This window comes from Pseudoalteromonas sp. T1lg21, assembly GCF_002964625.1.
Taxonomy (GTDB): Bacteria; Pseudomonadota; Gammaproteobacteria; order Enterobacterales; family Alteromonadaceae; genus Pseudoalteromonas; species Pseudoalteromonas gelatinilytica.
On record NZ_PQBX01000080.1, the window covers coordinates 1 to 115,343 of the forward strand.

General features: G+C 42.3%; 103 protein-coding genes and 3 pseudogenes (1 of these 106 running past the window's edge). 77 read left to right on the forward strand and 29 right to left on the reverse strand.

Features of this window, described 5'->3' with window-relative positions; genetic code table 11:
* Positions 1 to 447 precede the first annotated feature (447 nt).
* Positions 448 to 2,520, forward strand: coding sequence for a M13 family metallopeptidase (locus tag C2M25_RS21040; protein ID WP_105182065.1), 2,073 nt, complete (start codon positions 448 to 450; stop codon positions 2,518 to 2,520).
* A 720-nt stretch (positions 2,521 to 3,240) separates the two neighbouring features.
* Entirely contained in the window at positions 3,241 to 3,687 is a 447-nt protein-coding gene (locus tag C2M25_RS21045; RefSeq protein WP_105182066.1) for an REP-associated tyrosine transposase, read from the forward strand.
* A 197-nt stretch (positions 3,688 to 3,884) separates the two neighbouring features.
* On the opposite strand, the gene yjgA is transcribed toward C2M25_RS21045, so the two are convergent.
* Complete coding sequence (gene yjgA / locus C2M25_RS21050) at positions 3,885 to 4,406, reverse strand: ribosome biogenesis factor YjgA (RefSeq protein WP_063700007.1); 522 nt, start codon at positions 4,404 to 4,406, stop codon at positions 3,885 to 3,887.
* Positions 4,407 to 4,544: 138 nt separating this feature from the next.
* On the opposite strand from yjgA, the gene pmbA reads away from it, so the two are divergent.
* The gene (gene pmbA, locus C2M25_RS21055) at positions 4,545 to 5,882 is read left to right on the forward strand and encodes a metalloprotease PmbA (RefSeq protein ID WP_063699980.1); all 1,338 of its coding nucleotides are present in this window, start codon (positions 4,545 to 4,547) and stop codon (positions 5,880 to 5,882) included.
* Between the two features lie 129 nt (positions 5,883 to 6,011).
* Positions 6,012 to 6,428, forward strand: coding sequence for a VOC family protein (locus C2M25_RS21060; protein WP_105182067.1), 417 nt, complete (start codon positions 6,012 to 6,014; stop codon positions 6,426 to 6,428).
* 322 nt (positions 6,429 to 6,750) lie between these two features.
* Here C2M25_RS21060 and C2M25_RS21065 read toward each other — a convergent pair whose 3' ends face one another.
* On the reverse strand, positions 6,751 to 7,410 hold the full coding sequence (locus tag C2M25_RS21065) for a LiaF domain-containing protein (protein WP_063699976.1): 660 nt from the start codon (positions 7,408 to 7,410) through the stop codon (positions 6,751 to 6,753).
* 329 nt (positions 7,411 to 7,739) lie between these two features.
* On the opposite strand from C2M25_RS21065, the gene C2M25_RS21070 reads away from it, so the two are divergent.
* From C2M25_RS21070 to C2M25_RS21085, 3 genes are all read left to right on the forward strand, one after another.
* On the forward strand, positions 7,740 to 8,306 hold the full coding sequence (locus C2M25_RS21070) for a BON domain-containing protein (protein ID WP_105174978.1): 567 nt from the start codon (positions 7,740 to 7,742) through the stop codon (positions 8,304 to 8,306).
* 57 nt (positions 8,307 to 8,363) lie between these two features.
* Positions 8,364 to 8,522: a YqaE/Pmp3 family membrane protein gene (locus C2M25_RS21075; RefSeq protein WP_064971745.1), complete on the forward strand. Its 159-nt coding sequence runs from the start codon at positions 8,364 to 8,366 to the stop codon at positions 8,520 to 8,522.
* 254 nt (positions 8,523 to 8,776) lie between these two features.
* Entirely contained in the window at positions 8,777 to 8,986 is a 210-nt protein-coding gene (locus C2M25_RS21085) for a hypothetical protein (RefSeq protein ID WP_058583864.1), read from the forward strand.
* Here C2M25_RS21085 and C2M25_RS21090 read toward each other — a convergent pair.
* Positions 8,971 to 10,995, reverse strand: a complete 2,025-nt coding sequence (locus C2M25_RS21090) for a methyl-accepting chemotaxis protein (protein WP_105182068.1) — start codon at positions 10,993 to 10,995, stop codon at positions 8,971 to 8,973. The genes C2M25_RS21085 and C2M25_RS21090 overlap by 16 nt on opposite strands.
* Positions 10,996 to 11,118: 123 nt before the next feature.
* Between C2M25_RS21090 and C2M25_RS21095 the strand changes: the two genes are divergently transcribed.
* A complete protein-coding gene (locus C2M25_RS21095) occupies positions 11,119 to 11,889 on the forward strand; it encodes an NADP-binding protein (RefSeq protein ID WP_105182069.1) in 771 nt (256 codons plus the stop codon).
* Here C2M25_RS21095 and hutC read toward each other — a convergent pair whose 3' ends face one another.
* Positions 11,890 to 12,597, reverse strand: coding sequence for a histidine utilization repressor (hutC, locus tag C2M25_RS21100; RefSeq protein WP_105182070.1), 708 nt, complete (start codon positions 12,595 to 12,597; stop codon positions 11,890 to 11,892).
* 142 nt (positions 12,598 to 12,739) lie between these two features.
* Between hutC and hutI the strand changes: the two genes are divergently transcribed.
* On the forward strand, positions 12,740 to 13,981 hold the full coding sequence (gene hutI, locus C2M25_RS21105; RefSeq protein ID WP_105174975.1) for an imidazolonepropionase: 1,242 nt from the start codon (positions 12,740 to 12,742) through the stop codon (positions 13,979 to 13,981).
* A 121-nt stretch (positions 13,982 to 14,102) separates the two neighbouring features.
* Positions 14,103 to 15,785: a GGDEF domain-containing phosphodiesterase gene (locus C2M25_RS21110; RefSeq protein ID WP_171038290.1), complete on the forward strand. Its 1,683-nt coding sequence runs from the start codon at positions 14,103 to 14,105 to the stop codon at positions 15,783 to 15,785.
* Between the two features lie 220 nt (positions 15,786 to 16,005).
* On the opposite strand, the gene C2M25_RS21115 is transcribed toward C2M25_RS21110, so the two are convergent.
* Both C2M25_RS21115 and rraA read right to left on the reverse strand, forming a co-directional pair.
* Entirely contained in the window at positions 16,006 to 17,055 is a 1,050-nt protein-coding gene (locus C2M25_RS21115; protein WP_105182071.1) for a formimidoylglutamase, read from the reverse strand.
* Positions 17,056 to 17,060: 5 nt separating this feature from the next.
* Positions 17,061 to 17,558 (reverse strand): ribonuclease E activity regulator RraA, encoded by a 498-nt coding sequence (gene rraA, locus C2M25_RS21120; RefSeq protein WP_054552822.1) that lies wholly within the window; start codon positions 17,556 to 17,558, stop codon positions 17,061 to 17,063.
* A 212-nt stretch (positions 17,559 to 17,770) separates the two neighbouring features.
* On the opposite strand from rraA, the gene C2M25_RS21125 reads away from it, so the two are divergent.
* From C2M25_RS21125 to C2M25_RS21135, 3 genes are all read left to right on the forward strand, one after another.
* Positions 17,771 to 18,307: a phosphatase PAP2 family protein gene (locus C2M25_RS21125; RefSeq protein WP_063699951.1), complete on the forward strand. Its 537-nt coding sequence runs from the start codon at positions 17,771 to 17,773 to the stop codon at positions 18,305 to 18,307.
* Positions 18,304 to 19,353 (forward strand): MJ1255/VC2487 family glycosyltransferase, encoded by a 1,050-nt coding sequence (locus tag C2M25_RS21130; RefSeq protein ID WP_063699949.1) that lies wholly within the window; start codon positions 18,304 to 18,306, stop codon positions 19,351 to 19,353. Before C2M25_RS21125 ends, C2M25_RS21130 begins: the two co-directional genes overlap by 4 nt.
* A 106-nt stretch (positions 19,354 to 19,459) precedes the next feature.
* The gene (locus C2M25_RS21135) at positions 19,460 to 21,340 is read left to right on the forward strand and encodes a methyl-accepting chemotaxis protein (protein WP_105182072.1); all 1,881 of its coding nucleotides are present in this window, start codon (positions 19,460 to 19,462) and stop codon (positions 21,338 to 21,340) included.
* A gap of 94 nt (positions 21,341 to 21,434) precedes the next feature.
* On the opposite strand, the gene C2M25_RS21140 is transcribed toward C2M25_RS21135, so the two are convergent.
* From C2M25_RS21140 to priA, 5 genes are all read right to left on the reverse strand, one after another.
* Complete coding sequence (locus C2M25_RS21140) at positions 21,435 to 21,809, reverse strand: gamma-butyrobetaine hydroxylase-like domain-containing protein (RefSeq protein WP_105174969.1); 375 nt, start codon at positions 21,807 to 21,809, stop codon at positions 21,435 to 21,437.
* Between the two features lie 76 nt (positions 21,810 to 21,885).
* On the reverse strand, positions 21,886 to 23,214 hold the full coding sequence (gene hslU, locus C2M25_RS21145) for an HslU--HslV peptidase ATPase subunit (RefSeq protein WP_063699943.1): 1,329 nt from the start codon (positions 23,212 to 23,214) through the stop codon (positions 21,886 to 21,888).
* A gap of 11 nt (positions 23,215 to 23,225) precedes the next feature.
* Positions 23,226 to 23,744, reverse strand: a complete 519-nt coding sequence (gene hslV, locus C2M25_RS21150) for an ATP-dependent protease subunit HslV (protein WP_008115012.1) — start codon at positions 23,742 to 23,744, stop codon at positions 23,226 to 23,228.
* An 80-nt stretch (positions 23,745 to 23,824) separates the two neighbouring features.
* On the reverse strand, positions 23,825 to 24,352 hold the full coding sequence (locus C2M25_RS21155) for an SPOR domain-containing protein (protein ID WP_063699941.1): 528 nt from the start codon (positions 24,350 to 24,352) through the stop codon (positions 23,825 to 23,827).
* Positions 24,353 to 24,368: 16 nt separating this feature from the next.
* A complete protein-coding gene (gene priA, locus C2M25_RS21160) occupies positions 24,369 to 26,549 on the reverse strand; it encodes a primosomal protein N' (protein ID WP_105182073.1) in 2,181 nt (726 codons plus the stop codon).
* A gap of 234 nt (positions 26,550 to 26,783) precedes the next feature.
* On the opposite strand from priA, the gene rpmE reads away from it, so the two are divergent.
* Together rpmE and C2M25_RS21170 are read left to right on the forward strand one after the other, a co-directional pair.
* Entirely contained in the window at positions 26,784 to 26,999 is a 216-nt protein-coding gene (gene rpmE / locus C2M25_RS21165) for a 50S ribosomal protein L31 (RefSeq protein WP_036973208.1), read from the forward strand.
* 546 nt (positions 27,000 to 27,545) lie between these two features.
* Positions 27,546 to 28,787, forward strand: a complete 1,242-nt coding sequence (locus C2M25_RS21170) for a malic enzyme-like NAD(P)-binding protein (protein WP_063699937.1) — start codon at positions 27,546 to 27,548, stop codon at positions 28,785 to 28,787.
* Between the two features lie 102 nt (positions 28,788 to 28,889).
* Here C2M25_RS21170 and metJ read toward each other — a convergent pair whose 3' ends face one another.
* Positions 28,890 to 29,210 (reverse strand): met regulon transcriptional regulator MetJ, encoded by a 321-nt coding sequence (metJ, locus tag C2M25_RS21175; RefSeq protein WP_063699935.1) that lies wholly within the window; start codon positions 29,208 to 29,210, stop codon positions 28,890 to 28,892.
* 224 nt (positions 29,211 to 29,434) lie between these two features.
* Between metJ and metB the strand changes: the two genes are divergently transcribed.
* Positions 29,435 to 30,694, forward strand: coding sequence for a cystathionine gamma-synthase (gene metB / locus C2M25_RS21180; protein WP_105182074.1), 1,260 nt, complete (start codon positions 29,435 to 29,437; stop codon positions 30,692 to 30,694).
* A 5-nt stretch (positions 30,695 to 30,699) separates the two neighbouring features.
* Positions 30,700 to 33,044, forward strand: a pseudogene (gene metL, locus C2M25_RS21185) (bifunctional aspartate kinase/homoserine dehydrogenase II).
* 83 nt (positions 33,045 to 33,127) lie between these two features.
* Here the strand turns inward: metL and C2M25_RS21190 are convergent.
* Entirely contained in the window at positions 33,128 to 35,638 is a 2,511-nt protein-coding gene (locus C2M25_RS21190; RefSeq protein ID WP_105182075.1) for a penicillin-binding protein 1A, read from the reverse strand.
* Between the two features lie 132 nt (positions 35,639 to 35,770).
* Between C2M25_RS21190 and C2M25_RS21195 the strand changes: the two genes are divergently transcribed.
* The 9 genes from C2M25_RS21195 (at position 35,771) to C2M25_RS21235 (ending at position 44,683) form a co-directional block, all read left to right on the forward strand.
* Entirely contained in the window at positions 35,771 to 36,850 is a 1,080-nt protein-coding gene (locus tag C2M25_RS21195) for a pilus assembly protein PilM (RefSeq protein WP_063699931.1), read from the forward strand.
* A complete protein-coding gene (locus C2M25_RS21200) occupies positions 36,838 to 37,410 on the forward strand; it encodes a PilN domain-containing protein (protein ID WP_063699929.1) in 573 nt (190 codons plus the stop codon). The genes C2M25_RS21195 and C2M25_RS21200 overlap by 13 nt, the downstream gene beginning before the upstream one ends.
* Positions 37,400 to 38,005 (forward strand): type 4a pilus biogenesis protein PilO, encoded by a 606-nt coding sequence (locus C2M25_RS21205; protein WP_105182076.1) that lies wholly within the window; start codon positions 37,400 to 37,402, stop codon positions 38,003 to 38,005. Before C2M25_RS21200 ends, C2M25_RS21205 begins: the two co-directional genes overlap by 11 nt.
* Complete coding sequence (locus tag C2M25_RS21210) at positions 38,002 to 38,538, forward strand: pilus assembly protein PilP (protein ID WP_063699925.1); 537 nt, start codon at positions 38,002 to 38,004, stop codon at positions 38,536 to 38,538. The genes C2M25_RS21205 and C2M25_RS21210 overlap by 4 nt, the downstream gene beginning before the upstream one ends.
* Positions 38,525 to 40,582, forward strand: coding sequence for a type IV pilus secretin PilQ (locus tag C2M25_RS21215; RefSeq protein WP_105182077.1), 2,058 nt, complete (start codon positions 38,525 to 38,527; stop codon positions 40,580 to 40,582). Before C2M25_RS21210 ends, C2M25_RS21215 begins: the two co-directional genes overlap by 14 nt.
* A 179-nt stretch (positions 40,583 to 40,761) precedes the next feature.
* Complete coding sequence (gene aroK / locus C2M25_RS21220) at positions 40,762 to 41,280, forward strand: shikimate kinase AroK (protein WP_036973192.1); 519 nt, start codon at positions 40,762 to 40,764, stop codon at positions 41,278 to 41,280.
* Between the two features lie 27 nt (positions 41,281 to 41,307).
* Positions 41,308 to 42,378 carry a 3-dehydroquinate synthase gene (gene aroB, locus C2M25_RS21225; RefSeq protein ID WP_063699923.1) on the forward strand — a complete coding sequence of 357 codons (1,071 nt, stop codon included), beginning with the start codon at positions 41,308 to 41,310 and terminating at the stop codon, positions 42,376 to 42,378.
* Entirely contained in the window at positions 42,378 to 43,787 is a 1,410-nt protein-coding gene (locus tag C2M25_RS21230; RefSeq protein WP_105182078.1) for an AAA family ATPase, read from the forward strand. The genes aroB and C2M25_RS21230 overlap by 1 nt, the downstream gene beginning before the upstream one ends.
* A gap of 53 nt (positions 43,788 to 43,840) precedes the next feature.
* Complete coding sequence (locus C2M25_RS21235) at positions 43,841 to 44,683, forward strand: Dam family site-specific DNA-(adenine-N6)-methyltransferase (protein ID WP_063699919.1); 843 nt, start codon at positions 43,841 to 43,843, stop codon at positions 44,681 to 44,683.
* Here C2M25_RS21235 and C2M25_RS21240 read toward each other — a convergent pair.
* Together C2M25_RS21240 and C2M25_RS21245 are read right to left on the reverse strand one after the other, a co-directional pair.
* Positions 44,655 to 44,840, reverse strand: a complete 186-nt coding sequence (locus C2M25_RS21240) for a DUF2970 domain-containing protein (RefSeq protein WP_105182079.1) — start codon at positions 44,838 to 44,840, stop codon at positions 44,655 to 44,657. The genes C2M25_RS21235 and C2M25_RS21240 overlap by 29 nt on opposite strands.
* A 5-nt stretch (positions 44,841 to 44,845) precedes the next feature.
* Entirely contained in the window at positions 44,846 to 45,142 is a 297-nt protein-coding gene (locus tag C2M25_RS21245) for a hypothetical protein (RefSeq protein WP_063699915.1), read from the reverse strand.
* A 333-nt stretch (positions 45,143 to 45,475) separates the two neighbouring features.
* Between C2M25_RS21245 and rpe the strand changes: the two genes are divergently transcribed.
* The 3 genes from rpe to trpS are packed head-to-tail and all read left to right on the forward strand — an operon-like array spanning position 45,476 to position 47,880.
* Positions 45,476 to 46,162 carry a ribulose-phosphate 3-epimerase gene (gene rpe / locus C2M25_RS21250; protein ID WP_105182080.1) on the forward strand — a complete coding sequence of 229 codons (687 nt, stop codon included), beginning with the start codon at positions 45,476 to 45,478 and terminating at the stop codon, positions 46,160 to 46,162.
* The gene (locus C2M25_RS21255) at positions 46,159 to 46,824 is read left to right on the forward strand and encodes a phosphoglycolate phosphatase (RefSeq protein ID WP_105182081.1); all 666 of its coding nucleotides are present in this window, start codon (positions 46,159 to 46,161) and stop codon (positions 46,822 to 46,824) included. The genes rpe and C2M25_RS21255 overlap by 4 nt, the downstream gene beginning before the upstream one ends.
* 51 nt (positions 46,825 to 46,875) lie before the next feature.
* A complete protein-coding gene (gene trpS / locus C2M25_RS21260; RefSeq protein ID WP_054552798.1) occupies positions 46,876 to 47,880 on the forward strand; it encodes a tryptophan--tRNA ligase in 1,005 nt (334 codons plus the stop codon).
* A gap of 133 nt (positions 47,881 to 48,013) precedes the next feature.
* Here trpS and C2M25_RS21265 read toward each other — a convergent pair whose 3' ends face one another.
* Together C2M25_RS21265 and C2M25_RS21270 are read right to left on the reverse strand one after the other, a co-directional pair.
* A complete protein-coding gene (locus C2M25_RS21265; protein ID WP_105182082.1) occupies positions 48,014 to 48,907 on the reverse strand; it encodes a TraB/GumN family protein in 894 nt (297 codons plus the stop codon).
* Between the two features lie 55 nt (positions 48,908 to 48,962).
* Positions 48,963 to 49,154 carry a hypothetical protein gene (locus C2M25_RS21270; protein ID WP_063699902.1) on the reverse strand — a complete coding sequence of 64 codons (192 nt, stop codon included), beginning with the start codon at positions 49,152 to 49,154 and terminating at the stop codon, positions 48,963 to 48,965.
* A gap of 277 nt (positions 49,155 to 49,431) precedes the next feature.
* On the opposite strand from C2M25_RS21270, the gene C2M25_RS21275 reads away from it, so the two are divergent.
* Positions 49,432 to 49,677 (forward strand): hypothetical protein, encoded by a 246-nt coding sequence (locus C2M25_RS21275; protein ID WP_105182083.1) that lies wholly within the window; start codon positions 49,432 to 49,434, stop codon positions 49,675 to 49,677.
* Between the two features lie 14 nt (positions 49,678 to 49,691).
* Here the strand turns inward: C2M25_RS21275 and C2M25_RS21280 are convergent, their stop codons facing one another.
* Both C2M25_RS21280 and uvrA read right to left on the reverse strand, forming a co-directional pair.
* Complete coding sequence (locus tag C2M25_RS21280; protein ID WP_105182084.1) at positions 49,692 to 50,747, reverse strand: hypothetical protein; 1,056 nt, start codon at positions 50,745 to 50,747, stop codon at positions 49,692 to 49,694.
* Positions 50,748 to 50,759: 12 nt separating this feature from the next.
* Positions 50,760 to 53,579 (reverse strand): excinuclease ABC subunit UvrA, encoded by a 2,820-nt coding sequence (uvrA, locus tag C2M25_RS21285; RefSeq protein ID WP_105182085.1) that lies wholly within the window; start codon positions 53,577 to 53,579, stop codon positions 50,760 to 50,762.
* A gap of 162 nt (positions 53,580 to 53,741) precedes the next feature.
* Between uvrA and C2M25_RS21290 the strand changes: the two genes are divergently transcribed.
* From C2M25_RS21290 to C2M25_RS21305, 4 genes are all read left to right on the forward strand, one after another.
* Positions 53,742 to 55,109: an MFS transporter gene (locus C2M25_RS21290; protein ID WP_063699895.1), complete on the forward strand. Its 1,368-nt coding sequence runs from the start codon at positions 53,742 to 53,744 to the stop codon at positions 55,107 to 55,109.
* A gap of 20 nt (positions 55,110 to 55,129) precedes the next feature.
* Positions 55,130 to 55,816 carry a single-stranded DNA-binding protein gene (gene ssb / locus C2M25_RS21295; RefSeq protein ID WP_105182086.1) on the forward strand — a complete coding sequence of 229 codons (687 nt, stop codon included), beginning with the start codon at positions 55,130 to 55,132 and terminating at the stop codon, positions 55,814 to 55,816.
* Between the two features lie 406 nt (positions 55,817 to 56,222).
* Entirely contained in the window at positions 56,223 to 58,133 is a 1,911-nt protein-coding gene (locus tag C2M25_RS21300; RefSeq protein ID WP_158679773.1) for a methyl-accepting chemotaxis protein, read from the forward strand.
* 310 nt (positions 58,134 to 58,443) lie between these two features.
* A complete protein-coding gene (locus C2M25_RS21305) occupies positions 58,444 to 60,144 on the forward strand; it encodes an EAL domain-containing protein (RefSeq protein ID WP_234003626.1) in 1,701 nt (566 codons plus the stop codon).
* On the opposite strand, the gene C2M25_RS21310 is transcribed toward C2M25_RS21305, so the two are convergent.
* Positions 60,141 to 61,040, reverse strand: coding sequence for a 1-aminocyclopropane-1-carboxylate deaminase/D-cysteine desulfhydrase (locus C2M25_RS21310; protein WP_063699888.1), 900 nt, complete (start codon positions 61,038 to 61,040; stop codon positions 60,141 to 60,143). The two genes, C2M25_RS21305 and C2M25_RS21310, sit on opposite strands and share 4 nt — an antisense overlap.
* A gap of 238 nt (positions 61,041 to 61,278) precedes the next feature.
* Here C2M25_RS21310 and C2M25_RS21320 point away from each other — a divergent pair, with 238 nt between their 5' ends.
* The 10 genes and pseudogenes from C2M25_RS21320 (at position 61,279) to C2M25_RS21365 (ending at position 74,376) form a co-directional block, all read left to right on the forward strand.
* On the forward strand, positions 61,279 to 63,306 hold the full coding sequence (locus tag C2M25_RS21320) for an SUMF1/EgtB/PvdO family nonheme iron enzyme (protein ID WP_063699886.1): 2,028 nt from the start codon (positions 61,279 to 61,281) through the stop codon (positions 63,304 to 63,306).
* A 132-nt stretch (positions 63,307 to 63,438) separates the two neighbouring features.
* Positions 63,439 to 64,482 carry a rod shape-determining protein gene (locus tag C2M25_RS21325; protein ID WP_054552787.1) on the forward strand — a complete coding sequence of 348 codons (1,044 nt, stop codon included), beginning with the start codon at positions 63,439 to 63,441 and terminating at the stop codon, positions 64,480 to 64,482.
* Positions 64,482 to 65,324, forward strand: coding sequence for a rod shape-determining protein MreC (gene mreC, locus C2M25_RS21330; protein WP_054563354.1), 843 nt, complete (start codon positions 64,482 to 64,484; stop codon positions 65,322 to 65,324). Before C2M25_RS21325 ends, mreC begins: the two co-directional genes overlap by 1 nt.
* Positions 65,317 to 65,795, forward strand: a pseudogene (mreD, locus tag C2M25_RS21335) (rod shape-determining protein MreD). The gene mreC and the pseudogene mreD overlap by 8 nt, the downstream one beginning before the upstream one ends.
* Positions 65,795 to 66,364, forward strand: coding sequence for a Maf family protein (locus C2M25_RS21340; RefSeq protein ID WP_105182089.1), 570 nt, complete (start codon positions 65,795 to 65,797; stop codon positions 66,362 to 66,364). The pseudogene mreD and the gene C2M25_RS21340 overlap by 1 nt, the downstream one beginning before the upstream one ends.
* Before the next feature lies 1 nt (position 66,365).
* Positions 66,366 to 67,838 carry a ribonuclease G gene (rng, locus tag C2M25_RS21345; RefSeq protein ID WP_063699882.1) on the forward strand — a complete coding sequence of 491 codons (1,473 nt, stop codon included), beginning with the start codon at positions 66,366 to 66,368 and terminating at the stop codon, positions 67,836 to 67,838.
* Complete coding sequence (locus C2M25_RS21350; protein ID WP_105174952.1) at positions 67,838 to 71,695, forward strand: YhdP family protein; 3,858 nt, start codon at positions 67,838 to 67,840, stop codon at positions 71,693 to 71,695. Before rng ends, C2M25_RS21350 begins: the two co-directional genes overlap by 1 nt.
* Entirely contained in the window at positions 71,685 to 72,515 is an 831-nt protein-coding gene (locus C2M25_RS21355; RefSeq protein WP_105182090.1) for a carbon-nitrogen hydrolase family protein, read from the forward strand. Before C2M25_RS21350 ends, C2M25_RS21355 begins: the two co-directional genes overlap by 11 nt.
* Entirely contained in the window at positions 72,512 to 73,951 is a 1,440-nt protein-coding gene (gene tldD / locus C2M25_RS21360; RefSeq protein ID WP_105174950.1) for a metalloprotease TldD, read from the forward strand. Before C2M25_RS21355 ends, tldD begins: the two co-directional genes overlap by 4 nt.
* A gap of 176 nt (positions 73,952 to 74,127) precedes the next feature.
* Positions 74,128 to 74,376: a hypothetical protein gene (locus C2M25_RS21365; RefSeq protein ID WP_171038288.1), complete on the forward strand. Its 249-nt coding sequence runs from the start codon at positions 74,128 to 74,130 to the stop codon at positions 74,374 to 74,376.
* Between the two features lie 58 nt (positions 74,377 to 74,434).
* On the opposite strand, the gene C2M25_RS21370 is transcribed toward C2M25_RS21365, so the two are convergent.
* Both C2M25_RS21370 and gorA read right to left on the reverse strand, forming a co-directional pair.
* The gene (locus tag C2M25_RS21370) at positions 74,435 to 75,169 is read right to left on the reverse strand and encodes a MauE/DoxX family redox-associated membrane protein (RefSeq protein ID WP_105182091.1); all 735 of its coding nucleotides are present in this window, start codon (positions 75,167 to 75,169) and stop codon (positions 74,435 to 74,437) included.
* Positions 75,170 to 75,415: 246 nt separating this feature from the next.
* A complete protein-coding gene (gorA, locus tag C2M25_RS21375) occupies positions 75,416 to 76,777 on the reverse strand; it encodes a glutathione-disulfide reductase (RefSeq protein WP_105174948.1) in 1,362 nt (453 codons plus the stop codon).
* 151 nt (positions 76,778 to 76,928) lie between these two features.
* Between gorA and prlC the strand changes: the two genes are divergently transcribed.
* The 5 genes from prlC to C2M25_RS21400 all read left to right on the forward strand — a co-directional run bounded on the left by prlC (position 76,929) and on the right by C2M25_RS21400 (position 83,722).
* Positions 76,929 to 78,980, forward strand: coding sequence for an oligopeptidase A (prlC, locus tag C2M25_RS21380; RefSeq protein ID WP_063699870.1), 2,052 nt, complete (start codon positions 76,929 to 76,931; stop codon positions 78,978 to 78,980).
* Positions 78,981 to 79,089: 109 nt separating this feature from the next.
* The gene (locus C2M25_RS21385; RefSeq protein WP_063699869.1) at positions 79,090 to 80,268 is read left to right on the forward strand and encodes a response regulator; all 1,179 of its coding nucleotides are present in this window, start codon (positions 79,090 to 79,092) and stop codon (positions 80,266 to 80,268) included.
* A 43-nt stretch (positions 80,269 to 80,311) separates the two neighbouring features.
* Positions 80,312 to 81,067, forward strand: coding sequence for a class I SAM-dependent methyltransferase (locus C2M25_RS21390; protein WP_063699868.1), 756 nt, complete (start codon positions 80,312 to 80,314; stop codon positions 81,065 to 81,067).
* Positions 81,068 to 81,217: 150 nt separating this feature from the next.
* On the forward strand, positions 81,218 to 83,143 hold the full coding sequence (locus C2M25_RS21395) for a methyl-accepting chemotaxis protein (RefSeq protein WP_105182092.1): 1,926 nt from the start codon (positions 81,218 to 81,220) through the stop codon (positions 83,141 to 83,143).
* A 105-nt stretch (positions 83,144 to 83,248) separates the two neighbouring features.
* Positions 83,249 to 83,722: a peroxiredoxin gene (locus tag C2M25_RS21400; protein WP_105182093.1), complete on the forward strand. Its 474-nt coding sequence runs from the start codon at positions 83,249 to 83,251 to the stop codon at positions 83,720 to 83,722.
* Positions 83,723 to 83,809: 87 nt separating this feature from the next.
* On the opposite strand, the gene C2M25_RS21405 is transcribed toward C2M25_RS21400, so the two are convergent.
* Positions 83,810 to 85,942, reverse strand: a complete 2,133-nt coding sequence (locus C2M25_RS21405) for a S8 family peptidase (protein WP_105182094.1) — start codon at positions 85,940 to 85,942, stop codon at positions 83,810 to 83,812.
* 323 nt (positions 85,943 to 86,265) lie between these two features.
* On the opposite strand from C2M25_RS21405, the gene C2M25_RS21410 reads away from it, so the two are divergent.
* The 7 genes from C2M25_RS21410 (at position 86,266) to C2M25_RS21440 (ending at position 91,927) form a co-directional block, all read left to right on the forward strand.
* Positions 86,266 to 87,450: an NAD(P)/FAD-dependent oxidoreductase gene (locus tag C2M25_RS21410; RefSeq protein WP_054563381.1), complete on the forward strand. Its 1,185-nt coding sequence runs from the start codon at positions 86,266 to 86,268 to the stop codon at positions 87,448 to 87,450.
* Between the two features lie 173 nt (positions 87,451 to 87,623).
* On the forward strand, positions 87,624 to 87,905 hold the full coding sequence (locus C2M25_RS21415; RefSeq protein ID WP_105174944.1) for an Imm27 family immunity protein: 282 nt from the start codon (positions 87,624 to 87,626) through the stop codon (positions 87,903 to 87,905).
* 279 nt (positions 87,906 to 88,184) lie between these two features.
* The gene (locus C2M25_RS21420) at positions 88,185 to 88,832 is read left to right on the forward strand and encodes a HEAT repeat domain-containing protein (protein WP_105174943.1); all 648 of its coding nucleotides are present in this window, start codon (positions 88,185 to 88,187) and stop codon (positions 88,830 to 88,832) included.
* Positions 88,833 to 89,023: 191 nt separating this feature from the next.
* Positions 89,024 to 89,371, forward strand: coding sequence for an immunity protein Imm33 domain-containing protein (locus C2M25_RS21425; RefSeq protein ID WP_062565971.1), 348 nt, complete (start codon positions 89,024 to 89,026; stop codon positions 89,369 to 89,371).
* Positions 89,372 to 89,477: 106 nt separating this feature from the next.
* Entirely contained in the window at positions 89,478 to 89,831 is a 354-nt protein-coding gene (locus C2M25_RS21430) for an immunity protein Imm33 domain-containing protein (RefSeq protein WP_105174942.1), read from the forward strand.
* Between the two features lie 312 nt (positions 89,832 to 90,143).
* Positions 90,144 to 90,353 (forward strand): hypothetical protein, encoded by a 210-nt coding sequence (locus C2M25_RS21435; protein ID WP_105174941.1) that lies wholly within the window; start codon positions 90,144 to 90,146, stop codon positions 90,351 to 90,353.
* A gap of 308 nt (positions 90,354 to 90,661) precedes the next feature.
* Positions 90,662 to 91,927, forward strand: a complete 1,266-nt coding sequence (locus tag C2M25_RS21440; protein ID WP_063699850.1) for a sensor domain-containing protein — start codon at positions 90,662 to 90,664, stop codon at positions 91,925 to 91,927.
* Between the two features lie 44 nt (positions 91,928 to 91,971).
* Here C2M25_RS21440 and C2M25_RS21445 read toward each other — a convergent pair whose 3' ends face one another.
* The 3 genes and pseudogenes from C2M25_RS21445 to C2M25_RS21455 form a co-directional block, all read right to left on the reverse strand.
* A complete protein-coding gene (locus tag C2M25_RS21445; protein WP_233999236.1) occupies positions 91,972 to 93,618 on the reverse strand; it encodes a diguanylate cyclase in 1,647 nt (548 codons plus the stop codon).
* Positions 93,619 to 93,805: 187 nt separating this feature from the next.
* Entirely contained in the window at positions 93,806 to 96,019 is a 2,214-nt protein-coding gene (gene katG / locus C2M25_RS21450; RefSeq protein WP_063699846.1) for a catalase/peroxidase HPI, read from the reverse strand.
* A gap of 189 nt (positions 96,020 to 96,208) precedes the next feature.
* Positions 96,209 to 98,970: pseudogene (locus C2M25_RS21455) on the reverse strand (prolyl oligopeptidase family serine peptidase).
* A gap of 229 nt (positions 98,971 to 99,199) precedes the next feature.
* Here C2M25_RS21455 and C2M25_RS21460 point away from each other — a divergent pair.
* A complete protein-coding gene (locus C2M25_RS21460; RefSeq protein WP_063699841.1) occupies positions 99,200 to 99,553 on the forward strand; it encodes a four helix bundle protein in 354 nt (117 codons plus the stop codon).
* A 177-nt stretch (positions 99,554 to 99,730) separates the two neighbouring features.
* Here C2M25_RS21460 and slmA read toward each other — a convergent pair whose 3' ends face one another.
* Together slmA and coaBC are read right to left on the reverse strand one after the other, a co-directional pair.
* Positions 99,731 to 100,318: a nucleoid occlusion factor SlmA gene (gene slmA, locus C2M25_RS21465; RefSeq protein WP_063699831.1), complete on the reverse strand. Its 588-nt coding sequence runs from the start codon at positions 100,316 to 100,318 to the stop codon at positions 99,731 to 99,733.
* Between the two features lie 112 nt (positions 100,319 to 100,430).
* Complete coding sequence (coaBC, locus tag C2M25_RS21470) at positions 100,431 to 101,624, reverse strand: bifunctional phosphopantothenoylcysteine decarboxylase/phosphopantothenate--cysteine ligase CoaBC (protein ID WP_105182095.1); 1,194 nt, start codon at positions 101,622 to 101,624, stop codon at positions 100,431 to 100,433.
* Between the two features lie 144 nt (positions 101,625 to 101,768).
* On the opposite strand from coaBC, the gene radC reads away from it, so the two are divergent.
* The 17 genes from radC (at position 101,769) to alr (ending at position 113,510) form a co-directional block, all read left to right on the forward strand.
* Complete coding sequence (radC, locus tag C2M25_RS21475; RefSeq protein ID WP_105174939.1) at positions 101,769 to 102,443, forward strand: RadC family protein; 675 nt, start codon at positions 101,769 to 101,771, stop codon at positions 102,441 to 102,443.
* A 273-nt stretch (positions 102,444 to 102,716) separates the two neighbouring features.
* Complete coding sequence (rpmB, locus tag C2M25_RS21480) at positions 102,717 to 102,953, forward strand: 50S ribosomal protein L28 (RefSeq protein WP_036973115.1); 237 nt, start codon at positions 102,717 to 102,719, stop codon at positions 102,951 to 102,953.
* Between the two features lie 11 nt (positions 102,954 to 102,964).
* On the forward strand, positions 102,965 to 103,120 hold the full coding sequence (rpmG, locus tag C2M25_RS21485) for a 50S ribosomal protein L33 (protein ID WP_022946036.1): 156 nt from the start codon (positions 102,965 to 102,967) through the stop codon (positions 103,118 to 103,120).
* A gap of 227 nt (positions 103,121 to 103,347) precedes the next feature.
* On the forward strand, positions 103,348 to 103,689 hold the full coding sequence (rpsF, locus tag C2M25_RS21490) for a 30S ribosomal protein S6 (RefSeq protein ID WP_036973113.1): 342 nt from the start codon (positions 103,348 to 103,350) through the stop codon (positions 103,687 to 103,689).
* Positions 103,690 to 103,756: 67 nt separating this feature from the next.
* The gene (gene priB, locus C2M25_RS21495) at positions 103,757 to 104,059 is read left to right on the forward strand and encodes a primosomal replication protein N (protein ID WP_036973732.1); all 303 of its coding nucleotides are present in this window, start codon (positions 103,757 to 103,759) and stop codon (positions 104,057 to 104,059) included.
* Between the two features lie 12 nt (positions 104,060 to 104,071).
* Entirely contained in the window at positions 104,072 to 104,299 is a 228-nt protein-coding gene (gene rpsR, locus C2M25_RS21500) for a 30S ribosomal protein S18 (protein WP_002962753.1), read from the forward strand.
* A 35-nt stretch (positions 104,300 to 104,334) separates the two neighbouring features.
* On the forward strand, positions 104,335 to 104,787 hold the full coding sequence (rplI, locus tag C2M25_RS21505; protein ID WP_054554192.1) for a 50S ribosomal protein L9: 453 nt from the start codon (positions 104,335 to 104,337) through the stop codon (positions 104,785 to 104,787).
* 303 nt (positions 104,788 to 105,090) lie between these two features.
* The gene (locus C2M25_RS21510) at positions 105,091 to 105,522 is read left to right on the forward strand and encodes a type IV pilin protein (protein WP_325051056.1); all 432 of its coding nucleotides are present in this window, start codon (positions 105,091 to 105,093) and stop codon (positions 105,520 to 105,522) included.
* Between the two features lie 5 nt (positions 105,523 to 105,527).
* Positions 105,528 to 105,980, forward strand: a complete 453-nt coding sequence (locus C2M25_RS21515) for a GspH/FimT family pseudopilin (protein ID WP_082873944.1) — start codon at positions 105,528 to 105,530, stop codon at positions 105,978 to 105,980.
* Entirely contained in the window at positions 105,977 to 106,378 is a 402-nt protein-coding gene (locus C2M25_RS21520; RefSeq protein WP_105182096.1) for a type IV pilus modification PilV family protein, read from the forward strand. Before C2M25_RS21515 ends, C2M25_RS21520 begins: the two co-directional genes overlap by 4 nt.
* Entirely contained in the window at positions 106,375 to 106,899 is a 525-nt protein-coding gene (locus C2M25_RS21525) for a prepilin-type N-terminal cleavage/methylation domain-containing protein (protein ID WP_229677644.1), read from the forward strand. The genes C2M25_RS21520 and C2M25_RS21525 overlap by 4 nt, the downstream gene beginning before the upstream one ends.
* Complete coding sequence (locus tag C2M25_RS21530; protein WP_234003627.1) at positions 106,892 to 108,640, forward strand: DUF7305 domain-containing protein; 1,749 nt, start codon at positions 106,892 to 106,894, stop codon at positions 108,638 to 108,640. The genes C2M25_RS21525 and C2M25_RS21530 overlap by 8 nt, the downstream gene beginning before the upstream one ends.
* A gap of 142 nt (positions 108,641 to 108,782) precedes the next feature.
* The gene (locus C2M25_RS21535) at positions 108,783 to 109,334 is read left to right on the forward strand and encodes an RNA polymerase sigma factor (RefSeq protein ID WP_054554197.1); all 552 of its coding nucleotides are present in this window, start codon (positions 108,783 to 108,785) and stop codon (positions 109,332 to 109,334) included.
* Positions 109,321 to 109,806, forward strand: coding sequence for a hypothetical protein (locus tag C2M25_RS21540; protein ID WP_082873943.1), 486 nt, complete (start codon positions 109,321 to 109,323; stop codon positions 109,804 to 109,806). The genes C2M25_RS21535 and C2M25_RS21540 overlap by 14 nt, the downstream gene beginning before the upstream one ends.
* A gap of 11 nt (positions 109,807 to 109,817) precedes the next feature.
* Positions 109,818 to 110,759: a DUF4097 family beta strand repeat-containing protein gene (locus C2M25_RS21545; RefSeq protein WP_063699819.1), complete on the forward strand. Its 942-nt coding sequence runs from the start codon at positions 109,818 to 109,820 to the stop codon at positions 110,757 to 110,759.
* A 292-nt stretch (positions 110,760 to 111,051) separates the two neighbouring features.
* Positions 111,052 to 112,431, forward strand: a complete 1,380-nt coding sequence (gene dnaB, locus C2M25_RS21550) for a replicative DNA helicase (RefSeq protein ID WP_063699817.1) — start codon at positions 111,052 to 111,054, stop codon at positions 112,429 to 112,431.
* Entirely contained in the window at positions 112,431 to 113,510 is a 1,080-nt protein-coding gene (alr, locus tag C2M25_RS21555; RefSeq protein WP_105174937.1) for an alanine racemase, read from the forward strand. Before dnaB ends, alr begins: the two co-directional genes overlap by 1 nt.
* Before the next feature lie 5 nt (positions 113,511 to 113,515).
* Here alr and C2M25_RS21560 read toward each other — a convergent pair whose 3' ends face one another.
* The gene (locus tag C2M25_RS21560) at positions 113,516 to 113,755 is read right to left on the reverse strand and encodes a DUF2960 domain-containing protein (protein ID WP_054554201.1); all 240 of its coding nucleotides are present in this window, start codon (positions 113,753 to 113,755) and stop codon (positions 113,516 to 113,518) included.
* Positions 113,756 to 113,870: 115 nt separating this feature from the next.
* Between C2M25_RS21560 and C2M25_RS21565 the strand changes: the two genes are divergently transcribed.
* The 3 genes in view from C2M25_RS21565 to C2M25_RS21575 are tightly spaced (at most 20 nt apart) and all read left to right on the forward strand, a layout consistent with a single transcriptional unit that may run on beyond the window.
* Positions 113,871 to 114,128 (forward strand): YkoF family thiamine/hydroxymethylpyrimidine-binding protein, encoded by a 258-nt coding sequence (locus C2M25_RS21565; protein WP_054563401.1) that lies wholly within the window; start codon positions 113,871 to 113,873, stop codon positions 114,126 to 114,128.
* Positions 114,129 to 114,148: 20 nt separating this feature from the next.
* Positions 114,149 to 114,772 carry a nicotinamide riboside transporter PnuC gene (pnuC, locus tag C2M25_RS21570; RefSeq protein ID WP_058583797.1) on the forward strand — a complete coding sequence of 208 codons (624 nt, stop codon included), beginning with the start codon at positions 114,149 to 114,151 and terminating at the stop codon, positions 114,770 to 114,772.
* A protein-coding gene (locus tag C2M25_RS21575; RefSeq protein WP_105174936.1) for a phosphotransferase family protein crosses the window boundary here: on the forward strand, positions 114,773 to 115,343 show its 5' portion. 236 nt of this gene lie beyond the right edge of the window; 571 of the gene's 807 nt are visible here — the first part of the coding sequence; it begins with the start codon at positions 114,773 to 114,775; its stop codon lies off the right edge, out of view.

Here is a 115,343-nt window from a genome sequence, read left to right on the forward strand (position 1 = left end):
TAAGAAGGCATGGCACCCTAGGGTATAAAAGTCCCATGCAGTACGAACAATTTAATTAAACCCCGTGTCTACTTTATCGGGGTCAGATCACAGATCGAGAGGGTGGTTTTATTTTTTGTGTAATTAAACAAAGAACTTGCTACACATGAATTGTATTTTACTTTGTTCTAACCACTAACCACTAACCACTAACCACTAACCACTAACCACTAACCACTAACCACTAACCACTAACCACTAACCACTAACCACTAACCACTAACCACTTAATCTCCCCCTCCCATCGCTCAAAAATGCGACTCATCTTGTTTTGATAAGAATTGTTACATATTCGGTTTTATTGTTTTGCTCGAGAGGTTTATTATGGAGAAAGCGAAAAACTAATGATTAATTAGGTTTGCTAGTTTTTCGATAAATACATCAAAAAATAATTAGTACGGGACTCCCATGAAAAAAGTAACACTTACCGCGGCAAGTATTGCACTAGCCCTCGGTCTTGTTGGTTGTGGTGAAAAAGAACAAGAAACTAAAGCACCAGCAACTGCGGCCGTAACTGAAGCAAAAGCACCTTTAAATTCAGGTATTGAACTGGCGAACATGGACAAATCTGTTCGCGCACAAGATGACTTTTACTATCACGTAAACGGCGAATGGTTAGAGAAAACAGAAATTCCAGGTGATAAATCAAACTACGGTTCATTCACTCAGCTTTACGATGATTCGCAAAAAGCGATGAAAGAAGTATTAGAAAAAGCGGCGGCAAACACTAATGTTAAGCCGGGTTCTGATGAAGCTAAATTAGCTGCATTTTACAACAGCTACATGGACGAAGCAGGTCGTGAAGCGGCAGGTATCAAGCCATTATCACCAGTACTAGAAAGTGTTGATGCAGTTAAGAACAAGTCTGATTTAGTTGCTTTAATGGCTGAACTTCGCATTAAAGGCGGTAGCCTACCGTTTGGTTGGTACGTAAACAACGACGCGAAAAACTCTAGCGAAAACGCGATGTATGTTTATCAGTCTGGTTTAGGTTTACCAGATCGTGATTACTACCTAAAAGATGAAGAGAAATTCACAAAAATCCGTGAAGCTTACCAAGCATACGTAACAGCTATCTTAAGCAAAGCGGGTGTCGCTGATGCTGAAGCAGCAGCTAAAGATATCATTGCGCTTGAAACAAGCATTGCCGATGCGCAGTGGAGCCGTGTAGAAAGCCGTGATGCAACTAAATCTTACAACAAGATGAGCGTTGCAGATGCTAACAAACTTACAGGTGAGTTCGACTTTGCAGCTTACCTTGATGCATCAGGTATCAAAACTGAAGATGTCATCATTCGCCAACCTAGCTACCTAGAAAAATTCGCGGGTATCTACAGCGATACAGATTTAGCAACTTGGCAGAACTACCTTAAGTTCCACTTTGTTAGCAACTACGCTGCATTATTAAATAAAGAGCTAGTCGACCTTAACTTTGATTTCTACAGCACCACACTTCGCGGTGTAACAGAGCAATCACCTCTTTGGAAAAAAGCGGTTGATGCATCGAACGGTGTATTAGGTGAAATGCTAGGTAAAGTATACGTTAAAGACAACTTCCCACCTGAAGCGAAAGCGCGTATGGAAGAGTTAGTTGATAACGTAATCAAAGGTTATGCAGTTGCCATTGAAAACCTTGAGTGGATGAGCCCAGAAACAAAAATCGCGGCTAAAGAGAAACTTGATAAGTTCACGCCAAAAATCGGTTACCCAGATAAATGGAAAGACTATTCTGCACTTGAAGTTAAAGGTGACGACTTAGTAGGTAACTACATTCGCCACAGCGAGTGGGAATATGCAGATATGACCGCAAAACTAGGAAAGCCAGTTGACCGTTCTGAGTGGCACATGACACCACAAACAGTAAACGCTTACTACAACCCTGTGAACAACGAAATCGTATTCCCAGCGGCTATCTTACAACCGCCATTCTTCAACCTAGAAGCTGATGATGCTGTTAACTACGGTGCAATCGGTGCGGTAATCGGTCACGAATTAGGTCACGGCTTTGATGACCAAGGTGCGAAGTACGATGGTGACGGTAACTTACGTAACTGGTGGAGCGACTCAGACCTTAAACAGTTTGAAGAGCGCACAGGTCAGTTAGTTGCTCAGTATAACGAGTACAAACCATTTGAAGATGCAACGGTAAATGGTCAGCTTACATTAGGTGAAAACATTGGTGACTTAGGCGGCTTAACAGTTGCTTATACTGCTTATCAATTATCACTTGGTGATGAAAAAGCGCCTATCATTGATGGTTACACAGGTGATCAGCGTTTCTTCATGGGTTGGTCGCAAATTTGGCGTCGTAAATACCGTGACGAAGAGTTACGTAACCGCCTAATGACAGACCCTCATTCACCAAGCCACTACCGTGTAATCGGTATTCTTTCAAACATGCCAGAATTCTATCAGGCGTTTGATGTGAAAGAAGGCGACAAAATGTATATCAAACCAGAAGATCGCGTAAAAATCTGGTAATTGATTATCGATTTAAAAAAGGCTCTGAGTGAATGCTCAGAGCCTTTTTTGTTTTAGGAGCTGTCAGCTTTCAGTCGACATTTGATGTAGGCGTGAAATTTATTTCGCGCGATGTGTTTGTATTGAGTGGTGTTTAAGACGCGCCAAGCAAGCGTGACGCCTACGATTGATGTAGGCGTGAAATTTATTTCGCGCGATGTATTTGTATTGTGTGGTGTTTAAGACGCGCCAAGCAAGCGTGACGCCTACGATTGATGTAGGCGTGAAATTTATTTCGCGCGATGTTTTTGTATTGAGTGGTGTTTAAGACGCGCCAAGCAAGCGTGACGCATACGATTGATGTAGGCGCGAAATTTATTTCGCGCGATGTGTTTGTATTGTGTGGTGTTTAAGACGCGCCAAGCAAGCGTGACGCCTACGATTGATGTAGGCGTGAAATTTATTTCGCGCGATGTTTTTATATTGAGTGGTGTTTAAGACGCGCCAAGCAAGCGTGACGCATACGATTGATGTAGGCGTGAAATTTATTTCGCGCGATGGTTATGTATTGAGTGGTGTTTAAGACGCGCCAAGCAAGCGTGACGCCTACGATTGATGTAGGCGTGAAATTTATTTCGCGCGATATTTTTGTATTGCGAGGTTCAAGCATTTTTGGTGTAAATTGGCTAGGTGCATTATTTAGTTCTAAGATCAGGTTTTACCTTCAGGATTGATAGGTTTATGTTTTCGTCAAGGAAGAGACTTAAAGGGCGTACCTCACATTCAAATTGCTATTATTCAGTAACTCTTTGTTGTGAGAATCGAGTACCTATATTTGCCAACTACCAATATGCAGTTGATGCTGCTAAAGCAATTTACTATTTAGAAGATAAAGTAGAGACAATCTGCTTTGTCCTCATGCCTGACCATTTACATTGGGTATTTCAACTTCGCCCTCAGCAAAACTTATCAACAGTAATTAAGCTGTATAAAAGCAAGGTATCCATGTCTATTCGTAAGAGAAAAGGGCGGAAAGTCGTGGTTTGGCAAAGTAACTTTTATGATCATCAAATCAGAGATGAAAATGACCTAATACATCAAGCTCGATATCTAGTCGCAAACCCTCTACGCGCAAAATTAGTTAAGCACGTTGGCGATTACCCGTTTTGGAATTGTATTTGGTTGTAGGCGTGAATTTTATTTCACGCGGTGGTTGCGTGTTGTGTGGTGTTTAAGACGCGCCAAGCAAGCGTGACGCCTACGATTGATGTAGGCGTGAAATTTATTTCGCGCGTTGGTTTTGTGTTGTGTGATGTTTAAGACGCGCCAAGCAAGCGTGACGCCTACGGTTGCGGTAGGCGTGAAATTTATTTCGCGCGAAGAAATTAAACCATAATCGCATCTTTAAGATACTGGAATAACTCTTTGTAAGCTTTGGCAGGCTTTTCTGCTTGCACTTCTTTTGCGGCGCTACGCACTAATTGGCGCATTTTTTGGCGTTCAAGAGAAGGGTATTGATCAATTGTTGAATTGATCAGGTCGTCACCTTGTTTGATCAAATCATCACGCAGCATTTCAATCTTGTTCAACAAAACATCCGCTTGGTTGTTTTTGTTAAGCATGATGTCGATCATCGCTTGAATTTCATCAACGTTTTCTGTGGTACGTAATACTTTTGCTATGTAGTTTAGGTTACGACGATATGCATCGCTTTTGTCACTCACCTTATCAGAAACAACAAGGGCTTCTTTTAAATCGTGATTGAGTGGTAAACGATCGCGTTGCTTTTTCGGCATTTTCGCGATTTCAGCACCCAGACCATGATATTGCATGGCTTCACGTTTTAATTCGCTTTTTGATACGTAAATAATTTCTTCTTCGATAAGTGGCTTTTTCTTCTTCGCCATAAGGATGCTCATTCAGTAAACTTAACTATTCGCTATTATACGTCATTTAGTTAATGATTAATATTAGCTGATGCAGGTCTCGCAGTGTGATAGCATTCGTTACACTATAAAAAAATATCAGAACCTAGGACACACAAGATGAAAGATCCTATTTATCAACACATTTCTGAAGTGAAAGACGCAGTAAGCGAAGTGCTTGAGCATGCAAAAAAGCTCGGTGCAACAGCAGCAGAAGCGGCGATGTCGAGCACATCAGGTTTGTCTGTCAGCACGCGTATGGGCGAAGTTGAAACAATAGAGTTTAACCAGGACGGTGGCTTAGGTATCAGTGTTTATGTGGGTAATAACAAAGGTTCTGCTTCAACGGCAGACCTAAACCCTAAAACATTACGTACAGTGGTCGAAAAAGCCATTGATATTGCTAAGTTCACTTCTGACGACCCATTTAACGGTATCGCTGATAAAGAGTTGCTTGAGTTTGCACCGCTTGATTTAGATTTATACCACCCGTGGGAAGTAAGCCCAGAGCAAGGTATTGAGCTTTGTCATCAAGCAGAGCAGGCGGCATTAAACGCTGATGAGCGTATTGTAAATTCAGACGGTGCGAGTTTTTCTTCTCACCAAGGTCTACGTGTTTATGGTAACAGCCATGGCATGATTGCAGGTTACCCACGTACGCGTCATAGCATTAGCACTATGGTGATTGGTAAAGATGGCGAGCAAATGCAGCGCGATTCAGCCTATACCGTAGCGCGCCATAAAGATGATTTAAATGACGCTGCAAAAGTGGGTCTTGAAGCCGCAACCGAAACCTTAGCTAAGCTTAATAGCCAAAAGCTAGGTACTATGAAAGTGCCTGTAATCTTTAGAGCAGATATTGCTAACTCATTGTTTGGCCATTTAGTGTCGGCGATTGGTGGTGGCGCGCTTTATCGTAAATCGAGCTTCTTGCTTGATAGCTTAGGGACTAAAGTATTTAGCGATTGCGTGAATATCTCTGAGCGCCCGCATTTATTAAGAGGTTTAGCGTCTTCGCCGTTTGATGCTGAAGGTTTAAAAACTGTAGACCGTGAAATTATTCAAGGTGGTGAGCTGCAAACTTATCTATTAGCTAGCTACGCGGCACGCAAACTATCGATGACACCAACAGGTCATGCTGGTGGTATTCATAACTGGCTAGTTGAACAAACTCATGCCGATTTAAAAGCGCTATTAAAAACTATGGGCACAGGTTTATTAGTAACTGAGCTTATGGGCCAAGGTGTGAACACCGTAACCGGTGATTACTCACGTGGCGCAGCTGGCTTCTGGGTTGAAAATGGTGAAATCCAATACCCAGTCAGTGAAATCACGATTGCTGGTAACTTAAAAGACATGTTTAAAGCGGTAGTAGGCTTAGGTGGCGACATCGAGCGTCGCGGTGGTATTCAAACAGGCTCTGTATTGATTGAACAAATGCAGGTTGCAGGTAGTTGATTCATCAATAACTACTCAATTTTTAAAGCCTCACGTTTGTGGGGCTTTTTTATTTGAAAAAACGCTTTACCTAAACTTAACTTGAGGTTTTATCTTGGTGGCAGTTTAAAAATAAAAAGGAAAACTACCATGTATTTAGAGCACGTAAACCTTGTTGTAAGTAATGTTGATGCCATGCTGCACTTTTATAAAGCCGCATTCCCACATTGGCGTGTGCGTAGCCAAGGTGATAGCACATGGTCAGGCAAACCGCGTAAATGGCTGCACTTTGGTGATGATTACCAATACCTTGCATTAAGCGATAACGGTGAAGCTGAAAACCGTGATTTAGCCGGTCACCAAGTGGGCCTGGCTCATTTTGCCTATGTGACAAACGACATTAATGCTGTAGTTGAGCGTCTGGTTTCAGCTGGTTATGAAATTGATAAACACGGCCCAGAAAACCCATATCGTAAAAATGTATATTTCATCGACCCCGCAGGCTTTGAAGTTGAGTTTGTAGAGTATTTTAGTGATATCCCGAGTGAGAGGAATAATGACCAGTGAAGCTTTAAGCCATAAGCTGTAAGTTTTAAGTTGAACAGTGTTGTTTGTGGGTCTTTACCAAAGGCCTGCCTCGTAGGAGGTACTTTAGTGCCGAAAATTTAAGGAGCCATCAGCTTTCAGTTGTCAGTTTTGAGCCGAGCTGTGTTGTTTATGGGTCAGACATAGGTTGATGGAATAGCGTTGTATGTAAGACGCGCCAAGCAAGCGTGACGCCTACGGTTGATGTAGGCGTGAAATTTATTTCGCGCGTTATCTTATTATATTGCACGATGTAAAACTGCGGCTACGATAACTAGCACCTAGCACCTAGCACCTAGCACCTTTACTGCACCTTATTCATTTCTTTCCAACTGGCTTTTAGGCTGTTGGCAAAGCTGATGAACTTTTCTTTCATGGTGCGTTTTACTTTGATCTCAACTGAGCCTAGCCATACATTACCTTCAATGGTGATGGTTGGGCCTTGGCCTTTATTTAAGGCAACTGATTTGTTTTCTACGCTGCCAATCACACTAAATAGTTTAGATACCACATTGACATGTTCTGGCACGTAGATTTCGTCGCTACCTAAAATACAGTTCACATAAATGGTGACATGCTGATGTTGGAAAATCGCTTCGCTAAAGTCGAGTTCGATTGAACCTAAGCAGTTTGTAAGGTGAATTTCTTTTGGTACCACCCATTGGCCGCTACGCTCATTTGAACCCAAAATGCTTCGAAGCTGCAGGCTCTCGTTGTCGCTGCTATGGCTGTAGTGAGGTTTAAATTGCGCATGCTTTTGCGATTTGTAGTCAATATCTGCTTTCAGATCTAAATCAGCAACAAGCTCAACGAGTACTTCGTTGCTGGTGGCCGCCATTGCTTGGTCTAGGCGGCGTTCAAATGCTTCAGCTGAAATAACAGCATGACTGTAGTTATAAATGAGTTGATCAATAACTTCTTCTCTTACTTGATCGATTGGGCGATCTTCAAGTTTAACGGCCATGGTAGTTCCCTGTTGTGATTATCAAAGTGATTTTTCTGTTATTCGTTATGTGCAAAGCTTAGGCCAAAGTTTATTTCTTTATAAATCAGTTTGTTGTGTTTTTAGCTGAATTAGCAACTTCGTTAAATTAACCACAGATTAATAAAATCAGCAACTAAATGGTTATTTTTGCAACATTGTGAACATCTTACCGAGCAGCTTGTAAATCTTTACCGAAATGAATATAAATCACCGCTGAATAAGCTTTTAACTAACTGAAAAATATGAAATAAATAATTGGCATCATAGTCGCATTAGTAAAACTGTCTTTAATCAAAAGGAGAAAGATTATGAACACTTTTAACAAATCTATGATTGCCGCTTTAGTAATTGGTGCAACTAGCATGTCAGCTCAGGCAAGCAGCTGGGAAAATGAAAGTAAAGATGCTTGGATTGATGGTAAGGCAGAAACTGTGCTTCTTATGAACACAAACCTTAACAACTTTGATATCAACACTGATGTAACGAATGGCAAGGTTGTATTAACAGGTAAAGTTGATAGCGAATTAGATAAAGAGCTTGCTGAAGAGCTGGTTCTTAGCCTAGATGGCGTTAGCTCTGTAGATAACAAACTAACGGTTGTTAAAAACATGAAGGCTAAGAAGATGAAAGCAGATAAAGCTGATTCAGCCGAAAGCGATTTAACCGATGCAAAAATAAGTACTGTAATCACAACACGTTATTTATTTAACTCAGAAGTGGGTGGTACCGATATCGATGTTGATACCGACAACGGTGTAGTAACACTGAAAGGTACTGTTGAGTCTGATGCAGAAAAGCAATTAGCAATCAGCATTGCTGAAAATGCTGAAGATGTTCGCAAAGTAATCGATGAATTAACGATTGTCGCTGAATAATAGCAAGCCCTATATAGCCCAGCTTTGGCTGGGCTTATCTTTTTCAAGGAGTGAGTCATGGATTTAATACGTATTATTTTATCGGTTTTAATTCCACCTCTCGGCGTATTTTTACAGGTAGGTTTAGGTGCGCAGTTCTGGATTAATATTCTTTTAACCTTATTAGGGTACATTCCAGGTTTGATTCATGCTGTGTATATCATCGCTAAGCGATAATCACCGCATTAATTAGCAAGGATGGGTAATGGAGCACAGCAAGGAAGGGCTGTAGGAGTAACGGACGATAAACCGCAAGGAGTTTACAGTATGGACAATGTAGCTAAGCACAAAGGACAACAAGGAAGTAACAAGGCGTTATGGAGTAGCGCACAATGGCAACGCTTTATGGATAAAGTGAACGGAAATGACAGCAAGGAATAAGCTTAGGCTGGGAGCCAAACAGGATGAAGCTAGCGTAAGGAGGGGACTATATGGAACAAGTACAAACGCAACCAACACAAGGATTGACCGACAAAGGAGTTGCTTTATGGAACAAGCAACAGTGGCACGAATTTATGGAACACGCGAAAGCGGTTGCGCCACGATTAACAGGGAAGGCTGACGATAAAAACCCGATGTCATCTTCAGGTGACATCGGGTTTTTAACTACTTCAGCAATTTATCTTTATAACTTAAATTGATTAACAGTCTTATTTAAAGACGCAGCTAATTCATTCAAATCACGTGCTTCATCCGCCAATTCATGGGCATGATCCGCAGTGCTATTCACTAAGTGATTAATCGCTGCCAAGCTATTGTTGATATCTTCTGCAACCACAGTTTGCTGTTCTGTCGAAGTCGCAATTTGATGACTTTGATCTTGCACATTTGTCACTGATTGCGCGATATCTTGTAGAGCTTGCAATACAATTTGTGTTTGCTCAACTGAGCCTTCAGCACGTTCTTGACCTTGTTGCATCATGGTTGATGCTTGTTGAGCAATTTGCTGTAAACGGCTGATCATATTGCGAATATCATCAGTAGATTCTTGCGTTCTGCTTGCCAGTGAACGAACTTCGTCGGCAACAACTGCGAAGCCTCGGCCTTGCTCACCTGCACGGGCAGCTTCTATCGCCGCGTTTAGTGCGAGTAAGTTGGTTTGCTCAGCGATTGAGTTGATAACATCAACCACCGCGCCGATATTGCCACTTTCTTGCTCAAGACCCGCAACGACTTTAGATGCTTCACCGATGTGACTCGCCAGAGCGGTCATTACTGACTGAGCTTGAGTCGAGCGTTTAGTGCCATCTGCAGTAATAGTTTGTACTTCTTCAGCGGCATTATTAGTGTGCTGGGCATTACGCGAGATTTCCATCACCGTAGAAGCCATTTCGGTTACAGCCGCACTCACACTGTCAACTTGTTGCTTTTCTTGCTGAATTTCATCGTTCGTTTTTTGCGAAACAATTTTCAACTGACTCGCAGCTTGGCTTAGTTGCTCAGCCTGCGCGGCAGTATTAAGCATCATCGCGCGCAATTTATCGATGAAGGTGTTCATGTGATGAGCAAGTTGACCAACTTCGTCATGACTCTTGATTTCGATTTTTTGTGTTAAATCGCCATCACCTGATGCGATATCACGCATGATGTAAGTCAGTTTAGTCAGTGGCTTGGTGATCATTTGCGTGGCCCAGAAGATCATCGCAATGATAATCGCGATAATGATGATCACTGAGGTTGTGGTTGTCATCACCGCATCGTTTACTGGCTCATCAATCATACTGGTTGGTATTAAAATACCCACGTACCAATCAAGGTAAGGGGTTTCTAATTCAAGGCGGTTGTATACAACGTAATATTGCTCACCTTTGAAAGTCACAAAGCTACTACCATCTTTTTGGCTTTTCATCGCGCGGTTTAATTCGCTAAAGCCTGAAGTGTCGCTAAATTGTTTTTCGAGGGCATCTAAACCTTCTTTGCCATTCGGACCTTCGTCAGTCACAGACAGCTTGTGGCCAGTGCGTTTAGAAAAATGCACAACCTTTTGGTTGCCATCAAGCAAGAAACCAAAGCCTTGGCCATTAAAGCGAATAGCTTCAACCATGTCGTTGATATTATTAAGCTGTAAATCAACACCACCAAAGCCAACAAGCTTGTTTTGTTTATAAACAGGTTGTTGTACAACTGCAGAGGCATTACCTGTTGTTAAATCCACAGAAATTGGGCCTACATAGAGTTTGTTGATCTTTAAAGCGTCTTGCCACCAACCACGTTTATATGCGTAGTAAGGTTGGCCGTTGTAATGAGTGGTACGCTCGTTTTCTTTGAAATACTCACCTGTTGTTGCAGATGCAAAGAAGGCAGATAAGATGTTGTCATCGTTGCCACTGATACGGACAAAATCTTGATTAACGCTGTCGTATCCAGGCTGGTTATCAAGGCTTTGGTCACGTTTAGTCCAGTTGTCGAACCAATTCACTAAATGCGGATTTGTCACGAAGGTTTGTACTACTTTACCGTATTTGGCAAAGTAACCTTGCATTGAAAGTCGCTCACTCTGTAAATAGCTGTCGGCTTCGCGTTGAATAGCTTGGCGCGATAGATCAGCAATATGGCTAACAAAAAAACTAGACGCGATGATCAGTAGTACACTTATCGTCCCGCCGATGAGTAGTAATATTTTTTTACGTAAAGAGAGGTTATTTAACATAGGTGCACGTGTTTTTATTATCGGGTAGAGTTACCTATCTAATCATATTTGCACCCAAATCGCTACACTGCAAAGCGATGGTTATTAATAAAATATTACATAATACATAAGGTAAGTTACTAAATGGCTGTTAGTGATAACAAAATAGTAGTGTTAGGCGCAGGTTGGCTCGGCCAAGCTCTTTGTATTAAGGCAAAAGAATTAGCATGGCAAGTGCAAGGCACGCACCGTAGTCGCGAGCACGAACATGATTTTCAGCGTCAGTTTGCGTTTCTTAGCGATGAGCTTGTACATGATGTATCGCTTGAAGAGGCATGGTGGGTGTGTGCAATTCCACCGCGTAGTCGCAGCTCAGAAAGTAATTATTTAGCCACTCTGCAAGCAGGGCTTGAGCTTGCCAAGCAGCTAAAGTGTAAAGGCTTTATTTTATGTTCTTCGACAGGTGTTTACCCTGCTGATAATGGTCATTACGACGAAAGCACAGCAATTAATTGCCAATCAGCACGTCAACAACAGCTATTTGATGCTGAGCAGTTAGTGCTAAGTGCCGGTGGTAAAGTATTGCGTTTGGCAGGTTTAGTCGGGCCTGGGCGCGATCCAGGAAAGTTTGTTGCTGGTAAAGAGCTGTCTAGTTCAAGTCAGCAAGTGGTGAACATGGTACAGCAGCAAGACGTGATAGCGGCGATTTTTTCTGTACTCGAAAATTGGTCTAGCGCGAGCAGCATTTATAATGTGGTAAATCCGGCACATCCAATAAAAGCGGATTACTACCAGCAAAAATGCACTGAGCAGGGTAATCAACCACCCACTTTTACCAACCATGATAAAGGCGAACGTATCATTGATGGCTCGGCGATTGAGTCACTGAGTTTTCGTTATCAAGCGCCTATTTAACTACTTTTTAAAAGTAAGGTGGCCACCCAGTCGGTATTTACTACCCGGCGAGACTAAGCGCGCAAAGCTTACTATACCTTGCGATGACCACGTTCGGCGGATCACTTGTAAGCATGGCTCTTCGTTGTAAAGGTTGAGCCATTCACACATTTCTTGGTTGGGCATGATCGCTTCGACCGTGTGGCGAGCCTCGGTGAGCGGGGCATTTTGCGATAAGTATTCATGGGGTGTTAGGCTGTGAAAATCTTGTTGTAAGTAATCTTTAGCAAGAGCAGGGTTCACAAAACGCTCCTCAACCTGCAAAGGTTGCTCGTTTTCATTGTGCACAATCACACTTCGATAAACGTGGCTGTCGACTTCGACACCCAAAGCAATTGCGATGGGGGCGATTGCGCGAATAGATTCCATTACTAAAATTGTACAACTGTAATCACTGTTTCGTGCCTTAACTTCATCGGCAATGTTTTTGATTTCTAATAATGATGATTGTGATTTGAAGCTGGCAACAAAAGTACCTTGGCCTTGGCTGCGAGTTAAAATTCCGGCATCGGTTAATTCACATAGCGCGCGCCTTGCTGTCATACGGCTAACTTGAAATTGGCTGGTGAGTTCGTTTTCAGAAGGGACGCGGTCGTTTTCTTGCCATTCTCCCGATTGAATATTTTCCAGAATGAATTCTTTTATTTGCGCAAACTTAGGGACGCTCATTATGAAAAGTTTATTTATAAGTTAACAGTGTGTTACAAGGTGACATAATTTCCTTGTATATACAAGACGAGTTGATAAACTTTAAGCAAATTAAAATCTAGGCTCTCGTTGAGTCTTTTGCAAGCATCAAAATAGGTGAAAAATGCACACAACCAACAATGACCAAGCGCTCTGGGATTTAGTGATCACAGATGCCAATATCGCCACAATGGATCCTGCTGTTGATGCACCATACGGCGCCATTGAAAATGCAGCAATTGCCGTTAAAGATGGCAAAATTGCCTGGTTAGGTGCACAAACCGATTTACCAAAGTTTGATGCGCTAGCAACGCCTACCGTGTCTGCAAAAGGGCAGTGGTTAACCCCCGGGTTGATTGATTGTCACACTCACTTAGTATTTGCCGGTAGCCGCGCAGAAGAATTTGAGCAGCGTTTACAAGGTGTGAGCTATGAGCAAATCGCTGCTAATGGTGGCGGCATAGCAAGCACCGTGCGTGCAACCCGCGAAGCTGATCACGAAAGCTTATTTGTCAGTGCAAAAGAGCGTTTAAATGCGTTATACGCAGAAGGCGTGACGACGGTAGAGATTAAATCTGGCTATGGTCTTGATTGCGAAAACGAAATTAAGCTACTCGAAGTGGCTCGTTTACTCGGTGAAAATCACCCGGTTGATGTTAAAACCACGTTTTTAGGTGCCCATGCATTACCACCAGAATATAAAGGCCGTAGCGATGAATACATAGAGCTTGTTTGCGGTGAAATGCTTGACCGTGTTGTTGAAGCTGATTTAGCTGATGCAGTTGATGCTTTTTGTGAAAACGTTGGCTTTAGCAACGAGCAAACTCGCCGAGTGTTTGAAGCGGCTAAAAAGCACAACTTACCGGTTAAGTTGCACGCTGAGCAGCTATCTAATCAACATGGTGCAGAGCTTGTTGCAGAGTTTAATGGCTTATCTGCGGATCATATTGAACACTTAGATGAAGCTGGCATTCAAGCAATGGCCAAAGCGGGCACTGCAGCGGTATTGTTACCGGGTGCATTTTACTTTTTACGCGAAACAAAATATCCGCCAATCGAGCTACTCCAGCAGTACCAAGTTCCGATCGCCATTTCAACTGACTTTAACCCTGGCACTTCACCATTATGTTCATTGCACTTAATGATGAATATGGCATGCACTATTTTCCGTATGACACCAGAGCAGGCGTTAGCTGGTGTAACACGAAACGCTGCGGGTGCCTTGGGTCTTGACGATCGTGGCGTGTTAAAAGTAGGGGCTCGAGCTGATATTGCTCATTGGCAAATATCCCACCCAGCACAATTAAGTTACCAATTCGGCGTAAATAAACTGTTAAATCTGTGGATTTTGGGTAGACTTAGTTAGATAAGTTTTATTACGCAGTTTGGATTACATGTCATTGATTTTTAGTTTAGCGAGTAGCAGCACCCAACTCGTAAATTTAACAAGTGATGTTGTGCCAGTGTTTTTAGCTGGTAGCGTTTTTATGGCAATGATCTGTGCCTTATGCGTAACCCGTAACCCAATTTTAAGGCTAAGCCTAGTCGTTAATGGCGTATTAGGTTTAGCAATTTTAAGCTTAGGCTTACCTTGGCTAGTTATTTTACTCGCTTTAAGTTTATGCTTTCATTTATGGCAAGCATTTCGCACCACAAATTGGCTTGCCATAATATTGAGTGTCGCCGCCGCTATTTCGTTTGCGGTTTTATACTCTGCCCATCTATTACTCGACAACGCTTTATATTGGCTTGTGTTTTCAGTAGTTATTTTATCTGTTTCAGGTTTTTTCAATTATGAAGAGCCAGAGGATGAAGAGCAGGTTGAAATTGAGCCGCTCCATAATGATGACTTAGATGCCACTCCTCTCACTGGCTTACCGGATCGTAATGCGCTAAAAAATACGTTTGTTGCTTGGAGCGAAGAACACTCAGCAAACTGCGCGTTAGTGATGATCCGCCTTGAAGGTTTTAACGATGTTAACCAGCATATTGGTCGTGACTTTGGGGATTTATTATTAGCGCAATCGGCAACACGTATTAAACAGCAACTCAGTGTTGATGCTGTGCTTAGCATGCCAAGTTCTGCTGGAAAGGCTGAAAAGCTGGCACATTTAGGGGGCTTAAACTTTGCTTTTATTTGCTCGCTTGAAGAGCAAAAGCATCTTCATGAGCAGCTGATAAGCCAAATTAGGCAAGTAACATTAAAGCCATTCAACGTTGCTAATTGTACGATTGAAGTTAAAGTACGCGCCAGTTATGTGAACTGTGACGAACCAGAGTATAGCTTCGAGAACCTGATTTCATTTGCCAACCTTGCCCTTGATTCAAACCCTGAGCGAGCTATTGTGCCTTATCATCCGCAAATGATGATCGAGCAATTAGAACAGCAAGCACGCCTGCGCGAATTAGCTCACCTCGATTTTGCCAGCGAACTTGAGCTTTATTTTCAGCCGGTTATTCGTAATAGCGACGAGCAAATTGAATTTTTAGAATTGCTGTTACGTTGGCAGCATCCTAAACAAGGCATTCTTTCGGCGAACAAATTTATTGATGATATTCGTGTTGCTGGCCTAAGTTACCCTGTTGCTGCGTATGTTATTGAGCGGGCTGCTGAGCTTGCCATGGCGCTACGTATGGAAGGCATTGAATTGCCTCTAAGTATTAATGTGTTTGGCCCAGAAATGCTGCACGAAGAGTTTATTGAATTTGTCGATCGCATTATGACTGAGCACCGCTTAGAGCCGGGTGATTTAATTATTGAATGCCCGCTCGATTTATTTATGAGCTTAGATGACCAAGGTAAAGCCATGGTCGCAAGGCTAAATAGCATTGGTATTAAGCTGTGTATTGATGGCTTTGGTGACACGCCTATTTGGCTTGCTAAGCTGCCTAATCTTAATGTTGAGTATATCAAAGTGGCTGCTTCACTAACTGCTGATTTTGCACATCAAAGCCAAGTGCGAAGCCTAGTCTCTGGCATGGTGGATATGCATAATCAAAATAATGCCAAGGTGATTTGTGAAGGGGTAGAAACCCTAGAGCAACTTAAGTTTGTTAAATCGTTGAACACCTACGCCGCCCAGGGTTATTACTTTAATTACCCGCTTAGCAGCGTAGGCATGATGTCGTGGTTAAAACAGTGGCGGTTAGAGCATCAGGGGGAAAGTTAGCGCTGTCATATTGACAGTTAGCGAGTTGCTAGGGGAAAGAGTAAAGTTAGCGAACGGCTTGACTAAGATGGTGGGCTGTTTAGAGTTTACTCTTTCTAACTTTACTCTTTCTAACTTTACTCTTTCTAACTTTACTCTTTCTAACTTTCTAACTTTCTAACTTTCTAACTTTCTAACTTTCTAATTTTCTAACTTTCTAATTTTCTAACTTTCTAATTTTCTAACTATCCTCTCTCGCCTGCAAATACGCATTCACTAGGGCGGTGATTATTTGGCCTGCGTCGTTCATGCCTGCATCTATGCCTACCGGGTGTTGTGACGGGGCGCCTTCGCATAAATGAAGGTAGCGAGCCGTTGTTTGGCTGGCAGCTAAATGCACAAAGTGTTCTGCATCACTCACACTAAAGCCACAGTTGGTGTAAGCACTTACCGGCATTAATGAAATGCTGTCTAGGTCTACTTCGACTCCAAGCGGCGCATTATCAAACTGAGCTAATGCGTGTTTACATGCTGAAGATAAATCGACTTTGCGACGTACTTGAATATCTTGGTAACTATCAAACGTGAAGTTTGCGTTTGTCAGGGCATCCATAATCGCTTGGTTATTTTTAAATTCGTGTAAACCCATTACATGGTAATCAGCAAGGTGATTCTCGCTGTACGCATATCTAAAGCCATTGCCACTATGACGCCCTTCACACTCTCTAAAATCAGCATGAGGGTCTAAGTTGATTGCGTTGACTGGTTTACCATGTTGCTTACTAAGGGCACGCAAAATACCTAAGCAGTTGTTATGGCCGCCACCGATTACAATTGGCTCAAGACCAGCTGCAAAAATCATCGCAAGCACTTGCTCAACGCGGGTGTCTATATCAGCGCATAATTCACGGAGTTTGGCTAAATCAACGTCGTTTTTATTATCAAGGTCAGCGGCTTGTTGGTTTAAGTCATCAAGGGCCACTTCGCCGAGTAATAACACACGCTCATGATTTAAAAACTGGTTATGCGTTTGGTTTAAAAAGCGCTTTAAAAATGCCTGCCACGCTTGCCCTGAGCCACCGTTACCTAAGTTAGCGCGAGGACCAATATCTTCACATACGCCGACTAAGACATAGCGAATACCGAATTGTTTTGCATCGATGAGTGCTTGTGGAGCGTTAACTTGAGTGTCGAGAAGGGCAAGGGCTTGCCAAGCTTTGAGTTCGTTAGCGCGGCGGACACATAAGTGCTTTACCGCCGCTTCATCATAAATTTTAAGGTAGTTTGTCACCGAGATTAGTCTTCTATTATTTCTAACTCTAATTCTTCAGCAGATAATATAATACCGGTGCTATCAGCGTAAACAAAGTCGTCATCAAAGAAAGAAACGCCTGCGAAGTTAACGCCAATGCCATCTTCACCTGCGCCTTCGCTATCGGCAGCAACAGGAATAGAGGCAATTGCTTGAATGCCTAAGTCTAGTTCTTCAAGCTCATCAACATGGCGAATGGCACCGTAAACGATAATGCCTTGCCAGTTGTTTTCTAATGCGATTTCAGCCAGCTCAATATCAATTAGGGCACGTCGGGTTGAACCACCACCGTCAATCAATAACACGCTATCGGTGCCATCAGTTGATAAAATTTCGCGGATCAGCTCGTTATTTTCAAAACATTTAACGGTTTTTACTCGACCACTAAAGCTTGGGCGTCCACCAAAATTGATAAACATAGGTTCGAGCACATCAACCACATCTGCAAAGTGGTCGCATAAATCAGAAGTGCTGTAATCCATTTTTTCATCCTCTAAAGAGACTGTCTGTTTAGTACTCAGTATACCCTGATACAACTCAATAACAACGACTTAATAGCGGATTATTGGTTTAAATCAAAGGAATTTCGTTACCGCAACATTAGTGTCTCAAAAGCGTCACCTAATTGTTATTTTTAGCACCTAAGCTGAGATAAGTATAAAAATTAGACGCAAAGTATGACAAGGAGCTCACCATGGCAAACAACATACTTACTAAATTGGCCAAAGTCGATGAACAGCTGTTTTTAAGCGTGTTCAACGACGCTTCGCCAATTTGGCTCAGAAGATCAGCGCTTGGGTTATCTAAAAGCGGTGATGGTGGACTTTACGTGGTGTTGTTTCTTGGTTTTTGGTGGTTTACCGAGCAGCTGCATTTCCAACAACTGGCGATGAGTATTTTGGTGGGATTTGCCATTGAGCGGCCTATTTACTTTCTCGCTAAAAAGCGCATCGCGCGGGTTAGACCTTGCGACTGCTTAGTGCAAGGTGCTTATTTAGTGCCGAGCGATCAGTTTAGCTTACCGTCGGGGCATAGTGCAGGAGCGTTTGTGGTGGCGACTATTTTGACTATGTACTTTCCTGAATTTGCTGTGCTGTGGTTGATGTGGGCATCTGGGGTGGCGGCTTCAAGGGTGATTATTGGTGTGCATTATCCCGCTGATGTAGTGATTGGCGCAGTGATGGGATCAAGTTGTGCGGTATTAGCAGTGATGGTGGTGGAATCTATATGAGAATTTTGTACGGTATTCAAGGCACGGGTAATGGACATATAACTCGGGCACGCGTGATGGCAACGACTTTTAAAGCATTGGGAGTCGATGTTGACTATGTGTTTTCGGGTCGTAAAGAGCAAGACTACTTTGATATGGATGACTTTGCCGATTACCGGGCTTTTCGAGGCTTGTCGTTTACAAGCAAATCGGGGCAAGTTGATAGCTTTAAAACGTTAAAGAATGCGCGCCCACTACAGTTGATTAAAGATATAAAAAACCTTGATTTACGTCACTATGACTTGGTGTTTAATGACTTTGAGCCAATTACCGCGTGGGCAGCTAAACAGCAAGGTATCCCTGTTATTGGTATGAGCCATCAAGCAGCATTTTTATCTGATAAAGTACCAATGTTTGGCCGAGCTTTCTTTCGCCGTGCGCTGATCCGTAATTATGCGCCAGCGAGTGTTTATTTGGGGGTGCATTGGCAGCCTTATGCAGAAAACATTATTCCGCCATTTATTGCAAACCATCATCATGATAACCCGGTAATGGTCGAAAATAAGGTGTTGGTGTATCTACCTTTTGAGAATCTAGACAGTGTGGTTGAGTATTTAAAAGATTTTCCTGAACGAGAGTTTTACTGTTATCACCCAGATGCGCAGGATTGCTCAATCGGAAATATTCACCTTCGAGCACCTTCACGCGTTGGCTTTTTAAATGATCTCGCTAATGCCGGTGGTGTAATTGGCAATGCTGGATTTGAACTTGCGAGTGAAGCATTGCAGCTTGGTAAAAAACTTTTACTAAAACCGCTTGGTAAGCAATTTGAGCAGGGAATTAATGCGCAGACGCTATTGTCGATGGGAGCAGCTCATGTCATGAGCTATTTAAACCCTAATGCGATGGATGATTGGTTGCAATCGCCACAGAACAAAAAACTGAATTTTCCGAGCGATCCAGCACCTTTGGTTGATTGGTTGCAAAAAAAGCAATGGGAAAAGCTGGATAAATTGCATAAACACCTATGGCAACAGGTTGATTTAGAACAAAAACTGATTGTTTAAAAGTACCTTATATTGGAAAATGCGCGGCAAGTTTAACCACTTTTTATTAGCTGCTTTAAATAGTTTAGCTATACTTTTAAATGCATGTTTCTATAGGGCACTTTGAATGAATGTATTACAAAACTTAACTATAAAGCGACGTTTGCAGTTAAACGCGCTCGTTGTTGGTCTTGCAATGATTGTGATGCTATGTGTAATTATCCTTGAGTCGCGCATGATGCTAAAGCTCAATGAAACAATTCAAAATGCGGAGGAGCTCGACATTCATGAACTTGCAATGCGTAAACATGAAAAAAACTTTTTGTTTTACAAAGATGTCGACAGCCTAGAGCTTTTTGAGAAAGAGTATTCGCAGCTAAAAAATAAAATGGCGCGACTAGACGAGTTAGTGAAAGATTTGTCGATGGATTCATCGAAGCTAAATGAATTTAGACGCCTTGCGAAAACTTATTACGATGACTTCAATGAGGTTGTGGTACTACAAAAGAAAATTGGTTTACATCCAAAAGATGCCTTATACGGCGATTTACGTGGTGCGGTGCATCAAGTAGAAACATTATTAAGTGAGCGCGAAAACTATAAATTATTGACCTTAATGCTACAGCTTCGCCGAGCAGAAAAAGACTTTATGCTGCGCTTTGACTTAAAGTATATGGGCAAGTTTGATGAGCTAGTCACAAACTTTCAATCAGAGATCAAAAGTGCTGGCTTCGATGCAAGTTACGAAAACCAGTTACTTAGTTTGCTTGCGACTTATCAAAGTAAATTTAAAGCCTTAGTTGATGCGCAAGTGGCATTGGGGCTTAATTTAGAATCTGGTGCGCTGGGTGAAATGAAACGTAGTGTCGAAATGAGTGATGCTATTGTTACAGAGCTGACTACACAAACAAAAGCGTTTGTTGAATCAAGTGCATCGCGTGCACAAATGATTGCGCTAGCTGTGTTCATTATTGCAAGTATCATTGTAATGTTGTTGGTGTACTTTACCAGCCGTTCAATTATTCAGCCTATCGAGCGTGTATACCACACGATTAACGAGATTCGTCGCAATAATGATTTAAGCATGTCGATTACTCAATCGGGTAAAGATGAAATCACCACCATGACGATCGACTTTAATAGCTTGATCAGTGATTTCAAAAAACTGATTTATGAAGTAAATACGGCGCTAAGTACACTTAACGTGGCAACAGAGCATCTATCAGAAACGACTGCAGCAACTAGCTCTGGTATGCAAGAGCAGCTTCACGAAGCGGATATGGTTGCCACAGCAGCCACCGAAATGCAGGCAACGATTCAAGATATCTCGCACAATACTGAAGCTGCAGCGAAAAAAGCCGAGTCGACTAACTTAAGTGCGCAGCAAGGTCGTTCTGAGGTTGAATCAACGGTAGTACAAATTAATCACTTATCAGAGTCACTGGGTAATGCGTCAAGTGTGGTGTCGCAGTTAGAAAAAGACGCTGAAACCATTGGCTCTGTCCTTGATGTTATTCGTGGCATTGCTGAGCAAACAAACTTACTTGCACTTAATGCAGCCATTGAAGCGGCGCGCGCCGGTGAACAAGGCCGTGGCTTTGCGGTAGTAGCAGATGAAGTTCGCTCACTTGCGCAGCGTACCCAAGATTCAACGCAAGAGATTGAGAGCATTATTTCGACCTTACAAGGCCGTACGCAAGAAGTAGTGAGTATTATGCAGCAATGTCGTACGCAAGGTGGTGAAAGTGCGGCACAGGCAAGTAAAGCGGGTGAACTGCTTCGCTCAATCACCGAAGATGTACAAACCATTATGGATATGAGCACCCACATTGCCACAGCGATTGATGAGCAAAGCCAGGTGGCTTCTGAGGTGAATAAAAACGTGGTACGTATTCGTGATATTGCGCAAGAAGCATCGGGTCACGCGGCAACCAATGCACAAACCAGCGAAGAGGTGTCTGAGCAAGCACGTGTGCTCTATCAGGCAATCGATAAGTTTAAAGTTTAATAATTACTTGATACTTTATATATAAATAGAGCGCGGTGACGATTTCGTCATCGCGCTTTTTTTGTTGCTTGGGTGTGTACACCGCGACAAGATATTAAGGCACAAACTTAATAGGCACGCTGTCTTTGCTTGCTTCGTGCTCTGAGACTCTTGTTTGGTATTGCTGCCAAAGCTCATCATGGTTAGCTTGCAGCTCACTTAAATAGTGCCAGCTGAATAAGCCACTATTATGATTATCGCTAAACACTAATCGAATTGCATAATGACCAACCGGCTCAATCTTGCTAATTCCTACGTGTTGCTTACCAAGTACGAGTTTCATTGGTTCATTACCATGACCTTGCACTTCTGCAGACGGTGAGTGAACACGCAAAAATTCAGCACTAAATTGGGCAATAGCCTGATCATCAAAATGAACATCTAATACTTTACTAACGCTGTGATAATGCACTTTAGTGACTTCTTTCATGTGAGCCTCGAATCCACGATTTATATACTAAAAAGCCTCCAATTGGAGGCTTTTTAGTATAACGCTAATTTGTTGATTAAAGAATGAAGCGACTTAAGTCTTCATCTTCAACAAGGGCACCTAAGTGCTGTTCAACGTAGTTGGCATCAATAGTCAGTGTTGTGCCTGCTTTTTCTGAGGCATCAAATGAAATTTCTTCCATTAGTTTTTCCATCACTGTATGTAAACGACGTGCACCGATGTTTTCGGTTTTTTCATTTACTTGCCAAGCCGCTTTTGCGATACGTTCAATTGCATCATCGGTGAACTCAACGTCAACTTGTTCTGTTTTTAACAGCTCACGTTGTTGCTCAGTTAATGAAGCATGAGGCTCTGTTAAGATACGCTTAAAGTCATCAGCAGTAAGTGCTTCAAGCTCAACGCGAATTGGTAAACGACCTTGCAGCTCAGGGATCATGTCTGATGGTTTTGCCATTTGGAATGCGCCAGATGCAATAAACAACATGTGATCTGTTTTAACCATACCGTGTTTAGTGCTCACTGTTGAGCCTTCGATTAATGGTAGTAAGTCGCGCTGAACACCTTCGCGGCTCACATCTGGACCAGACGCTTCACCACGTTTACAGATTTTATCGATCTCATCGATAAACACGATACCGTTTTGTTCTACAGCGAAGATAGCTTGCTCTTTTAACTCTTCAGGGTTAACAAGTTTTGCTGCTTCTTCTTCAACTAATAGTTTGAAGGCTTCTTTGATCTTTAGCTTTCGCTTGCTGCGCTTATCGCCACCCATGTTTTGGAACATGCTCTGTAGCTGGTTGGTCATTTCTTCCATTCCAGGCGGAGCCATGATCTCGACATTAGGTTGAGCTTGTGCAACATCGATATCGATTTCTTTATCGTCTAATTGGCCTTCACGTAATTTTTTACGGAATGTTTGACGAGTTGAAGAGTTCTCTTCTGTTTTTGACTCACCAAATGTATCGCGTGCTGGTGGTAAAAGGGCATCTAGAATACGCTCTTCTGCCGCTTCTTCAGCGCGGTGTTTAAATTTTTTGGTTTGCTGTTCACGAGTCATTTTAATTGAGATATCAACTAAATCACGAATGATAGTCTCAACTTCTTTACCAACATAGCCCACTTCAGTGAACTTTGTTGCTTCAACTTTAATGAAAGGCGCATTAGCAAGTTTTGCAAGGCGACGAGCAATTTCTGTTTTACCCACACCAGTAGGACCAATCATTAAAATGTTTTTTGGTGTTACTTCGGCGCGTAGCTCGTCGCTTAGTTGCATACGGCGCCAGCGATTACGTAGCGCGATTGAAACTGCTTTTTTAGCTTTAGCTTGGCCAATAATGTGTTGATCTAGCTCGTGAACGATTTCTCTTGGTGTCATCTCAGACATGGCAGTTCCTATTACAATTCTTCAATAGTTTGGAAATTATTCGTGAATACGCAGATGTTGCCGGCAATAGTAAGGCTTTTCTCTACAATTTCACGTGCACTTAGGTCGGTGTTTTCTAGCAGCGCTGTAGCTGCTGATTGTGCGAAGTTACCACCACTGCCAATCGCAATAAGGTCGTTTTCTGGCTGCACAACATCACCGTTACCTGTGATGATCAATGAAGCGGTTTCGTCAGCTACCGCGAGTAGTGCTTCGAGCTTTCTAAGTGCACGATCACTACGCCAATCTTTAGCCATTTCAACGGCAGCCTTGGTTAAGTTGCCTTGGTGCATTTCTAATTTGCTTTCAAATCGTTCGAAAAGGGTGAAGGCATCAGCAGTACCGCCAGCAAAACCAGCGATTACTTTGCCATTATAAAGACGTCGAACTTTGCGGGCGTTGCCCTTCATTACGGTGTTACCAAGTGAAACTTGGCCGTCGCCACCAATAACGACCTTGTCGTCGCGGCGTACACTTACAATAGTGGTCATGATTATTCCTCATCATCGAGCGGCAAGGCCGCTCGTAAAAAGCGATTGATGAGGTGTTTATATGGGTGAATGAACTAAAATCAAGTCCAAAGCCAAATTCCGCAGCCCATTATTTTGATACGTTTAAGTTTATTCTTATCACTTTCGGCCATACGTTTGGTTTCGTATGGGCCTAAGCGCACTTTATACCACGTACCATTACTGCCTTCGGTGCGTTTAACTTCAGCGACTAATCCAGCAAAAGCGATTTTAGCTTTCAGCGCTTGTGCCTGATCCATAGTTCTAAAAGAGCCGCATTGCATTACATACGGGCCTTTTTGCTCAATTTCTTTTACTTCAACCTGAACTTCGTGGTCTTTAATTTCCTGAATAAATTCAGGAGGCTCAGGGAGTGGAATAACTTCTTCTTCTTTTTTAGTAGGGTTTGCTTGTTGCTCTACTAACTCAGGATCGGCATTGTGTTTGATAAACCACAAGCCATAACCAAACCCGCCTACTAAAATAAGCGCAATTAAAACAAGGAGAACAGGGAAGGGCTTTTTCGCCGGGGCTTGTTTTTTATTATTTCGATTTGCTGGTTTTTTATTTATGTAATCGTGTTGTGCCATGACTCTTAATTGGCCTTTAAATCATATCTATAGGATCAACATCTAAGCTCCAACGCACCTTTTGCGCTAATTTACTGGTGCTTATATAGTCGACCATTTGCGCTAAATATTGGTGTAAGTGGGAGCGTTCCTGCGCCTGAATATGTAATTGAAAGCGATATTTACCTGCCACACGTTCCAGTGGCGCAGGTATCGGACCGAGCAATTGTATACCAGATATGTTCTGGACAGGAACCAAATCAGTTAAAAAATCCACCACTTGATTAATGTTATGCCCTTCTGCACGCACAATGGCCATATTGGTGATTGGAGGTAGTTGGGCATCTTCTCGTTCTGTCAGTGCATAGCGGGCAAAATCCTGATAGCCATTGTTTACTAAGTCTTGCAGTAGCGGGTGCTCAGGAAAGTGCGTTTGTAATAATACTTGCCCAGGTTCACCACTGCGACCAGCACGACCAGCCACCTGCGTGACAAGTTGCGCTAAATGCTCGGTTGCACGAAAGTCGCATGAATATAAACCACTGTCGACATCTAAGATCAAAACAAGGCTAACATCAGCAAAGTGGTGGCCTTTTGCTAACATTTGCGTACCAACAAGAATGCGGGCACCGCCTTGATTGATATCATCAAGGGCTTTTTCTAAGCTGCCTTTACGACGAGTTGAATCTCGGTCGATACGACTAATTGGAATATCAGGGAAGGTTTGCGTTAAAAACTCTTCGATTTGCTCTGTGCCTTTACCATTAGGGAAAATCTGTGTGCTGCCGCAATCAGGGCATTGATGGGGCACCTGATGTTGCTCACCGCAGTGATGACATATCATCTGGCCAATGGCTTTATGAAAGGTTGCACTGGTGCTACAACGTGAGCACTCACTTAGCCAACCACACTCATGACATATAAGAGTAGGTGAAAAACCGCGACGGTTTAAAAACACCATCACTTGCTTACCACGTTCTAAATGCTGGCGCATATAGGCGAGGCTAGCATGGGCAATACCAGCTTGCTCAGGTTGCCCTTTCATGTCCATTAATTGGAACTGGTTAGCTGTGCTGGTTTGGGCCCGCTCAGTAAGACTCAATAACTGGTATTTGTTATTTATTGCTTTATGTAAGGTTTCAAGTGCTGGCGTGGCACTGCCTAAAACCAGCGGGATATTATGCTGATATGCTCTATAAGCGGCTAAATCTCTGGCATGATAACGTAATGTGTCTTGCTGCTTAAATGAGCTGTCGTGCTCTTCATCAACAATGATCATACCAAGTGATAAAAAAGGTAAGAAAATACTCGAACGTGTGCCGATCACTATGGCACAGCTACCTTTTTCACAGAATCGCCAAGTTTGTAAGCGTTCGTTATCTGTTAGAGCTGAGTGCCACAGCATAATGGGGGTATCGGGAAAGCGGCGACGAAAACGGTTGACCGTTTGTGGCGTTAAGCCAATTTCAGGCACTAATACTAAGGCTTGTTGGCCTTTTTTAAGTACTTCTTCAAGGCATTGTAAGTAAACTTCGGTTTTACCACTACCGGTGACACCTTCAAGTAAAAAGCTAGTAAATCCGATGGCTTGATTAATGCTGGTACAAGCAACAGCTTGTTCTTTATTAAGGACGGGTTTGTCACCCACCGTTGGCGCGCGCTGCTGCCACTGATTATCATGCTCGATAAACTGGGTGATTAGTTCTTTATCGAGCAGGCTATCGATGGTTTTTTTTGTAAATCCAAGTGCTTTTAATTCGGTAACCGATGACTTGCCCGATTCGGCTAACTGCTTTAATAAACTTAACTGGGTTTTTGCTTTTAGTGACGGAAGTTTTGCCCCTTTATCAGTTAATTCAACCATATTAATGCTGGTTTTATCTGGGCATTCGCCTTGTCTTAATGCAGCCGGAAGCGCTGTATGAATGGTCTCGCCCAATGGATAACAGTAGTAACGAGCAGTAAATTTCAGGAGTGCTAAATGCTGAGCCGATAAAACTGGGGTCTCGTCTATGATATCGATAATCGGCTTTATTTTGTCAGCAGGTACATCTGTTGATGTTTTTAATGCCAGGACCACCGCTACCTTTTTTTGACTACCAAATGGTACTCGAACGCGCATGCCAGGCTTTAACTCAGGGATATGCAGCAGCTGTTCAACTTTATAATCGAAGGTACGCTGTAAAGGGACTTTTATGGCAACTTCTACAAAGTGCATAACAACTCAACTGAAACAAAGATAGAAAGATAATGTACTAAAATTACAGTTAAAAACCTACCAACAAATTACTGAACAACAAGTCATTTGATTAATTTTTTAGCGAAAGATGCATTTAAAGCTTGTCGCAAGGTCACTTGAGCTATAAAATACGCGGCCTATTAATTGTATTAACTGCGTATGGTGCCAGACTTCGGGTTTGGAGAGCGATACGGCCTTAACTAGAGGTTCCCTATGAAAGAAGGTATTCACCCTAAGTACGAAGCTATCACTGCAACTTGTTCGTGTGGTAACAAATTCGAAACTAGCTCAACTCTTTGTAAAGACATCCACTTAGACGTATGTTCTGAGTGTCACCCGTTTTACACTGGTAAGCAAAAGATTTTAGACACTGGCGGCCGTGTTGATCGTTTCAACAAGCGCTTCGGTGCACTTAGCAGCAAGAAGTAATTTCTGCTGTTTAGTTAAAAGAAGCACCTTTGGGTGCTTTTTTTATGCCTAAAATTCTTAACACTGCCACTCACTCACTCACTCACTCACTCACTCGCTCATCATCTTCACTTATGTATCTTGCATAACTATTTCTGGCTGTTATGCCCATTATGTCGCTAATTTTGCAGACAAAGTGCCACCCCTTGGCTATATTCTTTTTTGTATAAACTTTCATAAAAGTTATTAAAAATAATAAATTTAAATAACTTTGTGAGTAAATGCTGTGAACTTCGTTGAAATGGCTATTTCGGGCTAATTTCGGCTAATTGCAGTGTACGTGCGTATAAAATACAAAAACACGTGCTTAAAAGGTCATAAATAGGTGAATTTTTATGTCTGATTAATCGCAACTATGTGCAGAAATTGTTGGGAAATCCTTTAAAATTAAGCGATATAGCATATAACAGGATAGACCTGATAATACTTGGAATTTTTATACATTACAGGTATCGTACTGATGCAAGCTCTCTCACTTTTTAACTTTTTGCAGGATACTATCGCGTTATGTCAGATTTTCGTGAACAAGCATTACATTACCACGCTCACCCCGTTCCAGGTAAAATTAGTGTTGAACTAACCAAGCCAGCCGAAACGGTTAACGATCTCGCTTTAGCTTATAGCCCAGGTGTGGCTGAACCAGTCCGTGAAATTGCTGCTGATCCAGCAAATGCCTATAAATACACAGGCAAAGGCAACATGGTTGCGGTTATTTCAAACGGTACCGCAATTCTAGGTTTAGGTAACTTAGGCCCGCTTGCATCAAAACCTGTAATGGAAGGTAAAGCGTTACTATTCAAACGTTTTGCAGGCCTTGACTCAATTGATATTGAAGTTAAACACCGCACAACAGAAGATTTCATCAATACGGTTGCAAATATCGCTGATACGTTTGGTGGTATCAACCTAGAAGATATTAAAGCTCCTGAGTGTTTTGAAATCGAAAAAGCACTTATTGAACGCTGTAGTATCCCAGTTTTCCACGATGACCAACACGGTACAGCGATTGTTACTGCGGCAGGTATGCTTAATGCCCTTGAAGTTCAAGGTAAAGATATCGAAGATGCCATCATCGTGTGTTTAGGTGCTGGTGCTGCAGCCGTTGCCTGTATGGAACTACTTATTAAGTGTGGCGCACTGCGTGAGCATATCTATATGCTTGACCGTAAAGGTGTGATCCATACTCGTCGTGATGACTTAAATGAGTACAAGCAATTATTTGCTAACAACACTGATAAACGTACGTTGCAAGACGTTATTGCTGATGCCGATGTATTTGTAGGTGTATCGGGTCCTAACTTATTAACTGCTGATGATCTTAAATTGATGGCAGACAAGCCTGTGGTGTTTGCATGTTCAAACCCTGATCCTGAGATCGCACCAGCGCTTGCACACAGTGCACGTAATGATTTAATTATGGCAACGGGTCGTTCAGATTATCCTAACCAAGTTAACAATGTACTGTGTTTCCCGTTTATTTTCCGCGGTGCGCTTGATGTGCGTGCAACAGCAATTAATGATGAAATGAAGATTGCTGCCGTACACGCTATTCGTGGTATCGCAAAAGAGCCAGTACCAAGTGAAGTATTAAAAGCAGCGGGCGTTGAGTCGCTTGAGTTTGGTGCTGAGTACATTATTCCTAAGCCAATGGATCCGCGTCTTTTACCACGTATTGCACGTGCTGTTGCTGAAGCGGCTATAGAGTCGGGCGTGGCGCAAATCGACATGCCAGAAGATTACATGCGTTAAACTTAATTAGCTCTATTAGCTATAACGCGCAATAAAAAACTCAGCCAAGGCTGAGTTTTTTTATGTCTGTGATTATCGGCAGTTATCCGATGGCCGAAATACTTATTCTGAATCAAGCACTGGGATTTCTAACCCCATTTCTTGCATAATTCTTTTAACTTCTTCAGGTACCTTTTCAGGGTTGTCTTTACGAAGGTCGTCATCATTTGGTAATGGTTGACCTGTAAAAGCATGTAAGAAAGCTTCACACAATAACTCACTGTTCGTCGCATGACGCAGGTTATTGATCTGGCGGCGTGTACGCTCGTCAGTTAATACTTTTAATACGTTAAGTGGGATCGATACGGTAATCTTTTTTACTTGTTCTGATTTTTTACCGTGTTCTGCATATGGGTGAATGTATTCACCGTTCCATTTAGCCATAAGTTGTTTCGTTGCCTCGGTTGTCAGTGATTTACGCCTTATTCACAGCGCAAGATGCGGAAATTCTATCGCTTTAAAAAAGATAGTCAAATACTAGTTATTTAGCCATCTAGTCGTGTAAATGTATAAACTTCTATGTGTGAGCGATAAATGCTTTGACTTCTCATATTTGATCATCTAACCTTTTAGACGTCTAAACATCCAATTAAAGAATAGGTGATGAAATGAGCGAAAAAAATAAAGCGACGATTGCTGTTCGTCACGGCATCGAAGCCGATAAACATCATGGTGCGGTTGTGCCACCTTTATACTTATCAACCACCTATTCATTTGCTGACTTTGATACTAAGCGCCAATATGACTATGGCCGCAGCGGTAACCCAAATCGCGACATTTTAGCTGAAACCTTAGCTGAGCTTGAAGGTGGCGAAAAAGGCATTATCACTGCTACTGGTATGTCAGCAGTACACTTAGCGACCCAATTATTAAACAGTGACGATACCTTAGTGATCCCACATGACTGTTATGGCGGTAGCTATCGTTTATTCACCTCGCTTGAAAAACGTGGTCTATTAAAACTAAGAGTATTGGATTTAACGAATACAGATAATCACCAAGAAATTTTGGCGATTAAACCTAAGCTGATTTGGATTGAAACGCCAAGTAACCCAATTTTGCGTTTAACAGACATTAAAGCAATCACTCGCATCGCTAAGCAGTGCGGTGCTTTGGTTGCGGCTGATAACACCTTCTTATCACCTGCATTACAAAACCCAATTGAGTTTGGTGTTGATATTGTTGTGCACTCAACCACGAAATACATCAATGGTCACTCTGATGTAGTTGGCGGTGCGGTGATTGCTGCAACGCAAGAGCTAGGTGATGAGCTGGCTTGGTGGGCAAATAACATCGGGATTACTGGTGCGCCATTTGACAGTTACTTAACGCTTCGTGGTTTACGTACTTTAAATGTGCGTTTAAAGCAGCACCAAGAAAATGCCTTTGCTATTGCTGAGTATTTAGAAAACTCTCCTTATGTAAGCCAAGTTTATTACCCGGGTCTTGCTTCTCACCCGCAGCATGAGCTTGCTAAAGCACAGCAACGCGGTTTTGGTGGTATGGTGAGCTTTGATATTAAAGGCGACATTAACGATGCAGCAGCGTTTTTAACTAGCCTTAAAGATTTTAGCCTTGCTGAGTCACTAGGTGGGGTAGAAAGTTTGATTTGTCACCCTGCAACAATGACACACGCAGGCATGGAGCCTAAAGCGCGTCTTGAAGCCGGTGTAGGCGATACGCTGATCCGTATTTCTGTAGGCATTGAAGACGTAAAAGATCTCATTGCAGATTTAGACCGTGTATTCAATTTAGTTAAGCCTGGTCAAGGCCAACAAGTTACAAAGGCGGCTGTAGAGCAAACACAGCAAGATATACAGCAAAACGCGTCATTCAAGTTAACGCCAGCACATACGGCATTGTGGTAGAAGAAATGGTAAATATTGTTCATAAATTTGGTGGCTCAAGCTTAAGCTCAGCAGATCGTTATCATGCGGTAGCGAACATTGTTTTAGCGAATACAGAGCAGGGCGACTGCATCGTTGTGTCGGCATCGGGTAAAACAACCGATACCCTAGTGAAGCTATGGCAAAGTTACCAGCAGCAAGATAGCCAAGCTGTTAGCGATATTCTACTGCTTATTGATAACAACCAACGCGCTTTAATTGAGCAGCTACTCACAGGCCAGAATAAACAACAGGCGTTAGCACAGCTAAAAGATGAGCTTGCTGTTTTAAATGAATTAATTAGTCAGCAACAGTTACTTGAAGCCCCTTTACTTGCACATGGTGAAGTGTGGTCAGCACGTTTGTTAGCCGCTTACTTAAATCAGTTAGGTGTCGCTGCGCAAGATGTTGATGCAAGGCAGCTATTTACTTTAAATGATGGCCAGCTTTTACATCAAAAAAATCAGCAGCAATGCACAAGTGCAATAAGTAAATCGCATATCAACGTAGTAACGGGCTTTATTGCCGCAGATTGCCAAGGTAATACGGTAACTTTAGGCCGTAATGGCAGTGATTATAGCGCCACGTTACTGGCCAGTTATACTTTTGCCAAGCAAGTGTCTATCTGGACAGACACGCAAGGTGTATTCAGCACTGATCCTCGTAAAGTTAAAAATGCGGTTAAATACGCCAAGGTATGCCGTGAGCAAGCTAACCTATTAGCGCGCTTGGGCAACCCAGTATTACATGCAAAAACCTTGTCACCGCTAAAAGAAACAGAGATCAAACTTGTGGTTAGAAGTAGCTTTGATTGCGATGCAACGCCAACCGAAGTAGTTAAAGAAGGTTATAGCAAAGCGAAACGGTTTATTACGACCTTAGATAACATCGATTTATTACGGGTTGATAAACTAAGTGGTGGTGAAGTTGGTGAATTAAGCCAGTTAATTCAACACAGCCTGCATCACTTTGTTAAAGAGGGCGATACCTACTTATTAGTGCCTGGTCAAAGTACTCATCAGGTTGTGAGTCATTTAGCGGGCCGTGCAAATATTGTTGAGTCTAATTTAAGTGGTTGTGCAGTGGTAGCACCAACTGCTGATGTTAGTGTTCTTGCAGAGCAAGCAACAGCGCTTTTAAAAGAGCAAAGCATTCATCCACGCTTTGTACAGCAAGACGATAACTATGTGTTGATCTTAAATGATCAGGCAATTGATAGTGATGTTTTGACTTTATTACATGACAAGTTGGTAAACAAAGGCCAAGAGTTGGCCATTATAGTTGCTGGCCTTGGTAATGTAGGCGAAGTGTTCTTAGCGCAGCTCCAAGCTCAGTTTGCTCGTTTATCAGCTCAGTACAAGGTAAAAGTGGTTGCTCTTCTTCGTTCACAGCAAATGCTTTTTAGTGCTAGCGGTTTAAATACCGAAACATGGCAAGAGCAGTGGCATAACGAAGCGCAAAGCTACGACAAGGCAGAATTATTAGCACGTATCAATGAACTTGATTATGAGCATAAAGTGGTGATTGATATCACTGCCAGTGAGGCGTTCAGTCAGTTATACCCTGACTTTGTTGAACTTAACTGTCATTTGATCAGTGCAAACAAATATGCGGGTACTGCCGCGCATAGTTGGTATCAAAACTTACGTACTAATTTAGCTGAGCGAAATCTACTATGGCGCTACAACACCAGTGTAGGCGCAGGTTTACCGATTAACTTTGCTTTAGCTGATTTACAAAATAGTGGTGACAGTATTAACCGTATTGAAGGGGTATTTTCGGGTACTTTATCGTGGTTATGTAGCAGTTACGATGGGAGTGTGCCGTTTTCAGATTTAGTGCTTCAAGCTCAGCAAATGGGTTATACAGAGCCAGATCCTCGTGAAGATTTATCTGGCCGCGATATGCAGCGTAAACTGCTAATTTTAGCGCGTGACTTAGGCCTAGATTTAGAGCTTGATGACATTGCTTTAACACCTCTAATGCCAGAAGCGTTGGCAGCAGGTAGCTGGCAAGATTTTCTTGCAAACAAACAGCTGCTCGATGATTCATGACAGAAAAAGCAGCCCAAGCTGCAGCTCAAGATAAAGTAGTGCGCTACACAGGCGCAATTACACTCGTTGATGGCAAGGTTCAGGCGCAAGTTGGTTTAGTTAATGTTGGCAAAGATGATGTATTAGCAAGCCTTAAACCGGGCGATAACATCTTTGTTATTAATTCACAGTGGTATACAGACAATGCATTAGTGATCCAAGGCCCTGGAGCAGGTAAAGAAGTCACTGCGGCTGGGGTTCATTCAGACCTGTATTGGCTGGTAAATAACCTAAAATAATTTTGCTGATCTTAGTTTAAATAGCTAAGCAAAAAGCGCCCCAAGGGCGCTTTTTAATTGTTTCAAAATAGCAACTCAGTTATTTAGAATAACTCTTCCTCTGTGCTGAGCTTTTCTTCAAACACGTCAGTAGGCTGTGCAAGTACATATTTAGTTGGTGCAGTGCCTTTAATGAAGTACTCAAAACGGCTGGTGTAGTCATTTTTGTGACTCAATAGACCTGTCTCTAAGTCGATACGTACTGATACGAGTCCTTCAGGGAGTTCAATCGGTGCTTCAGGCATGCCATCAAGCGCTGCTCGCATAAAGTCGACCCATGCAGGCTGCGCTGTTTTAGCGCCTGACTCTGCGCCCGAAATCTGAGATTTATCGAGGTTGTTATTGTAAGTTGAACGACCAAGCGTGATGCCTGGATTATCAAAACCAACCCATACAGAGGTAAGCACATTACGATTGAAGCCACTAAACCAAGTATCGACAGAATCATTGGTGGTACCTGTTTTACCTACTAGATCGCGACGATCCAATGCTTGAGCTCGCCAACCCGTACCGCTCCAACCGGTTTTGTGAGTCCAGCTACCGCCACCCCAAATCGCACTGTGCATAGCTTGTGAGATCAAGAATGCATTTTGTTTTGAAATAATTCGCGGTGCACAACGAGGCGCATTAGTTACAGCTGTATCAGTGATGTTTAGCTGATTATTATCAAGTGATGCAAACTCAGGAGTAATTGCTGGTTGTGGTGCATCACAGGCAAGTTCTGGTTCTGTTTTAAATAACACAGTGCCTGCTGAATCCTGAATCTCAGAGATAAAGTAAGGCTTAATTAAGTGGCCGCCATTGGCAAAGGTACTCATTCCTCGTGCTAGCTCAAGAGGGGTGATTGAGGCACTACCAAGAGCTAATGACTCGCTGCGGTTAATATCACTATTTAAAAAGCCAAATTTAAGCAGGTGATCGGCTGTACGCTCTAAACCCACACCGCGTAATAAGCGCACTGAAATAACGTTTTTCGATTGCGCTAATGCTCGGCGGATACGAATAGGGCCATTATAAACAGCAGGGCTGTTCTTCGGACGCCATGCCACACCTTGGCTTTTATCCCATTGGTTGATTGGCGCATCGTTAAGAATTGAAGCGAGTGTGTAACCGTTTTCAAGCGCTGCTGAATAAATAAAGGGTTTAATGTTTGACCCTACTTGGCGTTTTGCTTGTACCGCACGATTGTATTGGCTTTGTTCAAAACTGTATCCACCGACAATCGCTTTAATACGACCATCTTGTGGGTCAAGAGACACAAGAGCACTTGATGCTTCAGGAACCTGGCTTAATATGTAGCTTTCATCCGCATTTTTGCGAAGCCAAATTTGCGCGCCTGCGGTTAGGATGTCAGCCGCTGTTTTTGGTGCGAAGCTTTGACGGTAACGAGTAATATATTTGCGAGCCCATTTTAAGCCATCCCACTCAACAGTAACTTGTTCGCCGCTTTTTAATAGCACATCAATTGATTGCTCAGCGACATTAGTGACAACACCCGCTAATAGTGGGCCAAACTCTTTAACGTCTTTAAGTTTATTTAAAATGTCTTCTTGGCTAAGCGGGCTTTCGCTCTCGGTATCCCACAATTGTGCAGTTGCACCACGGTAACCATGACGCATATCGTATGCATGAAGGTTATCAACAATGGCATCTTGCGCGGCTTGTTGAATGTTCGAATCAACACTGGTGTAAACTTTAAAACCCGTATTATAAGCACGCTCATGACCGTAGCGTTTAACCATTTCAGCGCGAACCATCTCAGAAATATAAGGTGCATATACTTCAATTTCAGCGCCATGGAATTTAGCTGTAATTGGTGCGTTGATAGCCTCTTCATATTCGCTTTGAGTGATGTACTTTTCTGTAAGCATACGCCCTAGTACAACGTTACGGCGGGATTTGGCTCGCACAGGGTTGCGAATTGGATTAAGTGCTGATGGGGCTTTTGGTAGACCCGCAATCATCGCCATTTGCGCTAAGGTTAGTTCATTTAGGTCTTTGCCATAATACACCTGTGCCGCAGCACCAATACCAAAAGCGCGGTTACCTAATTCAATTTTATTCAAATATAATTCGAGGATTTCGTCTTTACTTAATATACTTTCGATATGAAGAGCGATGAAGATCTCTTTGACCTTACGAATGTATGCTTTTTCTCGGGTTAAGAAGAAGTTACGGGCAAGCTGCATGGTTATAGTACTTGCGCCTTGTTTCTTTTCACCGGTAGATATGAGTACAATGGCTGAACGTACGATACCAATTGGATCAATACCGATATGCTCGTAAAAACGGTTATCTTCTGTTGCTAATATTGCATTGATTAATGGTTGGGGTATTTGATCTATTGTAACGGGAATGCGGCGTTTTTCACCGAATTGGTTAATCAATAATCCATCACGTGAGAATACCTGCATAGGTGTCTGTAACTGAACGTCTTTTAGAACCTGTACGCTAGGAATATCAGGTTTAACGTAATAGTATAGACCAACTAAAGTGATTAGTCCTAAAAATGAGCAGATGATAATAAATTGTAAAGTTCGCTTTAATAAAATCACTTATATTTTCCCTAAATGGACTCCCAATTAGAATCGGAGACTGCTAGTATATATTGATTAAAAAATGAATAATATTTTTTCAGATAAAAATTATAACTTGTTTATTATTAAAACAAAGGCCAAGTTGCAAACATGCTAAGTCAGCTATTTAAAAAGCCTTCATCTATGATGGTAGGAATCGACATCGGATCGCACTGTATAAAAGCAGTGCTGTTGCAAGAGACAGACGCAGGTTTGCGGCTTGAAGCGTTAGCTATTGAACCTATGCCAAAAGGCGCTATGTCTGAACGTTCCATACAAGACATAGAAGCGATAGGTAATGTTATCGCTAAACTAAAAAGAAAAATTCCTAAATCAGTTCAAACCGCAGCTGTAGCCGTTTCAGGCCAAACGGTAATTACGAAAGTGATTTTTATGGATGTATCATTAACAGATGCTGAATTAGAGTCACAAATAGCAATAGAAGCTGATAGTTTAATCCCATACCCACTCGATGAGGTTAACATTGACTTTGAAAAGTTGGCTATCAATGAAGCTGATCCAAGTAAAGTGAATGTACTGCTCTCTGCCGCTCGAACTGAAAGTGTGCAAGCGCGAGTAGGTGCCTTAGAAACTGCCAACCTAAAAGCAGCGGTTGTTGATGTTGAAAGCTATGCACTGAGCCGTGCGATGGATGTTTATTACCAACAACTGCCAAGTGATGCTTTTAACAAGTGTGTTGCTGTTGTTGATATTGGTGCTGTGCTGATGCTTGTGAGCGTTGTGCAAGAAGGTGAAACAATTTACACCCGTGACCAAGTGTTTGGTGGTGACCAATACACAAATAGCATTGTTGCATATTACAACAAGAGCTTCGATGAAGCTGAAATTGGTAAAACGACGGGTGACTTACCACCAAATTATACTTTTGAAGTATTAGCTCCATTCCAAACGTCACTGCTACAGCAAGTTAGACGCGCAGTGCAAATGTTCTTAACGACCAGTGGTAAAGATCAAGTTGATTACATTGTACTCACTGGTGGTACTGCTATGATCGAAGGCTTAGATAGGCTCCTAATTGAAGAGCTAGGCATTCACACTGTTGTTGCAGAGCCATTTGCTAACATTGAAATTTCGCCAAAGATTGATCGCAATATGTTGCAGCGTCACCGCACTCAATTTGCGATAGCCACAGGATTGGCATTAAGGAGCTTTTCACCATGCCACATATAAATCTGCTGCCTTGGCGCGAACAACATAGAAAAGACTCACAAAATAAGTTCGTTACCGTGCTATTTGGCGTTGTTGTCGTTAGCTTCTTAAGTATGTATTTACTAAGCTCTTTTTATGGCGGCTTGCGTGATGGACAAAACGTGAAGAACAATTTCTTAAATACTGAAATTGCATTATTGAACCAACGTATTCGTGAGATAAACGAACTCGATAAGAAAAAAGAAAACTTACAGCAACGTATGCGCCTCATCGAAGAGTTACAAAGTAACCGTAACTTAGGGACGCAAATTATGGATGAAGTCGCTAATATTGTTCCTGCCGGTGTTTATTTAACCAAGCTTGAACGCCGTGATGATCGTATTCATGTAATCGGTCGCAGTGAGTCTAATAACCGCTTATCAACTATGCTGCGTCAAGTGCAAGGCTCATATTTGTTAGAGCGTCCTATTATGCAAGGCATTGTTGCTGGTGAACAAACGTCAAGATTATTGAGTGACTTTAATATGGATTTTTACGTTAAACCATTTGATCAGATAGGTGAGGCACGCAATGAACCTTGATATCAAAGCGTTAACTGAAATAGATTGGAATGAAATAGAGCTCGAAAATATGGGCGATTGGCCCATTGCTGTTAAGGCTTTGTGCTGTGCGTTTGTGGCTGCGCTGGTTTTATACTTTAGCTACAGCTTATTAGTGTCTGACGAAATTGCCAGCTATCACAGTGCGGTAGCGAAAGAGACAGAACTACGCAAAACTTATAAAGAAAAATATGCCATTGCGAGTAATTTAGAGTTATATCGTCAACAAATGGTTGAAATGGAAGATAAGTTTTCACAGCTATTAAAGCGCTTACCAACCTCAAACGAAACACCAGGCTTGTTGGACGATTTATCTTATGTTGGTACCACCAGTGGTTTAACATTTTTAAAAATTGGCTGGTTACCTGAAGTTGAAAAAGAGTTTTATACAGAGCTGCCGATTAAAATTGAAGTGGTAGGCACGTATCATGAGTTTGGTGAGTTTGTAGGTAAAGTTGCTCAATTACCTCGTATTGTGAGTTTACACGACTTTACTATTCAAACGCTGGGTGATGGCGAACTCACTTTCAGTGTTGTTGCTAAGACTTATCGTTATGAAGGGGGAGCTAAAAAATGAAGAAACTTCCCTTAATTATTGCCATGACTATTGTGCTAAGCGCGTGTAATGACGATACTTCAGAACAAAAAGAGTTTATTGATCAAGTAAAAGCGAGTACAACGCCTAAAGTTGAACCGATACCAGAGATCACAAAGTTTGAGCATTTTGCATATAGTGCTGGAAAATTACGCAGCCCGTTTGTGGCACCAAAGCCGGAAATTATCCAAAACAACTTAGTACAAGTTAAAAACTGCTTACACCCAGATCCTAATCGTGTTCGTCAACCACTTGAGAAGTACCCATTAGATAACCTAGTTATGCAAGGGACTATTGGCCGTGTTGGCAACAATTGGGCGCTGATTAAAGCAGCAGACAATACGCTCTATCGCGTCACTGTGGGTAATTATATTGGTCTGTACCATGGTGAAATTAAAGAAGTGCACGACAATTATATAGAATTATTAGAATTAATCCCGGATGGGGCTGGTTGTTGGAAGGAACGCCTGACTAAGCTGGAAATGTTAGAGGCGGAAACAAATGGTGCAAGTTAATCTTATGAAAGGTAAAAAGAAGATGCATAAAGGAATGGCTTGGTTAAAACACATGCATAAATTCATGTTAGCTGCATTAGCCTTAATCGTAGCACAGACGGCAATTGCCGCCCCTTTACTGTATGACGTACGTTATAACCCATTAATGAAAGGCGAAACACAATTACAACTGGTGTTTGATGAGGCGCTAACATTTGAACCTAAGGTTCAGGTTTATAACTCGCCAGCTCGTATTGAAATGCTTTTCAGTAATGTGGGTGTGGATAATGAAGTACGCGATGTTCCAGTTAACCAAGCAGGCATTAAGCATGTAACCAGCACCTTGACCGCTGATGGTTTGAAGGTTGTTGTTAACTTAGACAAACTGAAAATCTATAAAACTTCAGCGAAAGACAACATTGTAACTTTGCATGTTTCAGATAACCCAATTACGAGCGAAGACAGTGCTAGTGGATTGACAGCATCAAATAACTTTATCAATACAGTTCAGTCGATTGATTTTCGTCGCGGCGAAAAAGGTGAAGCACGTCTTTTAGTCTTCTTACAAGATACACAAGCTGCAATTGATGTGCATGAAAGTGGCGGCAAAATTATTGCAGAGTTCCACCACACAGATATTTTAGACGATTTATTGTATCAATTAGATGTCATGGACTTTGGCACCGTTGTCAGTAATATCGAAACCTTCAAAGAAGGCAATATGACGCGCATCGTGGTTGAACCAAATGCAGCGTTCAAGTTTACTCATCAACAAATTGAAAACATCTTTACACTAACCGTTGAAAAAGATGATACACAGCGAGCTTACCTTGATGGCGGCATTGAATATCAAGGTCGCCCAATGAGTCTTAATTTCCAAGATATTCCAATTCGCTCTGTGCTACAGATTATTGCTGGCTATAACGAGTTTAACTTAGTAACAAGTGACTCTGTCACAGGCAATATCACGCTGCGCTTAGATGGTGTACCTTGGGATCAGGCACTTGATGTCGTGCTTAAAATTAAAGGCCTTGATAAGCGTATGGACGGTACTATTTTGATGGTTGCACCATCAGAGGAGCTTGCCGCTCGTGAAGCGAAGGAGCTTAAAGCTAAACAACAAGTTGAAGATTTAGAGCCGTTATACAGCGAATATATCCGCCTTAACTATGCTAAAGCTGAAGAATTTGCAGACTTATTGAAAACAGACACCAACAGCATTATTTCTGCGCGAGGCAGTGTGTCTGTTGATAAACGTACTAATACATTACTGATTAAAGACACAGCGAAAAGCATTGAAAGCGTGCGCCGTATGGTGGAAACCCTAGATATTCCTGTTAAACAAGTGGTCATTGAATCACGTATGGTGACAGTGAATGATAACGTGCAAGAAGACTTAGGTGTTCGCTGGGGGATTAGCGATGTGGGCAGTGACGGTGCTATCTCTGGCACCTTAGAAGGTGCTGGTGGCATGGTCGGCGCGGGTTCATACGATAATATTCCAAGCTTGTCTGACCGATTAAATGTTAACTTACCGGTTTCAAGCCCCGCGGGTAGCATTGGTGTACAAATTGCTAAATTGGCCAATGGCACTATCTTAGATTTAGAGTTAAGTGCTCTTGAAGAAGAAAACCGCGGTGAGATTATCGCAAGTCCACGTATCACCACGGCGAACCAACAAAAAGCCCGCATTGAGCAAGGTACAGAGATCCCGTACGTTGAAGCTGCATCAAGTGGTGCAACGACAGTAACGTTCAAAAAAGCGGTATTAAGTTTAGAAGTAACACCACATATCACGCAAGATACCCGTGGTGATACGGTTCAGACACCAACGGGGTCTGCTGTAGCTATTAATACCCAAGAGATTCAGACTCAGGTATTAGTAGAAAATGGCCAAACGGTGGTGCTTGGTGGTATCTTCCAGCAGCAAATCGTTAACTCAACTAAGAAAGTACCTCTGTTAGGCGATATTCCTTACTTAGGTGTACTGTTCAAAAGCACCAGTGAATTTAACGAGAAAAAAGAGCTGCTAATCTTTGTAACACCAAAAATTCAAATCGATTAAGTGATTTTTTCTTAAGCAACGAGCAATTAGCATGTTTAATTGCTCGTTATCTGGCTTTTTATGCTAATTGACTTGAAATACCCAAGCAATTACTGAGATAATCCCCTCCTTAATTTTGGGGCCAGGTCGTTAGGCGGGGTTTTATTTCAAATTTTAGAGTTCGTTTGTACTAAAAAGATATGGCTGAGAAACGTAATATATTTCTAGTGGGCCCTATGGGGGCTGGCAAAAGCACAATTGGTCGTCACATTGCAGACCAATTACACCTTGAATTTTTCGATTCAGATCAAGAGATCGAGCGTCGTACTGGAGCAGACATTGCTTGGGTATTCGATCTTGAGGGTGAAGAGGGCTTTCGACTTCGTGAAGAAACTGTAATTTCAGACCTAACTGAGATGCAAGGTATTGTTCTTGCAACAGGTGGTGGTTCTGTGATCAGTAAAGAAGTACGTAACAAGCTATCTGCTCGTGGTATTGTTGTATACCTAGAGACACCAATCGAAAAGCAAGTTGCACGCACACAGCGCGACAAGCGTCGCCCATTATTGCAAACAGAAGAAGCACCGCGTGATGTACTAGAGCGCTTAGCTGAAGAACGCGAACCGTTATACAAAGAAGTTGCTGATTTTGTTGTCCGCACTGATGAGCAAAGCGCGAAAGTTGTTGCTAATCAAATCATCGAGAAATTAGATTTTTAAAAACCAATAATAAAAAGGAAACTAGCTATGCTTGAATTAACAGTTAATTTGGACGAGCGAAGTTATCCTATTTATATTGGTCAATCTGCTCTTAAAGAGACTGGTCGGCTGCGTGAGCACATCGGCGATTGTCGACCAATCATTATCACTAACGACACCATTGCACCTTTATATCTTGATGATGTAATGACGTCGTTAGCTGATCTTAACCCGTTATCTTTTATTATCCCTGATGGTGAGCAATACAAATCACTTGAGTGGTTTGAAAAGATTTCGGCGTTCTTACTTGAACATAACTGTGGTCGCGATACGTGCCTTATTGCATTAGGCGGTGGTGTTGTGGGTGACCTCACAGGTTTTGTTGCTGCATGTTATCAACGTGGCGTGCCTTTTATTCAAGTACCAACTACCTTGCTCTCGCAAGTTGACTCATCAGTAGGTGGTAAAACGGCAGTAAACCATCCGCTTGGTAAAAACATGATTGGTGCTTTTTATCAGCCGCAAGCAGTATTTATCGATACACAGTCTCTTCATACATTGCCAGAGCGTGAATTCGCAGCGGGCATGGCTGAAGTTATCAAGTATGGCCTCATTTACGACACAGAATTATTTGCTTACCTTGAGCAAAATATTGCCAACCTTAAATCACTCGACGAGCAAACATTACAGCACGTAATTTACCGTTGTTGTGAAATCAAGGCCTTAATTGTTGCACAAGATGAAAAAGAAGCAGGTTTACGCGCATTACTAAACCTAGGGCACACCTTTGGTCATGCGATTGAAGCGCAAATGGGTTACGGTAACTGGTTACACGGCGAAGCTGTTGCGGCAGGTATGGTACTTGCAGCACGTCTAGCTCATACCCGTGGTGATTTAACCGCAGCTGAACTTGAGCGCGTCGTTAAATTGATTGCAGATTATGACTTACCTGTTGATATTCCAGCAGAAATGACCAGCGAGCAATTTTTAACGCACATGCGTAAAGACAAGAAGAATAAGAAAGGCACGATACGCTTTATTCTTCCTACCCAATTTGGTCAATGTGCGCTGGTAAGTGATGTTACTGATCAGCAGGTTTGTGATTTAATAGCGCGCTAATGCAATCGCAAATATTGCCTAGCCGTGCTGCGCTAGTTGATCGAATCGCTCTGCAGTTTGAATATGGGCAAAATCTAATTTGCTTACTTGGCCCGTCAGGTCTTGGTAAAAGCTATTTATTAGAAACCTTCATTACTGATAAATACCACAACTTTAATAAAGCGTTTGTTCAGTTGTCAGGAAAAATGACTGACCAGCAGTTTATGACTGAACTGCTAGAACAAAGCTTTAGTAACCCGCTGATTGATCACGCTTTAAGTTTGTCTGAAAATTTCTATCAACTCTATAAACAACAGCCTTGTGGTGATTGTTTATGGGTGATTGATGGAGGCCGTCATTTATCGGAAGAATTAATTCAGCAATTAGAAATTCTTGCTAAGCAAAGCCCAAGCACGTTATATATATTGATTGCATCACAATCGGTCGGGCAGTTTAGTCAAGCGGTCGAGATCCATCTTGAAGCGCTAAATATTAGTGAAAGTAAACAGCTCATGCGTTGGTTTTTCGATAGCCTCCCTGTGGAAGAAGATCCTGTTTTTCGCACTTTCTTACAAGAGGCGCATGGTAATCCTGCCTTATTACTTGCATGGCAACCAGAACAACAAACCGCAGACATTCGCGCACCCGAAAAAAGCTATAAACTGCTTTATTTAATTTTGCTCTTAATCACAACCATGCTGCTTATTATTGGCTTTCTATATAAAGCAGACATGACCCAGTGGTGGAAAGCGCACTACCAGCAAGATACAACGAGCACTGTGGCAACCGCATTACCTGCGGAAGCGGTAATTAATGGTCCAGTAGAAAGCAAAGAGCCAGCTTCGGAGCACGCTCAAGATGAGTCTCAAGCCGAGCAGCAAGTTACCAATCATGATGCTGTCGACACGACTCAAGCTGCTAATAGGCCGGTTGATAACTCTGTAATAGAAAACCGTGAAAAAGAAAGTCATAACAATAATGTCGCTGCGATTGTTGATAGCCTATTACCTGCAGAGCAAGTAGCAGAAGAGACTGAACAGCCAACGCCTGATGAAGTAGCGACAGCCATCCTGAGTAACGCTGAGCCAATTGCAGACGAGATAACTGAATCAGAACCTCAGCAGTCGTTAGTGGGTAACGCGTGGTATTTAACTCAGCCAGATGACAATTTTGTAATCCAATTACTTGCGGTGACTAAGCAAGAGATCAGCGATAAGTTTATTAAAGAAAATGGCTTGCAAGGGCAGGTAAAGACTTACCAAAGTTTACGTAACGGTAAGCCGTGGTGGATTGTCACTTATGGCAGTTATAGCACACTCAATGACGCGAAGAAGGGCGTAACAACACTTTCTGATAATGTGCGTAAAAATCAGCCGTTTTATAAAAAAATAAGTAAAATTAAACAAGAAATCGCTTCACTAAATCAGTAAATTAAAACTGATTAGTGTAAAATCGCGCAACACCGAATTGAAGTTAAGAGCAGATGCAGCAAAAGACCAGAGCCTTCCTTAAATGGGCGGGTGGAAAATACAGCCTAGTTGAAGATATTCATACCCGCTTGAAGCAAGCGAGTGTGGATGCTGACACCTTAGTTGAACCTTTCGTTGGTGCTGGCTCTGTATTCCTTAATACGGATTTTAAGCATTATATTTTAAACGATATCAATGCGGATCTGATCAACCTTTACACTGAGCTTAAACGCACGCCTGATGAGTTCATCAGTGATGCAAAAAAGTTGTTTGTAGAGCTCAATAACCATCCTGAAGCCTATTATGAGTATCGTGTTCAATTTAATCAGAGCAGCGATGTGTATGAGCGAGCGATTTTATTTTTATATATGAATCGTCATGGCTATAACGGTTTGTGTCGTTACAATCTAAAAGGTATTTTTAATGTGCCTTTTGGTAAATATAAGCGCCCGTACTTTCCTGAAAAAGAAATGCATTTCTTTGCTGAAAAAGCACAGCAAGCAACCTTTACCTGTTTAGGTTATGACGAGGTGTTTAAGCTTATTCCTGAAAACGCAGTAGTGTATTGCGACCCACCTTATGTACCGCTGAGTAAAACGGCATCATTTACTTCCTACGCTAAAGGCGGCTTCAATTTAGATGATCAAGCTAACTTGGCTAATTTAGCTGAGCAAGCGGCATTCGAAAATAACACGCCGGTGCTTATTTCTAACCACGATACTGTATGGACTCGTAAAATCTATAGCCAAGCATCACTGGATGAAATTCAGGTAAAACGCACGATTAGCCCGAAGGGAGGTTCACGTAATAAAGTGAATGAGCTAATGGCTATGTATTTAGCACCAAAGAAACGGTGAAATAAATCGCTGCTACAAACAGGCTGAATAACACCAGGGCAACGACGATAATTGTACTGAGCGAATGCTCTTTGAAATCAGCTTGACGCTTGTCTTCTGATTGCACACCAAAAAATGCCGCGAAGACACTTTGTAATGCACTAATGAATTTGTTCATGCGATTTAGAACTTAGAACCTAAACCGCTAACTTTCTTTGATTCTTCGTTACTTGTTAATAGTTCAAGTAAATCAAGGTAATGGAATTGAGCGCTGCGGCTATCACCCGTTAACCAAGAAAACCATCCTGTTTCTTGTTCTGCTTTCATACATTGAGCAGAAGATGATGATGCGCTAACTGTGTTGCACGAGCAACCAGACGCCACTGCTAAAAAGTCGTCTTCATCAGCCGATGAAAAAGATACAAACGCAGCAACAGAAAGTGCGGACGCGATTAAGATCCCTATTTTAAAAGCACGCATGAGAATAACCCTTGTTTGTGTTATTTAGACAAGCATACATAACAATTGCTCAAATAACAAACTTAATTACTGCTGAATTAAATAAAAATTTAATAAAATTAACCCTTTAAAGTAAATTTTATGTTTATATTTTGTTTCATATGCATGTATTGTTACATCTTGATTAATAGAGTTTTAGCTCAACTTTTGATTAATTCACCTTAAATTCAATAGGCTAAAAGGATTAGCTTCTCTCTATCGCATTCTAACAACCTGCTGTGGTGTTTTAATCAGCTGTCGATTGGGTTACATTATGCGCTCTTCTTGCAGTCGCAAATTATGATGGAATCTCTCATGTTGGAAACATTACAAAAGTATTTAATAGCCCCTTCTATTTTATCAGCTGACTTTGCCCGTTTAGGTGAAGATGTTGATCGTGTATTAGCAAGTGGGGCAGACGTTGTACATTTTGATGTAATGGATAACCATTATGTGCCAAACCTAACTTTTGGCCCGATGATTTGTAAGGCACTGCGCGATTACGGTGTCACAGCACCGATTGATGTGCATCTTATGGTGAAACCTGTCGATCGCCTAATTCCCGACTTCGCTGAAGCGGGCGCTTCTATTATTAGCTTTCACCCTGAAGCAAGTGAGCATATTGACCGTACCTTACAGCTTATAAAAGACAGCGGTTGCCAAGCAGGGCTTGTATTTAATCCTGCGACCAGCCTTAGCTACCTTGAGCATGTGCTCGATAAAGTTGATGTGGTGCTATTAATGTCGGTTAACCCTGGTTTTGGTGGTCAAAGTTTTATTCCGCATACGCTCGAAAAGCTTCGCCAAGCGCGTAAAATTATTGATGATTCAGGTCGTAATATTCGACTAGAGGTTGACGGTGGTGTTGGTGTTAATAACATTGCTGAAATTGCAGATGCGGGCGCTGATATGTTTGTTGCTGGCTCTGCAATTTTCAATCAACCAGATTACAAAGCCGTTATCGATGCGATGCGTAGCGAACTGGCAAAGGTTGAATCATGAAATACGATGCAGCATTTTTTGATTTAGACGGCACCCTAGTCGACAGTGTTTATGATTTATACATTGCGATGAATCTGACTCTAACTGACCTCGCATTTCCGGTTGTTACACAAAAGCTCGTTGAGAGCTGGGTCGGTAATGGTATAGAAACGCTTGTTAAACGTGGGTTGAGTGGCGATATGCAAGTTAGTGAGCATTTAGATGAAGCCCTTGCAGAGCGCGCTATTAATTTATTTTATCAGCACTATGACCAAGTTGTAGGTGACTACAGCGCGCTTTATCAGCATGTAGAAACGGGGCTTGCTGCACTTGCTGGTATTCCTAAAGTGGTGATCACCAATAAGGCGCGCCGTTTTACCGAAAAGTTACTTGATAAACTGTCACTGACTAGTCATTTTCAGTTTATTGTCTGTGGCGATGATATGGCTAAGAAACCTTCACCAGAACCATTGCAATTTGCTTGTCAGCAATTAGATGTCAGCCCTGAAAAAGCGGTTATGATTGGCGATTCAAAAAGTGATATTTTGGCAGCAAAAGCTGCAAATGTTGACGTTGTCGCGCTTGGTTATGGCTATAACCAAGGTGAAAACCTCGCTGATTTCAATCCAGAGTACCTCTGCGAGAATTTCTTAGATATAATACCCGTTCTTACCCAAAGGTAAGTGCATTTTAATTTCGTCTTTTTAGTTTAGTAAAAAATATAAAGGAACATCATGAGTAAACCAGTAGTGTTAAGTGGCATTCAGCCAACCGGTGGTATGACAATAGGCAACTATGTTGGCGCTATTAACCAGTGGCTTAAGCTACAGGAAGACCACGAAAGTTTCTTTATGTTAGTTGATTTACATGCCATTACGGTACGCCAAGATCCAGAGCAATTACGTTCGCGCGTTCTTGACGGTATTGCGCTATATGCTGCATGTGGTATTGACCCAGAGAAAGCGGCGTTATTTGTACAATCTCAAGTACCAGAACATGCACAGCTAAGCTGGGTATTAAACTGTTACGCGCAAATGGGTGAGCTTAATCGTATGACGCAGTTCAAAGATAAGTCATCTAAGCATGCGAATAACGTGAATGTGGGTTTATTCTCTTACCCAGTGCTGCAAGCAGCTGATATCTTGTTATATCAAGCAGATCAAGTGCCAGTGGGTGAAGATCAAAAGCAACATCTTGAATTAACACGTGATATCGCAACACGTTTTAACAACCTATACGGTGACGTGTTCAAACTACCTGAGCCGTACATTCCAGAGTTTGGCGCACGTGTAATGAGCTTACAAGATCCGCTGAAGAAAATGTCTAAGTCAGATGAAAATCCAAACGGTTACATCATGTTATTGGATGAGCCGAAGAAGATTGAAAAGAAACTGAAAAAAGCAGTAACCGATTCAGACGAGCAAGCGCGTATCTACTTTGATCGTGAAGAAAAACCAGGTGTATCTAACCTACTTACTTTATTATCAGTTGCAACTAAGCGCTCAATTGAAGACTTAGTACCTGAATATGAAGACAAAATGTATGGTCACCTGAAAAAAGACACCGCAGCAGCGGTTGTTAATATGATTGAGCCAATCCAAGCGCGCTTTAAAGAGATTCGTGAAGATCAATCATTGCTTGATAGCATCATGAAATCAGGTGCTGAAAAGGCGAGTATTCGCGCTGAGAAAACATTAAAAGCTGTGTACGATGCGGTAGGTTTTATCCCTCGCCCGTAAGCTTTCAGCAAATAATTGAAATAAAAATACCGCTATAAAGCGGTATTTTTTTAGCTATTAAAAACTAAGCACGATTAATACTGTAAACAAACAGATAAGTGCAGCAGCGGTTTTGTCTGTTTTTTCCATTTTCTTATTCCTCATCTGTGTTCAACTGTTTAATTGCATAGCCTTTATTTTTTAGTAAGCCTAACAAGCTATCGTCACCGGCCAAGTGGGCTGCGCCAACAAGCACCAGCTCTTTTTGATGATTAGTAAAATAGCGCTCTATCTTGCTAAGCCAGGTTAAATTACGCTGCTTAATTAGCATGTTATAGGTGAGTAGATCATGCTCTTTGAGCGGCATAATAGTGAGTGTATTCATTGCCTGCATATCGCCATGTCGCCATGCATCAAGCAGGGCAGCATAATGATGCTGATAGTGAGATATTTGCGCTAATTGTGATTCAATAAAGGCACTTTCGTCTTGGCTACCTAATTGCTTAAATAGGTGTAATTGAAACGCTAAGGTTTCAAGGAAAGCCAACTCTTTATCATCTTGTTTTGCTAATTTAGTTAGGTAGCTGTCGACACCTTCACCTAGTAGTGATTGCTTTTGTAATTCTAATGACGTCATTAACAAACTTACCAAAAATGGGCGAAAGCTATCGAACTCACTCAGTTTCATACCGTAACGGTTTAGCTGCTCTTCTAACTGCTGCTTCACTTTTGCTGTTAGCTTGCTACTTAATGTTTCACCTGCTTGGTAGCTAAGCGTTTTTAGCATTGTGAGCTGTGCCGAACTATCGCTTGGTGCAGGTACATCGGCTTCAAGTACTAAGGTATCTACTTGTTTATAAGCCTGATTAAATTCTACTGGGAGTGGTAGCTCTTTTGGAGGCAAAATATGAATTGAACCTGCAATGTAAATATAGTCATCGCCTTTACTTACCTGCCAAACAGCACTTTTAGCAGCGCCAAACCCACTTGTTAATAAGCCAGATGCAGCAACTGATGAGATGAGAAAGTGTCGAGTCAGTGTTTTCATTATTTACGCCTGTTAATTGAAAGAAGCTTGCTCAGCACTCTGAGCAAGCCAACGATTACTTATTGAGTTGTTGCTCAATTTGCAAATCAATTTTATTGTTCATTTGCTCAATAGACGCTTCGATAGAAGTCTCTAATTGCTGATTTAGTTTTTGAGCACCTTGCGTATTAAGTAAGGTATTAGGCGATGTAATAATGATTGCAGTGACAGCTAAAAGTGACATCATTTTTAATACTGAGTTAGTCATAATTTAATTCCTTTCATTGGTTGATTAGTTTTATCAGCGAAGCAAAATTGGTTGGTAGCCCGTTGATGGAAACTACAATAGCGAGGAATTTACATAGAGTCGCTTATCTAGTTCTAAGCGATTTATTTATAAGGTTTTAAAATTTTAATTTGTTTTATTTCAGTGTTTTATGTCTAATTCTTACGGAGTGAAATAAGGTTTTAAAGCCTATTATTTTGAGGCTGTGTATTTTGATGCTTGTGTAGGTGTATCAAAATAGGAACTGGTAGGTTTTGCTATGGGCTTTAAAGTAAAACATTATGCGACTAAAACAGTGGCAGCGAATAGCTCATTAGAATGGGAACTAATTTTAACTGAACTTATTATTGGTAGCCTTTGCGCAGCTTTCGCAAAGGTCGGCTATGACGCAACAATGCTGCTTATTTTTATACCCAACTTAGTAATCGCCTTAGTTTGCTTTGGCTTTATTGGGCTTTCCATATTTCATGTCATTAGAGAAAAGCGCAGTAAGCCAAGCGAGTAGTATTGATTGCTGCGTTACTTTGCTACTGGAGTGACACCAGGTGAGTCACACGCAATCACTTCAAATCGATAGCCATATTCGGCATTGTGATCTGGGGTTACTTGTACTATTTCGTAATCATTCAGCTCAACGGCTTTACTGTTTTCTGCTTTTAAACAGCGTGAATAACTATCGGCTTCAAAGCTGTAAGCAAACATCGCAATTAAACGTTTGCTGCGTTCAAAGTAACCTTTGGTATCTAAAAACTGGCGAAGGTTTTCGGCGGTTTCGCTGTCACCTTTTATATCTACGTCTTGGCTTGGAGCTGAGCTTTCTTTATTTTCAGGCAGTTGTTGCTCGAGCTTTTCACCGAGTTCTTCGACCGCTTTTTGCTGCTCTTCACCGGATTCTTTGGCAATGACTTTGCTATCGAGAAAGGTACTGACCATGTTGTCGAGCACTTCTTCAGGGGGCTTATCATCAAGAAACGAAATCAGGTTAATAAAGACCACTGACGCTAAAACAAAGCGCACAATAGCGGTTAACAGCGGCGAATAGCTTTGACTAATAAATTTAACTCGCTCAGAGCCGAATGGCTTTATCAGCAACAAGATAAAAATGTAGAAAGGCAAAAAAAGTTGAAATAACAATAAAGTACCTAGGGTTATTCCCATTGCCCAGGGTGGTAAATACAACAGGGTAGCAAAGTTATGTGTGTAGTTAAAATGACTGGAAGAGACATGAGTCACATCATTAACTATGCCGCTCGCACCGGCCAAGACAAAATTAGCGATACTGGCATAGAAGATTAAAATCAGTGCTTTGCCAGCAAGAGAGTGCCAAAGCTGGTTAAACTTGGGCCAAAACTCAATAACAAGCGCAATGATAGTGATGGTGGCACTTAGCCAGCCCGATTGCAGAACAATCAGGCTGCTTAATGCTAAAAGGTAGAGCTTTTGTGCGGTACTTAAGTTAAACCAAATGGCTTGTAATCGTTCAACCAGCCTTGTTTTATGAGGCTGCCAGCTACGTTGCTGTTGTTGAAACTGTTTATTAGCGCGCCATTTTGCAATTTTTAAATACCTACGCACGCAATATCCTTTTTATAGTAATGGTTTTAAGTATCTTCCCGTGTGTGAGCGCTCACAATCGGCGACGTCTTCAGGTGTACCAGAAATTAAAATTTCACCACCGCCTGAACCACCTTCTGGGCCTAAATCGACAATCCAGTCAGCAGTTTTAATCACATCAAGGTTATGCTCAATAACAACAATGGTATTACCGTGATCGCGTAAGCGGTGAAGTACTACTAATAATTGCTGAATATCAGCAAAGTGTAAACCCGTAGTTGGTTCATCAAGGATATACAGCGTTTTACCGGTATCGCGCTTTGAAAGTTCGCGAGCCAGTTTCACACGCTGTGCTTCACCACCCGAAAGGGTAGTAGCTGCTTGACCTAAGCGAATATACGACAAGCCAACATCCATTAAAGTTTGCAGTTTACGTGCAATGGCCGGAATTTTATCAAAATATTCACGGGCATCTTCAACGGTCATTTCGAGTACTTGGTGAATGTTTTTACCTTTGTACTGTACTTCGAGGGTTTCGCGATTGTAGCGCTGACCTTTACACACATCACAAGGTACATACACATCGGGTAAAAAGTGCATTTCTACCTTGATCACCCCATCGCCTTGGCAAGCCTCACAACGGCCACCTTTAACGTTAAAGCTAAAGCGACCGACTTTATAGCCACGCGAACGGGCTTCTTGAGTGCCTGCAAATAGCTCACGAATACCAGTAAAAATACCGGTGTAAGTGGCAGGGTTTGAGCGCGGAGTACGGCCAATAGGGCTTTGGTCAATATCAATCACTTTATCAAAATGATCTAGACCCTTGATTGACTTATACGGGGCCGCTTCAGCGGTCGTTGCGCCATTTAACTCGGTATGAGCCAGTTTAAATAAAGTGTCGTTGATAAGTGTCGATTTACCTGAGCCTGACACACCAGTGATACAGGTCATTAAGCCAAATGGAATACGTAAATCAACGTTCTTTAAGTTGTTACCTGTGGCACCAAATAGCTCAAGCCATTTGTCGTTGGTTTGATGGCGAGTCGCTGGTACTTCAATTTTCTTCTCACCAGAAAGGTACTGACCCGTGATTGAATCTTTGCTGGCAAGAATATCTTCATGGGTACCTTGTGCAATAACATGACCGCCATGAACACCTGCTCCTGGGCCGATATCGATAATATGATCCGCAGCACGAATGGCATCTTCGTCATGCTCAACCACAATGACCGTGTTGCCCAAATCACGTAAGTGAATAAGGGTTTTTAGTAAGCGGTCGTTGTCGCGTTGGTGCAAACCAATTGATGGCTCATCCAGTACATACATTACACCAACCAGACCTGCACCAATTTGACTTGCTAAACGAATACGCTGCGCTTCACCGCCAGACAGGGTGTCGGCACTTCGCTCAAGCGATAAATAATTAAGGCCTACATTAATTAAGAAAGATAAACGGTCACGAATTTCTTTAAGGATCTTATCGGCAATTTGGGCGCGCTGGCCTGTTAGATTTAAACCATCAAAAAATGCCATGCTTTCACCAATACTCATCGTGGTGATTGCTGGTAGATTGGTTTGGCCTATAAATACATGGCGAGCTTCTTCGCGTAATCGAGAGCCATGGCAGCTCGGACACGCTTGGCTTGTTTGGTATTTTGCAAGCTCTTCGCGCACTGAGTTTGACTCTGTTTCACGGTAGCGGCGATTCATATTATTTAAAACGCCTTCAAACTCATGGTTACGTGTAATTAAATCACCACGGTCGTTACGGTAATTAAAGGCAATTTTAGTTTTACCTGAACCTTCAAGAATCACCTTTTGCGCATCTTTACCAAGTTCTTGGAAAGGCACTTCTAGGTCAAACTTATAATGCTCAGCGACAGCTTGCAGCATTTGGAAGTAATAAAAGCTACGTTTGTCCCAACCTTTAATTGCACCACCCGATAGGCTTAGCTCTGGATTTTGCACAACACGGTTTGGATCAAAATACTGACGCACACCTAGACCATCACAGCTTTGACACGCACCCGCAGGGTTGTTAAACGAGAATAAACGCGGCTCAAGTTCACTCATTGCATAGCCACACGTTGGGCAGGCAAAATTAGCAGAAAACAGCATGTCTTCGCTGAGTGAATCGTCCATTGCCGCTACATGGGCAATACCAGATGATAGCTCAAGGGCTGTTTCGAATGATTCAGCTAAACGCTGTTGTTGGCCATCTTTAACTTTAAAGCGGTCAACCACAACTTCAATCGTATGCTTTTTATGAAGCTCAAGGGTCGGTGGATCTGATAAGTCACAGACTTCGCCATCGATACGTGCGCGAATAAAACCTTGGCTTGCTAGTTGCTCAAGCAGCTTAACATGCTCACCTTTACGGTCTTTTACCACCGGTGCTAACAACATTAGCTTACTTCCTTCAGGAAGCGCTAAAACGGTATCGACCATTTGGCTGATCGTTTGTGCTGCAAGCGGTAAATCGTGAGTAGGGCAGCGAGGCTCACCAACACGGGCAAATAATAAACGTAGGTAATCGTAAATCTCGGTGATGGTACCGACCGTTGAACGCGGGTTATGCGACGTCGATTTCTGCTCAATAGAGATAGCAGGTGATAAACCTTCAATGTGATCAACATCGGGTTTTTCCATCAGCGATAAGAACTGTCTTGCATACGCTGACAATGATTCAACATAACGACGTTGCCCTTCTGCGTACAAAGTATCAAACGCTAAAGACGATTTCCCTGAACCAGATAGGCCAGTGATAACTATCAGCTTATCACGGGGAATGGTTAGGCTGATGTCTTTTAAATTGTGCGTACGGGCGCCTCGGACTTCAATGTTTTCCATGCTATCTCGTTTTATTACCTAATTATTTTTTCAGTATCTCATAATACGCGATAAGATTAATCCTTGATCAAAGAAAAAATCATCGCTTACAGGTGATTATTTAGTTTTCGCTTGTGGTAGAATCCACGCTCAAATTTTAATAGACAGCAAGATCAGTAATTCATGACAGCATCTTCACTCAACTCTCGAGAAAAACGCGCTGCCGTTTCGTTGGCGAGCGTCTTTGCATTCCGTATGCTTGGCCTATTTATGCTGATGCCAGTATTGGCGATTTATGGTCAGCAACTAGAAGGGTTTTCGCCGCTTTGGATTGGCTTTGCTATTGGTGCCTACGGTTTAACGCAAGCGGTGTTACAAATACCGATGGGGTGGTTGTCTGATAAAATTGGCCGCAAAAAAGTGATTATTGGTGGCCTTTGTATGTTTGCTCTTGGTTCAGTGATTGCGGCAACTGCTGAGTCTGTTCAAATGGTCACGCTTGGACGCGCCTTGCAAGGTATGGGCGCGATTGCCAGTGCATTATTAGCGCTGGCTTCTGATCTAAGCCGTGATGAGCAACGCCCTAAAGTTATGGCCGTGATTGGTATGTGTATCGGTATGAGCTTTGCTGTTGCTATGTTACTAGGGCCAATTGTTGCTGCATCGTGGGGAGTCGCTGGGGTATTTTGGCTCACCGCAGGGCTTGCCATTTTAGGTATTCTAATCGTGTTATTTTTAGTTCCTAATGCGGTAAGTAAAGCCCCAAAAGGGGATACGCTCGCAACCTTAGATGACATTAAACAACTGATTAAACACCCGCAATTAGCACGCCTTGATTTTGGTGTAATGCTGCTGCACCTGACATTAACCACTGTATTTGTCGCCTTACCAGGTCAGCTTATCAAAGATGGCTTAGTTGCAGACCACCATTGGTATTTATATATTCCTGTGCTGTTTTTAGCGTTTTTCTTAATGGCGCCTATGATGATTGTGGCGATTCGTAAAGAAAAAGAAAAACAAGCGTTTATTGGCTCAATCGCGCTGCTTGTTTTAAGCATGCTAGCAATGTCGTTATGGGTTGATTCAGTGATTGGTATTGGTATTTGTATGCTGGTTTACTTTATTGCTTTTAACTTTTTAGAAGCAACCATGCCTGCACTTGTGTCACGTATTGCTCCTGCAAACCAGAAAGGCTCTGCGATGGGCGTATTTTCATCAACACAGTTTTTTGGTGCCTTTTTAGGTGGTTTATTAGGAGGTTACGTTGCTCAAGCATTAAGTGCGCAAGCAGTGTTTGCGGCGGCGGCACTTGTTGGGGTAATATGGCTTATCCTTGCTTGGAATATGCAAGTCCCACCAAGAAGTAAAATAATTAGCTTAATGACTGAATTAAGTTCAGAGCAGCAGGCACAAGCGCTTGCTTCTCGTCTTGTTGCTTTACCGGGCGTAATTGAAGCAACGGTTGTCTGTGATGAAAATCGCAGCTATTTAAAGATTAATGATAAAGAATTTGACCTAGACCAAGCACGCAAAGTGGCTGGTTTAATCTAACGTTTTATAGGAGAAGTTCCATGGCACGCGGTGTGAACAAAGTTATCTTGGTTGGTAATTTAGGCCAAGATCCAGAAGTACGTTATATGCCTAATGGCAATGGCGTAGCGAATATCAGCATTGCTACGACAGATAGCTGGAAAGATAAAAACACAGGGCAAATGCAAGAGCGTACTGAATGGCACCGTGTTGTGTTGTTCGGCAAACTAGCAGAAGTTGCTGGTGAGTATCTTCGTAAAGGTTCACAAGTTTACATTGAAGGTCGCCTACAAACACGTAAATGGACTGATCAATCAGGCCAAGAAAAATTCACTACAGAAATCGTGGTAGACATGGGCGGTCAAATGCAAATGTTAGGCGGTCGTGGTGAGCAACAAGGTGGCGGCTATCAAGGTGGTCAATCACAAGGCGGTTACCAAGGTGGCCAACAACAAAGTGGCGGCTACGGTTCTGGCCAGCAAATGCAGCAAAGCAACAATAATAGCTATGCGCCACAGCAGCAGTCTGCACCTGCGCAACAACAGCGCCCGCAGCAACAATCTGCACCTCAGCAAAGCAATAACCAATACGGTGGCGGCTATGGTCAGCAGCAAAACAGTGCGCCTCAACAAGGCGGTTTTGCACCTAAGCCACAAAATGCACCACAAGGCGGCGCATCAAACCCAATGGAACCACCTATCGACTTTGACGACGATATCCCGTTCTAATTGGTGACATAGCAAAAGCTGTATAATTAGTTTTTAAGAAGCCCCGCATTAGCGGGGCTTTTTTATGTGTTAGAATTAATGCTTAATCTAATACCAACCCGCAATAATACTTAATCATTTTGAGGGATTAAACCTATCGCTAACTGCGTTAAAAATTTCTCATTTAGAACAACTAAATAACGAAATTTTTGCCTTGTTATCAACGAGGTTTTATTGCCTCAAAATAGACTACTTAATTAAGCGGGTTGGTATAAAAGCAAGTTGGTAGTCCGAATTGGCTATATTTAAAACCTGGTCTAAATTTATAAAACCCTAACCCACTACTTTTCTATTAACTATGCAATTTTTAAGGAAGATAAGTTTTCAACAGGCGCTAGCAGCGGTTATCGCTTTTGCTTTGGTTGTCATGATTGCAGCTTCTTATACTGTTATTAATGAGTCACTGGCTAGAAAAAGCACCGTTGAGAAGGATGCTGTCTTTATACGTGAAGCTTTGATGGTTGATGAGATAGCTCACGAAACGGCAGTTGAACGGGGGTTAACGGCTGGTCTCATCGGCTCGGGCTACAGTCAAAATAAAGAGCGTGTTGCTCAGCAGCGTTCAGTAGTCGATAAAGCGTTTAATAAATTTGCTCGCTATACCCAAGAACAAAAGCTTTCATCAACATTATTCAAAGCCGTATTGGCGAAACATGAAGTGATCACAACGCTTAGGGAGAGCGTCGATAAGCAACAAGGTCAACATGCATTTGTTGTTTATTCAGATTCAAACAAGTTCATGCTTGATGTGGCTAACCGACGCGTTTCGCAGGTCAAACAAAGTGAAGCGATTGCGTCTGGTCTTGCGATAGTCGAAATGTCTTTATTAAAGGAAAGACTGGGGCAGGTGAGAGGTAAAGTGAATGGCGTTTTATCTTCCAAGTCTATTTCTGAAAGTAATCAAGTGCTTATCAGAAGCTATTTTCACAACATTGAAGAAACCTTGTTTCTGCTTTCTTTAACACTTACAGATGAAGCGGATCAAAAGTGGTTAGCAGAATTGACTAACTCACAAATTTATCAAGATGTAAAAAGCATTGTTGAAAAACTTAACCAAGAAAGCGGCGAATTAGCCCAAAACTATCCAACGCCAGCAGATTGGTTTGCTCAGTCGACCGAGTTAATAGGCAAGATCCGCAAGCATATTCTGCAAAAGCAGCAAAACCTAGAAGCGCTCATAGAGCATAGCCGCAGTAGCGCAAATACAGCGGTATATGCCACAACTGGCTTTGCCATTATTCTTATTGGTTTGTTCCTCGCGTTTGGATTATTCGTTATTAAGTCGCTGGCTAGAAAAGTAACGAGGGTGCGAGATGTTATTGGTAACATCGCCACGAGCCATGATTTGGGAGTAAGAATTAACGATAATTCAAGTGATGAAATTGGTGCAATTTCCAGAAGTGTTGATGAACTTGTCGATGCGCTTACTGATTTAATTAGGCAAGTTCAGCAAGCAAATAACACCAGTGAATCCAGTGTTAAGTCGTTAATCTCGTTTGCTAAAGAGCTGTCTGTACGTGTTGAAAATATCAACTCAACAACGACAACGTTGCACGATAACTTCACAAGGTTATATAGCCAGATTGAACAAATCGCGGTATCTGCGGAAGAGAGTTCTAAAAACACCACAAAAGCCAATGATTTATCCGCAAGCACCAAGCAAATTATTGGCAAGAATAAAGCAAGTATTAGTTCGTTGTCAGATTTGATCCAGCAAGCGCATGAGCAATCGGATGCCTTAAGTGCCAAGACTAATAGTATTCAATCTGTGCTTGATACGATTTCGAGCATTGCAGAACAGACTAATTTACTGGCTCTTAATGCAGCAATAGAGGCTGCTAGGGCAGGAGAGCAAGGCCGTGGCTTTGCAGTGGTTGCTGATGAAGTGCGTGGTCTAGCTACACGCAGTCAGGCCTCAACATCTGAAATATCTTCTGTATTAGATGATATAAAACAGCAAGTTCAGCAGTTGCAGGTGTACATGGAAAATACCTCTGAATCAACGCAAATGGTCAGTGATAATAGCGAGAAAGCGTTAACAAACATTGATATTTTAACTGACAATATCAGCGATGTGAGCAGGCAAACAAACACGGTGTCAGACGCGATTGAATTGCAAAGCCAACTTGCTGAAGAAGCAAGCAAAGCAAGTCAGGATATAACGGCAAATATGCATGATGTGCAAAATGAATTAACGTTACTTTCAAAGCTTATCGTTGATTTAGAAAATGCCCAACAAAGAACCTCTAATGCCGTCAATATGTTCAAAGTTAATTAGAAAGCAAGACTAACTGAACTGCTGCGTCAGTATTATTAATATCCCTCTGAAAGTAATTGGTAAGATTTAAAGCCAGCCCATGTGTTGGCTTTATTAATAACTCAAACTTTGTTGCTACTCCTTTAAGGTGGACTTTGCTGGTTACAAAATAATTATCATTAACCCTTTTTGCTAGGTGTTTAAAATTACAAAACTTTTGACAGCGTTAGTTCTAGGATAATTCTGAAATTGCTTTTAATCGCCCTGCAGCCTTGTATTTATGGGGTTCTTGAACAACACTTTGTGTATGTTTGGGCAACTAACCTGTGAAATGAAACAAGACTTAACTTCACAAATAAAGCAACCGGAGGCCATTTATGTGGCGGCCGCGTTTTTGCTATTAGTTGTTTTTAATATTTTCTTAAGTGATGTGTTGCACGATAAAGTTCATCGCACAGGTACTGAGCTTGCAAAGCAAGTGTATGAATTAAATCTCGACCCGATTGCTTCGCAAGATATTATTGCGACCTTGGTAAAGAGCCAAGGCTTTGCAATGAGTGCCAGTGATGTGCCACATAACTTTGCAAATTTTATTAACCTTGAGCAAGAGGTGTTTAGCTATAAAACGGTTAATCTGCGCTTGTTTCATTGGCCTTCTTGGCTGGTTGAAAGTCACTTATTTTTGTTCTTGAATCTAATATTGCTTGGCACTGGGTATTGGGGTTTCCGCTGGTGGAAAAAAATGTTCAAGCAGTTAGCGGTGGTTGAAAAACCAGTTATTAAACCATTTGAGCCTTTGGGCACTCAGTTGGCGGCAAAGAAAATAGCCCCACCAAAACCTTTAGGTCATCAAGATTTAAATATTTTGTATGGTGTGCCAACTAACTACAATCATTTGTTTGCACTGTTTTTTTGGAAAAATCCATTTCCTGCTAATCTCGACGTTGATAATTACTTTAAATTAGTCATAGCAAAGGGATTTGGTGAGCTAGTAAATCGCTCTGTTAAATTACTGCCATCGGGTGGCGTTGCTGTGACATTAAACAATGTGCCTGCCACAGAAGTTGATAAATACACCAAGCGATTACATCAGGTTATTTATCAAGCCTGTTTAAACTACCGTAGTGACTTGTCGCGATCGGATATTAAAATAGGCGTGTGTAATTACCGTACGGGAGCTGATCAGGCGGTAGTTTATCAGCTTACTAAATCGGCATTAGCACTGGCTAAACAAAGCGCTTGGCAGCATATTCATCGCTTGCCTTTTGGGCATACGCAGTCAAGTATGCTCGCAGATAGTAAAGAACACCTTTTTGAGTACATAAAGAAAAAGCACTTTATGTTGTTTTTTCAACCTTTGTTCGACTTACAAACCGGCGATATTTTACAGCATGAGGCGTTGATCCGTATTCGTCACAAGAGCTTAGGCTTGCTTGCGGCTCGGCATTTTATTCCTCATATGAGCAGTAAAAAAGATGTCTTGTTATTGGACCAAACTGTCATTTCTCAAGTGAAGAAAATGCTGAAAAACGAATCAGGCCCGTTGACTGTGAGTATAAACTTGCACGCAATGAATTGGTTTAATGACGAGTTTTGGGAATGGTTTAAACAACAAATGGTCGATTTTAATAGTGCAGAAAAACTGCAGTTTGAACTCAGCGAAGACGATTATTTAAAACAGCACAAAAAGCTCAGTGAGCAGTTCGAGTGTTTAGAAAAACTGTCGGCAGGCATTGTCATTGATAATGTGCGCACTGCTGAGCATTTAGCGACCTACAAAGATATTAAAAATGTATGCAGTATTAAGTTGGCTTTTGAGCTGATCCACAATATTGACACCAACACGCAGCAGCAAAAGATGGTTAAGCAGATAATCAACAAAGGCACTGAGTTAAACTTTCCTGTTTATGCAGTTGGAGTAGAAACTCAGAACGAGCTAGCGACTTTAAAAAACCTAGGTGTCATTGCAGCTCAAGGTTTTTACTTTGCCGAGCCATTACAAAAATTGGCGGATATTACGCCTTATAGTTAGTCAATGAGGCCTCGGTATTTCAAGCCATCTAACCCCTGTAGTCCGCCAGTATGAACCGCAATGATGTGCGTTCTTTCAGCAAAGTAACCTTGCTCTATAAGTTGCCATACGGCATAGAGCATTTTACCGCTGTAAATAGGTTCAAGAGGGATTGCGTGTTGCTTGCTAAAGGTTTGGCAAAACTGCCATAAATCATCGCTAAATTTTCCGTAGCCGCCATCATGAAAATCACATAACAGTTGCCAGTTTTGTTGTTGTTTAGCTTTATTGCTGAGCAGCTTAATTTCTTCTATTAAATAGTCCGCTTGCTTTAACACTGCGACACCTAACAGCTTTGTATGCTGCGGTGCGCCTTCAATTAACCCCGCTAATGTGCCGCCACTACCGGTTGGGCAAGCAATCACGTCACAACTTGGCAAGCTTTGCGCTAATTCTTTGCAGCCTAAAAGCGCAGCAGCGTTAGTGCCGCCTTCTGGCAATATGTAAGCATTGGGGAATTGCGCTTGTAACTGCGCTAAATAAGCTTGGTCGTGCCTTAGTCGGTAAGTTATACGGTTAACCGGGTGTAAGCTCATACCGCATTGCTTTGCGTAGTGGAGTGTTGGGTTGGCTTCGTCTAGCTCTGGGCCGCGAATAATACCGTGGGTTTTAAAGCCAAATAGTTTACCCGCTGTCGCTGTGGCATGAATATGATTTGAAAATGCCCCCCCAAAAGTGAGTAATTCAGATTTACCCTGTTGCTGCATCGCATCTAAGTTAAATTTGAGCTTACGCCATTTATTACCACTAATTTGCGGATGAATTAGATCATCCCGCTTGATGCTAAGCTGAATTTTACGCGCAGCTAATAAGGGGTGATGAATTGTTTGTACTGGTGACTCAAAAGAACTATTCACGGCATCATTTTTAGTAAAAAAACACGCCTAATTGTAGCAAAGTCGTCATACAGATAGAAATTAGTCAATTAAACTAAAATGATTTTGTTATTTACTGGCATCAACTAAGGTAATAGAGGTAAACTCAGATAATAATTGAACAAAGCTTGTGTTTTGCCTTGCAAGTACATAGCATAAGAGTTTAATTATAAAAAAATAATAATGACCAAATAATTGCCGCTTTTTGGGAATGGAATATATGCGAATTGCTCCTTTATCTCTGTTAATTTCAGTTAGTTTGCTAGCAACTAGTGCATTTGCACAAGATACTGCTACGGTAACTGGCATTGAATCAGAGATCAGTAAAAAACAAGCCGAATACGATAACTCGACCCTAATCCTCGAAAAACACCTAAAAGAAGAAAGTCAGTTACAAAAACAACTCGAATTATTGCGCGCCCGCTCAACAGAGCTAGACAAAGAAAAGAATCAAGCGCTAGATGCAATGAACGAGATGTATCGCCGACTGATTGATGACCCAACGCTTGATATCAGTAATGCACAATCGCGTTATCAAAAAGCGGTGGTTGATCATAAACAAAACAAAGATGATATTTCGATGCAATTGGCGGCAATTGCTTCGCATAGAAAAGATATCGAGCAAATTCGTGTATCAAAGCATACCCAGTTAAACACCTTAGAAAGTTTAAAAGAGCAGTTAGCAACGGCACGTGTTGAACGTTTACGTAATGAGTTTACGCGTGAAGGTACGTTAGAGGTTAATCACACAATTAACTGTAAGCGCACCGAAACACTTGCTGCCTGTGAGCAGCGTGGTCAGCAAATGGGCTTACAAAAAGCCACTAAACGTTTTGTAGACCAAATTTTTGCTAACTTAACTGAAGAGCGTTTAGTTGAACCAAAACGTAACCTTGCTGGTGCACAAGTTAAGATTTTAAGTAGTCATGTAGTGAACAGTGCTTTCAGTGGCCAAGGTAACTACAACGTTAACTTAAGTGTGACGATGCGCGGTGACGTAAACAGCAGCCGTTTATGCAGCTTACTTAATTTAGATAACCGTTTTTGTGCAGATTATGGCTCGCCACTGGCAGGTAACTTTCAGCCAAACTACGGCACCACATATTCTGATAGTCAGTTAACATTCAGTGACTCTCAGGATAATAGCCAGGTGGTATCGGTTTCGCGTATGAGCGAACAACCAGTAAGCGATTACTCTGTAAAAAAGCCAGTAAAGGTTGAACCATTACCTGATCTAAAAAAATCTAAAATGGTTGAAATAACACTGCGCTCAAATGTTTATGATGACGAAGTGTTTATTGATGGTGTGAGCTATGGCGCAACTAGGTTAACGACATCATTACCAAAAGGTTTTCATGATATTGAAATTCGCAAACGTGGCTATAAAAGCTACAAAGCGCGAATTGATCTGCGTAAAGCACAAACCATTAATGCAAACCTAGTAAAAGTGCCTGAACCTGTTGTTGCAGAAGTGACTGCGGTACCAGAGCAACCAGTCACAGCACCTGTTGCGAGTATTGTTAGTAAAACCAGTTCTGCCAGCATTGTGGTTATCCCTGCTGGTAAATTTAAAATGGGTGATATTAACGGTAATGGTTTAGCGAATGAGCGCCCAGTAGTAGAAAAAACGATTGCAAGTTCATTTGCAATGCAAAGCAAAGAAGTGAGCGTTGGTGAGTATGAGCAATTCGTTGCGAATACAGGCTACAAAACAGAAGCAGAAAAAGATCGCGGCTGTGCGTATTACTTAAATGGTGAACCAGTATGGGAAGCAACTCTAAACTGGCGTAACCCAGGCTTTGATCAAGAAAGTGATTTTCCGGCGGTTTGTTTAACTTATAACGATGCCAAAGCGTATGCAGATTGGTTATCGGGTCAAACAGGTCAGCTATTTCGTTTACCAAACGAGGTTGAGTGGGAATACGCTGCACGTGCAGGTAAAGAAACTGAATACCCTTGGGGTAACGAAATTGGTAAGAATCTAGCGAACTGTGGCTGGTGTGGTAGCGAATGGTCAAACAAGAGCGCAGCACCAACAGGGTCGTTTTCTCCTAACGCATTTGGCCTATACGATACAGTAGGTAATGTGTGGGAATGGACTAACAAAAAGTCAGGACAGTCTGATGTGGCTGTTCGAGGCGGTGCATGGAATTTTGCTCCTAGCCTAGCACGCGTTTCAACGCGCTTAATCTTAGCGCCAGATTTTCGTGCAAACTATATCGGTTTCCGTTTAGTACGCGAACGATAAGAATTTAAAAAGGAAGCAATGGATGCTTCCTTTTTTAGCAATTTAATTAAAGCAGTTGCGCTTTTTCATGATTAGCATGATAGAGTGAGAGCAGCTAGTATAAGAACGAATTTTCAAAGGTCATCCAGCCTCATGTTTAAAAAACTCCGTGGTATTTTTTCAAACGATCTATCGATCGACTTGGGTACAGCCAATACCCTAATTTATGTAAAAGAAGAAGGTATCGTATTAAACGAGCCTTCAGTTGTTGCTATTCGTCAAGAGCGTGCTGGTGGCCCTAAGAGCGTAGCATCTGTAGGTACCGAAGCTAAGCAAATGTTAGGTCGTACTCCGGGTAACATTAAAGCGATTCGTCCAATGAAAGACGGCGTTATTGCTGATTTCTACGTGACCGAAAAAATGCTACAACACTTCATCAAGCAAGTGCATAACAACAACTTTATGCGCCCAAGCCCGCGTGTTCTTATTTGTGTGCCTTGTGGTGCAACACAAGTAGAAAAACGTGCTATTCGTGAGTCTGCAATGGGTGCAGGTGCTCGTGAAGTATATCTAATCGAAGAGCCAATGGCTGCGGCTATCGGTGCAGGTTTACCTGTATCTGAAGCAACCGGTTCAATGGTTGTTGATATTGGTGGTGGTACAACTGAAGTTGCTATTATCTCATTAAATGGTGTGGTTTACTCTTCATCTGTACGCATTGGTGGTGACAAATTTGATGAAGCTATCATCAACTATGTACGCCGTAACTTTGGCAGCTTAATTGGTGAAGCAACTGCTGAAAACATCAAGCACCAAATCGGTTCGGCTTTCAAAACAGATGAGCCAATTGAAATTGAAGTACGTGGTCGTAACCTAGCCGAAGGTGTACCGCGTTCATTCACGCTGAACTCACACGAAATCTTAGAAGCACTACAAGAGCCATTAATGGGGATTGTGAGCGCGGTAATGGTTGCTCTTGAGCAGTCTCCGCCAGAGCTTGCATCTGATATCTCTGCACACGGTATGGTATTAACCGGTGGTGGTGCATTATTAAAAGACCTAGACCGTCTATTAATGGAAGAAACAGGTATTCCGGTTGTGGTTGCTGATGATCCATTAACCTGTGTTGCGCGTGGCGGCGGTAAGGCATTAGAAATGATTGATATGCACGGTGGTGACGTATTTAGTTACGACTAATGAAGTTACTGTTTGGTCGTACCATCTCTTTGCAGCTGCGACTTTTTGTCGCAGTGCTTTTGAGTGTCGTGTTGATCGTGGGCGATCGCTACACTCAAGGTGGTACAACAATTCGCACCAGTCTAAATACCCTAGTTAGCCCACTTATTTATCTTGCCAATTTGCCGTATGAGCTATTTAGTATTGGCGCGAAGAATCTGCATACCCGCGAACAGCTATTAACCGAAAATGAAGCGTTAAAAAAGAAGCAGTTATTACAAAGCGAACAACTACAACAACTGTCATTTTTATCTCGTGAAAACGATAAATTACGCGCTTTACTCGGTTCATCGGCTAAGCAATCAAATCGTAAAATCATTGCACAAGTCCTCTCTGTTCATTCAAACCCGTATAGCCACCAAGTGGTTATTAACCGTGGTACAACGGATGGCCTAAGTGAAGGCCAAGCAGTGATTGACGAAATGGGTGTAGTGGGGCAAATCACCCAAGTCGGGTCGACGACTTCTCGCGTATTGCTGATGACAGATACAACCCATGCCACACCTGTGCGTATTTTACGTAACGATGTGCGCACCGTGGTTGAGGGCATAGGCAAAATTAACGTGGTAAAGCTGTCGCATGTGCCGCATAGCCTTGATGTTCGCATTGGCGATATCTTGGTTACGTCTGGTCTTGGTGGCACCTTCCCAGAAGGTTATCCGGTTGCCGTGGTGACCGAAATTAACCGTGATGAAGGGCGTCCATTCGCACAAGTTTATGCTGAGCCAATTGCGCAACTTGACCGTATTCGCTTATTGGTTGTGCTGTGGCGCAATCAGCAGGAGAGCATCAGCAATGAATAGTCGTCACTCTTTGCTGATTGCTATCAGTATCTTTTTTGCATTGGTAATGGCGCTAATGCCGTTACCAATTTCGTTTGAACCATACCGCCCAGACTGGGTGTTAATGGTATTAATGTATTGGTCGTTAGCAGTGCCGCATCGTTTAAATATTGGCACAGCTTGGGTCGTTGGGTTATTGATGGACCTTGCCTCTGCTCGCCTCTCGGTGTGAACTCACTGACTTATTCGGTGTGTATATTTATCACTGCGAGTAACTTCCAAAAAATTAGAAACTTTTCTTTATGGCAGCAAAGCATTTTAATTGCTTTGTTTTTAACGCTTTACCACCTAATGCAATTTTGGCTAAACCACTTTTTAATGGGCGTTTATTTTAGCCCGCATTATATGTGGCCAGTGCTAACCGGCATGCTTTGTTGGTGGTGGATATTCTTAATTTTGCGTAAATATCGCCGTCATTTCAGGATTAGATAATGCAAACCGCAATTTATTTGGCGTCTGCATCACCGCGCCGAAAAGAGTTGCTCAGCCAACTTGGCGTTGAGTTTTCTCAATTTAGCGTTGATGCTGATGAAAGCCAATTCCCAAACGAAGCCCCTCGTGATTATGTAGAGCGCCTAGCCAGACTCAAGGCACAATCGGGCGTTGCTATGGGTTACACAGACCGTCCAGTGCTTGGCAGTGATACCGTGGTTGTCATTGATGACACTGCACTTGGTAAACCGCTAGACCAAACTGATTTTACCGCCACCATGAAGCGCTTATCTGGCCGCACTCATCAAGTCATGACGGCTGTGGCAATTGCTGATAGTGAGCAAGTAAAAAGTTGTCTTGTGATCACCGATGTTACATTCAAGCCACTTAGTGATGCTGAAATTGATGTTTACTGGCACAGTGGCGAGCCACAAGATAAAGCCGGTGGTTATGGTATACAAGGCCTAGGTGGGCGCTTCGTTAGCCATATTTCGGGTAGCTATTTTGCGGTTGTCGGCTTACCTTTATATGAGACAGAGCTGTTATTAAACGAATTTTTAAGAGGGTAACATGAGCACTGAATTACTGATCAACGTTACACCGAGCGAAAGTCGCGTTGCGCTAATTGAAAACGGCGTACTGCAAGAGATCCAACTAGAGCGAATTGGCAACCTTGGAATCGTGGGCAATATTTACTTAGGTAAAATTAGTCGCGTACTTCCGGGTATGCAGGCTGCGTTTGTCGACATAGGCTTAGATAAGGCGGCCTTTTTACATGCCTCAGACATTGTTAACAGCGCCTCAATTGTAGAAGGTGTTGATGAGCAGCCAATCAAAAAAGTACAAGATATCCGTGAGCTTGTGCGCCAAGGTCAATACATCATGGTGCAAGTGGTTAAAGATCCTCTGGGCACCAAAGGCGCACGTTTAACGACCGATATCACTATTCCTTCTCGCTACTTAGTGTTTATGCCAGATGCAACACATGTGGGTGTAAGCCAGCGCATCGAAACTGAAGAAGAACGTTTACGCTTAAAGAAAATTGTTGCTGAGTATGGCGACGAAGATGGCAGCTTTATTGTTCGTACAGCGGCTGAAGGGGCGTCTGAAGCAGAGCTACGTCATGATGCGGAATTCTTAAAAAAGCTGTGGCAAAAAATCGTCACTAAGCGTAAAAAGATCAGTAAAGAAAGCATTTTGCATGAAGACTTAACACTGGCGTTTCGTACGCTACGTGACTACGTAGGCGAAGACATGGAGCGTATCCGTGTTGACTCTAAATTAACGTATCAAGAGCTTAAAGAGTTTACTGAAGAGTTTGTGCCGATCTTATCGGGAGCGCTTGAATATTACCCAGGTGAGCGACCTATTTTCGACTTGTTCGATGTGGAAACCGAAATTCAAAAAGCGCTACACCGTAAAGTTGAGCTTAAATCAGGCGGTTATTTAATTATCGACCAAACTGAAGCGATGACAACCGTTGATGTCAATACCGGAGCATTTGTTGGTCATCGTAACCTCGAAGAAACCATTTTTAATACTAATATCGAAGCAACGTCTGCCATTGCCCGTCAGCTGCGTTTACGTAACTTAGGCGGCATCATTATTATCGATTTCATCGATATGATCAGTGATGAGCACAAACGCCGAGTCTTGCATTCGCTTGAGTCAGCGCTCGCAAAAGATCGTGCAAAAGCCAACATAAATGGCCTATCTGCACTAGGCTTAGTAGAGATGACCCGAAAACGTACCCGCGAAAGCTTAGAGCATATCCTTTGTGATGTATGCCCTGCGTGTTCGGGGCGTGGTTCACAAAAAACCGTTGAGACAGTTTGCTACGAAATATTGCGTGAAATTGTTAGGGTAAACCGTGCTTATGCAGCTGATAAGTTTATGGTTTATGCCTCTCCATCGGTAAGTGAAGCACTGATCAATGATGAATACCACAACCTTGCCGAGCTGGAACTATTTATTGGTAAGCAAGTCAGTATTCAAACAGAGAGTTTATACAACCAAGAACAGTTTGATGTGGTAATGATGTAATGAAGGCAAAAACGGTCTGCTTTTATTGTTTACGTAAGTTATGGCAAGTCTTTGCTATCACTCTCGTACTGCTGGCCGTTATTGTCTCGCTAGTGAAGTACTCACTGCCTTATGCGAATGACTACAAAGATGATATTGAAGCGTTTCTGTATGAACGCTTTGACGTAAACTTAGCGATTGGTTCTATCTCAGCCAGCTGGCAGGGTAAGGGACCCGCTTTAGTTATCGAAGATATTTCGTTTGAAGATAACCAAACCTCACCCATCGCACTCACCATCGATAAAGCAAGCCTTGAGGTTAATTTATGGGAATCTATAAAAACCCGTCAGCTTAAATCAAGCTACTTTGTGATCAATGGTTTTCATGCTGATGTTGATTTACCCACCATGCTTGATCTGGGCAATAACCAGCAAACAGGCAGTTTTGAACAAAAAGAATTGATCGAAAACCTGTTCCTTGGTGAAACGGGTCACTTTGCGGTGCAAGACAGCAGTTTGAACTTTACCCTCAGTGACGGTAAAGAGCGTAAGCTGATCCTTGAGAACATTGTCTGGCAAAATACCCCTGAGCAACATCAAGGTTCGGGCACATTAGCGTTACCGGGAATTTCAGTGGGTAGCTTTGATGCCCGCATGGCATTGAATGGCTCGACCCTCGAAACCATGGCTGGTGATATCTATGTGCAAGCGGCGAATGTCGATGTGTCTAAATGGCTTGCACAATATATTAATACCGACAAGCAGCAGCTTAATTCCGACATCAATTTACAAACCTGGTTTAGCCTTGAGAAAGGCCTGATCAGCGATGTGAAAGTGCAGTGGCTACCGAGTTTCATCAACTGGCAACAAAACCAAGAGGCACATCAAATTAGCTTGAGTGAAGGTGGTTTTCATTTATTTCCAAAGCAAAATGGCTGGCGCTTAAAAAGCACCGGACTCACCTTTGAAAGCGATTTAAAACAATGGCCGACCTTACAATTTGAAGCTCAACTTGGTGATAAAAGTCAAATTTGGTTAAAGCAATTTGATTTTGCATTGCTGGCAAAGTTATCGCAGTTAAGTAACTTTGAAGTGCTTGCCCCGTTTTTAGCGCGTCAACCCAATGGTCAGTTAAGTGATGCCTACCTTGAGTTCGGTCAACAAGATAACTGGCAGCTTTGGTTCCAAGGCGAGCAAATTAATTGGCTGGCGCTACAAGGTATTCCGGGCGGACAAGCTATTCGTGTTGATGGCTTAATTAATCAAACTGCTGGTCGAATTCAGCTATATGGCGAGAATAACCAACTGTTGACCAATGGCAGCTTTAGTCAAGATATTGCCTACAATCAATTAAATGTTGAACTCGACCTACACCATTACGATGATGGCTGGCGTATCAGTAGCGATAATATTTGGCTTGATAACGACGAAGTGACTGTGGCTGCAGAGATGATGCTAAGCCTGACTGATGAGCCGCGGTTAGATTTATATGCCGAAGCTTACGCAGCGGATGCTAAAGTCGCTGGGCATTATTTTCCGTTACCTGTGATGAGCGAAAACCTAGTTAATTACCTCAATGGGGCAATCAAAGGCGGTGAAGTAGACAAGGCACAAGTGCTGTTCTCAGGGCCATTTAAAGGATTTCCGTTCAAAGAGCAGCAAGGCCAATTTGAAGTATTGGCGAATGTTGAAAACGCTAAGTATAAGTTTTCACCAAGCTGGCCAGAAGTTGAAGATGCCAACGTCATTTTACATTTCGAAAATGAGCGCATGGATATCTATAGTAAGTCGGGCAAACTGGTTAACCTCTCTCTAGGGGAGAGTGTCCATGTCAGTATTGCTGATTTAATGAATGCAGAAATCCTAAAAGTTGCCATTAATAAACGTGCTCATGGCGATAAGCTTAATCCTTTCTTCACGGCGACTCCGCTTGCCAAGCCTTTGGCGAGTGTTTTTGAAGTTGTGCAACCACAAGGCGAAGCAACTGCCGATATTGAGTTGTTAGTTAATTTACGTTCGGGTCATGTTGATGCGATAGGTGAAGTTGAATTGGCTAATATTCCGGTTTACCTTGCACAGCCAGGTATCACCCTTAACCACATGACCGGTATTGTTAAGTTTAATAACGATAAAATCGACTTAAAAAATGCCAAAGCAGATTGGATGGGCATGCCACTTACTGCCAACTACAACAGTGAAAATGTGGCTGATACCTATCGCGCCGAAATTGCGATAAAGCTGGCCCTTGAAGCTGAACCTTTGATTGAACAAGCCCATGGTTTATTGGCCGGTTACTTAAGCGGTCAAAGTGATGTTGATATAAATGTGTCGCTTAACTTTTTACCTAATGACTTTAATTACCGCGCCGATGTGAGTGGTAATTTAATCGGTGTAACTAGCCAGCTACCTGCACCTTATAACAAAGGCGCAGAGCAGAAATGGCCATTAACTGCGATCGTGCAGGGTGACCATATCTCTAATTTGATCACCGCAAATATCGATGAGCAGTTATTCTTTAATGCGATTTTAGATAATGGCGAAAAGAAATTTAGTAATGCCCATTTAATTTTGGGGGCACAAGATTTAGGGCTTAATCGTGAAGGTTTTGCGGTATCTATCGATTTACCAGAAACTGAAATAGTGCCTTGGTTTGGCTTAATTGATCAGATTATTGCGCTTACCAAAGTTAAGTCAGATGCGCCAAGTGTGATGCCTGCGTTCAATAACGTAACGGGTAAATTTAATAAACTGGCACTACACAATATCGACTTTAATGATTTTGAATTTCGCTTAGCGCCAAAACAATCAGACTTAGAGTTAAAGCTAAATGCCAAAGAATTACGTGCCGACGCACTTATTCCAACCGGTGAAACGCGCAGACCAATTCAAATTTTTACTGACTACCTGCGTATTAATTTTAACGAAGTCGCAGAGCAAACAGAGCAAGACTCAGAACCAGAAGATTTAAGCTGGTTAACCCGAGTCCCAGCCATCGAGTTTAACTGTGAAGATTGTAAAGTCGCTGAGTATCAGCTCGATAAAATTAAAAGCAGCTTAGTTGGGGAGAGCGATAAACTCTTGTTTACTGAGCTGGTTATAGACAAAGGCGACCACGTATTACGTGGTAAAGGGCAATTTGCCGATGGGCAAACACGCTTTAGTGGTAACTTACAAAGTGACGATATTGGCGAGTTATTTGATGAGTTTGATATCACCACCACAGTAAAAGATTCAGATGCCAATATTAAGTTTGATCTTGCTTGGCAAGGCGCACCTTATAGCTTTGATGTGCCAAGTTTAGCCGGTGAGTTAGATTGGCGTTTAGGTGAAGGGCACCTTGCTGAGATCAGTGATGGTGGTGCGCGAGTATTTTCATTACTGAGTTTAGATTCGTTAGTGCGTAAGCTGAAACTGGATTTTAGAGATGTATTCTCCAAAGGCTTTTTCTATAACAGCATGCAAGGCACCATGCAGCTAGAAAAGGGCATTGCTTACACTCAAGATACCAAACTTGATGGTGTGCCTGCCGATTTAACGATTAAAGGCCACACTAATTTAAATACCTTTGAAATTGATTACGACCTAGCAGTTGCACCGCAGGTGACGTCGAGTATTCCAGTGATTGTGGCATGGATGGTTAACCCGGTAAGTGGTCTTGCGGCGCTGGCAATCGATAAAGTGATTCACTCCGCGCGGGTGATCTCAGAGATCAACTTTAAAGTAACAGGCAGTATGAATGACCCAGTTGTGAAAGAAGTGGATCGTAAGAGCCGTGAAGTGACGTTACCGCAAGCTGCGCAAAGTCAGCCGCAGTCGTCGACGCAATTAAAATTAAAAGATGCCGCATCTTCAGCGAGTTTAGATAACAATGAAAGCTAATCCTCATCCACAGGTTGTTGCAGTACAAATGTGCTCAAGCATGAATGCTGAGCAAAACCTCGCTTTTCTAGCACAGACGTTATCAACGCTTCCTTCAACTCGGCCATTACTAGTGTGTTTACCCGAAAGCTTTTTGATCTTTAGTAAGCAAAGCCAAGCAAGCTATCAATTAGGTCTGCAAAGTGAGGCATATAAAGCGAAACTTGCCGATTTATGTAAGCAACATGATATTTGGTTAGCCGCTGGCACCCTGCCTGTTTCACAGCAAAATGGTAAGTATTTAGCAGCCTCGTTTTTATTCAATAACCAAGGCGATGTGGTGGCGCAGTACAATAAAATTCACTTATTTGATGTGGATGTTGCCGACACTACGCGCAGTTACCGTGAGTCTGATGCAACGCAAGCAGGCAACGATATTGTGGTGGTCGACTCTCCATTTGGTAAAATTGGCTTAGCAGTATGTTATGATCTACGTTTTAGTGGCTTATTCACCGCCATGCAGCGCCAAGGGGCTGAGCTTATTTTAGTGCCCAGTGCCTTTACCACCGTCACCGGTGCTGCTCATTGGCATTTTTTATTAGCTGCGCGGGCAATCGAAACTCAATGCTATGTGGTTGCCGCAGCACAGTGGGGCGAGCATGAAAATGGCCGTCACACTTATGGTCACAGCATTATTATTTCACCATGGGGAGAAACGCTCAGTGAGCTTGCCTCTGGTACCGGGTTTATCAGCCATGAGCTTGATTTAAACCGCTTGAATACAATTCGCCAAGACATGCCTGTGCAGTCTCAGCAACGATTTAGAGAGCATTTATTATGAACACGGTTGAACAGCATTTATTACATGACAGCCAACTTACGAGAGAAGAATTAGAAAAAACGCTCGCTTTTATTCATCAGCACCAAGTTGACTATGCCGACCTGTATTTTCAATCGAGTCACCACGAATCTTGGGTGCTTGAAGACGGTTTAGTAAAAGAAGGCTCATACAACGTTGAGCGTGGTGTGGGTGTGCGTGCTGTTAGCGGTGAAAAAACCGGTTTTTCATACTCAGATGCGATTAACCTTGAAGCGTTAAACAAAGCCGCAACGGCAGCGCGCAGCATTGCCAATGCTGGCGAAAACAAAACGATTCAAGTATTCAGTGATGTAGCTGCTAAACAACAGTATGCGCCGCATCAGCCAATTCAAAGCATGAGCAACGATGACAAAGTAAGCCTGCTACGTGAACTTGAAAACTATATTCGTCAGTTAGCGCCGGATGCTGAGCAAGTGATCAGTTCAATGTCGGCGGTTTATGAAGAAGTGTTAATTGCTGCAAGTGATGGCACCTTTGCCACCGATATTCGCCCGCTTATTCGCTTAAACTGCTCAGTGTTACTTGAGAAGAACGGCCGTCGTGAGCGCGGTGGTGCAGGGGGCGGTGCGCGTTTAGATTATGGCTATTTTAAAGAGTTAGTCGATGGCAAACCGCGCTGGATGGAATACGCCGAAGAAGCTGTTCGCCAAGCAAAAGTAAATCTAGAAGCAATCGATGCACCTGCGGGTAGCATGGAAGTCGTACTAGGTGCAGGTTGGCCGGGAGTGTTACTACACGAAGCGGTTGGTCATGGTCTAGAAGGTGACTTTAACCGTAAAGGCGCATCGGCGTTTAGCGGTAAAGTAGGTGAAAAGGTGGCATCTGAGCTGTGTACAGTCGTGGATGATGGCACCATTGCTGATCGCCGTGGTTCATTGAACGTGGATGACGAAGGGACGCCTGCTGCGTATAACGTGCTTATTGAAAACGGTATTCTAAAAGGCTACATGCAAGATAAGCTAAATGCGCGTTTGATGGGTGTTAACCCTACTGGTAATGCACGCCGAGAATCGTACGCTCATTTACCTATGCCACGTATGACCAACACCTATATGTTAGGTGGCGAGCACAGCCAAGCTGATATCATCAGCTCGGTGAAAAAAGGTATCTTCGCGCCTAACTTTGGTGGCGGCCAAGTAGATATTACGTCAGGTAAGTTTGTATTTAGTGCCTCTGAAGCCTACTTAATTGAAAACGGTAAAATCACGCAACCTATCAAAGGCGCAACACTGATTGGCAATGGCCCAGAAGTGATGCAGCAAATTTCGATGGTTGGTAACGACCTAGCGCTTGATAAAGGTGTTGGCGTGTGTGGTAAAGATGGCCAAAGCGTACCTGTAGGTGTAGGGCAACCAAGCCTTAAAATTAACAATCTAACCGTGGGTGGCACGGCTTAAAACCATTTATTATATGGCAGGTTAAATTCTTGACCTGCCTCACTTATCTTCGCTTTCTGTTTACACAAAAACTTACACAAATTTTGTATCAATAAAGGTACTTTGCCGTTAACTTAATTGTGTGAGCTAACCTATTGCTTACAGCAAAAATAAAAATAGCATTTTAGGATCAAGATATGAAAGCAATTCCAATTGTACTCGCACTTGCTATGCTTGCAGGCTGTGCATCACAGGCCGTGGTTGATGGGGCTGAAAATGAAATCTACGCTGAGCATGAATGTTTAGGTGGTGAACTCGAAACTGATTACACCTATACCATTTATAGCACCGAAGATAACGACAGCAAAAAAGGCGCGGTCAAATCGACTTGTCATCCAGTAAAAACCGAAAGTGAATTCGAGCGCGATTTACGTAATGGTGGTTAACCATTCGTTTAAAGTGGCTTAATTACTTAATTAAGCCACTTTAAATACTAATAAAACGCTAAAAAGTAATAAGCATCCATATACCTGCAGCTATCATAAATAAGTTCTCACTCAGTGAGATAAAGCCGAGCGGCACATTACTGTCGCCACCAACACAGGCGCATTTCAGCTCTCGCTTATCGATATACACAGCCTTAATAACCGATATCGCACCTATACCACCAATAAATAATGAAAAGGGTGCAACAGCTAAGGCTGGTAGTTTAGCCACCATACCTAACGCTACATACGCCTCGATAAATGGATAAACATAGGCATAGGGCACGATACGCATCGCCAGTAAGTCGTAGGTAATAAATGAGTTAGAAAAGCTGAATAAGTCTTGCAGCTTTTGTATGGCTAATACCGCCATGGATAATGCAACGAACAACATCAGATTTTGCATAGAAAATAAAGCTTCACCGCTGGCATAAGTAAAACCGCAGCTTAGTAGCATGGTCACTGCAAAAATCGCTAAAACCGGCGTATAACTGGTACCTTGCTGACCTGCCTCAGGTAGATTAAAAAAGTCGCGCAAATCATCGTAACCGCCAATACGTTTATCATTGATAAAGGTTTGTGGTGTGGTTTTTACATCATGCTGCTGTTTGAATTCGTCGGTTTGCTCACGGCTGGTTAAGTGTCGATCATCAACATCGTAACCATGACGCTCTAATAAATCTTTTGATTTTAAACCGAATGGGCAAATATGCTCATCGGTCACCATGCGATATAAAATTGCAGACTTAGACACCGTGCCTCCTTGTAAAAATGCCTTGTTTACTGCGTAATAATTGCTTAATTACACAGTAAATAAGGGTAAATTGTTGCTATAACTGGTTACTTTATTAACAGTTACAAGGTTTGTGCCAGCTTTAAGCATAAAAAAACCTTGTGGCAGCACCACAAGGTTTTAAAATTGACTCGCAACTCGCAACTCGCAACTCGCAACTCGCAACTCGCAACTCGCAACTCGCAACTCGCAACTCGCAACGCGAGTTTATCGCATCGTTACAAACTCTTCTGAGCCAGTTGGGTGAATAGCCACAACAGCATCAAAGTCTGCTTTCGTTGCGCCCATCTTCATTGCAACAGCAAAACCTTGGATCATTTCGTCAACGGCAAAACCAATACCGTGTAAGCCAACAACTTTTTCGTCGTCGCCAGCACAAACCAGCATCATGTTACAAGGTTGACGGTGTTGCGTTACTGCTGTGTACATAGCTGCGAAGGTTGAACGATATACTTTCACTTTATCGCTGCCGTATTGATCAATCGCTTGTTGCTCTGTTAAACCAATTGTGCCGATTGGTGGATGGCTGAATACCACTGTAGGCACTAGCTCGTAATCCATTTTTAAATCATCAGGTAATTCTTTATTGAATAAACGCTCTGATAAAATACGACCCGCTTTAACGGCTACTGGCGTAAGTTCGATACCGTTTTCGATGATATCGCCAACTGCGTACACGTTTTCAGCAGTGGTGTTTTGGAATTCGTCTACTTTAACGTAACCACCTTCAGTGACTTCAACACCTGCCGCAGCAAGATTGATCTTGTCAGTTGTAGGTGTACGGCCAATAGCCCAAATAACTTCATCAACGTTTTGGCTGTGACCATTTTCAAAGTGAATTGTTAAGCTACCATCGCTTTCTTTAACTACTTCTTTAGGTGTGCAATCAGTGTGAAGAGTCGGGCCTTCTTTCGCCATGATCTCGACAAGCGTATCAACAATGTATGGGTCAAAAGTACGAAGTGGTTTGTTTTTACGAACAAACAAGTGTGTTTCTGTACCAAGGCTATGAAGTACACCTGCGATTTCAACGGCAATGTAGCCTGCACCAACCACAGCAACACGCTTAGGCTGTGCGTCTAGTTCAAAGAAGCCGTTCGAATCAATGCCAAGCTCAGCGCCTGGGATGTTAGGAATAGTAGGGCGGCCACCAACAGCAACAAGAATATGGTCTGCCGTGTATAGCTCACCATTTACTTCAACTGTTTTGTTATCAACAAACTTAGCAAAGCCATTGATTACAGTTACACCATTGCTAGATAAGTACTTGTTGTAACCTTGGTGAATACGACCAATGTAAGCTTCGCGGCTTTCAACTAATTTAGCCCAGCTAAAACCTTTTAATTCAACATCAAAGCCGTAGTCAGGTGCATATGCGTTAATTGCTTCAGCAATTTGTGCGCCGTGCCACATTACTTTCTTTGGAACACAACCCACGTTTACACAGGTACCACCCATGTGTTTTGCTTCAATAAGAGCGACTTTTGCGCCACGCATTGCTGCACGGTTTGCAGAGGCAATACCGCCACTACCACCACCAATTGCAATGTAATCAAAATGCTGAGCCATAGTTTGTCCTCAAAAATAGATAATTCTTTATTAATTAATCGATTTAGTAATAAGTTGATAATAGCATAATAAAGACCAAGGTTAAGCCCCTTGTATTTCATCAATTCGCCCCAACTTCAAAATCATATTCGCATAAAATTTGAGAACGAAAATGACAATTGCAGAAAATAACCCACTCATTGGTTTAGAAGGGCTTCCGCCGTTTTCTAAAATTAAACCAGCACATGTAGTGCCAGCATTAAAAGCGGCGATTGCTGAGTGCCGTGCCAAAATAGATGAGGTACTGGCAACTAAATCATACACATGGAATGATTTGGTTCTTCCGCTTGAAGAAGCTGATGACAAGTTATCACGCTTATTTTCACCGGTATCACATATGAATTCTGTCGTTAACAGCGATGAACTACGTGAAGCCTATGAGCAATGTTTGCCATTGTTATCTGAGTATTCAACGTTTGTTGGTCAGCATCAAGGTTTGTACGATGCTTACAACGCACTTCACAGCAGTGACGAATTTAAAACTCTGACCATTGCCCAACAAAAAACCATTACTAATGCACTGCGTGATTTTGAGCTATCTGGTATCGCTTTAAAGCCTGAGCAACAAAAGCGTTATGGCGAAATTAGTGCGCGTTTATCTGAGTTGGCTTCTAAGTTTGGTAATAATGTGATGGATGCCACGCTTGCTTGGCAAAAGCACATTACTGATGAAAGCGAACTGGCTGGTTTACCTGAGTCTGCATTAGCCCTTGGTGCTGATACAGCTAAAAGCAAAGATCTAGATGGCTGGGTATTCACGCTAGATTTTCCATCTTACTTACCCATTATGACCTACGCAGATAACCGCGAGTTACGTGAAGAGTTTTACACTGCGTTTGTGACGCGTGCTTCTGATCAAGGCCCTAACGCCGGTGAATTTGATAACTCTGCCATTATGAGCGAAGAGCTTGCACTGCGTCACGAGCTTGCCGAGTTATTGGGCTTTAACAGCTACGCTGACATGTCATTGGCGACTAAAATGGCTGAAACGCCAGAGCAGGTTTTTTCATTCTTAGAAGATTTAGCCGACAAATCAAAACCGCAAGCTGAGCAAGAACTTGCTGAGTTAACTGCTTACGCAAAAGATAAGCACGGTGTGACAGAGCTTGCCGCGTGGGACTACGCTTACTACGGCGAAAAACTTAAGCAAGAAAAGTACGCGATTTCTGATGAAGTATTGCGTCCATATTTCCCTGCAAATACGGTATTAAGTGGCTTATTCACCACAGTAAATCGCTTATTTGGTATTAGCGTTAAAGAAGTCACAGACTTTGATACGTACCACCCAGATGTACGCTTCTTCGAAATTTACGATAGCAGCAATACTTTACGTGGTCGTTTTTATCTCGATTTATATGCCCGCGATCGTAAGCGTGGCGGCGCCTGGATGGATGACTGTATGGGTCGTAAAGTACGTGCTAACGGCGAATTACAAACCCCTGTTGCGTATTTAGTATGTAACTTTAATAAAGCAGTGGGTGATAAGCCAGCCTTGTTTACCCATAACGAAGTAACGACCTTATTCCATGAGTTTGGTCACGGTATTCATCATATGTTGACGCAAGTTGATGCAGCGCCGGTTGCAGGTATTAACGGTGTAGCATGGGATGCGGTTGAGTTGCCAAGTCAGTTCCTTGAAAACTGGTGTTACGAAGAAGAAGCCTTAAGCTTTATTTCGGGTCATTACGAAACAGGTGAACCGTTACCAAAAGAGTTATTAGATAAACTTCTTGCGGCGAAGAACTTCCAATCAGGTATGCAAATGCTGCGTCAGCTTGAGTTCTCGTTGTTTGATTTTACGATTCACCATACGTACAAAGCGGGTGAGCCATGTAATATTCAAGCAACACTTGATGAAGTGCGCAGTAAAACGGCCGTTGTTAAAGCCCCCGCGTTTAACCGTTTCCAGCATGGTTTTAGCCATATTTTTGCGGGTGGTTATAGCGCAGGTTACTACTCTTACAAGTGGGCTGAAGTACTCTCGGCGGATGCGTTTTCTAAATTTGAAGAAGAAGGCATTTTTAACCCAGCAACGGGCGAAGCGTTCTTAAAGAACATTTTAGAAAAAGGGGGCAGTGAAGAGCCTATGGAGCTATTTAAAAAGTTCCGAGGACGCGAACCACAAGTTGATGCGCTACTTAGACATAGCGGCATTGCTGCATAATAATTTTTGTTGATCTAAAGCGCCGTAAGGCGCTTTTTTTATTAATATTTCTTCGCAAAATCACGCTCTCGTACTATCCTTCATAAAAAAGAGTTTATAGGAATTAAGCATGTCAAAACTTGTATTAGCCATTGATGATGATAAATATATCCATCATGTGATTGAGGAATCGCTATCAGGCTTTTGCACACTGATCCATGCTAAAAATGGCGACGAAGGATTAAGACAGGCGTTAAAGTACAATCCTGACATCATCTTACTTGATATCGAAATGCCGGGAAAAACAGGCTTTGAGGTATGTAACGAATTAAAAGCTAACCCGCAAACAAAAGATATTCCAGTGATGTTTTTATCGGGTAAGTCAGACCTACCAGACCGTGTAAAAGGCTATAACGCAGGTGCTGCTGATTACATTGTAAAACCATTTAATGCTGAAGAGCTGATGGCACGTATTCGCGTGTTGTATCAATATCGCCAGCACTCGAAAAAACTTAAAAGTGATGTTGAGCGAGCGCAAATTACTGCCGAAATCGCGATGACAGATTCAGGCGATATGGGACGCATCATGCGCTACGTAGGGCAAAGTTATCATGCTCACGATATCAAAGCGTTATCGGAACATATGTTTGAGTTTTTTAACCCGATGGAGCTCGATGTCGTGCTGGCGTTTTGGTATCAAGATGTTGGCGTATTTTGTAGTGCAGATGGCGGGGTGTGTCCACTTGAGCAAGAGCTACTCGAAAAACACCGAGATGCGAATCGCTTTGTTGATTTTAGCCATCGCACAATTATTAATTACCCTAAAGTATCGATGCTGGTTAAGAATATGCCATTAGATGATGCCCAGCTGTATGGTCGTTACAAAGATTTATTCCCGCATATTCTTGAGGTGACTAACGCCAAAGTACAAGACATGGAAAACAATGAGCGTGCGCTTACGCAGGCACAGCAAATTGGTAATGCGTTTAATGACTTGTCTGATCAAATGTATCTGAACAGCGATTCTCGCGAACACGCTGTTGAGAAGCTTGCCGCCCAACTCGATGAGCTAAATAAATCTATTGAACAAAGCGGTTTGGCGAGTAGCGACGAAGTTGCGTTTCACCTGCAGCAATTAAAACAAACGCAATTACTGTTTACCTCACTGAATGAAGACTTGGCGTTTATAAAGTATCAGTTAAAGCACATTATCGAATCGCGAAGCTCGCTTTTAGCAAGTTTACAAAAAATGGCAGAGCCGAGTGATACCGAAGATGTGACCTCACAAACGGATATCGAGCTATTTTAAGGCATGCTATACTGGCGGCGAATCAGATAGCTCGGAGTTTTGCGTGGTAATTCATTGTCCTTTTAAAGAAATGCGTCCTTATTTAGATGCGATTGAACAGCGTTTTGGTTTGGTCAAGTGGGCTGAGCAAAATGCAGGTTTTTCGCTTCATTATGACGATCAAGGTCTGAGCTTGAAGAAAAAGGACGAGCCAAAGCTTGGTGCTATCCATGTTGATTTTGTAACGGGTGCCGCAGCTCATCGACGTAAGTTTGGTGGTGGTAAAGGGCAGGCTATCGCAAAAGCGGTTGGTTTAAACAAAGGTGCCACGCCTGTGGTGCTAGATGCCACCGCAGGACTTGGCCGCGATGGCTTTGTACTGGCATCACTTGGCTGTAAAGTGATTTTGCATGAACGCCACCCAGTGGTTGCTGCGCTATTATTTGATGGCCTAGAACGCGCCTATAACGATGCAGAAATCGGCCCTTGGATGAAAGAAAACATGAGTTTAGTGTTTGGCTCTAGTCATACTCTACTGGCGCAATGTAACGAAGTACCTGATGTTGTGTACTTAGATCCTATGTTTCCTCATCGTGAAAAATCAGCCCTTGTTAAAAAGGAAATGCGAGTATTCCAAGAACTCGTCGGTGCAGACAGCGATGCTGATGATTTATTAGAATTTGCTTATCCACTTGCCAGTAAGCGAGTCGTCGTGAAGCGCCCTGATTACGCCCCATTTCTAAATGACAAAACCCCGAGTATGCAAATCAAAACCAAAAAGAACCGCTTTGATGTATACGTAAAAGCTGCAATGGTCTGATACTAATCCGCAATATTAAGCGAATTGGTATTTATTTAACCCTTTTGGGTTAGTTGTTATCGTTTTTACCTGTTATTTTTTACGGTTTACATCAAATTGTCATAAAAGGTTAATATTCTACGCGCGTAACGTTACTTGGGAATATCGTTTATGCGCGTGTCATCATTTACTCGGCTATTGGCCGTTTTACTCACACTCGCCAGTATCTTACTGGCAGCCACCTTGTTCTGGGCTAGTCAAACCTTACTCGGCTTAGAGCAGCAAGATAACGCTTATAATAAGCTGAAAAACACCATCATTATTGATTTAAAAAGTTACCTTGATGATTATTTAGAGCAAGGTGACAGCCAACACTTAAATAAAGCCTCAACGCTGATTAGCGATGTTAAAAAGCAGCATTTAGCTGAGCTACCAAATGATCTAGCGGGTCAACTAAATAGCCAACTTACGGCCCTCGATAAAGACATTAATGGTAAGTATCGCGCTTTAGGTAAGCTATCGGGTAACGAAATGGCACTGCTCGATAACTCGTTAAGACAAATGGCAGGCTCTGCTTCATCGTTAATTGGTTATGCAAGCAAAGCAGAGCCGCAAACTGCGCTTGCTCTTGAGTATTATCGACTTGCTGCTGACTACTACAGCGAAGTGACATCACTTGCTTTGTATACTTACAAGTTGGTGATCAACTTTGATCAAGACACTAAAAATAGCCTCAATCAAAGTGTTGAAAACCTAAACGCTCTTGCTGCTAAAATCGATAGACTCGAAAACCTAGGTGTAATGAGCGAAGTGGATGAAGACGCCTTGTTTCTGGGTGAAGAAGCTGAAGATTTAGCGGGTGACATTAAAGCAGAGCTAAGTAGTTGGCCTAAACGCTTTCCACGTGATTTAGCATCGACCCTTGAACAAGCTGAGCTACGTCAAACCGGTATGCAGGCACTGCGCGAACAAATCGGTGCGCTTTCAGCAACGGTACTCGGTGCAGAGCAAAAACTAAAAGACGAACAAAGCCAACTTAAACAACAAGTATTTATCGTGTTTTGCGTGGCTATTGGCATGCTGGTGGTTTTAGCGGGTGGCGTTTACTTTGTTCAGCGTAACCAAGTGCTTAACCCACTGCGTCAGTTGCGCGATGGCTTTGCTTTCTTGATTGAAAGTAATGAGCTTAAAAATATCGAGAGTAAAAATCCGAAAACCGAAGTCGGTGAAATCGCCCATTACTTTAATCAATTGATTGAGCGCCAGCGAGGTGAGGCAGAAGAGCGAGCACAAATGCTTAAAGTTATTAATGACTTTATGCTAGAGATGAGCGAGCACTTACATACCATTGCTCAGCAAACGGATGCCAGCCACTCTCAGGTTGAACAAAACCAAGGTTTACTTACTGATATTCAACACATTGGTGAGCAGGTCAATAACATTAATGGTCAAGTTGCTGATAACGCCAAACAAACCTTTGGTGCGATGGAGCAAAGCTTAGGCTTTGCCGACAGCATGTTAACCGCAAGCTCTCGCACTGAAGAGCGCGTTGAGCAAGGTCTAGATAGCTTAAAAGAGCTATTAAAAGGCGTTGATGATGTTGGCCAAGTTATTGAGGTGATCAAAAACATTGCTGAGCAAACAAACCTACTGGCATTGAATGCGGCGATTGAGTCGGCACGTGCAGGTGAGCATGGTCGAGGCTTTGCGGTTGTCGCTGACGAAGTACGAAAGCTTGCCAGACAAACACAAGGCTCGCTTGATGATATCAATAATCAGCTAAACCGCCTAAGTGAAAACTCAACCATGGTATCAGAGCAAATTAGTGCACTGGCTACTGATGCCGAGCTACAAACACAAAATGCTCAAGAGCTTAAACGTAATTCAGAAGGCGTTGCCGATAACGCGCAAGATGCTAATAAAGTCGCGTTTGATGCTATGGAGCTTGCTAAACAGCAAAATGCCTTACTCGAAAACTTTAGCCAATCAATGCAGAGCATGAAAGGGCAGGTAAGTGAGTCAAACTCACTGGTTAGTGATATCCAGCATCGCCTACAAGAGCAAATGCACACCATTAAAACCAGCTTAGGTTTATAACTCTTCAAGGGCGAGCAATGGTTTGCATTGTTTGCCCTTAAATCATGCGGTATTCAATTTTTTGGGTATATACTCTGTACTCTTATTTTCTTTCAAGGAATTACAATGATCGAACAAGGCCAAAATTTACCTGCAGCAACCCTTAGCGAATTAACCAGTGAGGGCATGCAAACACTATCAACAGAGGCATTATTTGCAGATAAAAAAGTAGTGTTATTTGCGGTGCCTGGTGCATTTACGCCAACCTGTTCAAACGCTCACTTACCTGAGTTTATTACGCTAGCCGATAAAATTACCGCTAAAGGCGTTGATGCAATTTACTGTGTATCGGTGAACGATGCATTTGTAATGAAAGCATGGGGTGAAGCTCATAACGCAGAGCATATTCGTATGTTAGCTGATGGTGATGCAAGCTTTACTAAAGCACTTGGTTTATATAAAGACACCGCTGGTTTTGGTGGCGTACGTTCAAAGCGTTATGCGATGATCGTTGAAAACCAAACGGTAACAGGGCTGTTTGTTGAACAAGACAAAGAGTTTGTAGTAAGCCGCGCTGAAGCTGTTCTTGAAAAGCTTTAATATCAATTCGCTATTTGATATTAGTACAAAAAAGCCGGACGTAAGTCCGGCTGAAAAGTCCCAGGGGGATACTGGGGAGATCAACTATTAAGGTTGATACTGTGCATCCAATGTTACACCAGAGAAAGTACGGTAAGCATTTAAGCTTAAGTGCCACGTACCTGCTTGTGGATTACTGAATGTACATGTTTCTGCGTTACCGTTTTTGTACGGACGACAGTCATAGCTAGATGACGTTGGTTGGCTACCAAACTTAACGAATAAGTCAGCATCACCCGAACCACCAGACGTCGTAACAGTGAAGCTTGCCATACCTGCTGGTACTTCTAGCGTGTAGTGTTTCCACTGACCAGCACTTGCAGAGATATCAGTTACAGTGCCGCCACCTGCTTGTGGTGAACCTGAGCCTGAACCACCGCCAGAAGTTGTTAAATCACCCACTAGGCTAACACCTGAGTATGCAGAGTAACCATTCAGCATTACATGGTAAGTACCTGCTGTTGGGTTATCGATAGAACATACTTCGTTGTTACCACCTTTATACGGACGACAATCATAGGTTGACGTTGTAGGTGCGCTACCTGCACGAACGTAAAGGTCAGCATCACCTGTACCGCCACTCATTGTGAAGGTTACGTTAGTTGCACCTGTTGGCACTTCCATTGTGTAGAAAGTTTGGCTGCTAGCAGAGCCACTTAAACCTGTTAGTGCTTGGCCATCTTCTAACACATTGCCTGTTGGTGGTGGTGTTGTGCCTGATGCTGCTGCCACAGCGGCTGCTGCATCAACAATACCTGTACCACAGCTTGTACATGTTGCAGGGAAAGAACGAGTTGTTGATTTTAAGATGCTTTCGATCTCATCTGGCGTTGCAGATGGTTTAGCTTGCTTGATTAGCGCTGCTACACCCGCAACATGTGGTGCTGCCATCGACGTACCTTGCGAGTAGTGATATGAATCGCTGCTTGGGCTTGTAGAGCCTGAGTTGTGTGTTGATAACACACCTTCAGAGTCATTCGCAAAGCTTTGTGCGCCACCCGGTGCTGCAACGTCAATGTTGCTACCGTAGTTTGAGTAATAAGCACGACCACCGTTACGACCAACAGATGCAACGTTTACAACACCATTACAGTTACCTGGGTTGTAGTTTGCAGAGTTATCGTTATCGTTACCCGCAGCGATTACGATCACAGTGCCGTTGTTACGTGCTTGGTTGATAGCGCTTTGTGTTGTAGAGCTACATGAACCGCTACCACCTAAACTCATGTTGATAACATCTGCAGGGTTAGCATTTGCTGGTACGCCAGAAACCGAACCACCTGAAGCCCAGATAATACCGTCAGCGATATCAGAAGTTAAACCACCACATTTACCAAGTACACGTACAGGAACTACTTTCGCATCGTAAGCAACACCGGCAACACCTTCACCGTTGTTAGTCACTGCCGCAACAGTACCCGCAACGTGCGTACCGTGCCAGCTTGAGCTTTGCGCACCATGTGTGTAACCACATTCGTTAGCGCTGATTGCATCACCCGGATCGCGAGCATCGCTATCACGACCACCCCCATCGTTAGCTACAGACACGTTAGAGATCATGTCATAGCCAGGAAGAATGTTGGCATTTAAATCAATATGTGGGCGGTAACCTGTATCAAGTACCGCAACAACCACACCGCTACCCGTTGCTGTATCCCAAGCTGTAGGAAGGTTAAGACCACCCGCTTGCTCGTAGTAGTGCCATTGGTCGTCATAACGAGGGTCGTTAGGCGTTGCAAATGGCTTTAACATTTGGTCGATTTCGATGTATTCAACGTTACCTGTTGCAACCATCTCTTGCATGAATTCTTGTGCTTCTTCAGCAGAAAGTTTTTTATTAGCACGCATTACGTGGTGATTATTCATCGCCATTGCACGAACGTATTGTGCTTTTACTTTACCTTTTTTGCTGGTGAAGTTTTTAACAAAGCCTTTTGCTTTTTTATTCATCATAGTCGGCGTTTGTTCTGCTGCCGACATTGTCATCATTTCATCACTGTTGTTTTTATACTTGATGATGAATTGTGTACCAAAGCCTTCTTGGCCTTGTAATTTCGCCGCAGTTTCCTGCATAGATGGTGACATTAGTTGGTTTGGAGTAGCCATTGCTGCCGTCGTCCCAAACAACGCAGTCAAGCTCAGTGCAATTGCGCACTTCTTCAAGTTGTTGTTAGTTGTCATAATGATCCCTAGATTGTTATGTAAATCTCCACGATATTTTTCGCGAAGGGGGACAAAGGTAAAATAAATGTAAATTTAGTTAAAATATCGTTTTATTATGGTTGTCTCTATTTTGGTTATAACTAAATGTATAGACGTCTAAACTAGTCTTTTAATGGTGTTTTTCTACGCATTTCTCATAATAAAGTTATAATTTTACGGTTTTGAGTTTTTACTTTATTTCGTTTTTTGGTTTTATCTTTTTTGTAAAAACACCTCAGTGTTAACACAGCAGCGACAATAACTTGTTATAATCAGCTAAATTTTTTTAGTGAGTATGAGTAATGACCCAAGTAGATGTAATTGTGATTGGCGCCGGTGCCGCAGGTTTGATGTGTGCTGCACAAGCAGGCTACCGTGGTCGCAATGTTACTGTGCTTGATATGGGCAAAAAGCCGGGCCGTAAAATATTAATCAGCGGCGGCGGGCGTTGTAACTTCACCAATGAAAACGCAAGCCCAGACAACTACTTGTGTGGTAATCCTCACTTTGTAAAATCGTGTTTAAGTCGTTATACCCAGCATGACTTTATAGAGCTGGTGGACCGTCACGGCTTGGCCTATCACCATAAAACGCTGGGCCAGTTATTTTGTGATAACAGCGCACAAGATATCGTCGACATTCTTTTAACTGAGTGTGAGTGGGCGGGTGTTAACATAGCGCTGCGTAACGAAGTACTCAGCGTGACAAAAACCGATGCGGGCTATGAAGTTATTACTGAGCAAGACAGCTATCAATGTGAGTCGTTAGTTGTCGCATCGGGCGGATTAACCATGCCTAAGCTCGGTGCATCACCAATTGGTTATAAAATTGCAGAGCAATTTGGTTTAACAGTGCTACCAACCATGGCGGCATTAGTGCCATTTACGTTACACCAGCATGATAAAGATCGCTTTGATGGGTTATCGGGGATCAGCATTCCTTGTCTGGTTACCAGTGAAGATGGCACCCAGTTTAAAGAAAACATCTTGTTTACTCATCGCGGCCTTTCGGGCCCAGCTATTTTACAAATCAGCTCTTTTTGGCGTGCAGGGCAAACTGTGTACATCAACTTGTTACCCGAGCTCGATTTAAAACAGCAGCTTGAGCAGTGGCGTCAAAGCCAAGGGCAAAAGTCACTGAAAAATACCCTAGCGACCATTTTACCAAAGCGTTTTGTTGAAATGCTGCACGATACTAAAGCGATCCCTGATTGTAATGTAAACCAGCTAAGCCATGCGCAAATCGACGCGTTACATGACTACATTCACAATTGGCAAATTAAGCCAAACGGCACAGAGGGTTACAGAACAGCCGAAGTCACGCTTGGCGGTGTAGACACCGACGAGTTAAGCTCAAAAACCTTCGAAGCGAAAAAGTCACCGGGCCTCTATTTCATCGGCGAAGTCACCGACGTCACCGGTTGGCTAGGCGGCTACAACTTCCAATACGCCTGGAGCTGCGGCTTTGCAGCAGGGCAGTATTGTTGATTTGAGTTGCGAGTTGCTAGGGGAAAGGTGTTAGTGGTTAGTTCATAGTGGCTAGGCTCTAGGAGCTAGGTGCTAGGGTAGCACTTGCTTGTAGGTCGTGCTTTAGCGCGCTTGAGGGATTTGTAATCCGAAACTGAAAAGTACCAGAAGAACAGTATTTAGGTTGATAAGACATGAATCTAAGGAAAGATGAAAACAAATTAATCGGTAAGCATGTTTTTTTAAACGGTAAGGTTGTGGCAGATGAAACGGCACAGCGAATTGATTATTTAAAGAATAACGTATTGTTAGTCATTGCATATTCCGATGATGGATGGTCAACGTTACTACGAGATCCTACTGATGGGCGTCTTTGGGAGCTAGTCTACGACGACTCAGGCTCTCATGGCGCAGGTGCACCGAGTTTGATTCACTTAACGCTGGATAATGCGAAAAACAAATACAAATTCAAGTAAGAGAATTAATGAACAGCTAACGCTGTCGAATCAAAAGCCTCGCACTCGTGGGGCTTTGTTCTTAATAAACAGTGACTCAAAGAAGAAACTCGATATCTTATATTTGCGCCTAGCACCTAAACTAGACAACTATAAGGTTACCCATTTATTTTTCATGCATATGATAGGTGATAAGTAGTTAAATAAAACCATTGGGTTAAGCTAAATTATTTTCTGATGCCATGGGCGAGGTAGTGGCAAAAGAAAGACCTGACACTATGAGCTCTGGAGTAAAATGATATGACTAATATGCTGAACGTTTATATGGATGATATAGTAGTTATTAGTGATGAAACCCCACAATCATTTGATAAGCTTAAAAAAGGTGTATTATCTGATGATAGTGAAATAAGACAAAGATCATTTTCTAAATTGGCATGCTTTGAGTATACCGAAGAAATTAAAAATATTTTTAACAGAGGATTATTAGATAGCGATGAACTTATTCGCTCTGATTGTATAGAATTTCTCGCTGAATTTGATTTACTTGATAATTTAGAAAAGATTTGCGAATTATTAGATGACCCAAGCCATTATGTCGTTGATTCATGTGTAATTAGTCTAGCTGAGCTAAATTCTAAAAATGAAAAAGTTATTAAACTTTTGATTAATAAGTTAAAAGATAAGCAGCTTAAGAGTGGAACTGTTTTAAGTATTCACTATGCGTTATATAAACTTGATCCAACATACTCAATTGGGAACCTATTAGTTTGCTATTCTGACTCCAGAGATTATCGAGATAGGTGCGCTATTTTAAACTTATTAGCAGAGGGAATCCGAGAAGAGGATATCCCTGTGATAAAAGAGAAACTAGATAAAATTGTAAATCCTAATGATTTTAGATCTGTACTATCTAAATATGATGAACTTTTAGCTTCATTAGGTTGATCAGAGATTTAAATCCAAAGCCTCGCACTCGCGGGGCTTTGTTTTTTCTAGCTGTGGTGGCTTGGATTTTGTTTTCAAGACTGGCTAAGCTGCTCAATGGAAAGAACCGCTTGCTGGCATGGGTGAGGTAGTGACAAAAGCAAGACCTAACCCCATGTGTTTAAAGCGCAGAAAAAGGTGCATGATTTTTAATGACTGAAATTACAAAAATTCAAAGATTGGTCTGTAATGAATTTAATGCCGACTTTGTATCATCTCCCGAAGATATGAAAGTTGGGATTTCTCGTAACGTCAAGCAAGGGGTTATTCCTATTAATGGACTAAGACACTCTCCTGAAGGAGATACAACAGGTTGGTACATTTGGGGTGGAGAAGAGTTTTCTGAAGAACCTGATTTTTTCGTTCCTCTTCATGTTGCTCATTTAGGTGAGTGGTGTCCTGATATCAAAAAATTTCTTGCGCTACCTCCGGGCTATAGGTTTTTAATCGCAGGAGATTATGTTGATGTTTGGTTTGATGAGTCTTTATTAAATATTTGACGACATAGTTTGAATTCTAAGCTTCACACTCGCGGGAGCTTTTTGTTGTTTTCAACTTTGATGATATTCTCGATAGATTAATTAATTGTGTGGTATCCAATTTAAGATGAAAGGAATAACTCATCTGCTAGAAGTTCAACAGAAGTGTTGTGAACACTATAGTGCACAATATACACCAGTTGACGAGGAGCAAATGGTAGTAATATCTGACGGTGTATATGAGGGGCTGCCTTTAGAAGGAGTTCGTTACCCTTCACCGGACCATATGAGCGGTTGGTGGTTAACCACTGACGAATATAATGGAGATATTTCGAGTTTAAAAACGGTTCACTTTACTCATATTGTAAAATATAGACCTGAAGTAGCTATTTATATGGCTTTGCCACCTGGTTATCGATTCATGCTGGGTGGAGAGCAAGAACATGTTTGGTTTGATGAAAAAGTAGCAAACGACAAATAGATAATATCTTTTTAATTCAGAGCTTCGCACTCTCGGGCTTTGTTCTTAATAAACATGGCTCAAAGAAGAAACTCGATATCTTATATTTGCACCTAAAGCCTAGCACCTAGCACCTAGCACCTAGTAACTAAACTAGACAACTATAATGTTACCCATTTATTTTTCATGCATATGATTGGTGATAAGTAGTTAAGTAAAACCATTGGGGATAAGCTAAATCATTTTCTGACGCCATGTGCGAGGTAGTGGCAAAAAGCAAAAGCCCATGTGTATGTAAATAACCTAGATCAGTAAGTATAAAGCTGGAAGAAAATGATTATTGAAATTACGAAGTGGTCCACGGGTTTTAGAAAAATATCTTTTAATAAGGTATTGCGTCGAGAGTTGAAAATGACGATTGCAGAGGCAAAGACCACTGTGAATGAAATTCTTGTGGGAAATATTGTAAGGCTGCCATACACAAAAGAGTTGGAACTCGAGATTAAGAAAGCAGAATTATCTTACGACCTTATTGATGATTAAAAATTAAGAGGATTCTACCTTAGTTTGAATCCAAATATATTCTTAGTGGAATCTGGGGTTGTTTTCAAAAACAGTGACTCAAAGAAGAAACACGATGTCTTTTATTTGCGCCTAGCACCTAGCACCCAAAACCTAGAATCAATTCTTGCCACCCCAAATGACGCCCTACATAATTTTGATAGCTGATAGCTGATAGCTGATAGCTGATAGCTGATAGCTGATAGCTGATAGCTGATAGCTGATAGCTAATTTATAGTCTATTATTTCATTTTACTGAGTAGTAATAATGTATTGGACTCGGGTTGCCCATGAAACTTAATGACGTACAGATGTTTGTTAATCCTATTTATCGGTTAATAGAAATTACACCTATCCCTGTCATTGTTTCCTCGCCTAGCGGTAAACTCGAATATGCAAACCCGGCACTAAAACAACTATTAGGTTACGAAGGCGATGAAGTGTACGCCGATGATGTTGTTATAACTCATGCTGATGACAGAGAGTTAAATAAAGCTATTCGTGCCAAGCTTAATCAGTTTCCTGAGCAGCCCTTACAAATCGAAAAGCGTTACATGCATAAGTTGGGTCATGCTATTTATTGTCAGCTGAATATTGTTGCCGAGATGGATACTGACGGTAATGTTGTGCGTTATATTTCGCAAATTATTGACTTAACAACAGTCAATAAAGAGGCGGCCGCGGATATTTTGCTGACCCATTTGGTTGATAAATCGAATGATGCCATCTTTGTTGCAAACCCTCAGTTTGGTCAAATCCTTAATTGTAATCAATTTGCTTTTAGGTGCTTAGGTTATGAAAAGGAGGAGCTTTTAAAACTAACCATTCCAGACATTAACCCTGACTACGATACCAAGGCTAAATGGCAAGAAAGGGTGGAGCGTATAAAAGCTCAAGAAACCACTATTTTTGAGTCGTGCTTAAAACAAAAAGATGGTCAGGTTTTTCCTACAGAAGTGAGTGTGTGTCATATTGACCATCAAGGGAAAAGCTATCTTCTTGCGATTGTGCGTGACATTTCAGCTCGAAAAAATAAAGAGCAGGCTTTGATTGAGCTTGCGAATCTTGACCCGCTTACTCAATTACCGAACCGTCGTTATCTAGAGCAATTATTAAATGATGTATTTAGTGAAAATGGTGATGTGGCTGAGGGAATGGGCTTTATTTATATCGACTTAGATGATTTTAAACAAATCAACGATCAGCATGGTCATGCACTAGGCGATGAAGTTTTGGTATGGGTTGCAAAGCAACTTAAAGCTGCCGTCAGAAGTACCGATTATGTGATAAGAATGGGGGGAGATGAGTTTTTAGTGACTATTTCAGGCGTAACTAACACGACGATTCTGAATCGCTTGGCACATAAAATTGCGGATCAATTTTCAGCCCCTTTTAGTTGTAAAGGTAAGTCAATTGAAGTCACAGCAAGTATTGGTGTGACAGCGCATTTTCTCGGCGATGGTGTGTATGCAGCAAACCAGCTAATTGAAGAAGCGGATGCGGCTATGTACCAAGCTAAAAAGCAACCCGGAACAACCATCATTCATTTCAGCTAATGGTTTTAACGCCTTATGTTGCTCTGAAACTTGAAACTTTCCCCTCAAGCAGCCACTTCAACACAATTACGGCCGTTACTTTTCGCTTTATACAATGCTTTGTCGGCAATGGTGAGGGTTTCTTTCACGGTTGTTGAAGCATGAGCTACGCTGTGTACACCAATACTCACGGTAAATTGCACGGTTTGTACTTCATCAATGGTGATGTAGGTTTCTTGAGCTTTTTGGCGAATTCGCTCGGCAACTTGTTTTGCATCAAGTAGGTTACAATTGAGTAATAACACAAACTCTTCGCCGCCGTAACGGCAGGCTATATCAGCAAGGCCTTGCTCTGAGGTGAGTATGTTGGCAAATGCGATAATGACTTTATCGCCAACATCGTGACCATATGTGTCGTTAATGTTTTTGAAGTGGTCGAGATCAGCAATTAGTAGGGTTAACTCTTGCTGATTACTTGCCATAGCGGCAATCAATTCCTCACTTTTTCTGTCAAAGTAACGGCGGTTATACAGGCCTGTCATAGGATCTGTATCGACCAAGCGATTGAGCTCAGTTTGCTGTGCTTTAATTTTTTCGAGGCTCTTAATTCGATAAGAAAGAATAAACGCCATCATTAAGGCTTCGAGCAAAATACCTATGCCTACACCGTGGCTATTTATCACGTTTGCGTCGCTGATCCCCTTGTAATAAAGCACCGCCAGCATATTGAAAATAACGAACATAGAGTGGCCGAGCAAAAAGTATTTTGCCAGTGTGTTACCTTTTCGCCACAGCGAAATAGATACTCCAAATGTCACCGTCATCATTAAAGCTGCCAAGCTACTGGCAGGTTTTAATGCCCCCACAATATCGAACAAGCTATAGATAAAATCAGCAACCAGTAAGAACAAAATAATCGACAGCGCGATATGCTCTTTAGGGTAATGCTTTTTGGTTTCGAAAATGAGCATTACAAAAATTACTAAAAAGCTTGGCATGCTCAGTAAGTTAGAATTGAGCTGTAATAGCTCAGCACTAAAAATACCAAAGAAGTTAGCAGCAACACCATAAGACAGCGCCACCCACACCGTGCCAGAGATAAGATACAGGGCGTAAACAATGTTCTCGATTTTACGGGCCGATAAATACAAGAAGAAGTTATAAATCATCAGCGCTAACATCATCCCGACAAGCAGCGCAATGTAATTACCATTCCCAACAAGGGCTCGCTTTGAATGCTCTTCATCATAAATCGTTAGTGCAAACCACTGATGAGAAAAAGTGACGCTTTTTACGTAAATTGTTTTTTGCTGGTTAGGAGCAATATAAAACGAAAACACGGCACTGCCACCAAACATATTGGCTTTAGGGCCTGTTTTATCAAGTTGGATAACCGATTGGTTTATCAGTTGTGCTGATTGTGTTTCGTAAAAGCTGACTTCTTCTAAATGATAGGCATCAGGGTTATGTACAAATAAGCGTAGGGTATCGCTGTAGCTATTTTTTATAACTATTTTTGACCACGTAGTTTTAGCGTTAGTGCCCAAAGTAAGCTCGTTTTGACTGTTGGTAAAATTTTGCTGCTGAACTTGCGAAAGAGACATGGCGCCTGTGCTATCAATAAAATAGCTCATAGCAAATTGAGTGAGGTCAACGCTACGTTGATCGATATTAACAATAGGGGAGTTATCTGCACGGCTTTGGGTCGTCATGCTAAGGCATAATGAGTAGATAACAAAAAGCAGTATAAAGCGCGCAATCATCCCTAATGCCTGTGTCCAAATAAATATAATAATAAAGTTTTATTTTTAACGTAAACCGCTGCCTTGTCGAGTAAATTATCAACGAAAATAAAAAAAGCCGCTAACTTAGCGGCTTTGTTGGTTGCGAAAATATGGGTTAACGTAGGTCGAAACGATCTAGCGTCATTACTTTAGTCCACGCTGCTACGAAGTCATCAACGAACTTCTGTTTAGCATCGTCAGAGGCATACACTTCAGCAATTGAACGTAGCTCTGAGTTTGAACCGAAGATTAAATCTACTGGTGTTGCTGTCCACTTAAGTTTGCCTGACTTACGGTCACGGCCTTCGTAAACACCTTCCTCAGAAGACTTAGACCACTTCGTTGACATATCTAATAGGTTAACGAAGAAGTCGTTGCTTAATGTGCCAGGTTTCTTCGTGAATACACCGTGTTTAGTTTGGTCAGTATTCGCGTTAAGGGCACGCATACCACCTAGTAGTGCAGTCATTTCTGGTACTGATAAGCTTAGTAAATCAGCACGTTCAACTAACATTTCAGCCGGTGATTTCCATGCTGAGCTGTAGTAGTTACGGAACGCATCTGCTGTTGGCTCAAGTACTTCGAATGATTCAACGTCAGTCATTTCTAATGACGCGTCCATACGACCTGGCTTAAATGGTACTGAGATAGAGAAACCCGCGTCGCTTGCTGCTTTTTCGATTGCAGCCGCACCACCAAGAACAATCATATCTGCGAGTGAAATTTCTTTACCGCCAGATGCATTTTTGTTGAACTTAGTTTGGATTTTCTCAAGTTTGCTAAGTACTTTAGCCACTTCTTTCGGGTTGTTTACCGGCCAATCTTTTTGCGGAGCAAAGCGAATACGTGCACCGTTTGCACCACCACGCATATCTGTGTCGCGGTAGCTTGCTGCTGATGCCCAAGCAACACGCACTAGTTCAGATACAGATAAACCTGAATCTAAGATGCTAGCTTTAAGTGACGCGATATCTTTGCTATCAACTAGTTTGTGGTCAACTGCAGGGATATAGTCTTGCCAAATTAATACTTCTTCTGGCACTAAGTCACCTAGGTAACGAGCACGTGGACCCATATCGCGGTGGTTTAGTTTGAACCATGCTTTAGCAAATGCCAGTTCGAACTCTTTCGGGTCGTTTAAGAAACGCTGTGAGATCTTACGGAACTCAGGATCTGCTTTTAACGCGATATCAGTTGTGAACATGATAGGCGCATGACGCTTACCTTTAATGTGCGCATCTGGCACTAGGTTAGACGCTTGACCATTTTCTGGGATCCACTGAGTCGCACCCGCAGGGCTCTTAGTTTTAACCCATTCAAAGTTGAATAAGTTTTGTAGGTAGTTGATTGACCAACGTGTTGGTGTCACTGTCCATGCACCTTCAAGACCTGAAGTGATGGTATCTTCTGAGTGACCTTTACCACATTTGTTTTTCCAACCTAAACCTTGCTCTTCAATACCTGCTGCTGCTGGCTCTTTGTCTAAACACGTCGCTTTTTTCGCTCCGTGTGCTTTACCAAAGCTGTGACCACCGGCGATTAGCGCAACGATTTCTTCATCGTTCATTGCCATACGGCCGAATGATAAACGAATGTCTTCTGCTGCTAGAAGTGGATCAGGGTTACCGTGAGGGCCTTCTGGGTTTACATAGATTAAGCCCATCTCAACTGCCGCTAATGGGCCTTTAAGTTTACCTTTTTTGTCACGACGTTCGTCAGTTAACATTTTGCCTTCAGGGCCCCAGTATACGTAATCTGGTTCCCAATCGTCTTCACGACCACCGGCATAACCGAATGTTTTGAAGCCCATTGACTCGAGTGCAACGTTACCTGTTAACGCCATTAAGTCAGCCCAAGAAATGCTGCGACCGTATTTTTGTTTAATAGGCCAAAGTAAACGACGCGCCTTATCAAGGTTCGCGTTATCAGGCCAGCTGTTTAATGGGTCGAAACGTTGTTGACCACCGCCTGCGCCACCACGACCATCAAAAGTACGGTAAGTACCTGATGCGTGCCACGCCATACGGATGAAGAACGGACCATAGTGACCGTAGTCAGCAGGCCACCAATCTTGAGAATCAGTTAATACTTTCTCAATATCAGCTTTCACTGCATTTAGGTCTAACTTTAAGAATTCTTTTTTGTAATCAAAGTAAGGACCCATAGGATCAGACTCTGCGCCATGGGCACGAAGTTGGCTAAGATCTAATTGCTCTGGCCACCAGAATTGGTTTGATTTGATGTCGTTTGTAGCTTGTACGCCTGTTGCCACCAACAGTGATACCGCAACAGCTACTTTAGACAAAGCTGAAGTTGATTTCTTAAACATTGTGTTGTCTCCAGTTAGAAGTTGGGTGAAATATAGTTATGTTCTGGTTAACTTTCCACTTACAAACTGGGGTTTAAATCGATTGATAAAATCGAAAAAATAGATGGTGTGATTGATTTTATAGAATAAAGCCAGCAAAAATGCTGGCTCTGGGGGAGGTGTGCAGTAAGCTTAAATTCAGCTTATTGCTTATTCTTCAATAAAGGGTACACCGTTTTTGATCCACTCAGCGGCTGGTTTGCCTTTTAAGTAATGATCAAAATATTCCATCATGCGTACTGAGAAATCCACTTGGTTAGGGAATTTCTTCAGGTGATGTGGTTCACCTTCGTATTGTAAGAAGGTGGCATCTTTACCCGCACGACGAAGCGCTAGGTAGTATTGAACACCTTCGTGCCATGGCACAGCATCATCTTTGTCGCCAAACATAATCAGAATTGGGGTATTCACTTTATCGGCGAAGAACACTGGTGAGTTTTCGATGTATAGCTCTGGGGCTTCGAATAACGTTTTACCAATGCGGCTTTGCCCTGTTTCGTATTGGAACTGACGCGCAAGACCTGATTTTAAGCGAATACCGCTGTATGCACTGGTCATGTTAGATACTGGCGCACCTGATACAACAGCCTTAAACATATCTGTTTGGGTGATCATAAAGGCACTTTGGTAGCCTGCCCATGAGTGACCTTGTAAACCAATTTTATCTGGATCAGCAATGCCTAAATCAATCAACTTTTGAGTGGCGTTGATCATCGTTTGGGTTGACGATTTGCCCGGATGACCAATTTCAAAACGGATATCAGGTAAGAAAATCGCATAACCATTTGAAGTAAACATCGGGAAGTTAGGACGATGATTTAATTCCATTTTCGGGAAGTCATACATGCGTTGGCTCATATAGCGGTAGAAGTACACAACCACTGGCACCTTATCGCCTTTTTTGTAGCCCGCAGGCTTAATTAATACGCCTTGTAAATCTTCACCATCAAACCCTTTGTAGCTAATAAGCTCAGGTTTTTCACCCCATGCAAAGTTGCTAATTTGTGGGTTTAGGTTGGTAACACGCTGTGGCTTTTTGAAGCTAAAATCAGCTTGGTAGTAATCAGGGAATTGCTGATATGTTTGTGCAGTAAAGAGATATTTGTCGGCATTTTTCGCCTTTTTCACTACATCATAGCGCTTTTTACCCGAAAGTACTTTACTTACTTTATTGCTTGATAAGTCGAGTTTTGCAATTTCAGTTTGCTTATCTTGCAGGTTAGTTGCGCTTAGTAATAATGTTTCGTCTTTGGCAAAGCCCACTTGGTCTTTATCTAGTTTAATAACACGATATTGGGTATTGCTTTCTTTACCTTGAGTTAGGCGTGTTGCCTTTTGTGTTGCGACATCAAAAGCCCAAATATCAAATTTACTGTAAACCAGCACTTGGCTGCTGTCGTTTAACCAACCTGCAAAACCATAACCCGGCTGAGGTGACGGGTAGTCATGTTTATCATCAGCAAAAATAGCGTTAATTGCTTTAGATAAGGTCGAAACCTTATTGTTACCTAAATCTTTAAGTTGCACTTGGCTGTCTTGGAAAAATGCCGCAAATTGACCATTTGGCGCAAGGCTTGGTCTAAACGGGTAGTCGCTGACGATAGCGGTTTGTTTACCGGTTTTAACATCAACACTGAAGTAATCTGCGTAGAAACCGCCATACATAACACGCTCTAGGTATGGAAGATCTGAATAACCTAATAGCGCTTCGCGATGAGTATTAAGCGAAACCTCAGGCATGTTTGGCGTGCTTAACTGCACAACGTGCTGACCGTTTACATGATATACCGCTTGGTAGTGACGAAGCTTATTTGTGCTGTTCCATTGCTGCTCTTCGCGAGGCTTAATTTCAGCGTCTTTATTGTGCCAAACGTTGAGGCCCTTTTGGTCGCGAATGGTATCGAAATCATATAAAGAAGCTTCATCTTTGTATTCTTTTGCGGCAACTTTTGCAGCGAGTTTAGGGTGGTTTTCAAAGTATAAACGAGCACCATCTTCAGACCATTTTAGCGATGCTGTTTTGCCAATAGTCCAGCTGCTATCTGCAGAGTGAATGGTTGAAAGCGCCCCGTTTTGTAAAAGCTGTAAGCTGTGGTCACGACGGCGTGTGTCATCATTAACGTAATTACCAATTAACAGCGCTGCGGTATTGCTGTTTGGTTGCCAAGCAATTTTATTTGCCACAACGCCCGGCTCATCAATCAGTACACTCGTTGCAAGTCATTATTAAGCGCAACTAATACAACTTGGTTGTCGGCACCATAGCTGTAGCTTTGGCTTGCTAATAACTGCTCACCGGTGCTGCTAATCGCATAGCTGAATACATTGTTTAGGGTGTGAGTGGTTTTGTCTTGAAGGTTAACAAGCACTAAATCAAAGCTTTTATCTTTTTTGTCTGGCTTTATTTCGCTGCTGTTTTCGTCTTTTTCTTCGCTGTCTTTTTTATCTGCTTTTTCTGCTTTCTTATCGAGTCGGTAAGCAAGCCATACACCATCATCCGATAATGCATAGTCTTTTACATCGTTAAAGGTTTGTTGCTCACCATTGTTAGTATTTACTAAAACAAGGTTGTTTTTTAGCTCGTCTTTTTTCTTGGTGGTTTCTTTTTCAAGTAGGGTTGGAACTTGAGTAAAAGCCACCCAGTTTGCTGCTTTATTAATAGTTGGGCGAGTACCGCGCTCAACGCTAGTTAGCAGGGTGTTATTGTTTAATGTATAAACCTGACCTTGTGCATTACCGCGATAAGGGTCGGCACTAAAGCTAAGAATTTGGCCATCTTCAGAAAGTTGGGTGCCTTTTGCGTATTTAAAATCAAACACGTCTTTAAATTGCAGAGCTTCTTTCGCACCAACCTGTGCACTACCAAGGCTTGTTACCAAGGCTAAGCTCAAAAGTGATAATTGCGCTTTCATTCATCTTTCTCGTTGTTTTTAAATTTACGCACCCAGTGTAGCGTTTTTAATAAACAATTCGAGTAGATACGATAAGTGGCGTGTTTGGGGAGGTGGAAGGGGAAAGTTGCTAGGGGAAAGTTGCTAGGGGAAAGTTTCGAGGGGAAAGGGGAAAGTTGTGAGAGGGGAGTTGGAATATGGGAGTTGTTAGGCTATAAGTAGAAATATGTTTTAAATAAGGATATTTAAAATGAAATTTGAAAACCTAGATGTTTGGAAGCGTTCTGCTACGTTAGCAATTGCAATTTTTCAACACTTTAAATCGAGTCGTGAATATTGCTTGAAAGACCAAATTAAGCGCTCTAGCTTGTCTATTTCATCGAATATAGCAGAGGGCTATGAGCGGATGTCTTCAAAGGATTGTGTGCGTTTTCTTTACTATGCAAAAGGAAGTTGTGGTGAGCTAAGATCACAGCTCTATATATCGCTTCAGGTTGGTGAGGTTAGCACTGAGGTGGCAAATAAATGGATAATAGAAACGCAGGAATTATCAATGATGTTAGCGGGCTTAATCAGAGCAATTAATAATGCGAATCAAAGGTAGTAGTTAGAAAAGGGAAAGTTAGAAAGCAGCTTGCTAACTTTACTCTTTCCCCTAGAAGCTCGCTAACTGTTTGGAATTCAATCTGATAGCTGACGGCTGACGGCTGAAGGCTGAAGGCTGACAGCTCCAAGTTTACTCTAGCAACTCGCTAACTTTACTCTTTCCCCTAGCAACTCACTACAACCAAATCTTTTGTAGTTCTGGCCATTGTTTTTCAAATTGTGCACTTGGTTTTGCTTTAAAGTCGCTGCGCACGAATTGGTTCATCTTACCTTCTACATAGGCGAGTAAGAAGTTGGCTAGGGTGGTTTCGTCTGACTGGAATGCTTTGCCTTCGCGTAGTTTGCGCTCGCGTAGCACTTGCTTGAACTGAGTTTCTAGCTTTTCAAATAAGCCTTGTACACGTTCACGTAAGCGCTCTTGTTCACCTTGTAAGGCATCACCGGTCAAAATGCGGGTAATGCCCGGGTTTTTCTCAGCGAAGGCTAACAATAACAGTAAAATATTGTACACACGTGTTTGGCTTTCTTTCTCATTTTCTAAAATGAGGTTAATGCGTGATAACAGGGTATCTTCAATAAACTCGATTAGGCCCTCAAACATCCGTGCTTTACTCGGGAAATGACGATATAACGCAGCTTCAGACACACCTACCTCAGCCGCGAGTTTTGCGGTTGTGATACGTTGACCTGGGCTGGTTTCTAACATTTGTGCGAGTGCTTGCAGAATCTGCTCTTTGCGATTACTTCTTTTTGTCGCAGGCATGACCATTCCTTTCTTATAATTTATTACTTGCGCTGTTGGGAGTCAGACAAGCCATTTTTTGTGCAAATGAGTGGCTTATGTTAATGTTTTATTCAGTTTCTTTCCAGCATTTTTACAAACGCTTGGCAAGCTCAGTCATCACGCTCATGGCCAAATCTTTTTTACTTCCCATTGCTAAATCTAGCTGCTCATTGTGCCAGAAAAGTGTTAAAGCATTATGATCAGAATTAAAGCCAAGACCTTCTTTTGATACATCATTTGCGCAGATCATATCGAGATTTTTGTTCTTTAATTTACCTTGAGCATAGCTTGCAACATCTTGAGTTTCTGCCGCAAAGCCAACGGTATAAGGGCGATTTTCGTTCAGTGCAGCGACGTTAGCGATGACGTCTGGGTTCTTAACTAAAGTGAGGGTCAGCTCATCGCCTTGCTTTTTCATCTTTTGCTCATGAATTGCAGCTGCACGGTAATCAGCCACTGCAGCACAGCCGATAAATGCATCTGATTGCACGGCTAGCTTCATTGAGGCAGCGAGTAATTGCTCAGCACTTTCTATATTAGTGAGCAGGGCATTAGCAGGTGCTTTAATTGTCACGGGACCTGAAATCAGGTTTACCTTTGCACCTAGCGCAAGCGCAGCCTCTGCAAGGGCATAGCCCATTTTGCCAGAGCTGTGATTAGAGATATAGCGAACTGGGTCAAGGGCTTCTCGGGTTGGTCCTGCAGTAATCGTGATGGTTTTGCCTGCAAGTAATGGCTCTACTTCAGGTTGTGTACAAAGCGCGACTAACTCATGAGGCTCTAACATGCGCCCTGCGCCTACATCACCACAGGCTTGCTCGCCTTTACCTGGGCCCCAAATAGCCACGCCACGTTCGCTAAGTGTGGCAAGATTTGCTTGTGTAGCAGGGTGGGCATACATTTGTTGGTTCATTGCAGGTGCAACCGCCACTTTTGCTGGGGTGGCGAGTAGTAGGGTCGTGAGTAAGTCATCCGCAATACCCATCGCCATTTTCGCTAAAATATTGCTGGTTGCAGGGGCAACTAAAATAATGTCTGCCCATTTGGCAAATTCGATATGACCCATCGCGGCTTCTGCTGCGGGGTCGAGTAATGAATCAGAAACAATTTCACCGCTAACTGCTTGCATAGTTAAAGGAGTAATAAAGTGTTTTGCTGAGTCGGTCATGACGACTTTTACTTCACAGCCTTGATCTTTTAAACGGCGAACAAGTTCTGCACATTTATAGGCTGCAATACCACCACTCATACCTAGCAGGATTTTTTTATTTACTGATTTTGTCATTACGTGAAATTTAACCTTTGTCGATATGGGCTAACGATAGCAAATCTTTACCGATAGCATGAAGTTTTCTTTTTTACTGACAGGCAAAAACTGGATTTTATAGTACAGTTTAATAAATGGAATAGTTGTTTTAAGGATGAAGCAATGCCATTAACCGATTTACCTTTATCAGCAAGGCCGCGGGAAAAGTTACTTGCCCAAGGTGCCAAAGCACTCTCAGATGCAGAGCTACTAGCGATATTTTTACGTACCGGTGTGCCGGGTATGAATGCCATTGAGCTGGCGGAGCATCTACTCAATATTAACAGCACGTTGCACGACTTATTTAATGCATCTGAGCAAGAGTTTTGCGCTCAAAAGGGTTTAGGATCTGCTAAATATGTACAGCTTCAAGCGGTACTTGAACTAAGCCGGCGCTATATGCTTGAGCAATGTAAGCGCGAAGCATTATTTAATTCACCGCAAGCTGTGTATGACTATTTAACTATTCAGTTGCGTGGCTTACAGCAAGAGGTATTTATGGTGCTGTACTTAGATAGTCAAAACCAGCTAATTAAAGACGAAGTACTTTTTTACGGCACTATAAATGCCGCATCTGTATACCCACGCGAAGTGGTTAAAGCAGCACTACGTAATAATGCGGCGGCACTGATACTTGCTCATAATCACCCAAGTGGAGTTGCTGAGCCTAGTCAGGCTGATAAATTGATCACCACTAAATTGCAGCAAGCTTTAGCCTTAATCGATATAAATGTGCTGGATCACATCATTGTGGGTGGTGAAAATTGTGTGTCGTTTGCCGAAAGAGGGCTTATATAAAGCCTGATAGCTTAGAGAGTGTGTTAAAAATGAGCAGTTTAGGCTGATTTTAGAAATTAGTTTAATTTAAATGCAGTTTTTACTTTCCCTAAGGGCTTTCGATCATTATAATTAGCCGCTATCAAATTTACACATGAGCTGATTGGATAAGATCTGTTACTTGATCTTTGCCTGTATAAGCTGTATAAAGAGCGCCCTTCGATTTATCCCGGGGCACAAATACTGGCCTAAGGGAAAATTAAGCTCGAGCGAAGTTATTGGAGATATATAGACATGTCTAAAGTATGTCAAGTTACAGGTAAGCGTCCAGCGGTTGGTAACCACCGTTCACACGCGAGAAACGCGACTAAACGTCGTTTCCTACCTAACCTACAAACTCACCGTTTTTGGGTTGAAAGTGAAAAACGTTTTGTAACACTACGCACTACTACTAAAGGTATGCGTATTATCGATAAAAAAGGCATCGACGCGGTTCTTACAGAAATCCGTGCTCGTGGCGAAAAAGTTTAAGGAACTGAATCATGCGCGATAAGATCCGTTTAGTTTCAACTGCTGGTACTGGTTTTTTCTACACTACCGACAAGAACAAGCGTAACATGCCTGAAAAAATGGAAATCAAAAAATACGATCCTAAAGCTCGTAAACACGTGATTTTCAAAGAAGCTAAAATCAAGTAATTTTAGTTTTCAGAATTTCAAAAACCCAGCCTCGGCTGGGTTTTTTGTTTTTAGCGTTTAGAAATTTTTATTAGAGCAGAATATCTAGTTTGGTTTGCTGTTTTATCTTGCTTAATTATCAATCTAAGCGTAAAATGCGCGCTCATTTCGGCTTATTAAATTTAATTCCTTGCCTTAAACCGACTGGCCGAAACGGTAGAAGGCTCTATTAACCGTAAGGAATATCCATGCGTCATTACGAAATCGTATTCATGGTTCACCCTGATCAGAGTGAGCAAGTACCTGGTATGATCGAACGTTATACTGGTTCTATCACTGAAGCTGGTGGTACTATCCACCGTCTTGAAGACTGGGGCCGTCGTCAATTGGCTTACCCAATCGACAAGCTTCACAAAGCTCATTATGTTCTTATGAACGTTGAAGCACCTACTGAAGTAATCAGCGAGCTAGAAACTACTTTCCGCTACAACGATGCAGTGCTTCGTAACTTAGTTATGCGTACTAAAGACGCTGTAACTGAAGCATCTCCTCTTGCGAAAGAAGAGAAGAAAGAAGCACCAGCTGCTTAATCGTTTTGAGTTCAAGCATGGCGCTTGCAGTTGAGACAAAAAGATGAGCCAACCGCTTAATCCTTATATGAATCAGCTGACACTATCTGGGGTTGTTTGTAAAACCCCAAAATATAGTCAAAGCCCTGCTGGTATACCGCATTGTATTTTTGTTCTTGAACATAAATCGATGCAAGTTGAAGCAGACCTTAACCGTAATAGTTATGTCAGGCTTCAAGTTGTTGCCAGCGGCACGCCAATGCAACAACAGACTCAACAATTGCACGTTGGGCAACAAGTGCAAGTGACGGGGTTTTTAAACCGTCACGAAGGCCGAAACGGCTTAAGCCAATTGGTCTTGCATGCTCAACATATAGAAAGAATTTTTTGAGGAATTTTACTCATGGCACGTTATTTCAGACGTCGTAAGTTCTGCCGCTTTAAAGCGGAAGGCGTACAACAAATCGATTATAAAGATCTAGCTACTCTTAGAAACTATGTTACAGAAAGTGGCAAAATCGTACCTAGCCGTATCACAGGTACTAGCGCTAAATATCAGCGTCAGCTAGCAACTGCTATCAAGCGTGCTCGCTACTTAGCCCTTCTTCCATACACTGACTTACATAAGTAAGCAGCGGATTAACAGTTTTTAAAAGGTGTAGAGACATGCAAGTTATTCTACTAGACAAGATCGCAAACCTAGGTGGCCTAGGTGACCAGGTTGTAGTTAAATCTGGCTTCGCACGTAACTTCCTTTTCCCACAAGGTAAGGCAGTTCCTGCAACTAAAGCTAACATCGAAACTTTCGAAGCACGTCGTGCTGATTTAGAAGCTAAGATCGCTGAAGATCTAGCTGCTGCTCAAGCTCGCGCTGACAAGTTAGAAGCATTAGCTGAAGTTACACTAGTTTCTAAAGCTGGTGACGAAGGCAAGTTATTCGGTTCTATCGGTACTCGCGACATCGCTGAAGCTATTTCAGCTGTTGGCGTTGAAGTTGCTAAATCAGAAGTTCGTTTACCTCTAGGTACTATCCGTGAGACTGGCGAATTTGACGTAGCAATCGCAGTACACTCAGACGTATCGGCTACTATCAAAGTAATCGTTATCGCTGAAGCTTAATAGCAATATTAAGTAAAAAAAGCCGCGCTTATGTGCGGCTTTTTTGTGCCTGAAATTTATGAATTGTAGCGTTTTGTACCACTATGAGTTCATCGTTACTCATTCAATAGTACTGGTTTCTAAATTTAAAACACATAAATACCAATCCTATAATCTTACCTATTTTACAAACAGACGTTCTTTTTTCTTAATTTTATTTTTCTTATTAGTATAATCGAATGAGTAAAAGTAAATTGGTTAAAATTGACACTGACAACGCTGTCATTTATATTGTGCTGGTTAAAAAGTATTAAGGGGTTGAGGTTGAAAAGTGCATTAGTACCACATGGAATGGGTAAACAAACAGGCTTTACATTAGTAGAAATTCTTATCGTGATCGCTATTTTAGGGATTCTGTATAGCGTAGCACTGCCTGCATACACTGAGCACATGCAACGTAGTCGCCGTGCTGATATTCAACAAGAGTTACTGCAATACAGCGCCAGTCTTGAACGTATTTATTCACGAAATGGTGGCTATCCCAATGCATTTGCAACTCAAAATACTGACTATTACACCTTTACTTACACAGCAACAGATAAAGTATCAGGTGCTGTAAACGATTTTAAAAATCGTGGCTACAGTTTAAAAGCCGCTCCTAAATCGGGCTCGGCGCAAGCAAGTGATCGCTGTGGAGACTTAACCGTTAAACATGATGGTAGTTACAGCGCTTCATTTACTGATTGCTGGGAGTAACACTTTTGCGTCGAATTGCAGGGTTTACCTTAATTGAGTTAATGGTTGTGCTGAGTGTTATTGGCATTATGGCAGCTGTGGCTTTTCCGTCTTTTAGCCAACAAATCTTGCAAGATCGCGTCGTAACTACTGCAAATCAATTAAATAGTGCTTATAAATTTGCACGTAGTGAGGCGGTCAAGCGCGACAAACCTATCAATCTGGTTGTTAATAATAGTAGCTGGCAAGTGACCCTCAACGAGGGGGGCGTAGACACGGTTTTAAAAGAATTTTCGGTCACTAAAAGCGGAGTTACCGTCAACTTAGTCGCATTAGCCATTAGTGCCAGTGGCGAAGTTGATAAACAAGCTGAAATTTTAGTGAAAGATGAACACACAAACACCACAGATTACGTGATGTGTGTGCTTAAAAGTGGCCAAAACTGGTTAGTAGAAAATTCACAGCGAGGATGTGCATGAATAAGCAGGCAGGCTTTTCATTATTAGAAGTGATGATTTCAGTGGTGATCGCTGGCATCGCATTATTAGGCTTGGCGGCAGCGCAGCTAAAATCGCTGCAATATGCAACTAATAGCTTTAATTACACCGTGTCACTCATTCAAGGTCAAAACACCATTGAGCGTTTGTGGCCGCGTATTTGTGAAATTCAAAAAACTAATACCGCACTTTTCCAAGATGCGACGTTTAGAGCTTCGCTCGCGCCGCAAGTGAGTGATTATCAACTGACCATCCCTGCAATTTACAGTAATGACATGCAAATTAATGTGGCTTGGGTTGATAAACGCATGACAGACAATGCAGAAAATCAAATTAGTCTAAATGCCAGTTTTCCTGATTTAACGGCGGTATGCTCATGAACAAACGCGTTCAGGGTTTTACCTTAGTTGAACTGATGGTGGCATTGGCAGCCGGGGCTTTTTTATTAGCGGGAGTGAGCTTGTCGTACTCAGCGATTAAAAGCACGATTGAAGTGAGTAAAGAGCTTGAAAACGCGCAAGAAGTGATCCGTTATACCAGCAAAGTATTCAACCGCAGCATTAAGCAAACACAACTAACACCGACCATCAGTGCAGATAAAAGCACGATTACCATTACTCAACCTAGCGGGGTGATTGCTTGTGATGGCTCTGCAACAACAGCGCAGGTGGTTGAGGTCTATAGCTTAAATGGCAGTAACTTAATGTGTTCACTTGATGGTGCTGCCTCAGAGCGGTTACTCACAGGTATCGAAACGCTGAGTTTTAGTATCGCTGGTGAACTTGTCACTGTGAGTGTGAAGCCAAATGACTTACCTGCGCAGTTTGGTAATGGTATTAACATTGATATTGCCTTAACCAATGCAATATTAGTCAAAGCATACGGAGCTGGCGGTGTCTAACAAGCAAGGTGGTTTTACCCTAATAACAGTGTTGATCTTGACCAGTATGGCCAGCATCGTGGTGCTAAGTTCGCTGCGTGAAAACATTGTTCAAGAGCGCTTAAGTGGTAACTTTCAAAAGAAATTAAACAGTCGCTTAATGGCTGAAAAAGGTGTGTTTGAACAAGCTAAGTTATTACAACAAACCTTGAATGAGGAAGGTGTATTAGCGGTTGAAGATTTGATCAGTAAAACCAGTAATGCATCGGGCTCAGGTGTGATTGCTGATGATGCCATTTTTAATGCCAGTTTAAGTAAGAATGCTGCTGGTGAGCTTGAAATTGCAAGCCTTGGTCAACGATTTGATGGTGATGCACAAAGTAATTTAGTCGCCCGTTTTGCTGTACAAGGCGCGAAAGGCAGCTCGATTTTCACTAATGCGATGGTGGGCTGTAAAGGGGTTAATCTGTCGGGGAGTGGTAGTATCGATAGCTACGATTCTAGCAAAGGCACGTACGAAGAAACTAAGTCGAATGATGGTGATGTTTCAACGATTGCTGGCGACTCAGACGTGGTGCTATCAGGTCATTCACCGATTAAGGGGGATGTAAAAGCGACCGGGGTTATCTACTTAAATGGTTCATCACCAATTATTGGTAATATCCATTCAAATACCGGTGTTTATATCTCTCCTGGCAGCGGTTTACGTGTAGACGGTAATGTCTATACCCGAGGTTATTATACCCATCGTGGCGGCACAGTTTCTGGTGTGGTGCGAGCCAATGGGGATGCGAAAATGCAGTGGTCAACATTCATTACGAATAGCCAAGGCGAAGCGCTGGATATTATGTATGGTGGCTCTGGCGATTTTAAAGATACCTACAATAATCAACAAGATGGTGTGCACTACAGTGATAGTAAGTTTAATGTAAACCCGAATGTTGAACCGATTACTGTTGCTGACCCAACAGCACCCGATTATGACCCTACAAACCCAGATACCAGTTGCGACCCGTTAATTTTGCCAGAGAAAATGACAGACATCACAGACCAAGTGAGCAGTTATAGTTCTGTTTCGATTGGTCCTACGCAACAATTTAAACTTAATACTGAAAAGGGCTTTTTTAGTAGCGGTGGTAGCCAAGTAATTTTGCCAAGCCTTGCCGATGTTTTCTTGTTTAACTCTAAAGCGCAAAACCAAGCCAATGGCAGTAACAGTAAAGAGTATATTTTTGCACTTGATAGACTCAAGATGACCAGTGACGGCAAAATGGAGGTCTCTGGTGGTGATGTTATTTTACTGATTGATGGCGACTTTTCGATGGAAGGGGATACCAGCCTAACAATTAAAAAAGACAGTAGCTTAACGGTGTTATTAACCGGAAAAGTTAATATTGGCGCAGGCGCAAAAGTTATTACTGAGCAAGAAGGCTTAACCACCAGTGGTCATCCGTCGTTATCATTCTACTCATCATTTAATGGTGTGAATGGGGTGCAGTTTAGTGGTGCTGCGAATTTATATGCAGCTATTTATGCACCTCTGACAACGGTGAAACTATCGGGCAGTGGTGAGCTGTTTGGTAGTGTACGTGGCTCAACAATTACCGCAACAGGGGGCAGTGGTGCTCATTATGATGCGGGTTTACTACAAGTACAAAATGGCGGCACGCCTGCTTCTTCGGCACGTATCGTATTTTTAGGTTGGAGCTACAAAACTGCAGAAACAACTGAAGAAGAAAGCGACGCATCCCCTGCCGAATAACGCAAATCCCCAAATAAAATTGTGTAAGCTCAATTATTTGTAGCTTACACAAAAAAAATTAATTTCATTTAAACCTTTTGAATCCCTCCTTACGTCTAATACACTAAATTCACAACAATAATCATAAAGGACAACATCCAGGATGTTGATAGATGCAGAACAAGCGTTCGCCCAGCAAAGTGAGCATGCCTTGATAGAGCGCGTAAAAAGCGGTGATCAAGCAGCCTATGCAACACTTTATGAGTTGCATGTGAAGCGGGTTTATAGCCTTTGTTTGCGATTACTTGCAGACAAAGAGCACGCCGAAGATGCAACACAAGAAGTGTTTGTACAGTTGTGGCACAAAATCGCGAACTTTGATGGACGCTCACAATTTTCGACTTGGTTACACAGTGTTACCAGCAATATTGCGATTAGCTACATTCGCAAACATAAAAGCTGGTTTCAAAAAGTAGTGAGTTTTGAACAAAGCGGTATGGATGAGCAAAGCGCAGCAGATTGTGACGGCTTTAACGGCCTCGATAAATTAGTACTGAGACTACCTGAGCGAGCACGTATGGTGTTTGTGCTCCATGCCATTGAAGGTTATCGCCATGAAGAGATAGCAAGCATGCTTGATATGGCGGTCGGTTCTAGTAAATCGCAATTTCACCGTGCAAGGCAGTTATTAAAAGAGTGGTATGAAAATGAGTAAGCCAGAATTTGAACAATTTTTAAATGACTCGCTTAACCAGCAGCAAGATATTAGCCCTGATAAAGATCTTTGGCCGGGGATTGAGCGAGCAATTGCAACAGGGCAAACACAGCAAGCTGATAAGCCAACGCATGGTTGGAATAAACTCGCAGCTATCGCCGCTTGTTGTATAGCAGCACTTTTGACCGTACAGCTTTTTGTTGGCCAAGGCGAGTCAAACAGTATGATGGCAATGAGCGATTATTTTACCAAGCAAAAGCAAGGTTTGTTGGTGCAGTATCAAAATCAACCTGCGTTAACCGATAACTGGCAGCAACAACTAAAAGAGTTAGAAGAAGCCGAAAGTGCCATTAAGCAAGCACTTGAGAATGAACCTGAAAACCCGGCTTTATTACAAATGCTATCGCAGATTTATCAGCAACAACTGGACTTAATTAACAAGGTGCATGCACCGAAGTGGCAAACGATTTAGGAGTGACAATTATGAAATTACTAGCCTTAACTTTAGGATTACTGCCACTGATGGCAATGGCAGGACAAACCATTAATGAACAAATTGATGTACCTGCAAATAAACGCATTTTTATTGAAAACCAACGTGGTGATGTTCGCATTGAAGGGTGGGATAAACCACTACTTAAAATCGAAGGTGAGCTTGACGATAAAGCACAAGGCTATCGTTTAGAGGTTGAAGGCAGCCGTGTTGAATTTATCGTAAAAATGCCGCGCAACTTAGGTGGCTGGAATAGTGGTGATGGCTCTCGCTTAACCATTTATATGCCAAAAAGCAGTGAGCTTGAATTTGCTGGGGTGAATGTCACGGTTAGTGCCAAAGAGCTTGAAGCCGGCGCAGAGATCGATACCGTTAACGGTGATATCACAGTGCAAAATATTAGCGGTAACATGAGTTTTGAAACGGTCAATGGTGATGTGAATGCCCACGACCTGAACGGTGATATTCGCTTTGAAACAGTCAATGGTGAAATTAACGATAAGAACTCGCAAGGTGCTTTACGCTTTACCGCGGTGAATGGCGACATTAAGTCAAAGACCAAAGCGCAAGATGTGCGCCTTGAAAACGTAAACGGTGATATCGACTTTGCTTTTGATGCAATTAAAAAACTACGTATCAATACCGTTAACGGTGAAGCTGAAGTTCACATCAGTAAGCTGATTGAAGATGCTAATATTCGTTTTGAATCAGTCAGTGGTGACGCCGAGTTTTACTTCCCAGCTGATGTATCGGCAAAGTTTGAAATTGAAGCTCATGCTAACGGCAAAATCGTTAATGAGCTAAGCGATGACAAAGCAACGAAGGCGAAATACGGCCCATCTAGCGACTTAGAATTTAGTATTAACGGTGGGGATGCTGATATCGAAATGGATACCATTAGCGGACGCATTGAACTTCGTAAACAGAAATAACGATTACAGTTCACTCAATTACAATATTTCACTCAATTACAATAAAGCGGGAAGACTTCCCGCTTATACCAATCGTGTTAAGTTGTTGGTCTTAAATAGCGACAGATAAATGAAGTGATAACAAGGCAGAAATTTTGACATGTAGTTACTCTACTTTAGACATTTCTAACGCAGTTAGCGCTTTATTTAGCACGCTAGAATGACCAAATATTTAAGTCGATTGGTATTAACTATTTGCACAGCCTTAGCAAGTCGATAGAATAGAGCCATTCAATTTAAGTTTTGTGAAGTTATGGCCAAACCAGATAAGCAAGTCGACACGTTAAAAGTTCCTCCCCATTCAATTGAAGCTGAGCAATCTGTTTTAGGTGGTTTAATGCTTGATAATCAAGCGTTTGACCGTGTTGCTGAGTTAGTGGTTGCACAGGATTTTTATACCCGCACCCACAAGCTAATTTTTGAAGCAATGGTGAGCCTTGCTGAAAGTGGCGATCCAATCGATTTGATCACTATTTCTGAGAGCTTAGAGAAAAACAATCAGTTAAGTAGTGTTGGTGGCTTTGCTTACCTTGCTGAAATTGCCAAAAACACACCAAGTGCGGCGAACATTGATGCTTACGCGAATATCGTACGAGAGCGCGCTGTTATTCGAGAAATGATTGGTGTTGCGAACGAAATTGCAGAAGCTGGTTTTAGCCCAGAAGGGCGTACCAGCCATGACCTGCTCGACTTTGCTGAAAGTAAAGTATTTAAAATTGCAGAGCAGCGCAGTAAAAGCACTGAAGGTCCACAAAGCTTACACAGTATCTTAGAAAAAACCGTTGATAAGATTGAAGAGCTTTACCAGTCGCCGCAAGATGGTGTGACCGGCGTAAGTACGGGTTATACCGATCTGGATAAAATGACGGCGGGTATGCAGCCTTCTGACCTTATCATTGTGGCGGCACGTCCATCGATGGGTAAAACGACCTTTGCGATGAACTTAGCCGAACACGCAGCTATGACACAAGATAAGCCAGTACTCATTTACTCACTAGAGATGCCTTCAGAGCAAATCATGATGAGGATGCTGGCATCACTAGGTCGTATTAACCAAACTAAGGTGCGTACCGGTCAGCTTGATGATGATGATTGGGCACGTCTGTCGTCAACCATGGGCTTGTTGATGGAAAAAGGTAAAATGTATGTGGATGATGCATCAGGCCTAACACCAACGGATGTGCGCTCGCGTGCACGTCGTATTGCCCGCGACCATGGCGGTATTAGTATGATCATGGTTGACTACTTGCAGTTAATGCGTGTGCCAAGCTTATCAGATAACCGTACATTAGAGATTGCTGAAATATCTCGTTCATTAAAAGCACTGGCAAAAGAGCTGCAGTGTCCAGTTATTGCACTATCGCAGCTTAACCGTACCCTAGAGCAACGTGCTGATAAACGCCCAATCAACTCCGACTTACGTGAATCAGGCTCAATCGAGCAGGATGCCGACTTAATCATGTTTATTTACCGTGATGAAGTGTATAACGAAGACAGTACAGAAAAAGGCGTGGCCGAAATCATCATTGGTAAACAGCGTAACGGTCCAATCGGTAAAGTACGCTTAACGTTCCAAGGTCAATTCTCGCGTTTTGATAACTACGCGGGCCCAGCGATAGACGACGAATACTAATGCGCTTAGCCATTGCCGAAATCAACCTACAAGCACTCGCTCATAATTTAGCGCAAGTGAAACGCTTTGCGCCTGGTTGTAAAGTTATGGCGGTGCTAAAAGCCAACGCCTATGGCCATGGCTTAGTAAAAATTGCCCAATACTTAAATGATGCCGACGCTTTTGCGGTTGCACGTATTGACGAAGCATTAGCACTGCGTGCTGGCGGACTGACAAAACCGATTGTGTTGCTTGAAGGCTTTTTTCATCAAGACGATTTACCGATCTTGCTTGCCAATAACTTTCAAACCATTATTCACGATGAAAATCAGCTGACAACGCTTGAAAACACAAGCCTTGATGCACCAATTGCATGCTGGTTAAAAGTGAATACGGGTATGCATCGACTGGGTATTGCTCCTTCGCAATTCGAGTCTTTCTACAATCGCTTAAAAGCAAGCCCAAATGCCCGTGATGACATTAAGTTAATGACGCATTTCTCGTGCGCCGACGACATCAATGATGAAAAAACAGCCCAGCAAATAGCCTTATTTGACTCACTAGCGAGTGACAAGACAGAGCAACATTGCCTTGCAAACTCTGCTGGCATTATTGCCTGGCCAAAAGGTCATGGTGAGTGGGTGCGCCCAGGATTGATGCTGTATGGTGTATCGCCTATGCTCAACGGTGTTGGTCAACAACATGGCTTAGAACCTGTTATGCGTTTAAAAACGCGTGTTATCGCAATACGCGATGTCGATGCTGAACAGTGTGTTGGCTATGGTGGGCGTTGGCATAGCGATAAACCGACTAAGCTTGCAGTGGTTGCGATGGGCTATGGGGATGGTTATCCACGCCATGCCGAGCAGGGCACACCTGTGGTTATCAAATCACAACGCTATGGTATTGTTGGCAGTGTAGCGATGGATATGATCACGGTGGATATTGGTGATAACCGCGACAACATCAAGGTTGGTGACGAGGTGATCATGTGGGGGCCAGAGCTTCCCGTTGAAGAGATTGCCCAGTGCGCAACAACCATTCCGTACGAGTTACTGTGTAATATCACCCCACGCGTAAGTTACGAGTATCAAGAGTAACTTTGTTACTCTTTAATAAAATACACGTCACTGAATCCCATTCGTGCGAATTCTTGATCACGAAAGTTACGTACTGCCGCAGAGCCTTTTGAAGTCATTTCGACTTGCTGTTCCATCTTTAAATAATTCGTTAAATCAATGCCTTCAGCCGCTGCGATTGCATGGTACATATCGCGGTATTTATCTTTTGCAAAATTGATTTCGCGAGGCTGGTTTTTAAATTTGTAAGTGATGCGGCGTGCCATAATGAATCCTCAATGTTTATCGGGGCTGATTTTACACTAAAAAATAGTCATAGCCATGACTTGTTAGTACAAGCGGGTTACAATGCAATACTTTTCAAAGACTCGGTAACTCATAATGAAACTTTCAGTAGAGATCAGTAAGTACCCACTACATCAAGACTACATTCCGTTTATCAAGGGCTTTATTGACCGTGTAAACAGTTACGAAGGGCTTAAAGTGATCACCAATACCTTATCTACTCAGATTTTTGGTGACTATGATTTAGTGATGTCTGTACTTAATACTGAAATCAAACGTTCTTATGAAGAGTTTGGTAAAGCTATTTTTGTTTGTAAGTTCTTACATGGTGACTTGTCGCCTAGCGAAGACTAATCTCTAAAGTAGCGCGTGTTATGGAATTTTTGAGCGAAACCTTCTCAGGCTTTACTGCCATGTCGCATTGGGAATACATTGCCGTTGCATTGTCGATGGCGTATTTACTGTTAGCGATTAAAGAAAGCTTATGGTGTTGGCCTGCCGCGTTTGTGAGCACCTTTATTTATACCGTAATGTACTGGAATGGCGCACTGTTGATGGAGTCGCTCCTTAATTTTTACTACATGTATATGGCGGTATATGGTTGGGTGGTTTGGCGCAGGGGAATGAACAATAAAGATCATCTGCCCATTATTTCATGGTCGTTAAAGCGTCATGCGGTGATTTTGCTTGCCACCTCACTGGCCTCAGTTGCCATTGGATTTGTGATGACCAATTACACTCACGCCGATTTTGCTTATTTAGATAGTTTTACCACCTGTTTTGCAGTGGTGACAACCTACCTTGTTGCCAAGAAGGTGCTGGAAAACTGGTTGTACTGGATTGTAATTGATGCAGCTTCTATGTATCTATACTTTGAAAAAGGGTATTACCCAACCTTAGTACTTTTCGTGTTTTACACCATTATGGCCGCGTGGGGCTTTAAAACTTGGTATGAAGAATACGAGCAGCATCAGGCTAAGCCGCTTGCACAGCTATAGATGAAGACAGAGCAACAAATTCACGCGCTCTTTACGCGCTTCAACTCACGTTTAGTTATTACTTCAATCAGCCCGCTGGTTGAGGGGCTAAGCAATGATAACTACCTAGTTAAAACAGCAAGCCAAGATTTTCTGGTTAAGCACTATCGCGACCACTGGCCGGCGATAGGCCTTGCAGCGCAAGCGCATTTTGCAAAGCAAAGCTGCTGCCCAGCCCCACTTTGGTTAGAGCAAGCAACCGATACGGCTATTTTCGAATACGTGGCAGGCAGTATTGCCAGCGGTGATTTTTGTAGTAGCTTATTGCCCGACTTAGTTAATTTACATCGTTATCCTGTGTTAACCGAGCCGATGGATATTGCCTACGAAATTAACTACTACCAGCAAACAGCGCGTTATCAGCAACATGCTGAGCTAATTAAGCAGTCTCTGGCTTATATTGCTTCAGCGCCTAAAGACATGGGTTTTTGTCATAATGATTTAGTGAAAGAAAATATCATTGTGAATGAGACGGGTATGTTTTTAATCGACTTTGAATATGCCAAAAGTAACGATGTTTACTTCGACTTAG

Coding starts and splice junctions, on each gene's coding strand:
- C2M25_RS21430 (WP_105174942.1), top strand. CDS start 89,478: ATGAAAGGAATAACTCATCTGCTAGAAGTTCAACAGAAGTGTTGTGAA.
- C2M25_RS21070 (WP_105174978.1), top strand. CDS start 7,740: ATGAACACTTTTAACAAATCTATGATTGCCGCTTTAGTAATTGGTGCA.
- C2M25_RS21440 (WP_063699850.1), top strand. CDS start 90,662: ATGAAACTTAATGACGTACAGATGTTTGTTAATCCTATTTATCGGTTA.
- C2M25_RS21245 (WP_063699915.1), bottom strand. CDS start 45,142: ATGCGTGCTTTTAAAATAGGGATCTTAATCGCGTCCGCACTTTCTGTT.
- aroB (WP_063699923.1), top strand. CDS start 41,308: ATGCTTGAATTAACAGTTAATTTGGACGAGCGAAGTTATCCTATTTAT.
- C2M25_RS21405 (WP_105182094.1), bottom strand. CDS start 85,942: ATGACAACTAACAACAACTTGAAGAAGTGCGCAATTGCACTGAGCTTG.
- C2M25_RS21290 (WP_063699895.1), top strand. CDS start 53,742: ATGACAGCATCTTCACTCAACTCTCGAGAAAAACGCGCTGCCGTTTCG.
- C2M25_RS21135 (WP_105182072.1), top strand. CDS start 19,460: ATGAATGTATTACAAAACTTAACTATAAAGCGACGTTTGCAGTTAAAC.
- trpS (WP_054552798.1), top strand. CDS start 46,876: ATGAGTAAACCAGTAGTGTTAAGTGGCATTCAGCCAACCGGTGGTATG.
- pnuC (WP_058583797.1), top strand. CDS start 114,149: ATGGAATTTTTGAGCGAAACCTTCTCAGGCTTTACTGCCATGTCGCAT.
- C2M25_RS21230 (WP_105182078.1), top strand. CDS start 42,378: ATGCAATCGCAAATATTGCCTAGCCGTGCTGCGCTAGTTGATCGAATC.
- C2M25_RS21460 (WP_063699841.1), top strand. CDS start 99,200: ATGAAATTTGAAAACCTAGATGTTTGGAAGCGTTCTGCTACGTTAGCA.
- C2M25_RS21535 (WP_054554197.1), top strand. CDS start 108,783: ATGTTGATAGATGCAGAACAAGCGTTCGCCCAGCAAAGTGAGCATGCC.
- rpmE (WP_036973208.1), top strand. CDS start 26,784: ATGAAAGAAGGTATTCACCCTAAGTACGAAGCTATCACTGCAACTTGT.
- C2M25_RS21275 (WP_105182083.1), top strand. CDS start 49,432: ATGGGCTTTAAAGTAAAACATTATGCGACTAAAACAGTGGCAGCGAAT.
- C2M25_RS21240 (WP_105182079.1), bottom strand. CDS start 44,840: ATGAACAAATTCATTAGTGCATTACAAAGTGTCTTCGCGGCATTTTTT.
- C2M25_RS21095 (WP_105182069.1), top strand. CDS start 11,119: ATGGCTGTTAGTGATAACAAAATAGTAGTGTTAGGCGCAGGTTGGCTC.
- rpmG (WP_022946036.1), top strand. CDS start 102,965: ATGCGCGATAAGATCCGTTTAGTTTCAACTGCTGGTACTGGTTTTTTC.
- radC (WP_105174939.1), top strand. CDS start 101,769: ATGCCATTAACCGATTTACCTTTATCAGCAAGGCCGCGGGAAAAGTTA.
- C2M25_RS21140 (WP_105174969.1), bottom strand. CDS start 21,809: ATGAAAGAAGTCACTAAAGTGCATTATCACAGCGTTAGTAAAGTATTA.
- C2M25_RS21415 (WP_105174944.1), top strand. CDS start 87,624: ATGAATCTAAGGAAAGATGAAAACAAATTAATCGGTAAGCATGTTTTT.
- slmA (WP_063699831.1), bottom strand. CDS start 100,318: ATGCCTGCGACAAAAAGAAGTAATCGCAAAGAGCAGATTCTGCAAGCA.
- mreC (WP_054563354.1), top strand. CDS start 64,482: ATGAAGTTACTGTTTGGTCGTACCATCTCTTTGCAGCTGCGACTTTTT.
- hutI (WP_105174975.1), top strand. CDS start 12,740: ATGCACACAACCAACAATGACCAAGCGCTCTGGGATTTAGTGATCACA.
- hutC (WP_105182070.1), bottom strand. CDS start 12,597: ATGAGCGTCCCTAAGTTTGCGCAAATAAAAGAATTCATTCTGGAAAAT.
- katG (WP_063699846.1), bottom strand. CDS start 96,019: ATGTTTAAGAAATCAACTTCAGCTTTGTCTAAAGTAGCTGTTGCGGTA.
- C2M25_RS21520 (WP_105182096.1), top strand. CDS start 105,977: ATGAATAAGCAGGCAGGCTTTTCATTATTAGAAGTGATGATTTCAGTG.
- C2M25_RS21040 (WP_105182065.1), top strand. CDS start 448: ATGAAAAAAGTAACACTTACCGCGGCAAGTATTGCACTAGCCCTCGGT.
- tldD (WP_105174950.1), top strand. CDS start 72,512: ATGAACACGGTTGAACAGCATTTATTACATGACAGCCAACTTACGAGA.
- C2M25_RS21270 (WP_063699902.1), bottom strand. CDS start 49,154: ATGACTAACTCAGTATTAAAAATGATGTCACTTTTAGCTGTCACTGCA.
- metJ (WP_063699935.1), bottom strand. CDS start 29,210: ATGGCTAAATGGAACGGTGAATACATTCACCCATATGCAGAACACGGT.
- C2M25_RS21355 (WP_105182090.1), top strand. CDS start 71,685: ATGAAAGCTAATCCTCATCCACAGGTTGTTGCAGTACAAATGTGCTCA.
- C2M25_RS21085 (WP_058583864.1), top strand. CDS start 8,777: ATGGAACAAGTACAAACGCAACCAACACAAGGATTGACCGACAAAGGA.
- C2M25_RS21385 (WP_063699869.1), top strand. CDS start 79,090: ATGTCAAAACTTGTATTAGCCATTGATGATGATAAATATATCCATCAT.
- C2M25_RS21215 (WP_105182077.1), top strand. CDS start 38,525: ATGGTGCAAGTTAATCTTATGAAAGGTAAAAAGAAGATGCATAAAGGA.
- C2M25_RS21435 (WP_105174941.1), top strand. CDS start 90,144: ATGATTATTGAAATTACGAAGTGGTCCACGGGTTTTAGAAAAATATCT.
- rraA (WP_054552822.1), bottom strand. CDS start 17,558: ATGGATTACAGCACTTCTGATTTATGCGACCACTTTGCAGATGTGGTT.
- alr (WP_105174937.1), top strand. CDS start 112,431: ATGCGCTTAGCCATTGCCGAAATCAACCTACAAGCACTCGCTCATAAT.
- C2M25_RS21060 (WP_105182067.1), top strand. CDS start 6,012: ATGTATTTAGAGCACGTAAACCTTGTTGTAAGTAATGTTGATGCCATG.
- yjgA (WP_063700007.1), bottom strand. CDS start 4,406: ATGGCGAAGAAGAAAAAGCCACTTATCGAAGAAGAAATTATTTACGTA.
- C2M25_RS21305 (WP_234003626.1), top strand. CDS start 58,444: ATGAAACAAGACTTAACTTCACAAATAAAGCAACCGGAGGCCATTTAT.
- C2M25_RS21350 (WP_105174952.1), top strand. CDS start 67,838: ATGAAGGCAAAAACGGTCTGCTTTTATTGTTTACGTAAGTTATGGCAA.
- C2M25_RS21425 (WP_062565971.1), top strand. CDS start 89,024: ATGACTGAAATTACAAAAATTCAAAGATTGGTCTGTAATGAATTTAAT.
- C2M25_RS21255 (WP_105182081.1), top strand. CDS start 46,159: ATGAAATACGATGCAGCATTTTTTGATTTAGACGGCACCCTAGTCGAC.
- pmbA (WP_063699980.1), top strand. CDS start 4,545: ATGAAAGATCCTATTTATCAACACATTTCTGAAGTGAAAGACGCAGTA.
- priB (WP_036973732.1), top strand. CDS start 103,757: ATGAATCAGCTGACACTATCTGGGGTTGTTTGTAAAACCCCAAAATAT.
- uvrA (WP_105182085.1), bottom strand. CDS start 53,579: ATGGAAAACATTGAAGTCCGAGGCGCCCGTACGCACAATTTAAAAGAC.
- hslV (WP_008115012.1), bottom strand. CDS start 23,744: ATGACCACTATTGTAAGTGTACGCCGCGACGACAAGGTCGTTATTGGT.
- C2M25_RS21540 (WP_082873943.1), top strand. CDS start 109,321: ATGAAAATGAGTAAGCCAGAATTTGAACAATTTTTAAATGACTCGCTT.
- C2M25_RS21205 (WP_105182076.1), top strand. CDS start 37,400: ATGAACCTTGATATCAAAGCGTTAACTGAAATAGATTGGAATGAAATA.
- hslU (WP_063699943.1), bottom strand. CDS start 23,214: ATGTCTGAGATGACACCAAGAGAAATCGTTCACGAGCTAGATCAACAC.
- rpsF (WP_036973113.1), top strand. CDS start 103,348: ATGCGTCATTACGAAATCGTATTCATGGTTCACCCTGATCAGAGTGAG.
- C2M25_RS21445 (WP_233999236.1), bottom strand. CDS start 93,618: ATGACGACCCAAAGCCGTGCAGATAACTCCCCTATTGTTAATATCGAT.
- ssb (WP_105182086.1), top strand. CDS start 55,130: ATGGCACGCGGTGTGAACAAAGTTATCTTGGTTGGTAATTTAGGCCAA.
- C2M25_RS21545 (WP_063699819.1), top strand. CDS start 109,818: ATGAAATTACTAGCCTTAACTTTAGGATTACTGCCACTGATGGCAATG.
- C2M25_RS21400 (WP_105182093.1), top strand. CDS start 83,249: ATGATCGAACAAGGCCAAAATTTACCTGCAGCAACCCTTAGCGAATTA.
- C2M25_RS21065 (WP_063699976.1), bottom strand. CDS start 7,410: ATGGCCGTTAAACTTGAAGATCGCCCAATCGATCAAGTAAGAGAAGAA.
- C2M25_RS21210 (WP_063699925.1), top strand. CDS start 38,002: ATGAAGAAACTTCCCTTAATTATTGCCATGACTATTGTGCTAAGCGCG.
- priA (WP_105182073.1), bottom strand. CDS start 26,549: ATGCACTTTGTAGAAGTTGCCATAAAAGTCCCTTTACAGCGTACCTTC.
- C2M25_RS21265 (WP_105182082.1), bottom strand. CDS start 48,907: ATGAAAACACTGACTCGACACTTTCTCATCTCATCAGTTGCTGCATCT.
- metB (WP_105182074.1), top strand. CDS start 29,435: ATGAGCGAAAAAAATAAAGCGACGATTGCTGTTCGTCACGGCATCGAA.
- rplI (WP_054554192.1), top strand. CDS start 104,335: ATGCAAGTTATTCTACTAGACAAGATCGCAAACCTAGGTGGCCTAGGT.
- rpe (WP_105182080.1), top strand. CDS start 45,476: ATGTTGGAAACATTACAAAAGTATTTAATAGCCCCTTCTATTTTATCA.
- C2M25_RS21110 (WP_171038290.1), top strand. CDS start 14,103: ATGGCAATGATCTGTGCCTTATGCGTAACCCGTAACCCAATTTTAAGG.
- C2M25_RS21130 (WP_063699949.1), top strand. CDS start 18,304: ATGAGAATTTTGTACGGTATTCAAGGCACGGGTAATGGACATATAACT.
- C2M25_RS21045 (WP_105182066.1), top strand. CDS start 3,241: ATGTTTTCGTCAAGGAAGAGACTTAAAGGGCGTACCTCACATTCAAAT.
- C2M25_RS21525 (WP_229677644.1), top strand. CDS start 106,375: ATGAACAAACGCGTTCAGGGTTTTACCTTAGTTGAACTGATGGTGGCA.
- C2M25_RS21365 (WP_171038288.1), top strand. CDS start 74,128: ATGAAAGCAATTCCAATTGTACTCGCACTTGCTATGCTTGCAGGCTGT.
- aroK (WP_036973192.1), top strand. CDS start 40,762: ATGGCTGAGAAACGTAATATATTTCTAGTGGGCCCTATGGGGGCTGGC.
- C2M25_RS21200 (WP_063699929.1), top strand. CDS start 36,838: ATGCCACATATAAATCTGCTGCCTTGGCGCGAACAACATAGAAAAGAC.
- C2M25_RS21320 (WP_063699886.1), top strand. CDS start 61,279: ATGCGAATTGCTCCTTTATCTCTGTTAATTTCAGTTAGTTTGCTAGCA.
- rng (WP_063699882.1), top strand. CDS start 66,366: ATGAGCACTGAATTACTGATCAACGTTACACCGAGCGAAAGTCGCGTT.
- dnaB (WP_063699817.1), top strand. CDS start 111,052: ATGGCCAAACCAGATAAGCAAGTCGACACGTTAAAAGTTCCTCCCCAT.
- C2M25_RS21155 (WP_063699941.1), bottom strand. CDS start 24,352: ATGGCACAACACGATTACATAAATAAAAAACCAGCAAATCGAAATAAT.
- rpmB (WP_036973115.1), top strand. CDS start 102,717: ATGTCTAAAGTATGTCAAGTTACAGGTAAGCGTCCAGCGGTTGGTAAC.
- gorA (WP_105174948.1), bottom strand. CDS start 76,777: ATGGCTCAGCATTTTGATTACATTGCAATTGGTGGTGGTAGTGGCGGT.
- C2M25_RS21410 (WP_054563381.1), top strand. CDS start 86,266: ATGACCCAAGTAGATGTAATTGTGATTGGCGCCGGTGCCGCAGGTTTG.
- C2M25_RS21195 (WP_063699931.1), top strand. CDS start 35,771: ATGCTAAGTCAGCTATTTAAAAAGCCTTCATCTATGATGGTAGGAATC.
- rpsR (WP_002962753.1), top strand. CDS start 104,072: ATGGCACGTTATTTCAGACGTCGTAAGTTCTGCCGCTTTAAAGCGGAA.
- C2M25_RS21340 (WP_105182089.1), top strand. CDS start 65,795: ATGCAAACCGCAATTTATTTGGCGTCTGCATCACCGCGCCGAAAAGAG.
- coaBC (WP_105182095.1), bottom strand. CDS start 101,624: ATGACAAAATCAGTAAATAAAAAAATCCTGCTAGGTATGAGTGGTGGT.
- C2M25_RS21075 (WP_064971745.1), top strand. CDS start 8,364: ATGGATTTAATACGTATTATTTTATCGGTTTTAATTCCACCTCTCGGC.
- C2M25_RS21125 (WP_063699951.1), top strand. CDS start 17,771: ATGGCAAACAACATACTTACTAAATTGGCCAAAGTCGATGAACAGCTG.
- C2M25_RS21420 (WP_105174943.1), top strand. CDS start 88,185: ATGACTAATATGCTGAACGTTTATATGGATGATATAGTAGTTATTAGT.
- C2M25_RS21170 (WP_063699937.1), top strand. CDS start 27,546: ATGTCAGATTTTCGTGAACAAGCATTACATTACCACGCTCACCCCGTT.
- prlC (WP_063699870.1), top strand. CDS start 76,929: ATGACAATTGCAGAAAATAACCCACTCATTGGTTTAGAAGGGCTTCCG.
- C2M25_RS21300 (WP_158679773.1), top strand. CDS start 56,223: ATGATTGCAGCTTCTTATACTGTTATTAATGAGTCACTGGCTAGAAAA.
- C2M25_RS21090 (WP_105182068.1), bottom strand. CDS start 10,995: ATGTTAAATAACCTCTCTTTACGTAAAAAAATATTACTACTCATCGGC.
- C2M25_RS21560 (WP_054554201.1), bottom strand. CDS start 113,755: ATGGCACGCCGCATCACTTACAAATTTAAAAACCAGCCTCGCGAAATC.
- C2M25_RS21395 (WP_105182092.1), top strand. CDS start 81,218: ATGCGCGTGTCATCATTTACTCGGCTATTGGCCGTTTTACTCACACTC.
- C2M25_RS21565 (WP_054563401.1), top strand. CDS start 113,871: ATGAAACTTTCAGTAGAGATCAGTAAGTACCCACTACATCAAGACTAC.
- C2M25_RS21235 (WP_063699919.1), top strand. CDS start 43,841: ATGCAGCAAAAGACCAGAGCCTTCCTTAAATGGGCGGGTGGAAAATAC.
- C2M25_RS21325 (WP_054552787.1), top strand. CDS start 63,439: ATGTTTAAAAAACTCCGTGGTATTTTTTCAAACGATCTATCGATCGAC.